General features: G+C 55.2%; 100 protein-coding genes and 1 riboswitch (2 of these 101 cut by a window edge). Of the genes, 57 read left to right on the forward strand and 43 right to left on the reverse strand.

The genetic code is table 11. The features are described from left to right. The 4 genes from dnaK to nhaR form a co-directional block, all read left to right on the forward strand. On the forward strand, nt 1-1539 hold the 3' portion of the coding sequence (gene dnaK / locus PanJK_RS16140; RefSeq protein WP_256695562.1) for a molecular chaperone DnaK. The gene continues 366 nt to the left of window position 1, outside the view; only the last 1539 of its 1905 coding nucleotides appear in the window; the start codon falls outside the window, past its left edge; the stop codon is at nt 1537-1539. A gap of 104 nt (nt 1540-1643) precedes the next feature. Further along, nucleotides 1644-2777 carry a molecular chaperone DnaJ gene (dnaJ, locus tag PanJK_RS16145; protein WP_265301125.1) on the forward strand — a complete coding sequence of 378 codons (1134 nt, stop codon included), beginning with the start codon at nt 1644-1646 and terminating at the stop codon, nt 2775-2777. A gap of 232 nt (nt 2778-3009) precedes the next feature. Further along, entirely contained in the window at nt 3010-4188 is a 1179-nt protein-coding gene (gene nhaA / locus PanJK_RS16150; protein ID WP_256695565.1) for a Na+/H+ antiporter NhaA, read from the forward strand. 35 nt (nt 4189-4223) lie between these two features. Further along, nucleotides 4224-5126 (forward strand): transcriptional activator NhaR, encoded by a 903-nt coding sequence (nhaR, locus tag PanJK_RS16155; protein WP_265301129.1) that lies wholly within the window; start codon nt 4224-4226, stop codon nt 5124-5126. Between the two features lie 53 nt (nt 5127-5179). Here nhaR and rpsT read toward each other — a convergent pair whose 3' ends face one another. Continuing rightward, complete coding sequence (rpsT, locus tag PanJK_RS16160; RefSeq protein WP_036619798.1) at nt 5180-5443, reverse strand: 30S ribosomal protein S20; 264 nt, start codon at nt 5441-5443, stop codon at nt 5180-5182. Between the two features lie 318 nt (nt 5444-5761). Between rpsT and ribF the strand changes: the two genes are divergently transcribed. The 11 genes from ribF to folA all read left to right on the forward strand — a co-directional run bounded on the left by ribF (nt 5762) and on the right by folA (nt 19502). Beyond that, entirely contained in the window at nt 5762-6700 is a 939-nt protein-coding gene (ribF, locus tag PanJK_RS16165; RefSeq protein ID WP_256695569.1) for a bifunctional riboflavin kinase/FAD synthetase, read from the forward strand. Nucleotides 6701-6727: 27 nt separating this feature from the next. Further along, nucleotides 6728-9547, forward strand: a complete 2820-nt coding sequence (ileS, locus tag PanJK_RS16170) for an isoleucine--tRNA ligase (protein ID WP_265301133.1) — start codon at nt 6728-6730, stop codon at nt 9545-9547. Beyond that, the gene (gene lspA, locus PanJK_RS16175) at nt 9547-10053 is read left to right on the forward strand and encodes a signal peptidase II (protein WP_256695572.1); all 507 of its coding nucleotides are present in this window, start codon (nt 9547-9549) and stop codon (nt 10051-10053) included. Before ileS ends, lspA begins: the two co-directional genes overlap by 1 nt. 3 nt (nt 10054-10056) lie before the next feature. Beyond that, nucleotides 10057-10527: an FKBP-type peptidyl-prolyl cis-trans isomerase gene (gene fkpB / locus PanJK_RS16180; RefSeq protein ID WP_008108656.1), complete on the forward strand. Its 471-nt coding sequence runs from the start codon at nt 10057-10059 to the stop codon at nt 10525-10527. Further along, entirely contained in the window at nt 10508-11461 is a 954-nt protein-coding gene (ispH, locus tag PanJK_RS16185; protein WP_008108655.1) for a 4-hydroxy-3-methylbut-2-enyl diphosphate reductase, read from the forward strand. The genes fkpB and ispH overlap by 20 nt, the downstream gene beginning before the upstream one ends. Nucleotides 11462-11682: 221 nt before the next feature. Next, a complete protein-coding gene (gene dapB, locus PanJK_RS16190; RefSeq protein ID WP_265301137.1) occupies nt 11683-12498 on the forward strand; it encodes a 4-hydroxy-tetrahydrodipicolinate reductase in 816 nt (271 codons plus the stop codon). After that, nucleotides 12495-12905, forward strand: coding sequence for a hypothetical protein (locus tag PanJK_RS16195; protein WP_256695574.1), 411 nt, complete (start codon nt 12495-12497; stop codon nt 12903-12905). Before dapB ends, PanJK_RS16195 begins: the two co-directional genes overlap by 4 nt. Before the next feature lie 62 nt (nt 12906-12967). Then, entirely contained in the window at nt 12968-14116 is a 1149-nt protein-coding gene (gene carA, locus PanJK_RS16200; RefSeq protein ID WP_256695575.1) for a glutamine-hydrolyzing carbamoyl-phosphate synthase small subunit, read from the forward strand. 13 nt (nt 14117-14129) lie between these two features. Further along, nucleotides 14130-17354: a carbamoyl-phosphate synthase large subunit gene (carB, locus tag PanJK_RS16205; protein ID WP_101762143.1), complete on the forward strand. Its 3225-nt coding sequence runs from the start codon at nt 14130-14132 to the stop codon at nt 17352-17354. A 237-nt stretch (nt 17355-17591) separates the two neighbouring features. Continuing rightward, a complete protein-coding gene (locus PanJK_RS16210; RefSeq protein ID WP_265301143.1) occupies nt 17592-18734 on the forward strand; it encodes a porin in 1143 nt (380 codons plus the stop codon). Between the two features lie 285 nt (nt 18735-19019). Further along, complete coding sequence (gene folA, locus PanJK_RS16215) at nt 19020-19502, forward strand: type 3 dihydrofolate reductase (RefSeq protein WP_137385137.1); 483 nt, start codon at nt 19020-19022, stop codon at nt 19500-19502. Between the two features lie 53 nt (nt 19503-19555). On the opposite strand, the gene apaH is transcribed toward folA, so the two are convergent. The 6 genes from apaH to lptD are packed head-to-tail and all read right to left on the reverse strand — an operon-like array spanning nt 19556 to nt 26375. After that, complete coding sequence (apaH, locus tag PanJK_RS16220; protein ID WP_265301147.1) at nt 19556-20425, reverse strand: bis(5'-nucleosyl)-tetraphosphatase (symmetrical) ApaH; 870 nt, start codon at nt 20423-20425, stop codon at nt 19556-19558. Between the two features lie 49 nt (nt 20426-20474). After that, nucleotides 20475-20852, reverse strand: a complete 378-nt coding sequence (apaG, locus tag PanJK_RS16225; RefSeq protein ID WP_265301150.1) for a Co2+/Mg2+ efflux protein ApaG — start codon at nt 20850-20852, stop codon at nt 20475-20477. Nucleotides 20853-20856: 4 nt separating this feature from the next. Then, nucleotides 20857-21681 carry a 16S rRNA (adenine(1518)-N(6)/adenine(1519)-N(6))-dimethyltransferase RsmA gene (gene rsmA / locus PanJK_RS16230; RefSeq protein ID WP_061718142.1) on the reverse strand — a complete coding sequence of 275 codons (825 nt, stop codon included), beginning with the start codon at nt 21679-21681 and terminating at the stop codon, nt 20857-20859. Next, complete coding sequence (gene pdxA, locus PanJK_RS16235; protein WP_256695578.1) at nt 21674-22663, reverse strand: 4-hydroxythreonine-4-phosphate dehydrogenase PdxA; 990 nt, start codon at nt 22661-22663, stop codon at nt 21674-21676. The genes rsmA and pdxA overlap by 8 nt, the downstream gene beginning before the upstream one ends. After that, nucleotides 22653-23948, reverse strand: coding sequence for a peptidylprolyl isomerase SurA (surA, locus tag PanJK_RS16240; protein WP_265301153.1), 1296 nt, complete (start codon nt 23946-23948; stop codon nt 22653-22655). Before surA ends, pdxA begins: the two co-directional genes overlap by 11 nt. A gap of 54 nt (nt 23949-24002) precedes the next feature. After that, entirely contained in the window at nt 24003-26375 is a 2373-nt protein-coding gene (lptD, locus tag PanJK_RS16245) for an LPS assembly protein LptD (RefSeq protein ID WP_256695580.1), read from the reverse strand. Between the two features lie 182 nt (nt 26376-26557). Here lptD and djlA point away from each other — a divergent pair, with 182 nt between their 5' ends. Then, entirely contained in the window at nt 26558-27370 is an 813-nt protein-coding gene (gene djlA, locus PanJK_RS16250; protein ID WP_061718138.1) for a co-chaperone DjlA, read from the forward strand. A gap of 145 nt (nt 27371-27515) precedes the next feature. Here the strand turns inward: djlA and rluA are convergent, their stop codons facing one another. The 3 genes from rluA to polB all read right to left on the reverse strand — a co-directional run bounded on the left by rluA (nt 27516) and on the right by polB (nt 33614). Then, complete coding sequence (rluA, locus tag PanJK_RS16255; RefSeq protein WP_154154246.1) at nt 27516-28175, reverse strand: bifunctional tRNA pseudouridine(32) synthase/23S rRNA pseudouridine(746) synthase RluA; 660 nt, start codon at nt 28173-28175, stop codon at nt 27516-27518. Between the two features lie 19 nt (nt 28176-28194). Beyond that, entirely contained in the window at nt 28195-31101 is a 2907-nt protein-coding gene (gene rapA, locus PanJK_RS16260; RefSeq protein WP_265301157.1) for an RNA polymerase-associated protein RapA, read from the reverse strand. A 152-nt stretch (nt 31102-31253) separates the two neighbouring features. Further along, nucleotides 31254-33614 carry a DNA polymerase II gene (polB, locus tag PanJK_RS16265; RefSeq protein WP_265301159.1) on the reverse strand — a complete coding sequence of 787 codons (2361 nt, stop codon included), beginning with the start codon at nt 33612-33614 and terminating at the stop codon, nt 31254-31256. A gap of 165 nt (nt 33615-33779) precedes the next feature. Between polB and PanJK_RS16270 the strand changes: the two genes are divergently transcribed. Beyond that, complete coding sequence (locus PanJK_RS16270; RefSeq protein ID WP_265301161.1) at nt 33780-34544, forward strand: DedA family protein; 765 nt, start codon at nt 33780-33782, stop codon at nt 34542-34544. On the opposite strand, the gene thiQ is transcribed toward PanJK_RS16270, so the two are convergent. The 4 genes from thiQ to sgrR all read right to left on the reverse strand — a co-directional run bounded on the left by thiQ (nt 34541) and on the right by sgrR (nt 39638). Continuing rightward, entirely contained in the window at nt 34541-35242 is a 702-nt protein-coding gene (gene thiQ / locus PanJK_RS16275; RefSeq protein WP_265301163.1) for a thiamine ABC transporter ATP-binding protein ThiQ, read from the reverse strand. The two genes, PanJK_RS16270 and thiQ, sit on opposite strands and share 4 nt — an antisense overlap. Then, complete coding sequence (gene thiP, locus PanJK_RS16280; RefSeq protein WP_265301165.1) at nt 35226-36812, reverse strand: thiamine/thiamine pyrophosphate ABC transporter permease ThiP; 1587 nt, start codon at nt 36810-36812, stop codon at nt 35226-35228. Before thiP ends, thiQ begins: the two co-directional genes overlap by 17 nt. After that, nucleotides 36812-37798, reverse strand: coding sequence for a thiamine ABC transporter substrate binding subunit (thiB, locus tag PanJK_RS16285; protein WP_265301167.1), 987 nt, complete (start codon nt 37796-37798; stop codon nt 36812-36814). Before thiB ends, thiP begins: the two co-directional genes overlap by 1 nt. Nucleotides 37799-37845: 47 nt before the next feature. Beyond that, nucleotides 37846-37941, reverse strand: a riboswitch (TPP riboswitch). Nucleotides 37942-37976: 35 nt separating this feature from the next. After that, complete coding sequence (gene sgrR / locus PanJK_RS16290) at nt 37977-39638, reverse strand: HTH-type transcriptional regulator SgrR (RefSeq protein ID WP_265301170.1); 1662 nt, start codon at nt 39636-39638, stop codon at nt 37977-37979. A 257-nt stretch (nt 39639-39895) separates the two neighbouring features. Here sgrR and PanJK_RS16295 point away from each other — a divergent pair, with 257 nt between their 5' ends. Then, a complete protein-coding gene (locus tag PanJK_RS16295; protein ID WP_256695591.1) occupies nt 39896-41074 on the forward strand; it encodes an MFS transporter in 1179 nt (392 codons plus the stop codon). A gap of 34 nt (nt 41075-41108) precedes the next feature. Here PanJK_RS16295 and leuD read toward each other — a convergent pair whose 3' ends face one another. From leuD to leuL, 5 genes are all read right to left on the reverse strand, one after another. Then, nucleotides 41109-41714, reverse strand: a complete 606-nt coding sequence (gene leuD / locus PanJK_RS16300; RefSeq protein ID WP_008108627.1) for a 3-isopropylmalate dehydratase small subunit — start codon at nt 41712-41714, stop codon at nt 41109-41111. A gap of 3 nt (nt 41715-41717) precedes the next feature. Further along, entirely contained in the window at nt 41718-43124 is a 1407-nt protein-coding gene (leuC, locus tag PanJK_RS16305) for a 3-isopropylmalate dehydratase large subunit (RefSeq protein ID WP_008108626.1), read from the reverse strand. A gap of 4 nt (nt 43125-43128) precedes the next feature. Next, nucleotides 43129-44220, reverse strand: a complete 1092-nt coding sequence (leuB, locus tag PanJK_RS16310; protein WP_008108624.1) for a 3-isopropylmalate dehydrogenase — start codon at nt 44218-44220, stop codon at nt 43129-43131. A gap of 2 nt (nt 44221-44222) precedes the next feature. Continuing rightward, a complete protein-coding gene (leuA, locus tag PanJK_RS16315; protein ID WP_265301176.1) occupies nt 44223-45785 on the reverse strand; it encodes a 2-isopropylmalate synthase in 1563 nt (520 codons plus the stop codon). Nucleotides 45786-45878: 93 nt separating this feature from the next. Continuing rightward, nucleotides 45879-45962 carry a leu operon leader peptide gene (gene leuL, locus PanJK_RS24015; RefSeq protein WP_099686952.1) on the reverse strand — a complete coding sequence of 28 codons (84 nt, stop codon included), beginning with the start codon at nt 45960-45962 and terminating at the stop codon, nt 45879-45881. A gap of 733 nt (nt 45963-46695) precedes the next feature. Here leuL and ilvI point away from each other — a divergent pair. The 21 genes from ilvI (at nt 46696) to secA (ending at nt 71967) form a co-directional block, all read left to right on the forward strand. Continuing rightward, nucleotides 46696-48420 (forward strand): acetolactate synthase 3 large subunit, encoded by a 1725-nt coding sequence (gene ilvI, locus PanJK_RS16320; protein WP_256695598.1) that lies wholly within the window; start codon nt 46696-46698, stop codon nt 48418-48420. A 2-nt stretch (nt 48421-48422) separates the two neighbouring features. After that, nucleotides 48423-48914: an acetolactate synthase small subunit gene (gene ilvN / locus PanJK_RS16325; RefSeq protein WP_008108620.1), complete on the forward strand. Its 492-nt coding sequence runs from the start codon at nt 48423-48425 to the stop codon at nt 48912-48914. A 197-nt stretch (nt 48915-49111) separates the two neighbouring features. Further along, the gene (gene cra, locus PanJK_RS16330) at nt 49112-50122 is read left to right on the forward strand and encodes a catabolite repressor/activator (protein ID WP_265301182.1); all 1011 of its coding nucleotides are present in this window, start codon (nt 49112-49114) and stop codon (nt 50120-50122) included. A 492-nt stretch (nt 50123-50614) separates the two neighbouring features. Further along, nucleotides 50615-51073 (forward strand): division/cell wall cluster transcriptional repressor MraZ, encoded by a 459-nt coding sequence (gene mraZ / locus PanJK_RS16335; protein ID WP_265301184.1) that lies wholly within the window; start codon nt 50615-50617, stop codon nt 51071-51073. A 2-nt stretch (nt 51074-51075) separates the two neighbouring features. After that, entirely contained in the window at nt 51076-52017 is a 942-nt protein-coding gene (gene rsmH / locus PanJK_RS16340) for a 16S rRNA (cytosine(1402)-N(4))-methyltransferase RsmH (RefSeq protein WP_265301186.1), read from the forward strand. Beyond that, complete coding sequence (gene ftsL, locus PanJK_RS16345; protein ID WP_256695601.1) at nt 52014-52334, forward strand: cell division protein FtsL; 321 nt, start codon at nt 52014-52016, stop codon at nt 52332-52334. Before rsmH ends, ftsL begins: the two co-directional genes overlap by 4 nt. A 16-nt stretch (nt 52335-52350) precedes the next feature. Next, nucleotides 52351-54117 carry a peptidoglycan glycosyltransferase FtsI gene (locus PanJK_RS16350; protein ID WP_008108616.1) on the forward strand — a complete coding sequence of 589 codons (1767 nt, stop codon included), beginning with the start codon at nt 52351-52353 and terminating at the stop codon, nt 54115-54117. Then, complete coding sequence (gene murE / locus PanJK_RS16355; protein ID WP_265301189.1) at nt 54104-55591, forward strand: UDP-N-acetylmuramoyl-L-alanyl-D-glutamate--2,6-diaminopimelate ligase; 1488 nt, start codon at nt 54104-54106, stop codon at nt 55589-55591. Before PanJK_RS16350 ends, murE begins: the two co-directional genes overlap by 14 nt. Next, nucleotides 55588-56949: a UDP-N-acetylmuramoyl-tripeptide--D-alanyl-D-alanine ligase gene (gene murF / locus PanJK_RS16360; protein ID WP_265301191.1), complete on the forward strand. Its 1362-nt coding sequence runs from the start codon at nt 55588-55590 to the stop codon at nt 56947-56949. Before murE ends, murF begins: the two co-directional genes overlap by 4 nt. Beyond that, nucleotides 56943-58025: a phospho-N-acetylmuramoyl-pentapeptide-transferase gene (gene mraY / locus PanJK_RS16365; protein WP_008108613.1), complete on the forward strand. Its 1083-nt coding sequence runs from the start codon at nt 56943-56945 to the stop codon at nt 58023-58025. The genes murF and mraY overlap by 7 nt, the downstream gene beginning before the upstream one ends. A gap of 2 nt (nt 58026-58027) precedes the next feature. Next, on the forward strand, nt 58028-59344 hold the full coding sequence (murD, locus tag PanJK_RS16370) for a UDP-N-acetylmuramoyl-L-alanine--D-glutamate ligase (protein WP_265301194.1): 1317 nt from the start codon (nt 58028-58030) through the stop codon (nt 59342-59344). After that, complete coding sequence (gene ftsW, locus PanJK_RS16375) at nt 59344-60558, forward strand: cell division protein FtsW (RefSeq protein WP_256695606.1); 1215 nt, start codon at nt 59344-59346, stop codon at nt 60556-60558. The genes murD and ftsW overlap by 1 nt, the downstream gene beginning before the upstream one ends. Beyond that, nucleotides 60555-61613, forward strand: coding sequence for an undecaprenyldiphospho-muramoylpentapeptide beta-N-acetylglucosaminyltransferase (gene murG / locus PanJK_RS16380; protein ID WP_154181787.1), 1059 nt, complete (start codon nt 60555-60557; stop codon nt 61611-61613). Before ftsW ends, murG begins: the two co-directional genes overlap by 4 nt. A gap of 69 nt (nt 61614-61682) precedes the next feature. Further along, nucleotides 61683-63158, forward strand: coding sequence for a UDP-N-acetylmuramate--L-alanine ligase (gene murC, locus PanJK_RS16385; RefSeq protein ID WP_101762113.1), 1476 nt, complete (start codon nt 61683-61685; stop codon nt 63156-63158). Beyond that, entirely contained in the window at nt 63151-64071 is a 921-nt protein-coding gene (locus PanJK_RS16390) for a D-alanine--D-alanine ligase (RefSeq protein WP_265301199.1), read from the forward strand. The genes murC and PanJK_RS16390 overlap by 8 nt, the downstream gene beginning before the upstream one ends. Before the next feature lies 1 nt (nt 64072). Next, the gene (gene ftsQ / locus PanJK_RS16395) at nt 64073-64912 is read left to right on the forward strand and encodes a cell division protein FtsQ (RefSeq protein WP_154192991.1); all 840 of its coding nucleotides are present in this window, start codon (nt 64073-64075) and stop codon (nt 64910-64912) included. After that, on the forward strand, nt 64909-66165 hold the full coding sequence (gene ftsA / locus PanJK_RS16400; RefSeq protein ID WP_007888634.1) for a cell division protein FtsA: 1257 nt from the start codon (nt 64909-64911) through the stop codon (nt 66163-66165). Before ftsQ ends, ftsA begins: the two co-directional genes overlap by 4 nt. A gap of 71 nt (nt 66166-66236) precedes the next feature. Then, on the forward strand, nt 66237-67391 hold the full coding sequence (gene ftsZ / locus PanJK_RS16405; protein WP_256695609.1) for a cell division protein FtsZ: 1155 nt from the start codon (nt 66237-66239) through the stop codon (nt 67389-67391). A 101-nt stretch (nt 67392-67492) separates the two neighbouring features. Beyond that, nucleotides 67493-68410, forward strand: a complete 918-nt coding sequence (lpxC, locus tag PanJK_RS16410; RefSeq protein WP_265301204.1) for a UDP-3-O-acyl-N-acetylglucosamine deacetylase — start codon at nt 67493-67495, stop codon at nt 68408-68410. Between the two features lie 274 nt (nt 68411-68684). Continuing rightward, nucleotides 68685-69185: a secA translation cis-regulator SecM gene (secM, locus tag PanJK_RS16415; RefSeq protein ID WP_256695611.1), complete on the forward strand. Its 501-nt coding sequence runs from the start codon at nt 68685-68687 to the stop codon at nt 69183-69185. A gap of 76 nt (nt 69186-69261) precedes the next feature. Further along, nucleotides 69262-71967 (forward strand): preprotein translocase subunit SecA, encoded by a 2706-nt coding sequence (secA, locus tag PanJK_RS16420; protein ID WP_256695612.1) that lies wholly within the window; start codon nt 69262-69264, stop codon nt 71965-71967. A 41-nt stretch (nt 71968-72008) separates the two neighbouring features. Here secA and PanJK_RS16425 read toward each other — a convergent pair whose 3' ends face one another. Further along, nucleotides 72009-72395 (reverse strand): winged helix-turn-helix domain-containing protein, encoded by a 387-nt coding sequence (locus PanJK_RS16425; RefSeq protein ID WP_008108595.1) that lies wholly within the window; start codon nt 72393-72395, stop codon nt 72009-72011. A gap of 186 nt (nt 72396-72581) precedes the next feature. Between PanJK_RS16425 and mutT the strand changes: the two genes are divergently transcribed. Then, complete coding sequence (gene mutT, locus PanJK_RS16430; RefSeq protein ID WP_265301207.1) at nt 72582-72977, forward strand: 8-oxo-dGTP diphosphatase MutT; 396 nt, start codon at nt 72582-72584, stop codon at nt 72975-72977. A 26-nt stretch (nt 72978-73003) separates the two neighbouring features. Here mutT and yacG read toward each other — a convergent pair whose 3' ends face one another. Genes yacG through coaE form a run of 3 tightly spaced genes read right to left on the reverse strand, consistent with a single transcriptional unit; the run spans nt 73004 to nt 74566 of the window. Continuing rightward, nucleotides 73004-73201: a DNA gyrase inhibitor YacG gene (gene yacG / locus PanJK_RS16435; RefSeq protein ID WP_064737573.1), complete on the reverse strand. Its 198-nt coding sequence runs from the start codon at nt 73199-73201 to the stop codon at nt 73004-73006. Nucleotides 73202-73209: 8 nt separating this feature from the next. Next, nucleotides 73210-73953 carry a cell division protein ZapD gene (gene zapD, locus PanJK_RS16440; protein ID WP_061718118.1) on the reverse strand — a complete coding sequence of 248 codons (744 nt, stop codon included), beginning with the start codon at nt 73951-73953 and terminating at the stop codon, nt 73210-73212. Nucleotides 73954-73957: 4 nt separating this feature from the next. Then, a complete protein-coding gene (gene coaE, locus PanJK_RS16445) occupies nt 73958-74566 on the reverse strand; it encodes a dephospho-CoA kinase (RefSeq protein ID WP_265301341.1) in 609 nt (202 codons plus the stop codon). A gap of 218 nt (nt 74567-74784) precedes the next feature. Between coaE and PanJK_RS16450 the strand changes: the two genes are divergently transcribed. Further along, nucleotides 74785-75825: a GMP reductase gene (locus PanJK_RS16450; protein ID WP_265301211.1), complete on the forward strand. Its 1041-nt coding sequence runs from the start codon at nt 74785-74787 to the stop codon at nt 75823-75825. Nucleotides 75826-75858: 33 nt separating this feature from the next. Here PanJK_RS16450 and hofC read toward each other — a convergent pair whose 3' ends face one another. The 4 genes from hofC to nadC all read right to left on the reverse strand — a co-directional run bounded on the left by hofC (nt 75859) and on the right by nadC (nt 79957). Then, nucleotides 75859-77058, reverse strand: coding sequence for a protein transport protein HofC (gene hofC / locus PanJK_RS16455; protein ID WP_265301213.1), 1200 nt, complete (start codon nt 77056-77058; stop codon nt 75859-75861). Further along, on the reverse strand, nt 77051-78439 hold the full coding sequence (gspE, locus tag PanJK_RS16460) for a type II secretion system protein GspE (RefSeq protein ID WP_256695618.1): 1389 nt from the start codon (nt 78437-78439) through the stop codon (nt 77051-77053). The genes hofC and gspE overlap by 8 nt, the downstream gene beginning before the upstream one ends. After that, nucleotides 78439-78882: a prepilin peptidase-dependent pilin gene (ppdD, locus tag PanJK_RS16465; protein WP_265301215.1), complete on the reverse strand. Its 444-nt coding sequence runs from the start codon at nt 78880-78882 to the stop codon at nt 78439-78441. Before ppdD ends, gspE begins: the two co-directional genes overlap by 1 nt. A gap of 178 nt (nt 78883-79060) precedes the next feature. Next, nucleotides 79061-79957 carry a carboxylating nicotinate-nucleotide diphosphorylase gene (nadC, locus tag PanJK_RS16470; protein WP_265301217.1) on the reverse strand — a complete coding sequence of 299 codons (897 nt, stop codon included), beginning with the start codon at nt 79955-79957 and terminating at the stop codon, nt 79061-79063. 181 nt (nt 79958-80138) lie between these two features. Between nadC and ampD the strand changes: the two genes are divergently transcribed. After that, nucleotides 80139-80690 (forward strand): 1,6-anhydro-N-acetylmuramyl-L-alanine amidase AmpD, encoded by a 552-nt coding sequence (gene ampD, locus PanJK_RS16475; protein ID WP_008108575.1) that lies wholly within the window; start codon nt 80139-80141, stop codon nt 80688-80690. A 16-nt stretch (nt 80691-80706) separates the two neighbouring features. After that, nucleotides 80707-81561 (forward strand): beta-lactamase regulator AmpE, encoded by an 855-nt coding sequence (ampE, locus tag PanJK_RS16480; protein WP_008108573.1) that lies wholly within the window; start codon nt 80707-80709, stop codon nt 81559-81561. Here ampE and PanJK_RS16485 read toward each other — a convergent pair. The 3 genes from PanJK_RS16485 to aroP form a co-directional block, all read right to left on the reverse strand. Next, a complete protein-coding gene (locus PanJK_RS16485; protein ID WP_265301221.1) occupies nt 81543-82496 on the reverse strand; it encodes a family 43 glycosylhydrolase in 954 nt (317 codons plus the stop codon). The two genes, ampE and PanJK_RS16485, sit on opposite strands and share 19 nt — an antisense overlap. Continuing rightward, nucleotides 82493-83899: a glycoside-pentoside-hexuronide (GPH):cation symporter gene (locus tag PanJK_RS16490; RefSeq protein WP_256695622.1), complete on the reverse strand. Its 1407-nt coding sequence runs from the start codon at nt 83897-83899 to the stop codon at nt 82493-82495. The genes PanJK_RS16485 and PanJK_RS16490 overlap by 4 nt, the downstream gene beginning before the upstream one ends. 162 nt (nt 83900-84061) lie before the next feature. Next, nucleotides 84062-85417, reverse strand: a complete 1356-nt coding sequence (aroP, locus tag PanJK_RS16495) for an aromatic amino acid transporter AroP (protein ID WP_265301225.1) — start codon at nt 85415-85417, stop codon at nt 84062-84064. Between the two features lie 513 nt (nt 85418-85930). On the opposite strand from aroP, the gene pdhR reads away from it, so the two are divergent. The 4 genes from pdhR to lpdA all read left to right on the forward strand — a co-directional run bounded on the left by pdhR (nt 85931) and on the right by lpdA (nt 93000). After that, on the forward strand, nt 85931-86695 hold the full coding sequence (gene pdhR, locus PanJK_RS16500; RefSeq protein WP_256695625.1) for a pyruvate dehydrogenase complex transcriptional repressor PdhR: 765 nt from the start codon (nt 85931-85933) through the stop codon (nt 86693-86695). Between the two features lie 127 nt (nt 86696-86822). Beyond that, on the forward strand, nt 86823-89489 hold the full coding sequence (gene aceE, locus PanJK_RS16505) for a pyruvate dehydrogenase (acetyl-transferring), homodimeric type (protein ID WP_265301228.1): 2667 nt from the start codon (nt 86823-86825) through the stop codon (nt 89487-89489). 14 nt (nt 89490-89503) lie between these two features. Then, nucleotides 89504-91402 carry a pyruvate dehydrogenase complex dihydrolipoyllysine-residue acetyltransferase gene (aceF, locus tag PanJK_RS16510; RefSeq protein ID WP_256695627.1) on the forward strand — a complete coding sequence of 633 codons (1899 nt, stop codon included), beginning with the start codon at nt 89504-89506 and terminating at the stop codon, nt 91400-91402. 173 nt (nt 91403-91575) lie between these two features. Next, nucleotides 91576-93000 (forward strand): dihydrolipoyl dehydrogenase, encoded by a 1425-nt coding sequence (lpdA, locus tag PanJK_RS16515; protein WP_265301230.1) that lies wholly within the window; start codon nt 91576-91578, stop codon nt 92998-93000. A 144-nt stretch (nt 93001-93144) separates the two neighbouring features. Here the strand turns inward: lpdA and PanJK_RS24020 are convergent, their stop codons facing one another. Together PanJK_RS24020 and PanJK_RS16520 are read right to left on the reverse strand one after the other, a co-directional pair. Continuing rightward, entirely contained in the window at nt 93145-93291 is a 147-nt protein-coding gene (locus PanJK_RS24020) for a Hok/Gef family protein (protein ID WP_137385164.1), read from the reverse strand. A gap of 251 nt (nt 93292-93542) precedes the next feature. Continuing rightward, nucleotides 93543-94220: a LysR family transcriptional regulator gene (locus PanJK_RS16520; RefSeq protein WP_372340030.1), complete on the reverse strand. Its 678-nt coding sequence runs from the start codon at nt 94218-94220 to the stop codon at nt 93543-93545. Here PanJK_RS16520 and PanJK_RS16525 point away from each other — a divergent pair. The 3 genes from PanJK_RS16525 (at nt 94126) to yacL (ending at nt 98068) form a co-directional block, all read left to right on the forward strand. Beyond that, nucleotides 94126-94698, forward strand: coding sequence for an aldo/keto reductase (locus PanJK_RS16525; protein WP_414858946.1), 573 nt, complete (start codon nt 94126-94128; stop codon nt 94696-94698). The genes PanJK_RS16520 and PanJK_RS16525 overlap by 95 nt on opposite strands. Before the next feature lie 238 nt (nt 94699-94936). Beyond that, a complete protein-coding gene (gene acnB / locus PanJK_RS16530; RefSeq protein WP_256695628.1) occupies nt 94937-97534 on the forward strand; it encodes a bifunctional aconitate hydratase 2/2-methylisocitrate dehydratase in 2598 nt (865 codons plus the stop codon). A 171-nt stretch (nt 97535-97705) separates the two neighbouring features. Beyond that, a complete protein-coding gene (gene yacL / locus PanJK_RS16535) occupies nt 97706-98068 on the forward strand; it encodes a protein YacL (RefSeq protein WP_008108552.1) in 363 nt (120 codons plus the stop codon). A 32-nt stretch (nt 98069-98100) separates the two neighbouring features. On the opposite strand, the gene PanJK_RS16540 is transcribed toward yacL, so the two are convergent. The 4 genes from PanJK_RS16540 to PanJK_RS16555 form a co-directional block, all read right to left on the reverse strand. Next, on the reverse strand, nt 98101-99426 hold the full coding sequence (locus PanJK_RS16540) for an MFS transporter (RefSeq protein ID WP_265301233.1): 1326 nt from the start codon (nt 99424-99426) through the stop codon (nt 98101-98103). 44 nt (nt 99427-99470) lie between these two features. Continuing rightward, nucleotides 99471-100424, reverse strand: coding sequence for a phosphoglycerate dehydrogenase (locus PanJK_RS16545; RefSeq protein WP_265301235.1), 954 nt, complete (start codon nt 100422-100424; stop codon nt 99471-99473). 86 nt (nt 100425-100510) lie between these two features. Continuing rightward, nucleotides 100511-101395 carry a dihydrodipicolinate synthase family protein gene (locus PanJK_RS16550; protein WP_256695632.1) on the reverse strand — a complete coding sequence of 295 codons (885 nt, stop codon included), beginning with the start codon at nt 101393-101395 and terminating at the stop codon, nt 100511-100513. 17 nt (nt 101396-101412) lie between these two features. Next, entirely contained in the window at nt 101413-102561 is a 1149-nt protein-coding gene (locus PanJK_RS16555) for an iron-containing alcohol dehydrogenase (protein ID WP_256695633.1), read from the reverse strand. A 182-nt stretch (nt 102562-102743) separates the two neighbouring features. Here PanJK_RS16555 and dtnK point away from each other — a divergent pair, with 182 nt between their 5' ends. From dtnK to PanJK_RS16570, 3 genes are read left to right on the forward strand one after another with little or no spacing between them, the layout of a single operon-like run. Continuing rightward, nucleotides 102744-104015 carry a D-threonate kinase gene (dtnK, locus tag PanJK_RS16560; protein ID WP_265301237.1) on the forward strand — a complete coding sequence of 424 codons (1272 nt, stop codon included), beginning with the start codon at nt 102744-102746 and terminating at the stop codon, nt 104013-104015. Continuing rightward, nucleotides 104008-104988, forward strand: coding sequence for a D-threonate 4-phosphate dehydrogenase (locus tag PanJK_RS16565; RefSeq protein ID WP_265301239.1), 981 nt, complete (start codon nt 104008-104010; stop codon nt 104986-104988). Before dtnK ends, PanJK_RS16565 begins: the two co-directional genes overlap by 8 nt. A 6-nt stretch (nt 104989-104994) precedes the next feature. Further along, on the forward strand, nt 104995-105756 hold the full coding sequence (locus PanJK_RS16570) for a DeoR/GlpR family DNA-binding transcription regulator (RefSeq protein ID WP_176970675.1): 762 nt from the start codon (nt 104995-104997) through the stop codon (nt 105754-105756). A gap of 185 nt (nt 105757-105941) precedes the next feature. Here PanJK_RS16570 and PanJK_RS16575 read toward each other — a convergent pair whose 3' ends face one another. Beyond that, a complete protein-coding gene (locus PanJK_RS16575; protein WP_007888732.1) occupies nt 105942-106289 on the reverse strand; it encodes a YacC family pilotin-like protein in 348 nt (115 codons plus the stop codon). A gap of 177 nt (nt 106290-106466) precedes the next feature. On the opposite strand from PanJK_RS16575, the gene cueO reads away from it, so the two are divergent. Next, a complete protein-coding gene (gene cueO / locus PanJK_RS16580) occupies nt 106467-108056 on the forward strand; it encodes a multicopper oxidase CueO (protein WP_265301244.1) in 1590 nt (529 codons plus the stop codon). Here cueO and PanJK_RS16585 read toward each other — a convergent pair. Beyond that, a complete protein-coding gene (locus tag PanJK_RS16585; RefSeq protein ID WP_256695637.1) occupies nt 108049-109338 on the reverse strand; it encodes a cystathionine gamma-synthase family protein in 1290 nt (429 codons plus the stop codon). The genes cueO and PanJK_RS16585 overlap by 8 nt on opposite strands. A gap of 165 nt (nt 109339-109503) precedes the next feature. Here PanJK_RS16585 and hpt point away from each other — a divergent pair, with 165 nt between their 5' ends. The 3 genes from hpt (at nt 109504) to PanJK_RS16600 (ending at nt 111926) form a co-directional block, all read left to right on the forward strand. Next, entirely contained in the window at nt 109504-110040 is a 537-nt protein-coding gene (gene hpt, locus PanJK_RS16590) for a hypoxanthine phosphoribosyltransferase (protein WP_176970671.1), read from the forward strand. Between the two features lie 192 nt (nt 110041-110232). Beyond that, entirely contained in the window at nt 110233-111159 is a 927-nt protein-coding gene (locus PanJK_RS16595; RefSeq protein WP_008108526.1) for an ABC transporter ATP-binding protein, read from the forward strand. Continuing rightward, nucleotides 111156-111926: an ABC transporter permease gene (locus tag PanJK_RS16600; protein WP_256695638.1), complete on the forward strand. Its 771-nt coding sequence runs from the start codon at nt 111156-111158 to the stop codon at nt 111924-111926. Before PanJK_RS16595 ends, PanJK_RS16600 begins: the two co-directional genes overlap by 4 nt. 40 nt (nt 111927-111966) lie before the next feature. Here PanJK_RS16600 and panD read toward each other — a convergent pair whose 3' ends face one another. The 5 genes in view from panD to pcnB are tightly spaced (at most 42 nt apart) and all read right to left on the reverse strand, a layout consistent with a single transcriptional unit that may run on beyond the window. Continuing rightward, nucleotides 111967-112347: an aspartate 1-decarboxylase gene (panD, locus tag PanJK_RS16605; protein WP_007888760.1), complete on the reverse strand. Its 381-nt coding sequence runs from the start codon at nt 112345-112347 to the stop codon at nt 111967-111969. Between the two features lie 41 nt (nt 112348-112388). Continuing rightward, entirely contained in the window at nt 112389-113243 is an 855-nt protein-coding gene (gene panC, locus PanJK_RS16610) for a pantoate--beta-alanine ligase (RefSeq protein WP_256695639.1), read from the reverse strand. A 15-nt stretch (nt 113244-113258) separates the two neighbouring features. After that, entirely contained in the window at nt 113259-114053 is a 795-nt protein-coding gene (gene panB / locus PanJK_RS16615) for a 3-methyl-2-oxobutanoate hydroxymethyltransferase (protein ID WP_265301248.1), read from the reverse strand. Between the two features lie 42 nt (nt 114054-114095). Continuing rightward, complete coding sequence (folK, locus tag PanJK_RS16620; RefSeq protein WP_256695641.1) at nt 114096-114581, reverse strand: 2-amino-4-hydroxy-6-hydroxymethyldihydropteridine diphosphokinase; 486 nt, start codon at nt 114579-114581, stop codon at nt 114096-114098. Beyond that, a protein-coding gene (pcnB, locus tag PanJK_RS16625; RefSeq protein ID WP_217646662.1) for a polynucleotide adenylyltransferase PcnB crosses the window boundary here: on the reverse strand, nt 114578-115343 show its 3' portion. 647 nt of this gene lie beyond the right edge of the window; 766 of the gene's 1413 nt are visible here — the last part of the coding sequence; its start codon lies beyond the right edge, outside the window; the stop codon is at nt 114578-114580. The genes folK and pcnB overlap by 4 nt, the downstream gene beginning before the upstream one ends.

Below are 115343 nucleotides of genomic sequence, written 5' to 3' on the forward strand. Positions count from 1 at the left end.
ATGAAGAAAACCGCGGAAGATTTCCTCGGTGAAGCAGTCACTGAAGCGGTTATCACCGTTCCAGCTTACTTCAACGATGCGCAGCGTCAGGCGACCAAAGACGCCGGCCGTATCGCGGGTCTGGAAGTAAAACGTATCATCAACGAACCAACCGCAGCTGCACTGGCTTACGGTCTGGATAAAGGTCAGGGCAACCGCACCATCGCGGTATACGACCTGGGCGGCGGTACTTTCGATATCTCAATCATTGAGATCGACGACGTTGATGGCGAGAAAACCTTTGAAGTTCTGGCAACCAACGGTGATACCCACCTGGGTGGTGAAGACTTCGATAGCCGTCTGATTAACTATCTGGTGGCCGAATTTAAGAAAGATCAGGGCATCGATCTGCACAACGATCCGCTGGCCATGCAGCGTCTGAAAGAAGCGGCAGAGAAAGCCAAAATCGAGCTCTCTTCAGCCCAGCAGACTGACGTTAACCTGCCGTATATCACGGCGGATGCGACCGGTCCTAAGCACCTGAACATCAAAGTAACGCGTGCGAAACTGGAATCACTGGTTGAGGATTTGGTTTCTCGCTCAATCGAGCCGTTGAAAGTGGCTCTGCAAGATGCGGGTCTGTCTGTTTCAGACATCAACGACGTGATCCTGGTAGGCGGTCAAACGCGTATGCCAATGGTTCAGGCTAAAGTGACTGAGTTCTTCGGTAAAGAGCCACGTAAAGACGTGAACCCGGATGAAGCAGTAGCTGTTGGTGCTGCGGTTCAGGGTGGCGTGTTGGCGGGTGAAGTGAAAGACGTTCTGCTGCTGGACGTAACTCCGCTGTCGCTGGGTATCGAAACCATGGGCGGCGTGATGACGTCGCTGATCAGCAAGAACACCACCATCCCAACTAAGCACAGTCAGGTGTTCTCGACTGCTGAAGATAACCAGTCTGCCGTGACCATTCACGTGCTGCAGGGTGAGCGTAAGCGTTCAGGCGATAACAAATCACTGGGCCAGTTCAACCTCGACGGTATCCAGGCTGCACCGCGCGGTATGCCGCAGATCGAAGTCACCTTCGATATTGATGCGGATGGTATCCTGCACGTGTCGGCGAAAGACAAAAACAGCGGTAAAGAGCAGAAGATCACCATCAAGGCTTCTTCTGGTCTGAATGAAGAAGAGATCGAAAAAATGGTGCGTGACGCGGAAGCGAACGCCGAGTCTGACCGCAAGTTCGAAGAGCTGGTTCAGACCCGTAACCAGGGCGATCAGATTTCGCACAGCACCCGTAAGCAACTGGACGAAGCGGGCGACAAACTGTCTGCAGACGACAAAGCACCAATCGAAGCGGCGTTGACCGAGCTGAACACCGCGCTGAAAGGCGAAGACAAAGCGGAAATCGAAGCCAAAATGCAGGCATTGATGGAAGTGTCCAGCAAACTGATGGAGCTGGCACAGCAGCAGGGTCAGGCAGCTGATGCAGGCGATGCTTCTGCACAGAAAGAAGACGACGTTGTCGACGCTGAGTTCGAAGAAGTTAAAGACAAAAAATAATTGCCCCTGACCGGGCGCGATGGCTGGCCTGACAGCCGTTGAAACCAGCACGGGCGTAGGAGATCTCTCCACGCCCGTGCGATCATGTTAAGGGCAGAACAAATATGGCTAAGAGTGATTTATACGAGATCTTAGGCGTCTCTAAATCCGCAGATGAGCGTGAAATCAAAAAGGCTTACAAGCGCCTGGCGATGAAATACCATCCGGACCGTAATCCGGACAATAAAGAAGCCGAAGCAAAGTTTAAAGAAATTAAGGAAGCCTACGAAATTCTGACCGACGCACAGAAGCGTGCGGCTTACGACCAATATGGTCATGCAGCCTTTGAACAAGGTGGCATGGGCGGCGGTGGCGGCTTCGGCGGCGGCGGTGCTGACTTCAGCGATATCTTTGGCGACGTATTTGGCGATATTTTTGGTGGTGGCCGCCGTCAGCGTGCCTCACGTGGCGCCGATTTACGCTACAACATGGAGCTAACGCTGGAAGAAGCGGTACGCGGCGTGACCAAAGAGATCCGCATTCCAACTCTGGAAGAGTGCGATGTCTGCCACGGCAGCGGCGCGAAAGCGGGGACCAAACCGCAGACCTGTCATACTTGTCATGGCGCAGGCCAGGTGCAGATGCGTCAGGGCTTCTTCACCGTGCAGCAGGCGTGTCCGACCTGTCACGGTCGCGGTTCAGTGATAAAGGATCCGTGCAATGCTTGTCATGGACACGGTCGTGTTGAGCGCAGTAAAACCCTGTCGGTGAAAATCCCTGCAGGCGTGGATACCGGCGATCGCATTCGTCTAACCGGCGAAGGTGAAGCGGGCGAACACGGCGCACCAGCGGGTGATCTGTACGTTCAGGTTTCGGTGAAAAAACACCCGATCTTCGAGCGTGAAGATAACAACCTGTATTGCGAAGTGCCGATTAATTTCGCGATGGCAGCATTGGGTGGCGAGATTGAAGTGCCAACGCTTGATGGCCGCGTGAACCTGAAAGTGCCTTCTGAAACGCAAACCGGCAAGCTGTTCCGCATGCGCGGTAAAGGCGTGAAATCGGTGCGTGGCGGTGTGGTGGGTGATTTGCTGTGTCGTGTGGTGGTGGAAACGCCAGTCAGCCTCAACGACAAACAGAAAGCGTTGCTGCGCGAACTGGAAGAGAGTTTTGGTGGCCCGAGCGGCGAGAAAAACAGTCCGCGCTCCAAAAGTTTCCTCGACGGTGTGAAGAAGTTCTTTGACGATTTAACGCGTTAATTCCATCAGTTATGCAGTCACTAAGCGGAGAGGAAACTCTCCGCTTTTTTTATGTTTTGCCGCTAAACGGTCGCTCCTGATGTAAGCTCAACCTGCCTTGCGTGTGATATGAGCAGAAATGCCCTCATAATGCATCGGCATTGCCGAGCAATTAACGAGATATAAGCTGCTTTTAACGAGGTGTCTGAATCGCTACACTTCTCAGCCAAAATGTCTCTACTCAGGAGGAGTTGTGAACAAACCCCGTTCTATTCGAAGCTTGCTGAAAAGCTTTATCGCCAGTGACGCCAGCAACGGCATGGTGCTGATTTTGGCGGCCGTTGCGGCGATGATTTTGGCGAACAGCGCAGAAACCGCTCAAGGTTATCAATCGTTTCTTGCCGAGCCGGTGCAAATTCGCTTTGGCGCATTAGACATCAGCAAAAACCTGCTGCTGTGGATCAACGATGCCATGATGGCGCTGTTTTTCCTGGTGATTGGTTTGGAAGTGAAACGTGAGTTGATCACCGGTGAACTCGCCAGCCGCGATCGCGCTATTTTCCCGGTGATTGCGGCAATTGGCGGCATGGTTATGCCGGGACTGATTTTCCTGATGCTCAATCATGGCGATCCTATTGCACGTAACGGCTGGGCAATTCCTACCGCGACCGATATCGCCTTTGCTTTGGGCGTGCTGGCGCTGCTAGGCAGCCGCGTGCCGACCGCGCTGAAAGTGTTCCTGATGGCGCTGGCGATTATTGATGATCTTGGCGCTATCGTGATCATCGCGCTGTTCTACACCAGCGATCTTTCGGTGTTGTCGTTGAGCGTGGCGGCGGGTGCGATTGTGCTGCTGGCGATTCTCAATCGTTGCGGCGTGCGTAACATTGCCATCTATATGTTGGTCGGCATTGTGCTGTGGACGGCGGTGCTCAAATCGGGTGTGCACGCAACGTTAGCGGGCGTGATTGTTGGCTTCTTTGTGCCGCTGGAAGAGAAGAACGGTCATTCTCCGGCCGAGCATCTGGCGCATGGTTTGATGCCGTGGGTCAACTGGCTGATTCTGCCGCTGTTCGCTTTCGCTAACGCCGGCATCTCGCTGAGCGGCATTACCTTTATGGATGCGCTGTCGCCAGAGCCGCTGGGCATCATTCTCGGCTTACTGATTGGTAAACCGTTGGGCATCACGTTGTTCTGCTGGCTGGCAGTGAAGTGGCGGCTGGCGGTACTACCGGGAGGCACCACCCTACGCGATATCATGGCGATTGGTGTGCTGTGCGGTATCGGCTTTACTATGTCGATCTTTATTAGTTCGCTGGCGTTTGATGCCGCCCACGAGCAACTGGTGACCTTCTCCAAACTGGGGATTCTCAGTGGCTCGCTGCTTTCGGCGATCATTGGTTACACGCTGCTGCGCATCAAACTGCGTTAAAAGAGGAAGGAGGCGAAAGCCTCCTTTTTTTGCCGATGAATCAGCTCAATTTTAATCATCTCTACTATTTCTGGCAGGTGTGTAAAACCGGCTCGGTGGTGCGTGCGGCGGATGTGCTGTGCCTGGCACCACAGACGGTTACTGGCCAGATTAAATCGCTGGAAGAGCAACTCGGCGGCGTGCTGTTTCGCCGTCAGGGACGCGGTTTGGTGCCCAATGAGCTTGGGCAACTGGTGTTCCGCTATGCCGATCGCATGTTCATGCTGAGTCAGGAGATGCTCGATATCGTTAACTACCGCAAAGAGTCGCATCTGCTGTTTGATGTAGGCGTGGCGGATGCGCTGTCAAAGCAACTGGTGAGTAAGGTGCTGGAGGCGGCAGTGGTGGCTGAAGAGAGAATCCATTTACGCTGTTTTGAATCAACGCATGAGATGCTGCTGGAACAGCTGAGCCAACACAAGCTGGATATGATCCTTTCCGATTGCCCGATTGATTCCACTCAGCAGGAAGGGCTGTTTTCGGTCAAGCTGGGCGAGTGTCCCATCAGCTTCTGGTGCAACACACCGTTACCGACGCTGCCGTTTCCTGCCAGCCTGGAAGAGCGGCGTTTGCTGATTCCGGGGCGTCGCTCGATGCTGGGCCGCAAACTGCTGAACTGGATTCACAGCCAGGGCTTACAGGTGGAGATTCTGGGTGAGTTTGATGATGCGGCCTTAATGAAGGCATTTGGTGCGCTGAACAACGCGATATTTGTGGCTCCCACACTGTATGGTGACGAGATTTACCGGGATGACGCCATCAAAGAGATTGGACGGTTGGATGCGGTGATGGAGGAGTATCACGTGATCTTTGCCGAACGGATGATTCAGCATCCGGCGGTACAGCGGATCTGCCATCGCGACTTCAGTGCGCTGTTTACCCCTGAATTGCAGGCATAAAAAAACCGGCTAAGCGCCGGTTCTTTTTTACAAAGCGATAAACAGACAGGCGATTAAGCCAGTTTGTTGATCTGTGCAGTCAGGTTTGCTTTATGACGTGCAGCTTTGTTTTTGTGGATCAGACCTTTAGCAGCCTGACGGTCCACGAGTGGTTGCATTTCGTTGAATGCGTTCTGCGCAGCAGCTTTGTCGCCTGTTGCGATAGCCGCGTATACTTTCTTGATGAAAGTACGCATCATTGAACGGTTGCTTGCGTTATGCTTGCGACGTTTCTCAGATGTTACGGCGCGTTTCTTAGCTGATTTGATATTAGCCAAGGTCCAACTCCCAAATGTGATCTATATGGACAAATCAAAGGCCGAGGACTATGCCTTTTGCGCCTTCTTATGTCAATGGATTTGTGCAAATAAGCGTCGTTTTAAAAACAACACTCGATTACGTAATTGATGGCGCAGGATTCTACCAGCAACGCGGCGTTGAATACAGTATTTCGCAGCAAAAATCTTCAGATCCTTACTAAGCAACTGGCTAGGCGTGGAATAAGCCGCGCCAGAAGCAGGAAAGGCACGTATACGGGTTAACCTAAACGCCATTCAAGGGTATAATCCGCCGATTTCCACCGGTTTGAGTCAGCCATGAAGTTTATCCGCGGTATTTATAATCTGAAAGAGCAGCATCGCGGCTGCGTCCTGACCATTGGTAATTTCGACGGCGTACATCGCGGCCACCAGGCTTTGATGGCTGAATTAATTGCTGAGGGACGAAAACGCAATCTGCCGGTGGTGGTGATGGTATTTGAGCCACAACCGCTTGAGCTGTTTGCCGGCGATAAAGCCCCGGCGCGCCTTACGCGTTTGCGTGAAAAGCTGAAATACCTCGAACAAGCGGGCGTTGATGCCGTACTTTGCCTACGTTTTGATCGTCGCTTCGCTGCGCATTCGGCGCAGAGTTTTATTTCCGAATTGCTGGTGGACAAGCTCAACGTCAAGTTTCTGGCCGTCGGCGATGATTTCCGCTTCGGCGCTGGTCGCCAGGGGGATTTCCTGTTATTACAGAAGGCCGGTGCGGAGTATGGCTTTGAGGTCATCAGCACCCAAACTTATTGCGATAGCGGCAAGCGCATCAGCAGCACCGCCGTTCGTCAGGCGCTGGCGCAGGATGATTTTGCGCAAGCCGAAGCGCTGCTGGGCCATCCGTTCAGCATCTCAGGTCGCGTAGTGCATGGCGATGCACTCGGGCGCACCATCGGTTTCCCAACGGCTAATCTCCCTTTGCGTCGCACCGTTACGCCGGTTAAAGGCGTGTTTGCAGTGGAAGTGTTGGGCCTCGGCGATCAGCCGCTGCCTGGCGTGGCCAATATTGGTACGCGCCCAACGGTAAAAGGTTTACGTCAGCAGCTTGAAGTTCACCTGCTCGACACAAATATGAATCTCTATGGGCGTCACATTGAAGTGGTGCTGAAACAGAAGATTCGCGATGAACAGCGTTTCGCTTCGCTGGACGCGCTGAAAGAACAAATTGCGAAAGATGTGGTGACGGCCCGCCAATTCTTTGGGCTAAAAACACCGGTTTAATGACCGAAATACGGAATCGAGAATCTGATGAGTGACTATAAATCTACCCTGAATTTGCCGGAAACGGGGTTCCCGATGCGTGGCGATCTGGCCAAGCGTGAACCGGGAATGCTGCAACGTTGGTATGATGACAACCTGTACGGCATCATCCGCGAAGCCAAGAAAGGGAAAAAAACCTTTATTTTGCATGATGGCCCTCCTTATGCGAACGGCAGCATTCATATTGGTCACTCTGTTAACAAGATTCTGAAAGACATTATCGTTAAGTCGAAAGGCATGGCGGGCTACGACTCGCCGTACGTTCCCGGTTGGGACTGCCACGGTTTGCCGATTGAGCACAAAGTTGAGCAGATGATTGGTAAGCCGGGCGAGAAAGTCAGCGCGGCTGAATTCCGTGCCGCTTGCCGCCAATACGCGGCAGAGCAGGTTGAAGGTCAGAAAAATGACTTCATCCGTCTCGGCGTGCTGGGCGACTGGGATCGTCCTTACCTGACGATGAACTTCCAGACCGAAGCCAACATCATTCGTGCGCTGGGTAAAATCATCGGCAACGGCCATCTGCACAAAGGCGCGAAGCCGGTGCACTGGTGCATGGATTGCCGCTCGGCGCTGGCTGAAGCGGAAGTGGAGTATTACGACAAAACTTCACCATCCATCGACGTGATGTTCAATGCCGTTGATGCCGATGCGGTGCGCGCGAAGTTTGGCGTCGCTGCTTCAGAAGGCCCGGTTTCACTGGTTATCTGGACCACCACGCCGTGGACCATGCCAGCTAACCGCGGTATCTCGCTGCATCCGGAATTTGAATATCAGCTGCTGCAGATCGAAGGTCGCAGCCTGATTCTTGCTAAAGAGATGGTTGAGAGCGTGATGAAGCGCGCTGGCATCAGCGACTGGAAAGTGCTGGGCGAATGCAACGGCGCGGCGCTGGAGCTGCAACTGTTCCAGCATCCGTTCCTCGAGCAAATCCAATCCAAAGTGGTGCTGGGTGAGCACGTGACGCTGGAAGCCGGTACCGGTGCGGTACATACCGCGCCAGGCCACGGCCCAGATGACTATGTTATCGGTCAGAAATACGATCTGGAAACCGCCAATCCGGTGGGGCCAGATGGCGCGTATCTGCCAGGCACCTATCCCACGCTGGATGGGGTAAACGTCTTTAAAGCCAACGACATGATCGTTGATCTGCTGAAAGAGAAGGGCGCGCTGCTGCACGTTGAGAAACTGCTGCACAGCTACCCGCACTGCTGGCGTCACAAAACGCCGATCATCTTCCGTGCTACGCCACAATGGTTCATCAGCATGGATCAGAAAGGCCTGCGTGCACAGTCGCTGAAAGAGATCAAAGGCGTGCAGTGGATCCCGGATTGGGGCCAGGCGCGTATCGAAGCGATGGTGGCGAACCGTCCGGACTGGTGTATCTCACGTCAGCGTACGTGGGGCGTGCCGATGGCGCTGTTCGTGCATAAAGAGAGCGAGCAGCTGCATCCGGATACGCTGGAGCTGATGGAGAAAGTCGCCAAGCTGGTTGAGCAAGACGGCATTCAGGCGTGGTGGGATCTCGATCCGCGCGACCTGATGGGCGACGACGCTGATCACTACGTTAAAGTGCCAGACACCTTAGACGTCTGGTTCGACTCCGGATCAACCAGCTACGCGGTAGTGGATGCGCGTTCGGAATTCGGTGGCCATACGCCGGATATGTATCTGGAAGGTTCGGATCAGCATCGCGGCTGGTTCATGTCTTCTCTGATGATCTCTACAGCGATGAAAGGCAAAGCGCCTTATCGTCAGGTACTGACGCACGGTTTCACCGTGGATGGTCAGGGCCGCAAGATGTCGAAATCGATCGGCAACACCGTGGCACCGCAGGATGTCATGGATAAGCTGGGCGCGGATATTCTGCGTCTGTGGGTCGCCTCTACCGATTACTCCGGTGAGATGGCGGTCTCCGACGAAATCCTCAAGCGTGCCGCAGACAGCTATCGTCGTATCCGTAACACCGCGCGTTTCCTGCTGGCTAACCTCGCGGGCTTCAACCCGGCGACCGATTGCGTCAAGCCGGAAGAAATGGTGGTGGTGGATCGCTGGGCGGTTGGCCGTGCGCTGGCAGCGCAGCAGGATATCGTGCACTCCTACGAAAACTACGATTTCCACGAAGTGGTGCAGCGTCTAATGCACTTCTGCTCTATCGAAATGGGCTCGTTCTATCTCGATGTGATCAAAGATCGTCAGTACACCGCGAAAGGCGACAGCCTGGCGCGTCGCAGCTGCCAAACCGCGCTGTGGCATATCGTTGAAGCACTGGTGCGCTGGATGGCACCAATCATGTCCTTCACCGCAGACGAAATCTGGGGCTACCTGCCGGGCGAGCGCGCGAAATACGTGTTCACTGAAGAGTGGTACCAGGGTCTGTTTGGTCTGGCGGATAACGAAGCGCTGAACGACGCCTATTGGGATGATCTGCTGAAAGTGCGCGGCGAAGTGAACAAGGTCATCGAGCAAGCGCGAAGCGACAAACGCATCGGTGGCGCGCTGGAAGCCACGGTCACGCTGTATGCGGATGCCGAGCTGGCCGCTAAGCTGCAGGCGTTGGGCGATGAGCTGCGTTTCGTGCTGTTAACTTCAGGCGCAACCGTGGCGGATTACGCCACTGCCAGCGATGAAGCGCAGCAGAGCGAACTGTTCAAAGGTCTGAAAATCGCGCTGCACAAAGCAGAAGGCGAGAAATGTCCGCGCTGCTGGCATTACACTACAGACGTTGGCCAGAATCCTGAGCACGCTGCGGTATGTGGCCGTTGCTACACTAACGTGTCCGGAAACGGCGAGCAGCGGAAATTTGCCTGATGAGTAAAGCTATTTCTTCGACGGGTTTGCGCTGGCTTTGGCTGGTGCTGGTGGTGATCGCCATCGATTTTGGCAGCAAAATGTGGGTTATGGATAACATGATGCTGCATGAAACGCAGCCGCTGATGCCGTTCCTGAATCTGTTCTACGCGCACAACTATGGCGCGGCGTTCAGCTTCCTGGCGGACAAAGGCGGCTGGCAGCGCTGGTTCTTTGCCGGCATCGCCATTGCTATCGTCCTGGCACTGTTGGTGATGATGTATCGCAACGCTGCCAGCAACAAATTAACCAATATTGCCTACGCGCTGATTATCGGCGGGGCGTTGGGTAACCTGTTTGACCGTTCGTATCACGGCTTTGTGGTCGATTTTATCGACTTCTATGTTGGTGACTGGCACTTCGCGACCTTCAACATCGCCGACTGTGCCATCTGTATCGGCGCGGCGCTGGTGGTGCTGGAAGGTTTTCTCAGCCCGAACGGCAAACCGGCAAAAGATAAAGGGTAAAAAATGAGTGAGTCTGTTCAGCGCGATAGCGCGTTGCTGGTGCATTTTACGCTGAAGCTGGAAGATGGCTCGACGGCCGAATCCACGCGCGCCAACGGCAAACCTGCGCTGTTCTGTCTGGGCGATGGCAGCCTTTCAGCCGCGCTGGAACAGCAACTTCTGGGGCGTAAGGTGGGTGACAAGCACGCCTTTACCCTCGAGCCGGAAGATGCCTTCGGCGGCACCAGCCCGGATCTGGTTCAGTACTTCTCGCGTCGTGACTTTAACGACGCGGGCGAGCCGGAAGTCGGTGCCATCATGCTGTTCAGCGGCCGTGGCGGCAGCGAAATGCCTGGCGTGATCCGTGAAGTTTCCGGCGACTCCATCACCGTAGATTTCAACCATCCGCTGGCGGGTCAGCGCATTCAGTTTGATATTGAAGTGCTGGAGATTGATCCGGCGCTGGAGGCCAACGATGCAAATCCTGTTAGCTAACCCACGCGGTTTCTGCGCAGGCGTTGATCGCGCCATCAGCATCGTCGAGCGCGCGCTGGAGATGTACGGCGCGCCCATCTACGTGCGTCATGAAGTGGTGCATAACCGCTACGTGGTGAGCAGCCTGCGCGAGCGCGGGGCGATCTTTATTGAAGAGATCGCTGAAGTGCCGGATAACGCCATTTTGATCTTCTCCGCACACGGCGTATCACAAGCGGTTCGCGCCGAAGCCAAAGCGCGTAACCTCACCATGCTGTTTGATGCTACCTGTCCGCTGGTGACCAAAGTGCATATGGAAGTGGCGCGCGCCAGCCGTAAAGGTGTCGAAGCGATTCTCATTGGTCACGCGGGGCATCCGGAAGTGGAAGGCACCATGGGCCAGTACAGCAATCCCAACGGCGGCATGTATCTGGTGGAATCACCGGAAGATGTGTTCAAGCTGAACGTCAAAGATGAGAGCAACCTGTGCTTTATGACGCAGACCACGCTGTCAGTCGATGATACTTCGGACGTGATTGATGCACTGCGTCAGCGCTTCCCGGCGATTATCGGTCCTCGTAAAGATGACATCTGCTACGCCACCACCAACCGTCAGGAAGCCGTTCGCGTGCTGGCGCGAGATGCTGAAGTGGTGCTGGTCGTGGGATCGAAAAACTCTTCTAACTCGAACCGTCTGGCCGAACTGGCGCAGCGTGCTGGTAAGCTGGCGAAGCTGATCGATTCGGCTGATGACATTCAGGAAGAGTGGGTCAAAGATAAGCAGATCATCGGTGTTACCGCGGGCGCTTCTGCTCCTGACATTCTGGTGCAGCAGGTGATCCAGCGTCTGCGTGAGCTCGGCGGTGAAGCGGCGATTGAGCTGATTGGCCGTGAAGAGAACATCGTGTTTGAAGTACCGAAAGAGCTGCGCGTTGACGTGCGTAACGTGCAGTAAGCGGTTCACACCGCAGTAAAATCAGGCCGACATTGTTCGGCCTTTTCTTTGCCTGTCGCAGCCAGAAATCCTACTTCCAGCATGCGGGATTGCTTTTACTGATAATGTTTCGCGGCTGGCATAAAATTCTTATATCCCTTTATTATTGTGGCGTGACTGTTATCTGACCGTTAACCTGTTTACGCTTTACATGCATAGATTTGTATCAGGAATGAATAATTATGAGTGAAATCCGCATTGCTATCGTTGGTGCGCCGGGTCGCATGGGACGCAATTTGATTCAGGCCTCACAGCAGGCGGAAGGTGTTGCGCTCGGCGCGGCACTGGCGCGTAGCGGTTCGTCATTGCTGGGCGTTGATGCTGGCGAACTGGCGGGCATCGGCAAAACGGGCGTGATTGTCTCTGACGATCTGCAAAAGGTGGTTAACGACTTCGATATCCTGATCGATTTCACTCGTCCGGAAGGCACGCTGGAGTATCTGGCGTTTTGTCGCCAGCACAACAAAGCGATGGTGATCGGCACCACCGGTTTTGATGAAGCCGGTAAAGCGGCGATTCGCGCGGCAGCCGAAGAGATTGGCATCGTGTTTGCCGCCAACTTCAGCGTGGGCGTCAATCTGGTGCTGCATCTGCTGCAGCAGGCGGCGAAGGTAATGGGCGACTACGCGGATATTGAAATCGTTGAAGCGCACCATCGTCATAAAGTTGATGCACCATCAGGTACAGCGCTGGCGATGGGCGAGGCGATTGCCGATGCCATGAAGTGGAATCTGGATGAGCACGCGGTATATGCCCGTGAAGGTCATACCGGTGAGCGTAAAGCGCAAACCATCGGATTTGCTACCGTGCGCGCCGGCGATATCGTGGGTGAACATACCGCGATGTTTGCAGATATGGGTGAGCGTGTAGAGATTACCCACAAGGCTTCCAGCCGTATGACCTTTGCAAATGGTGCAGTTAAGGCGGCAAGTTGGTTAAAGAACAAGAAATCTGGCCTTTATGATATGCGTGATGTGCTGGATTTATCGATGTTGTGAGTGTTGTGAACCATCGTGATGTGGTTATTTCAATCGGTAAGGCCTTGATTGACGAGGGCAATGTGATCATTGCCCTTTATTTTATCTGTAAATGGATGCTTTGTTTGTTTTTCACTGCGAAGTGCTTATTTATCGTGATTGGTGAGCGTATATCAGGCTTGCAATGGCTAGTTTTGACCATTTGGTCAAAAATTTATACGCGCCAGCATCAATTTGCCATCATCGCCGTCAGGCAACCGATTATTTTTCCGAGTTATCTCACTCTTTTATCGCCTTTCACCGTTTTTAACATTCAGTTGCCCGAAATATACAAAAAAATAACCACATGTTGTAGACAAGGTGCGGGGCGATCATTAGAATGCGCGCAATTTGCCAAAATTCGAGTACTCAGGCGGGTTTTGCATTGATTCTGCCACTGGTTTTGAATTAATATGCAAATATTGTGACTGTTTATTCCCTGGAGGATGTTTTGATTAAGTCAGCGCTTTTGGTTCTGGAAGACGGAACCCAATTCCACGGTCGGGCCATCGGGGCTACGGGGTCGGCAGTGGGAGAAGTTGTTTTCAACACTTCAATGACCGGTTATCAAGAAATCCTCACTGATCCTTCCTATTCCCGCCAAATCGTTACCCTCACTTATCCCCATATCGGCAATGTTGGCGTTAACGCCGCCGATGAAGAATCCAGCCAAATCCATGCTCAAGGCCTCGTTATTCGCGATCTGCCGCTGATTACCAGCAACTTCCGCAGTGAAGAAAGTCTGTCAGCTTACCTGCAGCGCAATAACATCGTTGGCATCGCCGATATCGACACGCGCAAACTGACCCGTTTGCTGCGCGAGAAGGGCGCACAGAGCGGCTGCATTATTGCGGGTGATAATCCGGATGCCGCACTGGCGCTGCAGAAAGCGCAGGCGTTCCCGGGCTTGAAAGGCATGGACTTGGCGAAAGAAGTGACCACCGCTGAAACCTACGCGTGGCAGCAAGGTAGCTGGACACTGGAAGGTGACCTGCCGGAACAGAAAACGGCGGAAGAGCTGCCGTTCCATGTGGTGGCGTACGATTACGGCGCTAAGCGCAACATCCTGCGCATGCTGGTGGATCGCGGCTGCCGCCTGACGGTAGTACCGGCGCAAACCCCGGCGGAAGAGGTTCTTGCACTCAATCCAGACGGTATTTTCCTGTCGAACGGTCCTGGCGACCCGGAGCCGTGCGACTACGCGATTAACGCCATTCAGGCGTTCCTGAAAACCGATGTTCCGGTATTCGGTATCTGCCTTGGCCATCAGCTGTTAGCGCTGGCGAGCGGTGCCAAAACTATCAAGATGAAACTCGGCCACCACGGCGGCAACCATCCGGTGAAAGATCTCGACAACAATACCGTGATGATCACCGCGCAGAACCACGGTTTTGCGGTGGATGACAGCCAGTTGCCGGCCAATCTGCGCGTGACGCATGTGTCGCTGTTCGACCAAACCGTGCAGGGCATTCATCGCACTGACAAACCGGCCTTCAGCTTCCAGGGACACCCGGAAGCGAGCCCAGGCCCGCACGATGCGGCGCCACTGTTCGATCACTTTATCGAACTGATCGAAGCATACCGTTCTAACGCGAAGTAATCAGGAGCCCACGATGCCAAAACGTACAGACATAAAATCCATCCTGATTCTTGGTGCTGGCCCGATCGTTATCGGCCAGGCATGTGAATTTGACTACTCCGGTGCGCAGGCGTGTAAAGCGCTGCGCGAAGAGGGCTACCGCGTCATTCTGGTTAACTCGAACCCGGCAACCATTATGACCGACCCGGAAATGGCTGATGCGACTTACATCGAGCCGATTCACTGGGAAGTGGTACGCAAGATTATCGAAAAAGAGCGTCCGGATGCGGTGCTGCCAACCATGGGTGGTCAGACAGCGCTGAACTGTGCGCTGGAGCTGGAGCGTCAGGGCGTGCTGGCTGAGTTCGGCGTCACCATGATTGGTGCAACTGCCGATGCCATTGATAAAGCCGAAGACCGTCGTCGCTTCGACGTGGCGATGAAGAGCATTGGTCTGGGCACCGCACGTTCCGGTATCGCGCACACCATGGAAGAAGCGCTGGCGGTGGCCGAAGACGTTGGCTTCCCGTGCATCATTCGCCCTTCCTTTACCATGGGCGGCACCGGCGGCGGTATCGCTTATAACCGTGAAGAGTTCGAAGAGATTTGCGAACGCGGTCTCGACTTGTCGCCAACCAATGAGCTGCTGATTGATGAGTCGCTGATTGGCTGGAAAGAGTACGAGATGGAAGTGGTGCGTGATAAAAACGACAACTGCATCATCGTCTGCTCGATCGAGAACTTCGATGCGATGGGCATCCATACCGGTGACTCCATCACCGTAGCGCCGGCGCAAACCCTGACTGACAAAGAATACCAAATCATGCGTAACGCCTCGCTGGCGGTACTGCGTGAAATCGGTGTCGAAACTGGCGGTTCGAACGTCCAGTTCTCGGTGAACCCGAAAGATGGCCGCATGATCGTCATCGAAATGAACCCGCGCGTATCGCGTTCGTCAGCGCTGGCTTCGAAAGCGACCGGCTTCCCGATTGCCAAAGTGGCGGCAAAACTGGCGGTGGGCTTCACCCTCGATGAGCTGATGAACGACATCACCGGCGGCTTAACGCCAGCGTCGTTCGAACCTTCTATCGACTACGTCGTCACCAAGATTCCTCGCTTCAACTTCGAGAAGTTCGCCGGTGCTAACGATCGTCTGACAACGCAGATGAAATCAGTCGGTGAAGTGATGGCGATTGGCCGTACGTTCCAGGAATCGATGCAGAAAGCGCTGCGCGGTCTGGAAGTCGGTGCCAACGGTTTCGACCCGAAAGTCAGCCTTGACGATCCCGAAGCGTTAACGCGCATTCGTCGCGAACTGAAAGATGCTGGTTCTGACCGTATCTGGTACATCGCTGATGCATTCCGTGCAGGTATGTCGGTTGATGGCGTGTTCAACCTCACCAACATCGATCGCTGGTTCCTGGTGCAGATTGAAGAGCTGGTGCGTCTGGAAGAGCAGGTTGAGCGCGAAGGTGTGAACTCGCTGAATGCGGAATTCCTGCGTGCGCTGAAGCGTAAAGGTTTTGCTGATGTCCGTCTGGCCGCGCTGGCGGGCGTATCAGAAGGCGAAATTCGTAAGCTGCGTCAACAATTTAACCTGCATCCGGTTTATAAACGCGTTGATACCTGCGCGGCTGAATTCGCCACCGACACCGCTTATATGTACTCAACCTACGAGGAAGAGTGCGAAGCCAATCCAAACCAGGATCGTGAAAAAATCATGATTCTGGGTGGTGGTCCAAACCGTATCGGCCAGGGCATCGAGTTTGATTATTGCTGCGTGCATGCGGCGCTGGCGCTGCGTGAAGACGGTTATGAGACCATCATGGTCAACTGTAACCCGGAAACCGTATCAACCGATTACGACACTTCGGATCGCCTCTACTTCGAGCCGGTCACGCTGGAAGACGTGCTGGAAATCGTACGTATCGAGAAGCCGAAAGGCGTCATCGTACAGTACGGCGGCCAGACGCCGCTGAAACTGGCACGCGCGCTGGAAGCGGCTGGCGTTCCGGTGATTGGTACCAGCCCGGACTCGATTGACCGTGCAGAAGACCGCGAGCGTTTCCAGCAGGCGGTTGATCGCCTGAGCCTGAAGCAACCGGCGAACGCCACCGTTGCCACGCTGGAGCAGGCCGTTGAGAAAGCGGCTGGTATCGGCTATCCGCTGGTGGTGCGTCCTTCTTATGTGCTGGGCGGCCGCGCGATGGAAATCGTCTACGACGAAATCGACCTGAAGCGTTACTTCCAGACGGCGGTATCGGTCTCTAACGATGCGCCAGTGTTGCTGGATCGCTTCCTCGATGATGCGGTTGAAGTGGATGTCGATGCAATTTGCGACGGCGAACGCGTGCTGATTGGCGGCATTATGGAGCACATCGAGCAGGCGGGCGTGCACTCCGGTGACTCCGCATGTTCACTGCCGGCCTACACGCTGAGCACCGAAATCCAGAACGTGATGCGTCAGCAGGTGGAAAAACTGGCCTTCGAGCTGAATGTACGTGGCTTGATGAACGTGCAGTTCGCGGTGAAGGACAATGAAGTTTACCTGATTGAGGTGAACCCACGCGCCGCGCGTACCGTACCGTTCGTGTCGAAAGCCACTGGCGTGGCGCTGGCGAAGGTTGCCGCGCGCGTGATGGCCGGTAAAACGCTGGCTGAGCAGGGCGTCACCAAAGAAGTGATTCCACCGTATTACTCGGTGAAAGAAGTGGTGCTGCCGTTCAACAAGTTCCCAGGCGTTGACCCTATCCTCGGCCCAGAAATGCGCTCAACCGGTGAAGTGATGGGCGTTGGTCGCACCTTCGCTGAAGCCTTCGCCAAAGCGATGCTGGGTGCGCAGAGCAACATGAAGAAAACCGGTCGCGCGTTGCTGTCAGTGCGTGAAGGCGATAAGAAACGTATCGTCGACCTGGCGGCAAAACTGCAAAAGTTTGGTTTCGAGCTGGATGCGACGCACGGTACCGCAGTGGTGCTGGGTGAAGCGGGCATCAATCCACGTCTGGTGAACAAGGTGCATGAAGGTCGTCCGCACATTCAGGATCGTCTCAAGAACGGCGAATATACCTACATCGTCAACACCACGGCGGGACGTCAGGCAATTGAAGACTCCAAGCTGATTCGTCGTAGCGCGCTGCAGTACAAAGTGCATTACGACACCACGCTGAACGGCGGCTTTGCCACGGCGATGGCGCTGAACGCGGATCCGACTGAGCAAGTGATTTCGGTGCAGGAAATGCACGCGCAAATTAAAGGCTGATTCCAGCTGGCTACTTACTAACGGCTCCTGCGGGGGCCGTTTTTTTATCCTTTTACCAATGCCCGCATTTCCTTATCTGTAAAAATCCTATTGATTTGACATATGTTTTATCAGTTGATGCGGAAAGCGTTACACCTCGGAATATCCGCACAAAATTATAAATAAGATCCCAGTTAGCGCACCGTACTATTTCGCTCGCTCACCAATAGAGCGCTCACCTTAACTGGGATATAAAAAATGCAAATGCGTGCTTTCACTCTCAGCGCTATTGCTGCGTTACTCGCAGCGGCGCCACTCGCCAGCCAGGCGGAAATTACTTTACTCAAGCAGGATCCACAGGCGGGCGATGCGCTAAGCCGTCTCGACTTCAAAGTGGGCGGCAGTATTCGTCCGCAATACCTGCATCAGAATGGCGTCAACGACAAGTCGTACAAACGTAATGGCTATGACGGCGGATCGCGTTTCCGTTTCACCGCCAATTATTACCTGTTCGACGACGTAAGCTGGGTGGGTTACTACGAGCTGGGCGTAAACTTCCCAGCCTGGTGGGGTTGGGACAATCATCATGCGGATGGTGCAAACAACACCTCGCGCCGCCAACTTTATACCGGCTTCAAAAGCGCCACCCTGGGTGAACTCTACTTTGGTCAGCAGAACAGCGTTTACTACGATGTAGTGGGTGCGAAAACCGATATCTGGGATTACGACATGCTGGCCCAGGCACCGGGCAACGGTATCAATGGCGACTACGACGGCTCGTACCGTTCGCGCAAAATGCTGAAGTACAAAAACACCTTCGGCGATGCGGATGTGTATGCATCTTACCTGTTTGAAGATAACGAATTCCTGCCAGGCAATGGCCTGCGCTATAAGCGTAAAGGCGGCGGTTCGCTAGGCGTGAACTACCACATCACCAAAGATTTGGCATGGGGCACCGCGTGGAACTACACCCGCGCCGATATCCGCAATCCAAACAATGGCGACAGCAAACGCTATGACCAGAATATCTATGGCACTGCGCTCAGCTGGACACCGGATAACTGGACGCTGTCAGCCGGTGCCGGTTGGTATGAGAACTTCTCACCAACCAAACGCAACACCGTTAACAACTACTTCGCGGATGACGCGTGGGGCATCGAATACTTTGCTGGCTACAAATTCCCAATTGGTCAGTATGCGGTGAAATCCATCCAGCCTTACTTCATGGGCGACCGTCTGGAGTTCGTCAACGGACGTGACTACAAACGTATCGATAACGGCGTTGGCGTGAGTGCACAGCTGGATTACGGCTTCCGTGTCGATTACGAATATGTCATCACCTCCAGCACAGACAAGTCACTGGGCAACGTGAACCTGGTGCGTCTGCGCTACGATTTCTAAAGCGTCTCAACGGCTCCTGCGGGAGCCGTTTTCTTTTGTCGCACAGAGTGCGCTTTTCTTTACACTGCGATACCGATAATGCGACGTTTCGCGCGGAGTTGTGCCGCCTCGTCAGCAATTTCTGGCTCCTCGCCCCGCTATTGCCGGGAAAGTCGGTGTAAAACTCTGTCCAATAACAAAAGTGCGGTGGCATCGGAGCTTTACGCAAATAGCGGGGTCGGCCTATCGACGAAAGTTTCGCCTTTACGTATGATGGCGCCAATTTTTTCCAGTAGGTCTTTTAACATGATTAGTCTGATCGCGGCACTGGCAGCGGACCGCATTATTGGTATGGAAAACGCCATGCCATGGAACCTGCCAGCAGATTTGGCGTGGTTCAAACGTAATACCTTGAATAAGCCGGTGATTATGGGTCGTCTGACCTTTGAATCGATTGGCCGTCCGCTTCCTGGCCGCTTGAACATTGTGGTCAGCAGCCAGCCGGGCAATCACGAAGGCGTTACCTGGGTGACATCGCTGGAAGAGGCGGTAAAAGCGGCAGGTGATGTTGAAGAAATGATGGTGATTGGTGGTGGACGCGTTTACGAGCAGATGCTGGCTCGCGCGGATCGTCTTTATCTGACTCATATCGATGCGGAAGTGGAAGGGGATACGCAGTTCCCGGATTACGAGCCGGACGAGTGGCAGTCAACCTTCAGCGAATTCCACGATGCCGATGAGCAGAACTCGCACAGCTACTGCTTCGAGATCCTCGATCGCCGCACGTAGGGTTGCTATTTACCGCGACCAATAAAAAACCCCGCTTCAGCGGGGTTTTTTATTTACGGCGTATCACTTAACGGCGGATGCGCACTGACCGCGCTCTCGGCCATCGCCTGCTCTCGATTGGATGCCTGCACGTAATATTGTTTGGTTTCCCAATGCAGCAGCGTCAATGTTCCGCCCCAGCAGCAGCCAGTATCCAGCCCAATCACATGTTCCGGTGTGCCTTTACCTTCCAGCGATGCCCAGTGACCAAAGATCTGCGTATAGTCGCTGTCGATTTTGCCCGGTACGTTAAACCACGGCTTAAGCGGTGGCGGAGCCGATTCTGGCAACTCTTTGCAGATCATATCCAGCTGGCCATTCGGGAAGCAGAAGCGCATGCGCGTCAGCGCATTGGTGCTAAAGCGCAGTCGTGCCAGGCCGCTCAGCTCCGGCGTCCAGTTGTTTGGCATGTCGCCGTACATCGCATCAAGAAACAGCGGATAGCTGTCGCTGGAAAGCACCGCTTCCACTTCACGCGCGCACAGCTGCGCTGTCTCCAGATCCCACTGTGGCGTAATGCCTGCATGCGCCATCAACAGTTTCTTCTCTTCATCCACCTGCAACAGCGGCTGACGACGTAACCAGTTGATCAACTCATCGGCATCATCGGCTTCCAGCAGCGGCGTCAGGCGATCTTTCGGTTTATTGCGGCTGATACCGGCAAATACCGCCAGCAAATGCAGGTCGTGATTACCCAGCACCAGACGCACGCAATCACCCAGCGATTTCACATAGCGCAGCACATCGAGCGAGCCGGGGCCACGCGCCACCAAATCGCCGGTAAGCCATAAGGTGTCCTGCTGCGGATCGAAATCAACCTGCGCTAATAGCGCACGAAGCTCGTCATAACAGCCATGAACATCGCCAATCAGGTATGTACTCATTGTCAGTCCGATTAAAACGCGCCGCCCGGACGGGCCGGGCGGAGGAGGATTAGTGAATGTGGGTTTGCACCGCGAGTCGGAACACCGGAATCTCGACGTGGAACTCTTCGCCCGCATCATCGATCATCACATAGTGACCTTGCATGGTGCCCATCGGCGTCTCCAGAATCGCGCCGCTGGTGTACTGATACTCGCCGCCGGCCGCAATGTGCGGCTGTTCGCCGACCACGCCTTCACCTTGCACTTCAGTCTCGCGACCGTTGCCGTTAGTGATCAGCCAATAGCGGCTGCGCAGCTGTACGTTGCTGCGCCCTAAATTGCGAATGGTGATGGTGTAGGCAAACACGTAACGATCCTCATCGGGCAAGGATTGCGATTCCACATACTGACTATGCACATGGATACAGACGCGGGCCAGTTCACTCATGCACTCAACTCTCCGGAGTTTCAGCCTGATGCTTGCTCAACCAGTTTGCCAGTTGGCAATATTGCGCCACAGAGACGTTCTCTGCACGCAGCGAGGCATCGATTTCTAATTGATCCAGCGCACCAGCCGCAAACATATGAGCCAGGCTGTTGCGCAGCGTTTTACGGCGTTTACCAAAGGCTTCGGTGGTAATGCGGCTCAGCAGACGAATATCGCTAACCGGATGCTGCGGTTGCATATACGGCACTAAACGCACCACGGCCGATTCCACTTTCGGTGCCGGCGTGAACGATTCTGGTGGTACTTCGAGCACAGGAATCACCTGGCAATAGTACTGCGCCATCACGCTCAAACGACCGTAAGCTTTGCTGCCCGGACCGGCGACTAAACGATTCACCACTTCTTTCTGCAGCATGAAGTGCATATCTTTAATCGAACCAGTATAGCTGAAAAGGTGGAACATCAGCGGCGTCGAGATGTTGTACGGCAGGTTGCCGAACACGCGCAGCGGCTGGCCTTTCTCTTGCGCCAGCGCAGAGAAATCAAAGGTCATCGCATCCTGCTGGAAAATGGTCAGCTTTGGACCGAGGAACGGGTGCGTTTGCAGACGCGCGGCAAGGTCGCGGTCCAGCTCGACTACGGTCAGCTCATCCAGACGTTCGCCTACCGGCTCAGTTAATGCGCCAAGGCCGGGGCCGATTTCCACGATAGCTTCACCTTTTTGCGGGTGAATGGCGGAGACAATGCTATCGATAATGTACTGATCGTTCAGGAAGTTCTGCCCGAAACGTTTACGGGCGTAATGCCCCTGATGGACGCGATTATTCATTACTGCTCTTGATCATAGTGATGGCGAGATTAAGCGCCGTGATAAAGCTGCCCGGTTCTGCCTGGCCGAGACCGGCTAATTCAAGCGCGGTGCCGTGATCGACAGAAGTCCGGATAAAGGGCAGGCCAAGTGTGATATTCACCGCGCGGCCAAATCCCTGAAATTTTAGCACCGGTAAGCCCTGGTCGTGATACATCGCCAGAACCGCATCGGCATGTTGCAGGTATTTCGGCTGGAACAGCGTATCGGCTGGCAGAGGTCCGGTGAGCTGGATGCCTTGCTGGCGCAGTTCGTTGAGAGCCGGAATGATGGTATCAATCTCTTCGCGGCCCATATGGCCGCTTTCGCCGGCGTGCGGATTGAGGCCGCAGACGAAGATATGGGGATTGGGTAAACCAAATTTCTGCTGCAGATCACGATGTAAAATGGTGATAACTTCATGCAGCGTGTCGCGGGTAATCGCGGCAGAAACATCTTTCAGCGGCAGATGCGTGGTGGCCAATGCTACGCGCAACTCTTCCGTTGCCAGCATCATCACTACTAAATCGCCACCGGCGCGATCGGCAAAAAACTCAGTATGACCGGTAAACGGAATGCCGGCATCATTGATCACGCCTTTGTGCACCGGACCGGTAATCAGCGCGGCAAATTCGCCGTTCAGACAGCCGTCACAGGCGCGCGCCAGCGTTTCCAGTACATAGTGGCTGTTCGCAACGTTGAGTTCACCGGCAGTCACCGGTTTAGCGGTATCGACCTGCAGCAGCGTTAGCGTGCCGGCCTGCTGCGGTTGTGCTACTGCAGGTTGATAATCACGCAGCGTCAGCGGCAAACCCAATAAAGCAGCGCGACGGCGCAAAAGCTCGCCGTCGCCGCAGACCACCAATTCAACTGGCCAGTTTTGCTGCGCCAGTTGAACGGTGAGGTCGGGACCAATCCCGGCGGGTTCGCCGGGCGTGATCACCACACGATAATTACTGACCATTGTTATCGAGAATCTTCACGTAAGCACTGGCGCGCTGTTCCTGCATCCAGGTTTGCGCTTCTTCCGCGAATTTACGATTGAACAGCATGCGATAGGCGCGCTCTTTCTGCGCGGCATCGGTCTTATCAACCTGACGCGTATCCAGCAACTGAATCAAATGCCAGCCAAAGGAGGAGTGAACCGGCTGACTAACCTGGCCTTTCTGCAGTTTCAGCAAGGCATCGCGGAATGCCGGATCGTAAATCTCCGGAGATGCCCAGCCAAGATCGCCACCCTGGTTCGCCGAACCCGGATCGTCTGAGAACTCTTTGGCCGCTGCTGCGAAAGTGGTTTTACCACTTTTAATGTCGGCCGCGATCTGTTCGATCTTCGCCTGCGCCTGCGCGTCAGTCAGGATCGGTGACGGCTTCAGCAGAATGTGACGCGCATGCACTTCCGTTACAGAGATGCTTTTGCTTTCGCCGCGCAGGTCGTTCACCTTCAGGATGTGGAAGCCGACACCTGAACGGATTGGACCGACGATATCGCCTTTCTTCGCGGTGCTCAGCGCCTGCGAGAACAGCGTTGGCAATTCTTCGATTTTGCCCCAGCCCATGTTGCCGCCTTTCAGCGCCTGCGGATCGGCCGAGTAAGTTACTGCCAGCTTGCCGAAATCGGCGCCGCCTTTCAGCTGAGCAACCAGTTGGCGAGCCAGCGTTTCCTGGTCGTCAACCTGCTGCTGCGTCGGGTTTTCTGACAGCGGCAGCAAAATCTGGCTGATATTCAGTTCAGTACCTTGCGTGTTCTGCGCGCCGACCTGCGAAGCCAACGTATCCACTTCCTGCGGCAGGATAGTGACGCGGCGACGCACTTCGTTGTTACGCACCTCGGCAATCGTCATCTCTTTACGGATTTGCGCACGGTAGACGTTGTAGTTCATACCGTCGTAGGCCAAACGGCTACGCAGCTGGTCGAGGCTCATGCGGTTTTGTGCGGCAATGTTCTGAATCGCCTGATCCAGTTGCTGATCGTTAATCTGCACGCCCGCTCTTTCACCCATTTGCAGAATGATGGCATCCATGACCTGGCGTTCAAGGATTTGATGACGCAAGGTTTTGTCATCCGGGAGTTGCTGGTTTGCCTGCTGCGCCTGTGATTTCACGGTGCGCATCATGTTATCAACGTCACTTTCCAGTACCACGCCGTTGTTCACGACAGCGGCAACTTTATCAACCACTTGTGGGGCTGCGAACGCAGTGTTAGCGGTAATCGCTACACCAAGAATCAGCATTCTCCAGTTCTTCATACTTTATCCATTGTTGTTTCCGCACTGCGGGAGAGCCTGTCAAACATCACAACATCAGAAAGCGCGCTGGTAAGGAATGATGCCCTGACGCAGCATTTCATTAGTGCCTAAGCCATAGTTGGAACTCAGACCACGCAGCTCAATGTTGAATGAGATTTGGTTGTCATACTTACTGTCGTTGTTTTCCCAACCGTTGATCTTGCGTTCGTAACCCAGACGAATGGCATAGCAGCAGGAGCTGTACTGCAGGCCGACCAGCTGTTCAGCCGGGCGACTGTTGCGAGTATCGTAGTAATAACCGCCCACCAGTGACCATGCGTCCGCAATTGGCCAGCTGGCAGTGCCGCCCACTTGTGAAATCCCGTTTTTGTAGATCGGGTTAGTCACCAGGCTTGAGTTGTTCAGCGCCTGCGCCACGTATTCCGGGCTGCTGTAGCGATAGCTCAGCTGCACCATACGATCGGCATCCTGACGATACTCAAGCACGGCATTACCTTGCGCGACGTTATCAAGGCGGGTGTCATACTGCAGACCGCCACGCGCCCCCCAGCGATCGCTGATTTTCCAGTAAGTGTCACCGGCCCAAACCAGGCTGCCAGTGTCATCTTCTTTGTTCGTCTGGTTTACACCGGTACGAGACGGGGTAAACGAGTAGATTTGACCCACAGAAACGTTAAAACGTTCAACCAGATCGTTATCATAAATACGCGTGGTCACGCCAGTCGCCACTTCGTTAGCCGAAGCGATACGATCCAGACCGCTGTAGGTACGATCGCGGAACAGGCCAGTATAGTCAGTTTGCAGCAGCGTAGAGTCGTACGGATAGATATCGCTCTGGTTACGATATGGGACATAAAGGTACTGAACACGCGGTTCCAGCGTTTGCGTGTAGCCTTGTTGCCAATCCATATCACGGTCAAAGACCAGGCGACCGTCCACTTTAAATTGTGGCAGGGTGCGGTTAACTGAATTTCTCAGTTGGTTGTCGCCAGTTCTATTAACCGATGTGTTGTAGTAATCAACATCATCTTGCTGATAATGGGTCGCCAGGAATTTTGCTTCGGTATCCAGGCTTGCCCAACCATTAGACAGGGGGAGATCGAGCGTTGGCTCAACATGCAAACGCGTTGCTTCCGGCATGCGGCTATCAACGTTGGTGAATTTCACTGCCTGGGCAAAAATACGTCCATCAAACGGCCCCATATCGTTCTGATAGAAGTTCAGATCGAGTTGTGGCATCGCACGATAGATGTTTCTGTTGCTGGTACTTCCGAAGACCTGGAAATCTTTCGTTGAAAGCGTTGCATCCCAATTGGTGTCGGCGTACCCCAGACTGAATTTTTGTGTCGCATAGCCATCGGTGGAGCTGTAGTACTTCGAGTCGAGATCGTTGAAGTAATACGGGTCGCTTACCTTGGTATAATCGGCGCTGAAACGCCAATGCTGTTCATATACACCTGCATGACGCCAGTAAAATAACCAGCGGTCATCACTGGAATCATTCGATACCAAAGGACGCGCGCTTTTATCTTTGTTGTATTGCTTATCTGAGGGGAGATAATCCAACTCCATCAAGCCCGCACCAAACACCGTTAAATAGCGGAATTCGTTCTGCAACTGCAGACCACGCTTTTCCATATAGTGCGGCGTGATAGTGGCATCGGCCTGCGGCGCGATGTTCCAGTAATACGGCAGCATGAATTCGAAGCCATTATTACTGCCGTATTTCGCATTCGGGATCAGGAAGCCCGAGCGGCGACGATCGCCAATCGGTAACTGAAGATAAGGGCTGTAGAATACCGGCACATTGCCGAGCTTAAAGCGGGCGTTCCAGATCTCCGCGACTTCTTCTTCGCGGTCCTGAATCACTTCGGAGCCGACCACGCTCCAGCTGTTGGACCCCGGCAAACAGGAGGTAAAGCTGCCGTTTTCCAGAATCGTGTAGCGATTATTACCGCGCAGCTTCATCTGATCGGCATCGCCGCGGCCCTGACGGCCAACCATCTGATAATCACCGTTCCACACGTTAGTGTCTTTGGTGTTCAGATTCGACCAGGCTTTCGGACCTTTGAGGATGACCTGATTGTCGTCATAGTGCACATTACCCAGCGCATCCACGGTACGAACCGGCGTGGTTTGGCCATCTTGCTGACGCTGATGCAACTGCATTTCGTCGGCGCGCAGGCGGCTGTTGCCCTGCTGCACGTCGACATTACCGGTGAACACCGCATCATTCGGATAGTTGCCTTTAGCCGAATCAGAATGGATGGTGACCGGCAGCGAGTTGGCGTCGCCATTGACCAGCGGGCGGTTGTAACTCGGCACGCCCAGCATGCACTGCGACATCAGATCGTCGGCGAGTGATGACTGGCTATAAAGCGCTGCACCAATCATGGTAGCCAGCAAGGTAGGTATACGTTTTTTCATACGCGGTTTCGATAATTCCATGAAAACTGGCATCATGCCGACAATCCGGTCAGAGACTAACTTACTGCCCGGCGTTGCGCCAGTGTTAATCCTTGTCTGTCCGCGTTGCCGTTAGGCGCTGAGATAAATGACAGGTATGATAATGCAATTTTCAGCCGCAAGCATGGCGAATTGAGGAGTTTATGCGCTACTGGGGAAAAGTAATTGGTCTGGCGCTCGGGATATTTTCCGGGGCAGGCTTTTGGGGCATTGTACTGGGTCTGATCATTGGTCACATGTTTGACAAAGTGCGCAGCGTAAAAGGACAGGGCTACTTCGCCAATAACCAGGCGCGCCAAACGCTGTTTTTCAGTACCACCTTCCAGGTGATGGGCCATTTGACCAAGTCAAAAGGGCGCGTCACCGAAGCGGATATCCAGATTGCTTCCTTATTTATGGATCGTATGCAGCTGCATGGCGATGCACGCACTGCTGCGCAACGTGCGTTCCGTGAAGGCAAGCAGAGCGACTATCCGCTGCGTAGTAAATTGCGCGAACTGCGCAGCGCCTGCTTTGGCCGATTTGATCTGATTCGGATGTTTCTGGAAATCCAAATCCAGGCCGCCTTTGCCGATGGTTCACTGCATCCCAACGAACGTCAGGTGTTGTATGTGATCGCCGAAGAGCTCGGCATTTCACGCGCGCAGTTCGATCAATTCCTGCGCATGATGGAAGGCGGTCAGCAATTTGGCGGCGGCGGTTCTTCACGTGGCGGTGCCTATCAGCAGGCGCAACGCGGTCCAACGCTGGAAGATGCCTGCAGCGTGTTGGGCGTGAAAAGCAGCGATGATGGTACCACCATCAAGCGCGCATACCGCAAGTTGATGAGCGAGCATCACCCTGACAAGCTGGTAGCGAAAGGTTTACCGCCGGAGATGATGGAGATGGCGAAGCAAAAAGCGCAGGAGATTCAGGCGGCTTACGATTTGATTCGTAAGGAGAAGGGGTTTAAGTAATTTTATTGTTGTCCCCCATCCCGGCCTTCCCCCGCAAGCGGGGGAAGGAGATGCTGCCACATGTAGTTCCAACACTGATATATTGCAGCATCTTCCTCCCCCATTTATGGGGGAGGACCGAGGAGGGGGACGGCAAGCTACATCACTAAAATTCCGCCGGCTGCCTGAACGTCATGCTGTTGCCAAACGCCGGATGTGTGATCGTCAGCGACTCCGCATGCAGCTGCAAACGCGGCGCCATTGCCAGCGCCTCTTCATGCGCATAAAAGCGGTCGCCAAGAATCGGATGCCCCAGCGCCAGCAGATGCACGCGCAGCTGGTGTGAACGTCCGGTAATGGGCTTGAGCTTGACGCGCGCACTGTTCGTCGCTTCATACTCCAGCACCTGATACTCGGTTTGCGCCGCTTTGCCGTTCTCAAAACACACCATCTGCTTAGGCCGATTCGGCCAGTCGCAAATCAGCGGCAGATCGATTAAACCCTCTTCTGCCGCTGGATGGCCCCACACGCGGGCCACATAGTATTTAGAGGGCTCGCGTTCACGGAACTGGCGCTTGAGCTCACGCTCAGCCGCTTTATTCAGGGCCACGACGATCACGCCGCTGGTGGCCATATCAAGACGATGCACCGATTCCGCCTGCGGGAAATCACGCTGGATACGCGTCATCACGCTATCCTTGTGCTCCTCCAGACGGCCCGGCACCGACAGCAACCCGCTCGGTTTATTCACCACCATAATGTGCTCGTCCTGATACAGAATATGCAGCCAGGGTTCGAGCGGCGGGTTGTAAGCTTCCATCAGCATGAGGTCGCGGTCCTGAACATCATTGGTGCGTGACAACGATCAGGCGCAGCGCATCAAGACGCCAGCCGGCATCGCCCAGGCTCTCCAATACCTGTTCGCGATTGCTTTCCAGCGCTTCAACCTCATCATCACGGATGTTGGGGTTAACCGCGCGCAGCGCTTCGAGACGTGACAGCTCAGCGCCGAGCTTCTCCTCGGCTTCCACTTTCGCTGCCGCGATAATCGCCTGCGCTTCCGGCACGATCGCTTTCTCCGCCTGGGTCAGAATCTCGTGCACATCTTGCTGCACCGCATTCACCAGCTTGCTGCCGGTATGGCGATTCACCGCATTCAGCTGACGGTTAAAGCTTTCGAACTCCACTTTGCTCGCCAGATTATTGCCGGCACGATCCATCAGCAAACGCACCGGCGTTGGCGGCAGGAAGCGGGTAAGCTGCAGGCTTTTCGGCGCTTGTGCTTCAACCACATAGATCATCTCGACCAGCAGCGTACCGACCGGCAGCGCCTTGTTCTTCAGCAGCGACAGCGCACAGCTGCCGGTATCGCCCGAAAGAATCAGGTCAAGACCGTTGAGGATTAGCGGATGTTCCCAGGTAATAAACTGGGTATCTTCGCGTGACAGCGCCTGGTTGCGGTTAAAGGTCACGGTGCAACCCTCTTCCGGCAGGCCAGGGAAATCAGGCACCAGCATGTGATCGGATGGCGTCAGCACGATCAGGCTATCGCTGCGGTCTTCCTGATTGATACCGACGATATCAAACAGGTTCAGCGCAAAGTTAACCAGATCGGTATCGTTGTCCTGCTCGCCGATGGCATTCGCCAGCTCCTGAGCCGCATCTCCGCCGTTGGAGTTCAGTTCCAGCAGGCGATCGCGGCCCTGTTCCAGCTGTGATTTCAGCGCATCGTGCTGCTTGCGGCTTTCGCTGACGAACTCATCAAGTCCCTGCGGATTTTCCGGCGCGGCAAGATATTCAATCAGCTGATTGTACTCTTTGTCATAAATGGCGCGGCCGGTTGGGCAGGTGTGTTCAAACGCGTCCAGCCCTTCGTGATACCATCGCAGCAGCACCGCCTGCGCGGTTTTTTCCAGCCACGGCACCAGAATCTGGATGTCATGCATTTGTCCGATACGATCGAGACGACCAATACGCTGCTCCAGCAGATCCGGGTTAAACGGCAGGTCGAACATCACCAAACGGCTGGCGAACTGGAAGTTACGGCCTTCAGAACCGATTTCGGAACACAGTAACACCTGCGCGCCATCCTCTTCGGAGGCGAAGAAGGCCGCTGCGCGGTCGCGTTCGATAATCGACAAACCTTCGTGGAACACGGCGGCGCGGATGCCTTCGCGCTCACGTAAGACCTGTTCCAGCTGCAGCGCGGTCGCCGCTTTGGCGCAGATCACCAGCACCTTCTCTTTGCGGTTGCTGGTGAGGTAACCCATCAGCCACTCAACGCGCGGATCGAAGTTCCACCACGTGCCGCTATCGCCTTCAAATTCCTGGTAAATCTGCTCGGGATACAGCATGTCACGCGCGCGCTCTTCTGCGCTTTTGCGTGTGCCCATGATGCCGGAGACTTTAATCGCGGTTTGATACTGCGCGGGCAGCGGCAGACGAATCTGGTGCAGCTCACGTTTCGGGAAGCCTTTCACGCCGTTACGGGTATTACGGAACAGCACGCGGCTGGTGCCGTGGCGATCCATCAGCATTGAGACCAGCTCTTTACGCGCGTCTTCTTTGCCATCGCGATCGCTGTTCGCCACCTGCAGCAGCGGCTCGATATCCTGTTCACCGATCAGATCGTTGATCAGATTCATCTCGTCTTTGCTAATGGCGTGATCGGCCAGCAGCGAGCTCACCGCATCGGCCACCGGACGATAATGTTGCTGCTCTTCGACAAACTGGCCGAAATCGTGGAAACGGTTCGGGTCAAGCAGGCGCAGACGCGCAAAGTGGCTCTCTAAGCCCAGCTGCTCTGGCGTTGCAGTCAGCAGCAGTACGCCAGCGGTTTTCTCTGCCAGCTGCTCGATAACCTGATATTCACGGCTCGGTGCGTCTTCGCTCCATGCCAGATGGTGCGCTTCATCGACCACCAGCAGATCCCACTCGGCATCGGCCAGCAGTTCAAGACGCTGCTTGTTACGGCGTACAAAATCGAGCGAACAGATAATCAGCTGCTCGGTTTCAAAGGCGTTGTCGCTGTCGTGCTGCGCTTCGGTGTAGCGATCGTCATCAAACAGCGCAAAGCGCAGGTTGAAGCGGCGCAGCATTTCCACCAGCCACTGATGTTGCAGCGTTTCTGGCACCACAATCAGCACGCGCTCGGCACGACCGGCCAACAGCTGTTGCTGGATGATCATTCCGGCTTCAATGGTTTTACCCAAGCCCACTTCATCCGCCAGTAATACGCGCGGCGCGTGACGACGGCCAACATCGTGGGCGATATGCAGCTGATGCGGAATCAGGTTGGTGCGCATACCGCGCAGGCCGCTGATCGGCAGGCGGTATTGCTCGCTGTGATATTTACGTGCGCGGAAACGCAGCGCAAAGCGGTCCATGCGGTCGAGCTGACCGGCGAACAGGCGATCCTGCGGCTTGCTGAACACCAGCTTGCTGTCCAGCATCACTTCGCGCATGACGACGCCGGTTTCTTCGGTGTCGAGACGCGTGCCGATGTAAGTCATTAAATCGTTTTCGTTGCGGACTTCATCGACGCACATCTGCCAGCCTTCGTAGCTGGTGATGGTGTCACCCGGATTGAAAATCACACGAGTAACCGGAGAATCATTTCGGGCATACAGGCGGTTTTCGCCGGTTGCCGGAAAAAGCATGGTGATCATGCGCGTATCGATCGCGACCACCGTGCCCAATCCCAGTTCACTTTCCGTATCACTAATCCAGCGCTGACCCAGTGTAAAAACCATATATTTTTTGCTCGACTCTCTGACATGCCATAAAGAAGTTCACCTGTACTCAGGCAATACCCAACCGCCAAACGGGTGTTTGGTCAGATTGTGAGTGCGGTGAGAATCAGGAAGGGCGCTATGGTACTGGATGGCAAGGCATTCGTCACCTGTCAAAAAAGCCCCAGCTGCCCAGTAATGAGTGTAGCAAAGTCGTCACCGACGAAGGGTAAAATGCCGTCAGCCACCGGCTGCAGCTGTTTGGTGACGTAATGATCGTAGTCGAGGGGCGTATTACGCGCCTCGAGCGGTTCCGGTCCGGCCGTGGCCATCACATAGCGGATCGAGCCACCGTTTTGATACTGCAGCGGGCGCTGCAGCTTGCGGTTTTGCTCATCGGCGAGACGCGCAGCGCGCACATGTGGCGGCACATTGCGCTCGTAATCTTTCAGCGCACGGCGCAGGCGTTTTTTATACACCAGCTGATCGTCGAGTTCACCGGCCAGCAGCTGCGCCACCGTTTCGCGAATGTAATCCTGCCACGGCTCGCCACGGAAAATGCGGCCATAAAGGTTTTGCTGGAACTGCTGCGCCAGCGGCGTCCAGTCGGTGCGCACCGATTCGAGGCCTTTAAATACCAGCCGCTCGCCGCTATCGCTGCGAATCATGCCGGCATAACGCTTTTTACTGCCCTGTTCGGCGCCGCGAATGGTCGGCATCAGAAAACGGCTGAAGTGGGTTTCATACTCCAGCTCCAGCGCGCTATCCAGCCCATAAGTCGATTGCAGGTGCTGCTGCCACCAGCCATTAACCTGTTCAGCCAGGTGACGACCAATCGCCGTCGCCTCCGCTTCACTGCGCGCGCCTTTCAGCCAGACGAAGGTCGAATCGGTATCGCCGTAAATCACATCAAAGCCTTCCGCTTCAATCAGCTCGCGCGTTTGCTGCATGATAGCGTGGCCGCGCAGGGTAATGGATGACGCGAGGCGCGGATCGAAGAAGCGACAGGCGCTGGTGCCGAGCACGCCATAAAAAGCATTCATGATGATTTTCAGCGCCTGCGACAGCGGTTTGTTGTTGTCGCGCTTGGCGGATTCACGCCCTTGCCAAATCTGTTCCACTATTGCCGGTAAGCAGTGGGTTTGGCGGGAAAAACGTGCGTTGCGAAAACCTGGCACCGAATCGGTATCATCCGGATGCGCCAGGCCTTCCACCAGCCCAACGGGATCGATGAGGAAGGTGCGAATAATTGAGGGATAGAGGCTTTTGTAATCCAGCACCAGCACCGAATCGTACAGGCCGGGCCGCGAATCCATCACGTAGCCGCCGGGGCTGGCTTCCGGCGCTACTTCACCGAGATTAGGCGCCACGAAACCGGCGCGATGCATACGCGGGATATAGAGATGACCAAAAGCCGCCACCGAACCGCCGTGGCGATCCACCGCTAAACCGTTTACCGTGGCACGTTCCAGCAGGAACGGCATGATGGCGGTGTGCTGGAAGATACGCGTCACCAGCTCGCAATCTTTGAGGTTATATTTCGCCAGCGCCGGCTTATCGTTGGCAAAGCGCCAGTTGATCTCCTCCATGCGATCCCACGGATTGTCGATGGCTTTGCCTTCGCCCAGCAGCTGGCGCGATACCGCTTCCAGGCTGAAAGAGGGGAAATCCCAGAAGGCAGATTTGAGCGCGTCGATGCCATCAATAATCAAGCGGCCCGTCGCCTGTGCGAAGAATACGCCGGGTTTGAAGCCGTGCTCGCGCCACTCCAGCGCCTGCTTGTGACGTCCTAAACGCAGCGGAATGCCGTAGCGATCGGCGTGTTTCTGCAATACGCGCAAGTCGAACTGCACCACGTTCCAGCCGATAATCACATCCGGTTCATGCCGCTCAAACCACGCGTTGAGCTGCTCAAGCAGCTGCGGGCGGCTATCAACATAAATCAGCTCAAAATCGAGCGTGCTGGCATCGCCATTGGGCGGGCCAAGCATGTAAACCTGGCGCTGACCGCAGCCTTCCAGCCCGATACAGTAGAGTTCGCCATGCTGAGTGGTTTCGATATCCAGCGATACCCATTTCAGCTGCGGACGGTAATCAGGATGCGGCTTCAGGCGCGCGTTGACCACGCTGTCGCCGCGCGTTTCACCGCTAAACCACACCGGCGCGGTGATAAAGCGCTCCATCAAATAGCGTTCGGGTGGACGAATATCCGCTTCATACACCGGAATACCGTTTTCACGCAGGCGCTTTTCCAGATTTTGCAGCTGGCGATTGCTGCGACAATAGAGGCCAAACACCGGGCGGCGGCGGAAATCCTTCAGCGCCAGCGTTTGCAGGCGTGTGTGTCGCTCATCGCGGATCAGCGCTTCGGTTTGCGTGCGAAACTCCTCTGGAACAAACGCCACGGATTCCTGAGCAGGCAGCACCAGCCGCTGCGGGCCGCTGTCGGTTGCCAGCCATAGCACCACTTCGCTGCCGGTCGGCGTATCTCGCCAATGTCGGGTAAGCAGAAAACCTGCGCGTGGATCGGTCACGTGAACTCCAGAGAATGAATTGCATGAAGTATAACATGGATGTTTATACAGTGTCCCAGCGGGCGAAATTGTCACCACTTTGTCAACATCGTCCTACAATTCTTGCCTTGACGGTGGCGCAATGGCTCTGGACAATCCAGCCTCTATATTCCGCAGAGGATATTTATGGAAGCCTGGATTCAACACCTGTTTTCGCAATCGCTGGAGTACGCGCTGATCGCCGTTGCGCTGGTGACTTTCCTTGAGTCGCTGGCCTTCGTGGGATTGCTGTTGCCGGGCACGGTATTAATGGCCAGCCTTGGGGCGCTGGTCGGCAGTGGACAAATTGGGCTTTACCCGGCGTGGGCGGCAGGTTTTGCTGGCTGCCTGATCGGGGATTGGGTTTCGTATGGCATCGGCTGGAAGTTTCAGGGGCCGCTGCATCGTTGGAAATACATACAAAAATACAAAGGCTTGCTCGATAAAACTGAACATGCGCTGCATCAGCACAGCATGCTTACCATTTTGGTAGGGCGTTTTGTTGGGCCGACGCGTCCGCTGATTCCGCTGGCGGCCGGCATGCTGGAACTGCCGGTGCGCAAGTTCCTGCCGCCTAACCTGATTGGCTGCATTCTCTGGCCACCCGCTTATTTGATGCCGGGCATTCTGGCGGGCGTGGCGATTGACGTGCCGCAGGCCGCGCAGGGCGGCAGCTTTAAGTGGTTGCTGTTGCTGGTGGCGTTGCTGCTGTGGATCGGTGGCTGGTTGCTGTGGCGCTGGTGGCGCAGCGGCAAAACCGTCGATTGGGCAACGAAATATCTGCCGACTGCGCGCCTGCGCTGGCTGGCTCCTCTAATGGCGGCAATGGGTCTGGGCGCGTTTATCGCTATCCAGTTCCATCCAATGATGCCGATCTTCCGCCACCTGCTGTGGAAAGTCTTCTTCGCTTAACGCGACGTCACGCCAAGGATGGCGGCCGCCTCACTTTCACCACGCACCAAACTTTCAGTGCTGCCATCCCAATAGATGCGCCCATCGACGATCACCAAACTGCGCGGCGCAATTTGCTGAGCATCTTCCAGACTGTGGGACACCATCAACAAGGTGATGTTGCGGCTTTCGCATACCGAACGAACCAGCTGCAGCATCTCGTTGCGCAGCGCCGGATCCAGCGCTGAGAAGGGTTCGTCCAGCAGCAAAATTGGCTGATTGCGCAGCAGGCAACGCGCCAGTGCCACGCGCTGACGCTGGCCGCCGGAAAGCTCGCCAGGCAAACGCGTGAGCATTGCCTGCAGGCCAGTTTGCTCGGCGATGTCTACGACTTGCTGCTGCTGTTCGCGCGTCAGTTTCAGGCCCGGATGTAAACCCAACGCCATGTTTTGCTGCACCGTGAGATGCGGAAAAAGGTTGTTCTCCTGGAACAGCATGGAAACTGGCCGCGCCGACGGCACGCTGTGAGTATGATCGATGCCGTTCATCACCAGCGCGCCTTGATTGATTGGCAAAAAGCCGCCAATCAGACTCAGCAAGGTACTTTTCCCCGCGCCGCTCGGACCGAGGATCGCCAAACGTTCACCTGCCTGCGCCGCAAAACTGAAGCGCATCGGCAGATGCTGATAAAGGTAAGTGAGGTTATTCAGTGTCAGCATGGCGACCCGGTAATTTTTCCATCAGAGTAAAGAGTAACAAGCAGAGGAGCAGCAATAGCAATGCGGTGACGGCGCCGTCCGCACCGCGATAGGCGCCAATCTGCTGGAACAGATAGAAGGGCAGCGTGCGGAAATCGGCGCTACCAAACAGTGCGACGACGCCGAAATCGCCAATCGACAGCACGCAGGCAAACGCCAGCGCCTGAGCAATGGGACGTTTCAACGCGCGCAGCTCAATCAGCCGCAAACGGTTGAAACCGGAGATGCCGAGTGAAGCGCAGAGCTGGCTGTAACGGGCGCTGATATCGCGCATCGGATTCTCCAGCACTTTCATGGCGTAAGGGATGGCGATCAGGGCGTTAGTGAAGATCACCAAACCATCGGCGCGCTGCGGCAGACCTACGGTGGCGTTGAACAGCAGGAAGAAACCGCTCGCCAGCACAATACCCGGCATCGCCAGAATCAGCATGCCGCTCATCTCCATCGCCTGCGCCGCTATCACGTTCTGGCGCTGTCGCAGTTCGCGGCTGCTCCACAGCAGCATCATGGTCAGCACCACGCAAAGCAGGCCAGCACCGATAGCGATGCGCAGCGAGGTAAAGGTGGCTTGCCACAGCGCCGCTTGTTGCAGTGCACCGGCGACGCCGCCGCGCAAACCATCGACGATTACCGCCGCCAGCGGCGGTAACAGCAGCAGCAGCGCCAGGCCAATCAATACAGTATCGCTGATGCGCGCCTGCCATGAATCCTGCGGATCGCGCCAGCCGCGAATGCTCTGGCTGCCGGTGGGAATGGCTTTACTAAAGCGCTGGCTCAGCAACACCAGCAGCAAGCAACAACCCAGCTGTAACAGCGCCAGCAGCGCCGCGCGGCCCGGATCGTAGTCGAAATTCAGCGCCTGATAGATCGCCAGTTCCAGCGTAGTGGCCTGCGGTCCGCCGCCCAGTGCCAGCACCGTGGCGAAGCTGGCGAAGCAGAGCATAAAGATCAGCGCCGCCGTTGGCAGAATCTGACGGCGCAGCCACGGCCATTCCAGCCAGCGAAACAGATTCCAGCCGCGCAGGCCGAGCTGGGCGGCGACTTGCCGCTGCTCGCCGGGAATACTCTCCAGCGCCTGTAACAGCAGGCGCGTCGCCAGCGGCAGGTTAAAGAAGACGTGCGCCAGCAGAATGCCCTGCAGGCCATACGGCGAAAAGTGGTAGTCAAAGCCAATGGCCGCGCACAGTTGCGCCAGCCAGCCGCTGCGACCGTACACGCTGAGCAAGCCAAATACCGCCACCAGCACCGGCAGCACCAGCGTCATGGCGCACAGGCGCAGCAACAGGTTGCGACCGGGAAAACGGCGGCGATAGAGCGCGCGCGCCAGCAAGATTGCGGGCAGCACTGAGAGCAACGCCGACAGTAGCGCCTGCTCGAACGAGAACAGCAGCACATGATGCAGATAACTGTCGTTGAGCAGCGCGCGCCAGTCGGTGGCCGGCGCAACCATCACTAATGCGCCAAACGCCAGCAGCGCCACCGCGCACAGCAACAGCGCGACAGCGCTACCGGGAATTAACCAACCGGACATTAACGGCTAACGGCGCTTTGCCATGCGCTGATCCACGCGGCGCGATGGTCGGCCACTTCGGCTGGCGTGTATTGCAACGCCTTGGCGGGCACCTGCAAAGCTTGATAACCAGCTGGCAGATCGCTTTTGATCACCGGATACATCCAGTTGCCAGTGGGAATGTTCTGCTGGAAAGCCGGAGAAACCATAAACTGCATGAACTGCTGCGCCAGCTTGGGCTGTTTGCTGCTGGCGAGCTGCGCGGCCACTTCCACCTGCAAATAGTGGCCTTCGCTAAATTCGGCCGCAGCGTAGTTCTCTTTCTTCTCTTCGATAATGTGATAAGCCGGAGAAGTGGTGTAGCTTAACACCAGATCGCCTTCGCCCTTCAGGAACAGGCCGTAAGCTTCACTCCAGCCTTTGGTGACGGTAACGGTTTTTTGTGCCAGCTTCTGCCACGCGTCAGGCGCGTTGTCGCCATAAACTTTTTGCATCCACAGCAGCAGGCCAAGACCCGGCGTGCTGGTGCGCGGATCTTCATAAATCACACGCCATTTTTCCGGGCTTTCAACCATCTCTTTCAGGCTTTTCGGCGGATTCTTCAGTTTGTTTTTATCGTAGACGAAGGCGAAGTAGCCATAATCGAATGGAATGAAGGTGTCGCTGTGCCAGCCATCTGGCAACGTTAATACTTTGGTATCAACGCTGCTTTTGGCAAATAGCCCGGTTTTCTCCGCTGCCTGCACCAGATTGTTATCCAGCCCCAGCACCACATCGGCTTTGCTATTTTTGCCTTCCATGCGTACGCGATTAAGCAGCGATACGCCATCTTCCAGCGCTACGTACTTCAGTTCGCAGCCGCACTGCGCTTCAAAGGCTTTTTTTACCGCCGGACCGGGGCCCCAATCGGCAGAAAACGAATCGTAGGTGTAAACGGTGAGAACCGGTTTGGCAGCGAAAGCCGGTGCCGCAACCAGCATCAACACAGGCAGAACTTTGTTTAACACTTTGCGCTCCTTGAGGAGAAGATAAGGTCGAGTCGCAAAGGATCTGAGGAGTGAGGCATCTCAAATCCCTACGCCGGTATTAGCCGGATCAGGTTCGACGGGTTTCTCTCAGCCCTAATTTCAAGGCACCCCGTTGAGAACGGCTCATTCTAGACATTTATATGACAGCGCGAAAGGATCACAGCTCCGGCGGCGCAAACCAGGCCGATTTGAAGTCAAACCAGCCAAGCGTATTGAGGCGCACGCCACGCATACTGCGCTGTCCTTCCAGCAGCAGCCAGTGATGGAACAGCGGATGCAGATAGTCGCTGTCGATCAGCTGCTTACTCCATTCCGCCAACGGTAAATCCTTTTGCCGCCAGCGTGCGGCATCGGCTTGCCAGTCAATGGGGATGCAGTGATGCATCAACGGCAGCTCAAACAGTTGGGCGAACAGCGCGTACTCGAGCGGCAGGGTAAAGTTAACGCTGCCGAGCCAGATGTCACTTTCACCTTCGCCCTCGAACCACTCTTCGTAGCTCACAACGCGGGTGATCAGCTCAACACCTTGCTGCGCCAGCAGCGGTCGCAGCGCGTTGGCGATACCTTCATGCTCAACGTGATGGCTGTACCAGCTCAGCGTCAGCTGGGTTAAACCTGCTGGCTTGTCGGCGGACGTGAGATCGCGGCGATGGTGCCAGCGCGGCAGCAAGCCATAAGCGGGGAACCAGTAACGCTGATAGCCGACGCCAGCATGATTCAATAAGGCGATCGGATTAAACAGATAACTCACCCAGCGGCGAAAATGCGCATCGCGGCCCAGCTCGGAGCGCTGATCGTAAAGCAGAAAGTAGCAGCCTTCCTCCAGACGGCTCTCTTCCGATTTTTCGTCGGCGGTTTCGCCCTGCAGTTTGACTCCAGCATACACCAGTTCATCGCTGATCTCCGGCAACACCCAAATCGACACATCGTCAATCAGCGCGCGATAGCCAAAGTAATCATCGAAGGCGGCGATCTTCAGCTGCGTTTGCTGATTGCGCACCACGCTGTACGGGCCGGTGCCAATCGGCTGGCGGGCAAACTGACGCAGCGTTGGCCATTCGCGCGGCAGGATCATCGCGCTGACGCTGGCTAGCAGCCACGGTAACCAATCGTCCGGCTGGCTCAGATGGATATCCAGCGTCCAGGGCGCGGGCGAATCCAGTTTACTGATGTGAGAAAACAGCGGCTGGCTGCGCACGCGTTCCAGCGAAGCAATCACATCCGCCATTTCCAGTTCACGGCCATGATGAAAACGTATCGCCGGGCGCAGGAAGAAGCGCCACTGCAGCGGCGAGGTTTGCTGCCAGTGATGGGCGATATCCGGTTCGATTTCCCCCTTTTCCTCATTTATGCGCATCAGGCCGTTGAAAATTTGTCGCGCCAGATGGGTTTCTGAGCGGCGCAGCGGCGAACCGGGCAGCAGATTGGGCAGCGGACGGTAATAGAGCACACGCAGGATATGTTTACCCTGGCGGAAGCTGCGGCCTAAATGTGCCGAGATCATCTGGCGCACCTGATTTTTATCACCCACCAGTTGCACCAGCTGTTCGATGCGATCCTGCTCCAGCAGATCCTCAGCACGCTGCTGCTGGAGCGCCAGGCCGGTATAGCAGAAACTCAGCATCGAGCGCTTGCCGCGTCCCGCTTCTGCCTGCCAAATCAGCCAGCCTTCGCTCTGCATGGCATTGAGCAGGTTGCGCATATGCCGACGCGAGCAGTGCAGCAGATCGGCCAGCTCGTTGAGCGTGGTTTCCTGATCCTGTCCCTGACAGCTTTGCCATAAGCGGATAAATTGCTGCTGCAAACGTGAAGAGGACATAAAAGGGGAACTCCTTGTCAGAATCGCTCAGTTTTTCCTGCCTCATATTAGAGGCATACTGCCCGGCAATGGAAGAGCGGGAGGCATTCAGCAATGAATGGCGCTCTGCCAGCGGTTCCACCGACGTGGAACCTCTTTCTGAGTAGGGTGCATTTTCACCGCCAGCAGCGCTTTATCTGCTGGCTTTTTTCGTTTTGCTGTAGAATCTTCTACCCTCATTTCTCTACCTATTTTTTTATTCGCAAAGGGATTTCTGCATGAAATCGCTGTTAACGCGTCAACGTCGCATCAATCCGGTCTATCTCTCGTTTATGGCGGTGTCGTTTATGACTGGCGTGGCCGGTGCGCTGCAGGCGCCGACACTCAGCCTGTTTCTGACGCGTGAAGTGCAGGTGAGTCCGTTCTGGGTCGGCCTGTTCTTTACCATCAATGCGATCGCCGGGATTGTGATTAGCCTGCTGATGGCGAAACGCTCCGATAACCAGGGCGATCGCCGCAACCTGATTCTGTTTTGCTGCCTGATGGCGACGCTGAATGCGCTGCTGTTTGCCTTCAATCGCCACTATTTAACGCTGGTGACGCTGGGCGTGTTTTTGTCGGCGCTGGCCAGCGTGTCGATTCCGCAGGTGTTTGCGCTCGCGCGCGAATATGCCGATCAGTCGGCGCGTGAAGTGGTGATGTTCAGCTCGGTGATGCGCGCGCAGCTGTCGCTGGCGTGGGTGATTGGGCCGCCGCTGTCGTTTGCGCTGGCACTCAACTACGGCTTTGTGACGCTGTTTTGCGTGGCGGCGGGGATTTTCCTGCTGAGCATGCTGCTGATCTGGCGTACCTTGCCGTCGGTGCCGCGCGTGGTGGCATCGCCTGAAGCGGTGCTGACGCAGCTGAGCCCGTGGAAAGACAGCCAGGTGCGGTTGCTGTTTATCGCCTCCGTCACCATGTGGGCGTGCAACACCATGTATATCATTGATATGCCGCTGTATATCAGCGCCACGCTTGGCCTGCCGGAGAAGCTGGCGGGACTGCTAATGGGCACCGCCGCCGGGCTGGAGATTCCAATCATGCTACTGGCCGGGCATTACGCGCGGCGCACCGGCAAACGCAAACTGATGCTGCTGGCGCTGGTGGCGGCGATTGTGTTTTATCTCGGATTGGTGATGTTCCAGTCGCGTACTGCGTTGATGGTGTTGCAACTGTTTAACGCTGCCTTTATCGGCATCATCGCCGGGATTGGCATGCTGTGGTTCCAGGATTTAATGCCGGGCCGCGCGGGTGCGGCGACGACGCTGTTCACCACCTCGATTTCCACCGGCATGATTATCGCCGGCATCATTCAGGGCACCATGAGCGAGCGCTTTGGTCATGAGTCGGTTTACTGGCTGGCGTTGGGGCTGGCGGTGCTGGCCTTGGGATTGGCGTCGCGCGTGCGGGATGTATAAAGGAGAAGGGCGACATCACGTCGCCCTTGTTGCCTTAGCGTAAGAACGCGGGCTGATTGGTTTCGTAGCTGGAGATTGACGCTTCGTGTTGCAGCGTCAGGCCAATGCTGTCGAGACCGTTAATCATGCAGTGACGGCGGAAGCTGTCGATTTCGAAGCTATACGTCTTATCGCCTGCCGTAACAGTTTGCGCTTCCAGATCCACGGTGAAGCTCACGCCCGGCTGCGCGGCAACCAGTTTGAACATCTCATCCACTTCTTCATCGCTCAACTTCACCGGCAGCAGCTGGTTGTTAAAGCTGTTGCCATAGAAGATATCGGCGAAGCTTGGCGCGATCACCACGTGGAAACCGAAATCGGTCAGCGCCCACGGTGCATGCTCGCGCGATGAGCCACAGCCAAAGTTCTCACGCGCCAGCAAAATGCTGGTGCCTTTGAACTCGGGTTTGTTCAGCACAAAGCTGGCGGTTGGCACGGTGCCCGCATCATCTTCAAAACGCCAGTCGTGGAACAGGTGCGCGCCAAAACCGGTGCGCGTCACTTTCTGCAGGAACTGCTTAGGAATGATGGCATCAGTGTCGACGTTGGCCGCATCCAATGGCGCCACAATTCCGCTGTGTTGAGTAAATTTGTTCGCCATGGTTTACGCTCCCTGAGTCAATTCACGAATATCGGCAAAACGACCGGTCACGGCAGCCGCAGCGGCCATCGCCGGGCTCACCAGGTGCGTACGTCCACCGCGGCCCTGACGGCCTTCAAAGTTACGGTTGCTGGTTGATGCGCAACGTTCGCCTGGATTCAGGCGGTCATTGTTCATTGCCAGACACATCGAGCAACCCGGCAAACGCCATTCAAAACCGGCTTCGAGGAAGATTTTGTCCAGGCCTTCGGCTTCGGCTTGTGCTTTCACCGGACCGGAACCTGGCACCACCATCGCTACCACGCCCGGCGCCACTTTGCGGCCTTTGGCAATCGCGGCAGCGGCGCGCAGATCTTCAATACGTGAGTTGGTGCAGGAACCGATAAACACTTTATCGATCGCCACGTCAGTCAGTTTGATGCCTGGCTGCAGATCCATATACGCCAGCGCTTTCTCTGCAGAAGCGCGCTCGACCGGATCGGCAAAGGATTGTGGATTCGGGATCGCTTGATCGACCGCCATTACCTGGCCTGGATTGGTGCCCCAGGTCACTTGCGGAGCGATATCTTCGGCATGCAGCGTGACGATGCTGTCGAATTTGGCATCGCTGTCGGACTTCAGCGTGCGCCAGTAAGCCACCGCTTGCTCCCACTGCTCGCCCTTCGGCGCGAATTGCTTGTCTTTGAGGTAAGCGAAAGTGGTGTCATCCGGCGCGACCAGGCCCGCTTTGGCACCCATTTCAATCGCCATGTTACACAGCGTCATGCGGCCTTCCATGCTCAGCGCTTCAATTGCTGGGCCACAGAATTCGACAACGTGACCGGTACCGCCAGCGCTGCCGGTTTTACCGATGATCGCCAACACGATGTCTTTGGCAGTGATGCCCGGCGCAGCTTCGCCCAGCACTTCAATCTTCATGGTTTTCGCGCGGCCCTGTTTCAGGGTTTGCGTGGCAAACACGTGCTCAACTTCGGAAGTACCGATACCGAAAGCCAGTGAACCAAACGCGCCATGGGTAGCAGTGTGGGAATCGCCACACACAATGGTCATGCCCGGCAATGTCATGCCTTGCTCTGGCCCAATCACGTGCACGATGCCCTGGAACGGGTGATTCAGGTCATACAGCTGAATGCCGAACTCAGCACAGTTCTTGATCAGCTCTTGCATCTGAATGCGCGCCATCTCGCCAGACGCGTTGATATCTTTGGTCTGCGTCGAAACGTTGTGATCCATGGTGGCGAAGGTTTTCGACGGCTGGCGCACCTTGCGGCCGTGCGCGCGCAGGCCATCAAAGGCCTGCGGTGACGTCACTTCATGGATCAGATGGCGATCGATATAGAGTAACGGCGTTTCGTTAGGCGTTTCATGGACGACATGTGCATCAAATAACTTCTGGTATAAGCTTTTCATTTTATTATTTTTCCTCGGCGATGAAACCGGCAATGATGCTGCCCATCTCATCTGTGCTCACGGCCTTGCCGTCACCGGCCAAATCACGGGTACGATAACCCGCTTCCAACGCGCGGCTGACAGCGCGTTCAATGCTTGCGGCTGCTTCATCCGCATTCAGGCTGTAACGCAGCAGCAGTGACAGCGACAGAATCTGCGCAATCGGGTTGGCAATGTTCTGACCGGCGATATCCGGTGCGGAACCGCCCGCTGGCTCAAACAGGCCAAAACCTTCTTCGTTCAGGCTGGCAGAAGGCAGCAAGCCCATCGAACCGGTAATCATCGCGCATTCGTCTGACAGGATGTCGCCAAACAGGTTAGAACACAGCAGCACGTCAAACTGTGATGGATCTTTAATCAGCTGCATGGTGGCGTTATCGATGTACATGTGGCTCAACTGCACATCCGGATAATCTTTTGCCACTTCGTTGACAATCTCGCGCCACATCACGGAAGTCTGTAACACGTTGGCTTTATCGATTGAGGTGACGATGTTGCGGCGTTTACGCGCTGATTCAAAGGCGATACGCGCGATGCGCTCGATTTCGAAACGGTGATAAACCTCAGTATCGAACGCGCGCTCATGTGGGCCGCTGCCTTCGCGGCCTTTCGGCTGACCGAAGTAGATGCCGCCGGTCAATTCACGCACGCACAGGATGTCGAAACCGCGCTCGGCGATATCGCTGCGCAGCGGGCAGAACGCTTCCAGACCTTTATACAGTGCCGCAGGGCGCAAGTTGCTGAACAGCTTGAAGTGCTTACGCAGCGGCAACAGCGCGCCGCGCTCAGGTTGCTGTGCAGGTGGCAGATGTTCCCACTTCGGGCCACCTACCGAACCAAACAGAATCGCATCCGCTTGCTCTGCGCCGGCAACGGTAGCCGGTGGCAGCGGTTCACCATGACGATCGATGGCGATACCGCCAACATCATATTCGCTGGTGGTGATACGCATGTCGAAACGCGTACGAATTGCATCGAGAACTTTCATGGCCTGCGCCATCACTTCCGGACCAATTCCGTCGCCTGGCAATACCGCGATATGAGAAGACTTAGACATAGTTACACCGTTTCCTTCTGATCTTTAAATTTACGCTGCAGTTCTTTTTCCACCTGCTTAGCACGCCAAATGTTGTTCAACGCGTTCACCATCGCTTTCGCCGATGATTCGACGATATCGGTCGCCAGGCCAACGCCGTGGAATTTACGACCGTTGTAGTTGACCACGATATCGACCTGACCCAGCGCGTTCTCGCCGTGGCCTTTTGCCGTCAACTTGTAGTTGATCAGTTCGGCTTCAAAGCCGGTGATGCGGTTGATCGCCTGATAAACCGCATCAACCGGACCGTTACCGGTTGCGGCGTCCGCTTTGGTCTCTTCACCGCAGCCTAACTGCACGGAAGCCGTTGCTGTCACGCTGGAGCCGGTCTGCACGTTGAATTCGTTCAGCTGGAAATATTCTGGCTCTTCGTTCTGCTTGTTGATGAAGGCCAACGCTTCCAGGTCGTAGTCGAAGACTTGACCTTTCTTGTCGGCCAGCTTCAGGAAGGCGTCGTACAAGGTGTCGAGGTTGTAATCAGACTCTTTGTAGCCCATCTCTTCCATGCGGTGTTTCACCGCTGCGCGGCCAGAACGGGAAGTCAGGTTCAGCTGGATTTTGTGCAGGCCGATAGATTCTGGCGTCAGGATTTCGTAGTTTTCGCGGTTCTTCAGCACGCCATCCTGGTGAATACCGGAAGAGTGGGCGAAGGCGTTAGAACCGACCACCGCTTTGTTGGCTGGAATCGGCATGTTGCAGATTTGGCTCACGGTTTGGCTGGTGCGGTAGATTTCCTGATGATTAATGTTGGTGTGGACGTTCATGATCTGCTGGCGGGTTTTGATCGCCATGATCACTTCTTCCAACGCACAGTTACCGGCGCGCTCGCCTAAACCGTTCAACGTACCTTCAACCTGACGCGCACCGGCCAATACTGCGGCGATGGCGTTGCCGGTCGCCATACCCAAATCGTCATGGGTATGAACGGACAAGATGGCTTTATCGATGTTAGGAACGCGAGACACCAATTGGCCAATGATGTTGGCGTATTCGCCTGGCAAGGTGTAGCCGACGGTGTCCGGGATGTTGATGGTGGTTGCACCGGCATTAATCGCGGCTTCAACCATGCGGCACAAATCGTCGATTGGTGTACGACCGCCATCTTCACAGGAGAATTCAACGTCGTCGGTGTAGTTGCGGGCGCGTTTAATCATACGCACCGCGCGTTCAATCACTTCCGGCAGCGTGCTACGCAATTTGGTCGCGATGTGCATCGGCGAGGTTGCGATGAAGGTGTGAATACGGAACGCATCAGCCACACGCAGTGATTCGTATGCGGCGTCAATGTCCTTCTCAACGCAGCGTGCCAGTCCGCAAACGCGGCTGTTTTTGATGGTACGAGCGATGGTCTGAACGGATTCAAAATCGCCTGGAGAGGAAACGGGGAAGCCCACTTCCATCACATCCACGCCCATACGTTCCAACGCCAGAGCGATTTGCAGTTTTTCTTTAACACTCAGGCTGGCCTGTAAAGCCTGTTCGCCATCACGCAGAGTGGTATCGAAAATAATAACTTGCTGGCTCATCGTAATCTTCCTTATGCATTAACGTTGCCGGTGCTACGAGCATAAAAAAACCCGCGCATTGGCGCGGGTTTCTTAAACTTCAACAGGTTCGAATCAGTTATTGATTCCGCCCACGAGTCTACCGCGCAAACTGGATGCGTTTAGTAGTAGACCGAGTAGGCGGAAAGAATGAAACATGATTCAAACCTCGTAAATTTTTTGGATGCACATATTGGTACTGGAATTGAGGTGTGAAGTCAACCTTAAGTGCAAGGGTATTTCTGTAACGTAAGAAGGGCGATGTGCTGTGATTTTTCAGCTGCGCAGAGCAATGGCATTAATTAGTAACAGGAGAAGTGATTCCATCCACTTAAAAAATCGTTTAGAAAATAGGATTTATTTTAAATCATTGATAATTAATTAGTTATGTCGGAAATGCGCATTGCTGATAAAACAAGATTAGGCTTGTTGTTAAGAAGAATATGATGTGATCGGACCGTTTTATAGATAATCACGCCAGAAAGTAATTATCACAAAAGATTGTGGACTGAGTGGTCAGGCAATATGAAAATCATATTTCTTAGAACACGCTGCAAATAATCTCTAAACCAGCATTTTCCTCTGTGGTTATGACGAAGAATTAGTTTAATCCTCGCAGGCAATAATCACGCATCAGTGCCTTTATTGCCGGTTCGGGCGCGACGTGGCGTCCTGGCGTTTGCAGGCCGGGTTGTCTGCGGTTATGGTAATCGACCTACTCTCATATAATTAACTCAAGTAGATTCCCTGTACCTGGAAGGCGGAAAGAACGCCGCCTTCTGAGCATAAACATAAGGTTTTGATCTTAATTGGCGATCGGGGGCCGGATATCAGTGGTGTGCGGGAAACGCGAACGTCAGTGGATTCAGTCCCTCAAGCCTGGAGGCAGAAAATGGAGATGTTGTCAGGAGCCGAAATGGTCGTCCGTTCGTTAATCGATCAGGGCGTTAAGCAGGTATTCGGTTATCCGGGCGGAGCGGTGCTCGATATTTACGATGCGCTGCAAACGGTCGGTGGTATTGACCACGTATTGGTCCGCCATGAACAAGGCGCGGTACACATGGCCGATGGCCTTGCGCGTGCGACCGGTGAAGTGGGTGTGGTGCTGGTGACTTCCGGTCCGGGCGCCACCAACGCGATTACCGGTATTGCAACCGCCTACATGGATTCAATCCCGATGGTGATTCTGTCGGGTCAGGTGCCTTCGTCACTGATTGGTTACGATGCGTTCCAGGAGTGCGACATGGTCGGTATCTCCCGCCCGGTGGTGAAGCACAGCTTCCTGGTGAAAAACGCCGAAGAGATCCCAACCGTGCTGAAAAAGGCCTTCTGGCTGGCTGCCAGCGGTCGCCCTGGGCCGGTGGTTATCGATCTGCCAAAAGATATCCTGAACCCAGCGAACAAACTGCCATACGTCTGGCCGGAAACCGTGAGCATGCGCTCATACAATCCGACCATTCAGGGCCACAAAGGACAGATCAAGCGCGCGCTGCAAACGTTACTGGCTGCGCACAAGCCGGTGATTTACGCCGGCGGCGGGGCGATTATGTCGGGCTGCGAAGCAGAATTGCTGCAGCTGGCTGAGCAACTGAATATTCCGGTGACGACCTCGCTGATGGGCCTGGGCGTGTTCCCTGGCACGCATCGTCAGTGTATCGGCATGCTGGGTATGCACGGTACTTACGAAGCCAACATGACCATGCACAATGCCGATCTGATTTTCGGTATTGGCGTGCGCTTCGACGACCGCACCACCAACAATCTGGCGAAGTACTGCCCGAACGCCACCATTATGCATATCGATGTCGATCCGACGTCGATCTCCAAAACGGTCAGCGCGGACATTCCGATTGTCGGCGATGCGAAGCAGACGCTGGCGCAGATGTTAGAGCTGCTGGCGCAAAGCGATGCGAAGCAGGAGCTTGATAGCCTGCGCGACTGGTGGCAGACCATTGAAGGCTGGCGTGGCCGCAAGTGTCTGGAATTCGATCGCACCACTGACAAAATCAAGCCGCAGGCTGTCATCGAAACCATCTGTCGTTTGACTAAAGGCGAAGCTTACGTCACCTCTGACGTCGGTCAGCATCAGATGTTTGCCGCACTTTATTACCAGTTCGACAAGCCGCGTCGCTGGATCAACTCCGGCGGCTTGGGCACCATGGGCTTCGGCTTGCCTGCTGCGCTGGGCGTGAAGATGGCGCTGCCGGATGAAACGGTTATCTGCGTGACCGGCGATGGCAGTATCCAGATGAACATTCAGGAGCTATCGACCGCGCTGCAGTACGATTTACCGGTGCTGGTATTGAACCTCAACAACGGCTTCCTCGGCATGGTTAAGCAGTGGCAGGACATGATTTACTCCGGTCGCCACTCGCAGTCTTACATGCAATCGCTGCCTGACTTCGTGCGTCTGGCCGAAGCTTATGGTCATGTGGGGATCTCCATTGCGCATCCTGCGGAACTGGAAGAGAAGCTGCAGCTGGCACTAGATACGCTGGCGAAAGGCCGTCTGGTGTTTGTGGATGTGAATATTGACGGCAGCGAGCACGTTTACCCGATGCAAATTCGTGGTGGTTCGATGGATGAGATGTGGTTGAGCAAAACGGAGAGGACTTAATTATGCGTCGTATTTTATCGGTTCTGCTGGAAAACGAATCCGGCGCATTGTCCCGCGTAGTGGGACTGTTCTCTCAACGTGGTTACAACATCGAAAGCCTTACTGTCGCGCCAACCGATGATCCGACCTTGTCACGGATGACGATTCAAACGGTCGGCGATGAGAAAGTGCTGGAGCAGATCGAGAAGCAGTTGCACAAGCTGGTGGACGTGTTACGTGTCAGCGAGCTGGGGCAGGGCGCTTACGTTGAGCGTGAAATCATGCTGGTGAAAATCCAGGCCAGCGGTTACGGCCGTGAAGAAGTGAAGCGCAGTGCGGAAATTTTCCGTGGTCAGATTATCGATGTCACGCCAACGCTTTACACGGTTCAGCTGGCAGGCACCAGTGATAAACTCGACGCGTTTCTTAACACCGTTCGCGACGTAGCAGAAATTGTTGAAGTAGCTCGTTCAGGAATCGTGGGTGTGTCGCGTGGCGATCGCGTAATGCGTTAATCACCTTAAGTAACGTTTTTATCTGATTCTAACCCGGCGAAAAGCCGGGTTTTTTTATTTTATGCGCTTATCCAGGATGAGAGAGAAAAGCGGTTGCTCGGCGTAGTGTTCTGCGGTTAGATGTTACAAATGTTTTACCCATAGCTACTCTGCGGATATTTTCGCCAGCGCTGGCTTATCAGAATTAAGGTGTCACCGTGAAACTGGATGAAATTGCGCGCCTGGCAGGCGTGTCGCGCACCACGGCCAGCTATGTAATCAATGGCAAAGCGCGGCAGTATCGTGTCAGCGAGAAAACCGTCGAGAAAGTGATGGCGGTGGTGCGTGAACACAACTATCACCCGAATGCCGTCGCGGCAGGGCTGCGTGCCGGACGCACGCGTTCAATTGGCCTGGTGATCCCTGATTTGGAAAACACCAGTTACACGCGCATTGCCAACTATCTGGAACGCCAGGCGCGTCAGCGCGGTTATCAGCTACTCATTGCCTGCTCGGAAGATCAGCCGGACAATGAAATGCGCTGCATCGAGCATCTGTTGCAGCGTCAGGTTGATGCCATCATCGTTTCGACTTCACTGCCGCCAGAGCATCCGTTCTATCAGCGTTGGATCAACGATCCTTTACCGATTATCGCGCTGGACCGTGCGCTGGATCGTGAACACTTTACCAGCGTGGTGGGTGCCGATCAGGATGATGCGCAGGCATTGGCGGCTGAATTGCGTCAGCTATCGGTGAAAAACGTGCTGTTCCTTGGGGCGCTGCCGGAATTGTCGGTGAGTTTCCTGCGTGAACTCGGCTTCCGCGATGCGTGGAAAGACGACGAACGGCCCATTGATTACATTTACTGCAACAGTTTTGATCGTGCCGCCGCAGCAACGCTGTTTGAGAAGTACCTCGACGATCATCCGATGCCGGAGGCGCTGTTTACCACGTCGTTTGGGCTGCTGCAGGGCGTAATGGACGTTACCTTGAAGCGTGATGGCCGCTTGCCAACCGATCTGGCGATTGCCACCTTTGGCGACCACGAATTGCTGGACTTCCTTGAGTGTCCGGTGCTGGCGGTGGGTCAGCGTCATCGCGACGTGGCTGAGCGCGTGCTGGAACTGGTTTTGGCCTCGCTGGATGAACCGCGTAAACCGAAACCGGGTTTAACCCGCATTCGTCGTAATTTATTCCGCCGCGGACAATTAAGCCGCCGCGTTAAATGAAATGCTGGGCAGTTCACTGCCCAGTGTTAATTTAACCTGCAGCTATTTCCTGCAAACCTTACGGCGTAAATAAGCGTAAATAATCGCCACTCCAGCTAACAATTTAACCCTGCTGACTTTTCTTAACTGTTTACATCTTCAGCAGCGTGTCTTAGCAGAGCTGGCGCGATGATGCTGGGCTTCCTTTCAGAAATCCCCTAAAATGCCGCCGTCGTCGCAGATTGCAGGGCAAATATAATTCCGCGTAAAAGCGCTTTATTTTTCACCATTTTTCATTGTGCGAAAATTTTTATTCAATTATTCATCAGGTTAATTTTTTATTTTGCGAATCCATGTCGATTAATTCCCTCTCTGATTAATTTCACCCGATGTAAATAGTGATATTCACTTGCCGTTGCGGCTTGACAAGGATTTCATCGGCTCCGTAAACTCGTTTCGTGGTAAAAAGTGGGATAAAGTGGTGAAAACGGGTGATTGAGGGGTAAGGCTGGCATGTTCCGTGGAGCAACGTTAGTCAATCTCGACAGCAAAGGGCGATTAGCAGTACCAACGCGCTATCGTGAATTGCTTGTCGCAGAGTCTCAGGGGCAAATGGTATGCACCATTGACCTCCACCAGTCATGCCTACTGCTTTATACCCTGCCCGAATGGGAAATCATTGAGAAAAAGCTGTCTCGCTTATCCAGCATGAATCCCGCCGAGCGTCGCGTACAGCGATTGCTGTTGGGACATGCCAGTGAATGCCAGATGGATAATGCGGGTCGTTTGTTGTTGGCGAACACGTTACGTCAACACGCCGGCCTGACCAAAGAAGTGATGCTGGTTGGACAGTTCAACAAGTTTGAGCTGTGGGATGAACAGACCTGGTATCAACAAGTTAAGGATGATATTGACACAGAACAGTCGGCTCAGGAGCCTTTATCTGAGCGGTTGCAGGACTTGTCGCTATAGCTATGCAGGAAAATTTCAAACACACCACAGTGCTGCTGGATGAGGCGGTAAACGGCCTCAATATCAGGGAAGACGGCATTTATATCGATGGCACTTTTGGTCGCGGCGGTCACTCGCGCTTAATCCTTTCTCAGCTTGGCGAGAAAGGGCAACTGATAGCGATTGATCGCGATCCGCAAGCGATAGCCGCAGCCGCTGAGATAAAGGATCCGCGTTTCTCGATCGTGCATGGGCCGTTTTCTGCCTTGGCGGAATATGTCGAAGAGCGTGGGCTGACCGGTAAGATCGATGGCGTTTTGCTCGATCTGGGCGTCTCTTCACCACAGCTGGATGATGCCGAACGCGGCTTCTCCTTTATGCGTGATGGGCCGCTGGATATGCGTATGGACCCAACGCGCGGGCAATCAGCCGCTGAATGGCTGATGAGCGCGGAAGAGGCAGATATCGCTTTCGTGATCAAAACCTACGGTGAAGAGCGTTTCGGTAAGCGTATTGCGCGCGCCATCGTTGAGCGCAACCGCGAACAGCCGATGACGCGCACCAAAGAGCTGGCAACGGTGATTGCCGCCGCGATGCCCGTCAAAGACAAATTTAAGCATCCGGCAACGCGTACTTTCCAGGCGATTCGTATCTGGATCAACAGCGAGCTGGAAGAGATTGATACTGCGCTGAAAGGGGCATTATCGGTTCTCGCACCCGGCGGCAGGTTGTCGATTATCAGCTTCCACTCACTGGAAGATCGCTTAGTGAAGCGCTTTATGCGCGATCAGAGCCGCGGTCCGCAGGTGCCAGCAGGGATTCCGATGACCGAGTCGCAGCTCAAAGCTTTAGGCGGACGTGAACTGAAAACGCTGGGCAAGCTGATTCCTGGTGAAGCCGAAGTGAATGAAAACCCACGAGCGCGTAGTTCGGTGTTGCGTATCGCGGAGCGAACGGCCTCATGATTGGCAACGAGCGCCACAGCTTACCCGGTGTTATTGGTGGGGACTTGCTGCGATTTGGCAAGATCCCAATGCTGTTGTTGGCTGCGGTGCTGGTCTCCTCGGTAATGGTGGTGACCACTACGCACAAGACGCGCCTGTTAACGGCGCAGCGTGAACAGCTGGTGCTGGAGCGTGATGCGCTCGATATCGAATGGCGCAACCTGATTCTTGAAGAGAACGCACTGGGCGATCATAGCCGCGTAGAGCGAATAGCAACCGATAAACTGCAAATGCAGCATGTTGATCCTTCGCAGGAAAATATTGTGGTGCAGAAATAAGGAATCGCAGAACTTAATGAGTGGCGCAGGCAAAACGCTGAAGTTAAAAAAACAAGAAGATAAGGCCAGCTTTGTAAGCTGGCGCTTTGCGTTACTGTGCGGGTGCATTTTACTGGCGCTGGGCGGACTGCTGTCGCGCGTAGCATGGCTGCAGGTAATCAACCCTGACAAGCTGGTGAAAGAGGGCGATTTGCGTTCGCTGCGCGTGCAATCGGTGCCAACCGCGCGCGGGATGATCAGCGATCGTGCTGGTCGTCCACTGGCGGTGAGCGTGCCGGTAAATGCGATCTGGGCCGATCCGAAAGAGCTGACCGAGCACGGTGGCGTCTCACTGGATAGCCGCTGGAAAGCGCTGTCGGATGCGTTATCAATTCCGCTTGATCAACTCGCTGCACGCATCAACGCCAACCCGAAAGGGCGCTTTGTCTATCTGGCGCGCCAGGTGAATCCGGCGATTGGCGAGTACGTGAAAAAGCTTAAGCTGCCGGGCATCTATCTGCGTGAAGAGTCGCGCCGCTACTATCCGGCGGGCCAGGTTACCGCGCACCTGATTGGTTTCACCAACATTGATGGTCAGGGCATCGAAGGCATCGAAAAGAGCTTCGACAAATGGCTGACTGGCGCACCGGGCGAACGTACGGTGCGTAAAGACCGCAATGGCCGCGTCATCGAAGATATCTCTTCGGTAGACAGCCGCGCCGCACACAATCTGACGCTGAGCATTGATGAACGTTTGCAGGCGCTGGTGTACCGCGAACTGAATAACGCCGTAGCGTTCAACAAAGCCGAATCAGGCACCGCCGTGCTGGTGGATGTGAACACCGGCGAAGTGCTGGCGATGGCGAACAGCCCCGCTTACAACCCGAATAATCTCAGCAACACGCCGAAAGACGTGATGCGTAACCGTGCCATTACCGACATCTTCGAACCCGGTTCCACCGTAAAACCGATGGTGGTGATGACGGCCTTGCAGCGCGGTGTGGTGAAAGAGAACAGCGTACTGAACACCGTGCCGTACCGCGTCAATGGTCATGAGATCAAAGACGTGGCGCGCTACAACGAATTGACCCTTACCGGGGTTTTACAGAAGTCGAGTAACGTCGGGGTTTCACGTTTGGCGTTAGCGATGCCCTCCTCAGCACTCGTAGATACTTACGCGCGCTTTGGGCTGGGTAAACCGACCAATTTGGGGCTGGTCGGGGAAAGTAGTGGCTTATACCCTCAAAAACAACGGTGGTCTGACATAGAGAGGGCCACCTTCTCTTTCGGCTACGGGCTAATGGTAACGCCGTTACAGTTAGCGCGAGTCTACGCAACCATTGGCAGCTACGGCATCAATCGCCCGCTGTCGATCACCAAAGTTGACCCGCCGGTAGCGGGTGAACGCGTTTTCCAGGAAGACCTGGTGAAAACGGTGATGCACATGATGGAAAGCGTTGCGTTGCCTGGCGGCGGTGGGGTTAAAGCCGCCATTAAGGGCTATCGCATTGCCATCAAAACCGGTACCGCCAAGAAGGTTGGACCGGATGGACGTTATGTCAACAAATACATTGCTTATACCGCAGGCGTTGCGCCTGCCAGCCGCCCTCGTTTTGCGCTGGTGGTGGTGATCAACGATCCCCAGGCCGGTAAATATTATGGTGGTGCGGTTTCAGCACCGGTGTTTGGTGCCATCATGGGCGGCGTGTTGCGTACCATGAATATCGAACCTGATGCGCTGCCGACAGTTGATAAGAACGAGTTGGTGAAGAATAGAAGTGAGGAATCAAGTGACAGATCGTAACCTGCGCGACTTACTGGCCCCGTGGGTGCCGGGTGCGCCGGCGCGTCCACTCCGTGACATGACACTAGATAGCCGCGCTGCGGCTTCTGGCGATCTGTTTATCGCCGTGGCGGGCCATCATGCTGATGGACGTCGTTTTATTCCGCAGGCTATTGCACAAGGCGTGGCGGCAGTGATTGCCGAAGCTGAAGGTGAAGCCAGCGATGGAGATATCCGTGAGATGCATGGCGTCCCGGTTATCTATCTGGCGCAGTTGCAGCAGCGTCTCTCTGCACTGGCCGGGCGCTTTTATCAGCAGCCTGCTAGCAAACTGAAATTAATCGGTGTTACCGGCACCAACGGTAAAACCACCACCACGCAACTGATGGCGCAGTGGGCCAACTTGCTGGGTGAAACCGGCGCAGTAATGGGCACGGTCGGCAATGGCCTTTACGGTCAACTGGTGGCCACCGAAAACACCACCGGTTCTGCGGTGGACGTGCAGCATGTGCTGAATGATTTAGTCGGGCAGGGCGCAACTCTGACGGCGATGGAAGTCTCCTCACACGGTTTAGTGCAGCATCGTGTTGCAGCCTTGCCGTTTGCGGCTGCGGTGTTTACTAACCTAAGCCGCGATCACCTCGATTATCACGGTGATATGCAGAGCTATGAATCCGCTAAATGGTTACTGTTCTCTGAGCATCAAGTCGCTGAAGCCATCATCAACGCTGATGATGAAGTGGGCCGTCGCTGGCTGGCAAAATTGCCGGATGCGGTAGCGGTCACCATGGAAGACAATCTGCAATCGGGCTGTCATGGTCGCTGGCTCAAAGCCACCGCGGTGGATTATCACGATGGCGGTGCGCACATCCGGTTCAGCTCCAGTTGGGGCAACGGCGAGTTTGATAGCCGCCTGATGGGCGCTTTCAACGTGAGCAACCTGTTGCTGGCGCTGGCTACGCTGCTGGCGCTGGACTATCCGCTTGATGCGCTGGTCGCCACGGCACCGCAGCTGCAGCCGGTGTGTGGTCGCATGGAAGTGTTTACTGCGCCAGATAAACCTACTGTGGTTGTCGATTACGCTCATACGCCAGATGCGCTGGAAAAAGCGCTTGAAGCGGCGCGTCTGCACTGTAAAGGCCAGCTGTGGTGCGTGTTTGGCTGCGGTGGCGATCGCGACAAAGGCAAACGTCCGCTAATGGGCGCGATTGCTGAGCAATTCTCCGACATCGTGGTGATCACCGACGATAATCCGCGCAGCGAAGAGCCGATGGCGATTGTGAATGACATTCTCACCGGCTTGCTCGATCCGGGCCGCGTGCGTGTGGTTTCCGGTCGTGCGCAGGCGGTCACCAACGCCGTGATGCAAGCTGGCGCCGATGACATTGTGTTGGTGGCCGGAAAAGGCCACGAGGATTATCAAATCATTGGCAACCGCCGTCTGGATTACTCCGATCGCGACACCGTCGCCCGTTCGTTGGGGGTGATGGCATGATTCCCGTTTCGCTCAACACGCTGGCCGAAATCAGCGGCGGCCAACTGCACGGCGCGGACCTAACCATTGCCGATGTCACCACCGATACACGTAAAGTCACCGCCGGTAGCCTGTTTGTGGCGCTGGTGGGTGAACGTTTTGATGCTCATGATTTCGCTAACGATGCCATTGCCAACGGCGCGCAGGCGCTGCTGGTAAGTAAGCTGCTGAAGGTTACTGTACCGCAGGTGGTTGTCGCTGATACGCGCATTGCTTTCGGGCAACTCGCTGCGTGGGTACGCCAACAGGCGAAAGCGCGCGTGGTTGCTTTAACCGGTTCATCCGGTAAAACCTCGGTCAAAGAGATGACCGCCGCGATTCTGCGCCAGTGTGGCGAAACGCTCTACACCGCAGGCAACCTGAACAACGATTTCGGTGTGCCGATGACGCTGCTGCGTCTCACTAAAGAACATGCTTACGCCGTGATCGAGCTGGGTGCCAACCATCAAGGCGAAATTGCTTACACCACCGATCTGGTACGCCCGGAAACCGCGTTAGTCAATAACCTGGCCGCCGCTCATCTGGAAGGCTTTGGTTCACTGGCCGGTGTGGCGAAAGCCAAAGGCGAGATTTTTGGCGGCTTACCGGTACACGGTACCGCGATCGTCAACGCCGACAGCAACGATCTTGCTAACTGGCAATCACAGCTTGTGGATAAAACCCTGTGGCGCTTCTCGCCGCAGCCATTGGCTGATGCTGAGTTCCGCGCCAGCGAAATCGTGCTGCGTGCCGATGCCACACTGTTCACGCTGCATACGCCACGCGGTGATATTGCCGTGGAATTACCGCTGCCAGGCCGTCATAACATCGCGAATGCGTTAGCCGCTGCAGCGCTCGCATTGTCAGTAGATGCGCCGCTGACGGCGATTAAAGTTGGCCTTAAAACGTTACAGGCGGTTCCTGGTCGACTGTTCCCGATTCGTCTGGCGGCCAATCAATTGCTGCTGGATGACAGCTACAACGCCAACGTCGGTTCGATGACGGCTGCCGCGCAGGTGCTGGGCGATATGCCGGGTTACCGTGTGATGGTGGTGGGCGATATGGCTGAACTGGGTGATGAAGCCGAGTTGTGCCATCGGCAGGTGGGCGATGCGGCCAAAGCAGCAGGCATTGATTGCGTGCTGAGCACCGGAACCCTAAGCCAGTTGATTGGCGAAAGCAGCGGCAAAGGCGAGCATTTCGCCACGAAAACCGCGCTGACTGAACGTTTACGCACATTGCTGTCCGAACATCAGGACATCACTATTTTGGTTAAAGGTTCACGTAGTGCCGCCATGGAGCAGGTAGTACAGAGCTTACAGGAGAAAGGAACATGCTAGTCTGGCTGGCCGAACATCTGGTCGCATTTTATTCCGGCTTTAACGTCTTCTCGTACCTGACGTTTCGCGCCATTGTCAGCCTGCTGACCGCTTTGTTCATTTCTCTGTGGATGGGCCCGCGCCTGATTGCCTGGCTGCAGAAACTGCAGATTGGCCAGGTGGTGCGTAATGATGGTCCAGAGTCACACTTCAGCAAACGTGGTACGCCAACCATGGGCGGCGTGATGATCCTCACCTCTATCACCATTTCGGTGCTGATGTGGGCCTATCCATCCAATCCATACGTCTGGTGCGTGCTGGTGGTGTTGGTTGGTTTTGGCATCATCGGCTTTGTGGATGACTATCGCAAAGTGGTGCGCAAAGACACCAAAGGCCTGATTGCGCGCTGGAAATACTTCTGGATGTCAGTGATTTCGCTGGCCGTTGCATTCGCGCTGTTTATCGCCGGTAAAGATACGCCTGCGACGCAGCTGGTGGTGCCGTTCTTTAAAGACATCATGCCGCAACTTGGCCTGTTCTACGTGGTGCTGGCCTACTTCGTGATTGTTGGTACTGGCAACGCGGTTAACTTAACGGACGGCCTTGATGGCTTAGCCATTATGCCAACGGTGTTCGTGGCAGCAGGTTTTGCGCTGGTGGCTTGGGCAACCGGTAACGTCAAGTTTGCCGAATATCTGCATATTCCTTATTTACGCCACGCGGGCGAGTTAGTGATTGTCTGCACCGCGATTGTCGGAGCCGGACTCGGATTTTTGTGGTTCAACACCTATCCAGCGCAAGTGTTCATGGGCGATGTCGGCTCACTGGCGCTGGGTGGCGCGCTCGGCACTATCGCCGTGCTACTGCGCCAGGAATTCTTACTGTTGATCATGGGCGGCGTGTTTGTGGTCGAAACGCTGTCGGTGATTCTGCAGGTGGGATCGTTCAAGCTGCGCGGTCAACGTATTTTCCGCATGGCGCCGATTCACCATCACTATGAATTGAAAGGCTGGCCGGAGCCGCGCGTCATCGTGCGCTTCTGGATTATTTCGCTGATGCTGGTGCTGATTGGCCTGGCAACGCTGAAGGTACGTTAATCATGGCTGACTATCGGGGCAGAAAAGTCGTCATCATAGGATTAGGCATTACTGGCCTCTCCTGTGTTGATTTCTTCCTCGCGCAAGGCGTTACGCCACGCGTGATGGATACCCGTGTCTCGCCACCGGGGCTGGACAAGCTGCCAGCCTCGGTGGAGCGCTATGTTGGCGGTATTAATAGCGATTGGCTGCTGGCGTCCGATCTGATTATCGCTAGCCCAGGCATCGCGCTGGCGCATCCTGCTTTGAGCGAAGCCGCCGATGCCGGGATTGAAATCATTGGCGATATCGAGCTGTTCTGCCGTGAAGCGCAGGCACCAATTGTGGCGATTACCGGTTCGAACGGCAAAAGCACCGTGACGACGCTGGTGGGTGAAATGGCGCGTGCCGCAGGGTGGCAGGTAGGCGTGGGCGGCAACATCGGTTTGCCGGCGCTAACGCTATTGAAATCGCCAGCACAGCTCTATGTGCTCGAACTCTCCAGCTTCCAGCTGGAAACCACACACAGCCTGAAAGCGGCCGCGGCGACGATCCTCAATCTCACCGAGGATCATATGGATCGCTATCCGCTCGGCATGCAGCAATATCGTGCCGCCAAGCTGCGTATTTACGAAAACGCCAGCGTCTGCGTAGTGAACGCTGACGATGGCATGACCATGCCGGTGCGCGGTGTGGATCAGCGCTGCGTGAGCTTCGGCATCAACCTTGGCGATTATCATCTCAATCAGCAGCAAGGCAGCACCTGGCTGCGGGCGAAGGGCGAGAAAGTCCTGAACACCGATGAGATGACGCTGGTAGGTCAACATAATTACACCAACGCGCTGGCAGCGCTGGCATTGGCCGACGCGGTGAACATCCCGCGCGCTTCCAGCCTGAAAGCCTTAACCACCTTTACCGGCCTTGCGCACCGCTTCCAGCTGGTGCATGAAGCCAACGGTGTGCGCTGGATCAACGATTCCAAAGCTACCAACGTTGGCAGCACCGAAGCGGCGCTGAACGGCCTGAAGGTAAAAGGCACGTTGTGGCTGCTGCTGGGCGGCGACGGCAAATCGGCTGACTTCAGCCCGCTGGCGCGCTATCTGCAAGGCGACAGCGTGAAGCTGTTCTGTTTTGGTCGCGATGGCGATGCGTTAGCGGCACTGCGTCCGGAGATTGCCACGCGCACAGAAACCATGCAGCAGGCGATGACGCAAATTGCCGCACAGGTAAAAGCGGGCGATATGGTGCTGTTATCACCGGCCTGCGCCAGCCTTGATCAGTTCCGTAATTTTGAACAGCGCGGCGATCAGTTCGCGCAACTGGCGAAGGAGTTGAGCTGATGCGCATTCCTGGAGCCGGTATCGCCAATTATCTGTCAGTGCGCCTGCGCGATTGGGTGATGGGCGCGCGCGACAGTGATGATGCGCCGGTGGTGCTGTACGATCGCACGCTGCTGTGGCTGACCTTTGGGCTGGCGCTGATCGGTTTTGTGATGGTGACGTCGGCGTCAATGCCGGTTGGTCAACGTCTGAACGAAGATCCGTTCTACTTTGCCAAGCGTGATGCATTCTATATCGCTTTGGCCTTCGGCATGGCGCTGGTGACCTTGCGCATCCCGATGGATTTCTGGCAGCGCTACAGCAACGTGATGCTGATGGTTTCAGTGGTGATGCTGCTGATCGTGTTGGTGGTCGGTAGCTCGGTGAACGGTGCTTCGCGCTGGATTGCCCTCGGCCCGCTGCGTATTCAGCCGGCTGAGCTCTCGAAGTTGACGCTGTTCTGCTATCTCGCAAGCTATCTGGTGCGCAAAGTAGAAGAGGTGCGTAACAACTTCTGGGGCTTCTGTAAGCCGATGGGCGTGATGGTGGTGCTGGCCGTGCTGCTACTGGCGCAGCCTGACCTCGGTACCGTGGTCGTGCTGTTTGTTACCACGCTGGCGATGCTGTTCCTCGCCGGGGCGAAAATGTGGCAGTTCCTGGCGATCATCGGCTCCGGCATTTTCGCCGTGGTGCTGCTGATCATCGCGGAACCGTACCGTATGCGCCGTGTAACGTCCTTCTGGAACCCGTGGGAAGATCCGTTCGGTAGCGGCTACCAGCTGACGCAATCCTTGATGGCATTTGGACGCGGTGAGTTCTGGGGACAGGGCTTAGGCAACTCGGTGCAGAAACTGGAATATCTGCCGGAAGCACATACCGACTTTATCTTCTCCATCATCGGTGAAGAGTTGGGTTATGTCGGTGTGGTTTTAGCGCTGTTGATGGTATTCTTCGTCGCTTTTCGCGCGATGTCGATTGGTCGCCGTGCTCTGGAGATCGATCAGCGCTTCTCAGGCTTCCTCGCTTGCTCGATTGGCGTGTGGTTTAGCTTCCAGGCGCTGGTTAACGTCGGTGCGGCGGCGGGCATGCTGCCGACCAAAGGTCTGACATTGCCGCTGATCAGTTACGGTGGTTCGAGTCTGATCATCATGTCGACCGCCATCGTGTTTTTATTGCGGATAGATTATGAAACGCGTCTGGCGAAAGCGCAGGCGTTTACCCGAGGTGCTCGATGAGTGGCAAACGGCTGATGGTCATGGCAGGCGGTACTGGCGGACACGTGTTCCCCGGTCTGGCCGTTGCCCATCACCTGATGGAACAAGGCTGGCAGGTGCGCTGGCTGGGAACCGCTGACCGAATGGAAGCGGATTTGGTACCAAAACACGGCATTGAAATTGATTTTATCCGCATCAGCGGTTTACGCGGTAAAGGCGTGAAAGCGCAGTTGCTGGCACCGGTGCGCATCTTCAATGCCTGGCGCCAGGCGCGTCGCATCATGAAGAGCTGGCAGCCGGATGTGGTGCTGGGCATGGGCGGCTATGTTTCAGGTCCCGGTGGTTTAGCCGCGTGGAGCTGCGGTATCCCGGTGGTGCTGCATGAGCAGAACGGCATTGCCGGCCTGACCAATAAGTGGCTGGCGAAAATCGCCACCAAAGTGATGCAGGCGTTTCCCGGTGCGTTTCCAAATGCTGAAGTGGTTGGCAATCCGGTGCGTACCGATGTGTTAGCGCTGCCGTTACCGGCAGAACGTCTGAGCGCACGTTCCGGCCCGATTCGCGTGCTGGTGGTCGGCGGCAGCCAGGGCGCGCGTATCCTCAACCAGACCGTGCCACAAGTAGCCGCAGAGTTAGGTGAAGCCATTACGGTTTGGCATCAAACCGGGAAAGGCGGACTGGAAACCGTGCAGCAGGCTTACCGCGCAGCGGGCCAGCCGCAGCACAAAGTCACCGAGTTTATCGATGACATGGCCGAAGCTTACGCCTGGGCCGATGTGGTGGTGTGCCGTTCGGGTGCATTGACGGTGAGCGAAGTGGCCGCCGCAGGTTTACCGGCGATTTTCGTGCCGTTTCAGCACAAAGATCGTCAGCAGTACTGGAATGCGTTGCCGCTGGAAAAAGCGGGCGCAGCCAAAATTTTCGAGCAGCCGCAATTTACCGCAGCTGTGGTAGCGGACACGCTGCGTCACTGGGATCGCACCACATTGTTGGCGATGGCAGAAAAAGCCCGTCAGGTCGCGATTCCCGATGCAACCGAGCGGGTTGCAAATGAAGTGGCGCGCGTCGCGAAGTAATTAATCGGCCAGTTGATTTGGCCCGTACCTTTAGCAGGTACAAACGGGAAAAACAGGTAATTGAAACAGATGAATACACAACAATTGGCAAAACTGCGTTCTATTGTGCCCGAGATGCGTCGCGTCCGGCACATTCACTTTGTCGGCATCGGTGGTGCTGGCATGGGCGGTATTGCCGAGGTGTTGGCGAACGAAGGCTATCACATTAGCGGTTCTGATCTGGCACCGAACGCGGTGACACAGCATCTGGCGGCGCTGGGCGCGACGATTTATTTCAACCATCGTCCGGAAAACGTCACCGATGCCAGCGTTGTCGTAGTGTCGACAGCCGTTGCGCAGGATAACCCTGAGCTGGTTGCCGCACGTGAGCAGCGTATTCCCGTCATTCGTCGTGCTGAGATGTTGGCAGAACTGATGCGTTTCCGTCACGGCATTGCCGTTGCCGGTACGCACGGTAAAACCACCACCACCGCGATGGTGACCAGCATTTACGCGGAAGGCGGACTGGATCCGACCTTCGTTAACGGCGGATTGGTTAAGGCCGCAGGTACGCATGCGCGCCTGGGCAGCAGCCGTTACCTGATTGCAGAAGCCGATGAAAGTGATGCGTCCTTCCTGCATCTGCAGCCGATGGTGGCGATTGTCACCAACATCGAAGCCGATCACATGGACACCTATCAGGGTGATTTTGAGAACCTGAAGCAGACGTTCATTAACTTCCTGCACAACCTGCCGTTCTACGGACGCGCGGTAATGTGCGTGGATGACGCGGTGATTCGTGACCTGATTCCGCGCGTAGGCCGCCAGGTAACCACCTATGGCTTCAGCGACGACGCAGATGTGCGTATCGAGAATTATGAGCAGCGTGGTGCACAAGGGCACTTCACCATCATCCGTCAGGATAAGCCGGTGCTGAAAGTGACGCTGAACGCGCCGGGCCGTCATAACGCTCTGAACGCGGCTGCCGCGGTAGCTGTCGCCAGCGAAGAAGGCATTGAAGATAACGCGATTCTGGCCGCGCTGGAGAGCTTCCAGGGCACCGGACGCCGCTTTGACGTGCTGGGTGAGTTCGATACCGCCGCCGTTAACGGTAACCCAGGCAGCGCGATGCTGGTCGATGATTACGGCCATCATCCTACCGAAGTGGATGTCACCATCAAAGCCGCACGTGCGGGCTGGCCTGACAAGAAGCTGGTGATGGTGTTCCAGCCACATCGTTATACGCGTACGCGTGACCTGTTTGATGATTTCGCGAATGTGCTTTCGCAGGTGGATGTGTTGCTGATGCTGGATGTCTATCCGGCGGGTGAAGCCGCGATTCCCGGCGCTGACAGCCGTTCGCTGTGCCGCGCGATTCGTAACCGTGGCAAGGTTGATCCGATTCTGGTTTCTGAGCATGACGCGCTGCCAGACGCGCTGGCGCCGTTGCTGTCGGGCGATGATCTGGTGATCGTGCAGGGCGCAGGCAACATCGGCAAGATTGCCCGCAAGCTGGCCGAAAACGAATTACAGCCTGCCGTTAAGTCGGAGGCGCGCCATGACTGAGAAGGTTGCAGTATTGATGGGCGGCACTTCGGCAGAGCGTGACGTGTCGCTGATGTCCGGTGCGGCGGTGCTAGCCGGACTGCGTGAAATGGGCATTGATGCGCATGCAGTCGATACGCGTGATGTGTCAGTGCTGAATCTGAAACAGCAGGGTTTCGCTAAAGCGTTTATTGCTTTGCACGGCCGCGGTGGTGAAGACGGCACGCTGCAAGCGGTGCTGGAGTTCCTGCAATTGCCCTATACCGGCAGCGGCGTGATGGCTTCCGCCATCACCATGGACAAACTACGCAGCAAATTGTTGTGGCAGGGCAGGGGATTACCCTCAGGCAAATTTGTCTGGCTGACGCGTCAGCAGCATGAGCAAGGTTTAGACGCGGATACCACCGCCGCCATTGAGGCGCTGGGCTTACCGCTGTTTGTGAAGCCAAGCTGCGAAGGTTCTAGCGTGGGTATCAGCCGCGTGAACCATGCGGATGCCTTACCCGCAGCGCTTGAAAAAGCTTTTCGTCATGATGATGACGTACTGATCGAAGCGTTTTTGAGCGGCGCGGAGTACACCGTGGGCATCGTGGGTGAGCAAATTCTGCCTTCTATCAGAATTAAAACCGCCAGCGAGTTCTATGACTATGAAGCTAAATACATTTCTGACGATACTGAATACTTCTGCCCGAGCGGATTAAGCGCCGAGCAGGAAGCAGAATTGCAGACGTTGGTGTGGTCAGCCTGGCGCGCATTGGGTTGCAGCGGCTGGGGGCGTGTCGACGTGATGGCTGACGGTGAGGGCAACTTCCAGTTGCTGGAAGTGAATACTTCGCCTGGCATGACCAGCCACAGCTTAGTGCCGATGGCAGCGAAGCAAGCGGGATACAGCTTCCCGCAGCTGGTAGCGCGTATTCTGGAGCTGGCTGACTGATATGTCTCAGGCGGCGATACGAGTACGCAATCGCGAACCTCAGGAGCGGACACGCTCCGGGCGTAGCAACGGTGCGCGACTGTTTGGCATGGTGTTCCTGCTGATTGTGCTGGGCATCATGGTGGCGGGCGGCCTCGTGGTGCTGAAGTGGATGAATGACGCGTCACGCTTGCCGTTATCGAAGCTGGTGGTGACCGGGCAAACCCACTACACCACGCATGACGATATTCGCCAGGCCATTTTATCGCTTGGCGCGCCGGGGACCTTCATGTCGCAGAACGTGGATATTATCCAGCAGCAGATTGAGCGTTTACCCTGGATTAAGCAGGTCAGTGTACGCAAGCAGTGGCCTGATGAGCTGAAGATAAATCTGGTGGAGTACGTTCCGGTGGCACGCTGGAACGACTCACACATGGTGGACGCCGATGGCGTCTCCTTCAGCGTACCGGCCAGTCACGTTGGCAAAGAAGCGTTGCCAATGCTGTACGGCCCGGAAGGCAGTGAAAACGAGGTGTTAGCTGGCTATCACACCATGAGTGATGTGTTAAAGGCTAACAAGTTTACCCTGAAGGTCGCGTCGATGACGGCGCGGCGCTCATGGCAATTAGTGACCAGTGACGATGTGCGCATCGAATTAGGTCGCAGCGATACCATGAAGCGTCTGAACCGTTTTATTGAGCTTTATCCGGATTTGCAGCAGCAGGGCCAGAGTCAGAACCAGCGCATCACGTATGTTGATTTGCGCTACGATTCGGGCGCCGCCGTCGGTTGGGCCGCTGCACCGATAGAGCCACAGGACAGTAATCAGCAACAGAACCAGGCACAGGCTAAACCACAATGATCAAGGCAACGGACAGAAAACTGGTAGTAGGACTCGAAATTGGCACCGCGAAGGTGTCCGCCCTGGTTGGGGAAATTCTGCCCGATGGTATGGTCAATATTATTGGGGTGGGCAGTTGCCCGTCTCGCGGCATGGATAAAGGCGGCGTAAACGATCTGGAATCGGTGGTGAAATGCGTACAACGTGCCATCGATCAGGCTGAATTGATGGCGGACTGCCAGATTTCATCGGTCTACCTTGCTTTATCGGGCAAACATATCAGTTGCCAGAACGAAATCGGGATGGTTCCGATTTCGGAAGAGGAAGTGACTCAGGATGATGTAGAGAACGTGGTGCATACGGCGAAATCCGTTCGCGTACGTGACGAGCATCGTATCCTGCATGTCATTCCGCAGGAATATGCCATCGATTATCAGGAAGGCATTAAGAATCCAGTGGGACTTTCCGGCGTGCGTATGCAGGCGAAAGTACATTTGATCACCTGCCACAACGATATGGCAAAAAATATTGTCAAAGCCGTTGAACGTTGTGGCCTGAAAGTTGACCAACTGATTTTTGCTGGCCTGGCATCCAGTTTCTCAGTGTTAACAGAAGATGAACGTGAGCTGGGCGTCTGTGTTGTTGATATCGGTGGCGGTACAATGGATATCGCTGTCTATACTGGCGGTGCACTGCGTCATACCAAAGTGATCCCGTATGCCGGGAACGTGGTAACCAGCGATATCGCCTACGCTTTTGGTACGCCGCCGACCGACGCAGAAGCGATTAAAGTGCGTCATGGTTGCGCATTGGGCTCGATTGTCGGCAAAGACGAAAATGTCGAAGTGCCGAGCGTAGGTGGACGTCCACCGCGTAGCCTGCAGCGTCAAACGCTGGCTGAAGTGATCGAGCCGCGTTACACCGAACTGTTGAATCTGGTCAACGACGAGATTCTGCAATTACAGGAGCAGCTGCGCCAGCAAGGTGTGAAACACCATCTGGCAGCCGGTATCGTGCTGACCGGTGGTGCGGCGCAGATTGAAGGTTTGGCAGCCTGCGCACAGCGCGTGTTCCACACGCAAGTGCGCATCGGACAGCCGCTTAACATCACCGGCCTGACAGATTATGCGCAGGAGCCGTATTACTCTACGGCAGTTGGCCTGCTGCATTACGGCAAAGAGTCACACATGAACGGTGATGCAGAAACGGAAAAACGCGCTTCAGTGGGCAACTGGTTTAAACGAATCAACAGCTGGCTGAAGAAAGAATTTTAATTTTTGAAAAAGGAGATCATGCTGGCAATGTTTATGATCTCCAGGCGACAGGCACATAACGGAGAGAAATCATGTTTGAACCTATGGAATTAACCAATGACGCGGTGATTAAAGTCATCGGCGTCGGCGGTGGCGGTGGCAACGCCGTAGAGCACATGGTACGCGAGCGTATCGAAGGTGTGGAATTCTTCGCTGTAAACACCGACGCGCAAGCGTTGCGTAAGACAGCGGTCGGCCAGACGATCCAGATCGGGACCAATATCACTAAAGGTCTTGGCGCAGGTGCGAACCCAGAAGTGGGTCGTAACTCTGCAGAAGAGGATCGCGAAGCACTGCGTGCTGCGCTGGATGGTGCAGACATGGTGTTCATCGCAGCTGGCATGGGCGGCGGTACCGGTACCGGTGCAGCGCCAGTTGTAGCTGAAGTGGCAAAAGATTTGGGTATCCTGACTGTTGCGGTGGTGACTAAGCCATTCAACTTTGAAGGCAAAAAGCGTATGGCTTTTGCTGAGCAGGGTATCGCGGAACTGTCTAAGCATGTCGATTCACTGATCACTATTCCAAACGACAAGCTGCTGAAAGTTCTGGGTCGCGGTATTTCTCTGTTGGATGCGTTCGGCGCAGCTAACGACGTATTGAAAGGCGCAGTACAGGGTATCGCTGAACTGATTACACGTCCTGGCCTGATGAACGTCGACTTCGCGGACGTGCGTACCGTGATGTCAGAAATGGGCTATGCCATGATGGGTTCCGGCGTGGCATGTGGTGAAGACCGTGCAGAAGAAGCGGCAGAAATGGCGATCTCCTCTCCACTTTTGGAAGACATCGATCTGTCTGGCGCGCGCGGCGTGCTGGTCAACATCACTGCGGGCTTCGACCTGCGTCTTGATGAGTTCGAAACCGTGGGTAACACCATCCGCGCCTTCGCTTCTGACAACGCAACCGTGGTTATCGGTACTTCTCTGGATCCAGAGATGAACGATGAACTGCGTGTGACTGTGGTGGCAACCGGCATCGGCATGGATAAGCGCCCTGAAATCACGCTGGTGACCAATAAACCGGCCACTCAGCCAGTGATGGATCATCGCTACCAGCAGCACGGCATGGCGCCGCTGCCGCAGGAGCAGAAACCGGCTGCGAAAGTGGTGAATGACCAACCGACTGCATCCAGTAAAGAACCCGATTACCTTGATATTCCAGCCTTCTTGCGTAAGCAGGCAGACTAAGAATATCCCGAGAATTGGGATTCTCCGCTCTTTGTGCTAAAGTATTCGCCCGCTGGTAATTTATACTGGCGGTCGGACAGGTAATATTGCGAGATAAAGCGATGATCAAACAAAGGACACTAAAACGTATTGTTCAGGCGACTGGTGTCGGTTTACATACCGGCAAGAAAGTCACACTGACGTTACGCCCTGCGTCGGCTAACACCGGGGTCATCTATCGTCGCACTGACTTGAATCCACCGGTAGATTTCCCGGCTGATGCAAAATATGTGCGCGACACCATGCTGAGTACTTGCCTGGTGAATGATGAAGGCGTGCGTATTTCAACAGTTGAACACCTGAACGCCGCATTGGCGGGCTTGGGCATCGACAACATTATTGTTGAAGTTGATGCACCGGAAATCCCGATTATGGATGGCAGTGCCGCACCTTTTGTCTATCTGCTGATGGACGCAGGCATCGAAGAGCTGAACAGCGCGAAGAAATTCGTACGCGTTAAGCAAACGGTGCGTGTGGAAGATGGCGATAAGTGGGCCGAGATCAAACCGTATAACGGTTTTTCACTCGACTTCACTATCGACTTCAAACATCCAGCGATCGACTCAAGCTCGCAGCGTTACCAGCTCAACTTCTCGGCTGAGAACTTTGTTCGCCAAATCAGCCGTGCGCGCACTTTTGGCTTTATGCGTGAAATCGAATATCTGCAGTCTAAAGGCCTGTGCCTGGGCGGTAGTTTAGATTGTGCGATTGGCCTCGATGATTTCCGCGTATTAAACGAAGACGGTCTGCGCTTTGAAGACGAATTTGTTCGTCATAAAATGCTCGATGCGATCGGCGACCTGTTCATGTGCGGCCACAACGTTATTGGCGCGTTTACCGCCTTAAAATCTGGCCATGCGTTGAACAACAAGTTGCTGCAAGCGGTTCTGGCTAAGCAGGAAGCCTGGGAATGGGCGACCTTCGAAGATGAAGCAGAACTGCCACTGGCATTCAAAGCACCAAATTTAGTTCTGGCGTAAGCCAGACATAAAACGGCAGGTTTCGCTGACACCCTCTCCGGTCAGTTGAACCTGCCGTTTTTTATTGCCTCGCTTTTAATCCTGCCAAACCGATCTCAATTCGCTGTTGTGACTGGCGAAACCCTGTACAAAAAAACGTGAATTCCGCCGAAGCCCCTCTAATGACTGGTGTCGAAGCCCCACATAAGTGCTATCATCTGGCGCTCATATAAGCTGGGTAACGCTAATTCTGGCGACCGCTTTATCACTTTATTCAATGCATTGTGGACGGATTGTGATCGGGATTTTCTCACGCTGGCGACAATTAGGTAGACGCTATTTCTGGCCACATCTCCTGTTGGGGATGGTGGCGGCCAGTTTAGGCTTGCCTGCCTGCGCGCAAAGTGCTGAGCCCAAAGCAAATGATTCGCCGATCAGTAGCCTGTTTGTCGGCAATGTTGTCCACTTTGATCATCTGATTCGTCTGCAGGAAAGCGTGCGTCGACCGAATTTCAACGTCGATTACTGGCACCAGCATGCGATTCGCACGGTTATTCGCCACCTTTCGTTTAGCATGACGCCGCCCGCTCAGGCGGAAGCCGATCAAGCTGTGCCGCTGGCGGCACAAAAGCTAGCGTTGATTGGTTCGCTTCAGGCGCTGCTGACTTCTCACGCGCAAGCGCTGACTGTTGTTGAGCCGCAACAAAACCTGCGTAACAACGAACCACAAATCCATTCTTCTGCTGATTGGCAGGCTGCTATTCATGGCATCCGCGCCGGGCCTTTCATTGCTTAACTGCTAACGTTTTTTCCACATCCTGTATCAGATTTTGCAGTCCGTGAGATCACGACTGAATTGAGAAAAATTTATCATGTTAATCAAATTGTTAACTAAAGTATTTGGCAGCAGCAACGATCGTACTCTGCGCCGTATGCGTAAAATTGTAGATGTCATCAATAAGATGGAGCCGGATTTCGTTAAGCTCTCTGACGATGAATTGAAAGCGAAAACTGACCTGTTCCGTGAGCGCCTGAAAAAAGGCGAAAGCCTTGAGAGCCTGATTCCTGAAGCCTTTGCTACCGTACGTGAAGCGAGTAAGCGCGTCTTCGGTATGCGTCACTTTGATGTGCAGCTGATTGGCGGCATGGTGCTCAACGAGCGCTGCATCGCAGAGATGCGTACCGGTGAAGGTAAAACCCTGACTGCGACCTTGCCCGCTTACCTGAACGCATTAAGCGGCAAAGGCGTGCACGTGGTTACCGTCAACGACTATCTGGCGCAGCGTGATGCTGAAAATAACCGTGCACTGTTTGAATTCCTTGGCCTGACCATCGGTATCAACTTGCCAAACATGCCCGCCGTGGCGAAGCGTGCAGCTTATGCCGCTGACATCACCTACGGCACCAATAACGAATATGGCTTCGACTACCTGCGCGACAATATGGCGTTCAGCCCGGAAGAGCGCGTGCAGCGTAAATTGCATTACGCATTGGTGGATGAGGTCGACTCAATCCTGATCGATGAAGCGCGTACGCCACTGATCATCTCTGGCCCGGCTGAAGACAGTTCTGAACTGTATACCAAAGTTAACAAGATCATCCCGCATCTGGTGCGTCAGGAAAAAGAAGACTCTGAAACCTTCCAGGGCGAAGGCGATTTCTGGGTCGATGAAAAAGCGCGCCAGGCACACATGAGCGAGCGCGGTCTGGTAAAAGTTGAAGAGTTACTGGTTAGCCAAAACATCATGGTAGAAGGCGAGTCACTCTACTCACCGACCAATATCATGTTGATGCACCACGTTACTGCGGCGCTGCGTGCTCATGCACTCTTCACTCGCGATGTTGATTACATCGTTAAAGATGGCGAAGTGATCATCGTTGATGAGCACACCGGGCGTACCATGCAAGGTCGCCGTTGGTCAGATGGTTTGCATCAGGCGGTTGAAGCGAAAGAAGGCGTGGAAATCCAGAATGAAAACCAGACGCTGGCTTCCATCACCTTCCAGAACTACTTCCGTATCTACGAGAAACTGGCCGGTATGACCGGTACTGCAGATACCGAAGCATTTGAATTCAGCTCCATCTATAAGCTCGACACTATCGTGGTGCCAACTAATCGTCCGATGGTGCGTAAAGATATGGCCGATCTGGTCTACATGACCGAGAAAGAGAAGATCGACGCCATTATCGAAGACATCCGTGCCTGTACCGCCAAAGGGCAGCCGGTGTTGGTGGGGACCATTTCGATTGAAAAATCGGAAGTCGTGTCCAACGAATTGACACGCGCTGGCATCAAACATAGCGTACTGAATGCCAAATTCCACGCCAGCGAAGCGGATATCGTTGCCCAGGCGGGGCAACCTGCAGCGGTTACTATCGCAACCAACATGGCGGGTCGTGGTACCGATATCGTGCTGGGCGGTAGCTGGCAGGCTGAGCTCGCCGCAATGGACGAGCCAACTGAAGAGCAGATTCAGGCGATGAAAGAGGCATGGAAGCTGCGTCACGATGCGGTACTGGCTGCGGGCGGTCTGCACATCATTGGTACTGAGCGTCACGAATCTCGCCGTATTGATAACCAGCTGCGTGGTCGTGCGGGTCGTCAGGGTGATGCCGGTTCTTCACGCTTCTACCTGTCGATGGAAGATGCATTGATGCGCATCTTCGCTTCTGATCGCGTATCTAACATGATGCGTAAACTGGGCATGAAGCCAGGCGAAGCGATTGAGCATCCATGGGTGACCAAAGCGATTGCCAATGCTCAGCGTAAAGTGGAAAGCCGTAACTTCGATATTCGTAAACAGCTGCTGGAATACGATGATGTTGCCAACGATCAGCGTCGCGCCATCTACAGCCAGCGTAACGAACTGCTGGATGTGTCTGATGTGTCTGAAACCATCAACAGCATCCGCGAAGATGTCTACAAAACTACTATTGATACCTACATTCCGCCGCAGTCACTGGAAGAGATGTGGGATGTTGCCGGTCTCGAAGAGCGTCTGCGTAACGACTTCGATCTCAATCTGCCTATTGCTGAATGGTTGGATAAAGAGCCCGATCTTCATGAAGAGACGCTGCGCGAACGTATCATGACCCACGCGGCGGAAAGCTACGCGGCTAAGGAAGAAGTGGTAGGCGAAGAGATGATGCGCAACTTCGAGAAAGGCGTGATGCTGCAAACGCTGGATTCGCTGTGGAAAGAGCATCTGGCGGCGATGGATTATCTGCGTCAGGGGATTCATCTGCGTGGTTATGCGCAGAAAGATCCGAAGCAGGAATACAAGCGTGAATCCTTCTCTATGTTTGCGGCGATGCTGGAATCACTGAAATACGAAGTGATCAGCACCCTAAGCAAAGTTCAGGTGCGTATGCCAGAAGAAGTGGAAGCGATGGAGCAGCAGCGCCGTGAAGAAGCAGAGCGTTTAGCGCAGCAGCAACAGCTGAGCCACGTTGATGATGCCACCGCCGCAGCCGAAGCGTTAGCCGCACAAGGCGGAGAGCGTAAAGTAGGGCGTAACGATCTTTGCCCATGTGGTTCTGGCAAAAAATACAAACAGTGCCACGGTCGTCTGGCCTGATAAAAAAGGAGCCTTCGGGCTCCTTTTTTTTCGCTTACGATTTAGCGAGTTATCGCCATTAGTTTCTCTTCATTTAGGCGCACGCCATGATACGGCAGCGTCACCAGCAGACCATCCGGCAAGCCAGCTCGCTTCAACAGCGCTCGGCTTTGGAACAGTAGCTGATGGTAATTGTTATCGCTGATACTTGGATAGCTCTCATTCCACACCGTGGCAATAATCTGACGCTTGGAGGTAATCCGTAGCAGCAGGCAGGAGAAAAATCGTTTTTGCGCTTCATTCAACGAAATAACTTTGTGTTCAGGCCACCATGTTAAGGTGTTCTGAGCGCTGTCTAACGTCAGGATGTCATGAAATACCAGATGGCGTAGGGCATGTAATTGTTCCGGCGTATTTTGCGCCAGAAACGTTGTTTCTTTGAATTCCATAGGTAATCGGGTTTGGCAGAAGAAAGTGGCTGCGAGTATTCCCAACATTCCCGGTTGCGATCATTACGACATGTCTTAATCACTGGCTTTTGTGCGGCGCGGGACGTCACTTTCCTCTCAACGGTTAACATCACTCCATGTCTGATTTACACTCAGCGCTCATTTATTAAAAGCGGAATCCAGCTTATGAAACACCTGCAGGTTGCGGTGGGCATCATTCGCAATACAGAACGTCAAATCTTCCTTGCCCAGCGTGCGGCTAGCTCCTATATGGCGAATAAATGGGAGTTTCCTGGCGGAAAAATTGAACAAGATGAATCTGCCGAGCAGGCGCTCAAGCGTGAGTTGATGGAAGAAACCGGTATTGAAGTCACATCGGCAAGCGCGATTGGCCTGGCCGATCACAGTTATGAAGATCTGCGCGTCACGCTGCATTTCTTTCTGGTTGAAGGCTGGAACGGCGAACCTTATGGCCGCGAAGGTCAGCCACAGCGTTGGGTCGAACAGCAGGATTTGGTCGCGGATGAATTTCCGCCTGCGAACCATGAACTGATCAGCCGATTAGTGGCTGGCGAGATTTAAGTGAAGGGGCAGTAGGCCCCTTACTTTTACTGCTGTTCTTCGCTCCAGTCATCGCTGTCCATCTGGTCACCGCTGCTGGGAATGCGTTTCTCTTCTGCTGCCCATTCACCTAAATCAATCAGCTGGCAACGTTTACTGCAGAATGGCCGCCACGGGCTCAATTCATCCCAAATCACATCGCGACGACAGTTGGGGCAAGGTACGGTAATCATCTCTTCCGGCATAACTTCCTCTAACAACAAGCTAATTCAAAATTCAGTCGCGCGGGTACTTCTCCGCGTTCGCTGTCTAAGGGCAGGAAACGAATCGCATAACGGCTTTTGTGGCCCGATACTTGCGGATACAGCGCGTCTTCCAGCGTTAATTGCAGGCGCAGCAAATCAGATCCTTCGGCGTTATCCTGATAAAAGCCGTTGAGGCTGGTTTGATGACGAAAGATGCCAGACTGTCGCACTAAATCGAGGATCATCGTCAAACTATTACGCAGCGGATTCAGTGATTCCAGCCAGCCATTGACCTGAACATCTCGCACCGCTTGTTCCTGATGCAGCCAGATATGCAGGCTTGGAAGATCGAAACTGCAGCAGCCGCCAGGAATGCTCAAACGCTGACGCACCAGAGCAACCAGTCGATCTTCTCGTAACTGTTGGCCCATGCGCGGTGCCGCCATCAGTTCGCTTGAGTATTGCTTCAACTGCTGACGCAAATTATTCACGCGCAGTTCGTCAATGCCCGGCACATCCAGCCATGCGCGTAATTTTTGCTGTTGGCGCTCCAGTTCTTTAAGCAATTCAGTGCGCATATCGCCGCGCTCAAAAATATCCAGCAAATCACTGAGGATGCGGAACACGCCAAGTGCTGATACCGAACCGCTAACCGGCACCGTTTCATGCAACTGATCAATCAGATATTCGACGCGCAGCCAGGTACGCATCTTCTCATTCAAAGGGTGTTCAAACAGAACCACTGTGCTCATGATGTTAATCCTTTCCGGTTGCTGCCAGGCGCAGATAGCGCTGGTGAAGCTCAGCAACGCGCGGTAGCACCTGCTCAGGTGTACCGCTGTTATCAATGATGTCATCCGCACAGGCTATGCGCTGTTCGCGACTGGCCTGTGCGGCAAGAATATTTTTCGCCTGACTCAGCGAAATGCCATCCCGCTGTTGTGTGCGTTGCAACTGCATGGCGGTATCCACATCCACTACCAACACGCGATCGGCCTGATGCTGTAAGCCGTTTTCGACCAACAGCGGCACCACCCAAAGCACATAAGGTGAAGTAGCCAGTAACTTTAATTGTTGCGTGCGGGCATTAATGAGTGGATGAAGCAATTGATTGAGCCAGTTTTTCTCTTGCGGCTGCTTGAAAATAATTTCACGAAGCCGTGCACGATAGAGTGTGCCTTCTGCCGTGAGAATGGTGTCTCCATGACGCTGAGCAATCGCCTTTAAGGCCGGCGTTCCAGGCTCAACAACTTCTCTGGCAATGACGTCAGCGTCAATAATATCAACGCCTAGCGCTGCGAAAGCGTTGGCAATAGTGGTTTTACCACTGCCAATGCCGCCGGTGAGCGCAACGGTATAAGGCATAACGTTCTCGCAAAATTTATATCGTGAGCGGCGATTAACCACAGCAAGATGAGAGCATGATCACAATCAATTTTCTCAGCTAAATTTAAGGGATTGTAGCCTAAATAAAGTGAAATTCGCAGTCTTGTCGCGGAACGAATGGCGCGTATGATAACGACACTGGAGCCGTGAGCGCTACCCGAACCGCGGTTCGTCGTCACTAACCAGGATAATCAGCTATGCGCATTGAAGAAGATCTAAAACTGGGCTTTAAAGATGTTTTGATCCGCCCAAAACGTTCCACGTTGAAAAGTCGTTCCGAGGTTGAACTGGAACGCACCTTCACCTTTAAACACTCAGGCTTGAACTGGAGTGGCATTCCGATTATTGCCGCCAACATGGATACCGTCGGCACTTTCACGATGGCTGAAGCTCTGGCGAGTTTTAACGTATTGACCGCAGTGCATAAACACTACAGCGTGCAAGAGTGGCAGGCATTTGTGCAGCGCGTGCCAGCGGCGGTGCTGAGTCATGTGATGGTCTCATCCGGTACCTCCGAATCAGATTTCACCAAATTATCCGCCATTCTTGCGTTATCACCGCAGCTTAACTTTATCTGCATCGACGTTGCTAACGGCTACTCTGAACACTTTGTTCAGTTCCTGCTGCGCGTACGTGAAAGCTTCCCAGGTAAAACCATCTGTGCAGGCAACGTTGTCACCGGTGAAATGGTGGAAGAGCTGATTTTGTCTGGCGCAGACATTGTCAAAGTGGGGATCGGTCCTGGCTCGGTTTGCACAACACGCGTGAAGACCGGCGTTGGCTATCCTCAGCTTTCAGCCGTTATTGAGTGCGCTGATGCGGCACACGGCTTAGGCGGACAGATCGTTAGCGACGGCGGCTGCTCGGTTCCAGGTGACATTGCCAAAGCTTTCGGTGGTGGCGCAGACTTCACTATGCTCGGCGGCATGCTTGCGGCTCATGATGAGTGTGAAGGAACCGTTGTTGAAGATCACGGCGAGAAATTTATGCTGTTCTACGGTATGAGCTCCGAATCTGCCATGAAACGCCACGTTGGCGGTGTGGCGCAATACCGTGCGGCGGAAGGCAAAACCGTGCGCTTGCCGGTGCGCGGCCCGGTTGAGGAGACGGTTAAAGATATCCTCGGTGGCTTACGCTCAGCTTGCACCTACGTCGGTGCGGAACGATTGAAAGAGCTGACGAAACGCACCACCTTTATCCGCGTTGCTGAACAAGAGAACCGCGTGTTCACGCGCTGATCTCAGACATCGGGCGCGCATCGCGCGTGCCCGTTAGCGAATTGCATCGCCAAGACCAAATACCGGCAGATACATCGCAATCACTAACGTGCCAACAATTCCGCCAATTACCACCATCATCATCGGTTCCAGCGATGCCGCCAGAGCATCAGCGCGCGCTAACGTTTGTGCTTCATGCCATTCCGCCAGACGCGCCAGCATCACATCCAGCGCACCCGCCTCTTCGCCAACCCGAATTAGCTGGGCACAAAGGGGAGTGAACAGCTGATGTTGTTGCAGCGCCTGATGCAGCGGCGCACCCGCAGCAATGTGCTGCTGCAACTGAATGATGGCATCGCGCCACAACCGGGAAACCAGCGTCACCTCAACCGCCTGCAGACTTTGCAGCAGGGTTAAACCGGATTGCTGCGTAAGTTGCAGGATGGCGTATATCTGGCTGAGCTGCCCGCCGCGCCACAGCGGTGATAACAGCGGCATGCGCAGCAGCCATTGATGTACGCGCTTTTGCCACGCTACTGAACGATGATAAGTTTGCTGCACAATCCCGATAAATACGGCGCATATCAGCGACAGCGGCAGTGCAGCTTTTTGCAGTAGTTCTGAGAGCGACATCACTGCGGCAGTAAAAGCGGGCAGCGGTGCATCAAAGCTGGCATAGACGGAGACAAACTCCGGCAAAACAAACAGTAGCATGCCAGCACTGACCGCCAGCGCCACCAGCAAGATAAACAGCGGATAACGCAGCGCCTTGACCACTTTCTGCCGTAAGTATTGCTGTTTACTTTGCTGCTGTGCCAACTGGCAACAGCACTCATCGAGCTGGCCGGTTAACTCACCCACTTGCATCAAAGCAGGAAACAATGGTGGAAAGATCTGCGGCCACTCCTGCAAGGCTTGCGAGAAGGGCTCACCGGCGATAACGCGGCGCTGCAATCCCTTAAGTAATACCCGCCAACCGGCATGGGGATGGCCTTCTGCCAACAGAATCAAACTTTCCGCCAGCGGCAAACCGGCCTTCAGCAGCGTCGCCAGTTGCCGCACCAGGTCGATTTTCTGCTGCCACTTCCAGTCGCGCGAACGCCAGCATTTTCCACGCTGCCAGCTCACCGGCAGCATGCCGCGATCGGAGAGTTGATTGAGCAACGCATCCTGGCTGGCGTTAAGTGATTCGCCTTCCTGCAGCACGCCCATGGTATCGAGCGCCTGCCAGCGGAAATGATAGAGATTAGCCATCGCCCAATCCCACCACGCGCTGCATCTCTTCAAAAGACGTATCGCCGCGACTAACCGCTTCCAGCCCCGCAGCCAGCAAGGTTTTCATTCCCTGTTCATTTGCCAGCGTGAGCAGATGTTCCAGCGGCATATCTGCCGAAATAGCATTCTGCAATTTGCTGGTTACCGGCAAGATTTCAAACAGCGCCAGCCGCCCGTAATAGCCGGAGAAGCAGTGATCGCAGCCGGGCGCTCGCCAGGTTTGCAGCGTGCCCGGCCAGAGTTCGGCCGGCAGATGGGCGATAGCTTGTCCCGGCTGGCGACAATGCACGCATAGGCGTCTGACCAGACGCTGCGCCACCACTAACTGCAAAGCGGGACCCAGCAAATAGCCGGGAATATCCATCTGGCGCAGGCGCGTCAGTGTTTCGGCGGTTGAGTTGGTATGCAGTGTGGAAAGCACCAAATGGCCGGTCTGCGCGGCTTTGACGGCAATGCTTGCCGTCTCGGCATCACGGATTTCCCCGACCATAATCACATCGGGATCCTGGCGCAGCAGGGCGCGCAGTACACGGTTGAAATCGAGCCCGCTGCGCGGTTGGATCTGCGTTTGATTGATGCCATCCAGCGGAATCTCAACCGGATCTTCCACGCTGCATACATTCTTTTCCGGCACGTTCAGCGCGCTTAATCCGCTATAGAGCGTGAAGGTTTTACCGCTGCCGGTGGGACCGGTGACCAGAATCAAACCTTGCGGTTTCGCCAGCGCACTTTTCAGCAAGCGCAGTTGGGCGGCGGGCATGCCGAGTTTATCGAGCGTGATGGCGCTGTTTTCACTTTGCAGCAGCCGTACCACGGCTTTTTCACCCTGGCTTACCGGCAGCGTTGAAAGACGAAACGCTGCCAGTTTGTCGTCTATTTCCAGCGTAAACTGTCCGTCCTGCGGTAGACGCCGTTCGGCGATGTCCAATCCACCGAGGATTTTCAGGCGCGCCAAAATCGCAGCGGGTTGTGCTTCTGAGGGCTGAGGCAGTTTGTGCAACACGCCATCGATGCGCAGGCGCACCCGTAATCCCTGGCGCTGTGGTTCGAAATGCACATCTGAGGCTCGGCGCTGAATGGCCTGACGCAAAATCTGATCGACCGCGTTAATCGCTGACTCAGCGCTGGCGTGTTCTCGCGGTGCTGCGGCGGCATCCGGTTCGTGCAGTAACTGCTCAAGGCGTGCTGCAGGCCAGCACTCGACATCCACCTTGCACTGGCTAGCGAACTGTAACGCCTCCAGCAGCAGTGGATCGGGCGTGTCGGCTACTGCAACGCGCAGCAGCGTGGCGTCGTGATGCAGAATCACCGCCTGATAACGTGCGCACAACGCATGCAGCGCACTATTAGGATTGTCCATCAGTTGGCATCCTTATCAGCAAAGCGGAACTGCTCGAGGCAGCTATCGCGCAGGCTGCTGTTATCGCTGGTGCAACTGCGTTGCCAGCTCAACGTGCCATCGGTTGTGCTCCAGATTGGCAGCATTTCAACCGTCAATCCGCTGAGACTTTCCTGGCCGGTCAGATTGATGGTTCCATTAATCACGCTGAGCGTTGCCACATAGCGCGAACCTTTGGCCACCGGAATGCCGCGTTGTCCTGCCTGACACTGCGCCGGTCCGCCACGTTCAATGGCGCAGAGTTCTACGGCTGTTTTGTACGAAACCATGGTTTGCAGCATGTCGGTGAGTGCTGCACGTTGCAGGTAGTTTTGATAGGCCGGTAAACCGATGGCGCTGAGAATGGCGACGATACCAATCACAATCATCAATTCGATAAGAGTAAAACCGCGTTGTCTGTCCATAGTGAAGCTCCTTGTTGTGGAGCCGCTACGGTAGAAAAGGGCGAGGGAAAGCGGAAGTCAGGCCTGCGCGAGGCTGGAAAGCATCACGCAGAAAATCGTCAGGATTACAGCGCAGATAACAGCGTTTTGGAAGCCATCTCGCATATCTGCCGCGCTAACCGGCGGCAGACGCAGAGCATCAAAGTTCGCGAAAACGCATCGACAGATCCAGCGCACGCACATGCTTGGTCAGCGCGCCAACAGAGACATAATCAACGCCGGTCTGCGCAATTTGCGGCAGCGTGGTTTCGGTTACGTTGCCAGAGACTTCCAGCAAAGCTCGCTTGTTAGTTAGCGCAACCGCTTCATGCATCATCTCAAGGCTGAAGTTATCGAGCATGATGATGTCCGCTCCGGCATCGATGGCATCCTGCAGTTCCGTCAGCGATTCGACTTCAACTTCTACCGGCACATCGGGCGACAGCCACAACGCTTTTTCCACGGCGTTACGCACCGAGCCGCTGGCGATAATGTGGTTCTCTTTGATCAGAAAAGCATCCGACAGGCCTAAACGGTGGTTGTTACCGCCACCGCACAGCACTGCATATTTCAACGCGGTACGCAGGCCTGGCAAGGTCTTGCGTGTATCAAGCAACTGGGTTTCGCTGCCCGCCAGCAGGGCGACATAACGGCTGACCTCGGTGGCCACGCCGGACAGTGTTTGCACGAAATTGAGCGCGGTGCGCTCTGCGGTTAACAGCAGTCGCGCCGGACCGGTAAGCTCGAACAGCAGCTGATCGGCAACCAGTGTTTGACCATCTTCAACATGCCAGGTAAGAGTGACTTTATTGCCAAGCTGGATAAAGACTTCTTCCACCCAACGTTTACCACAAAAAACACCGGCTTCACGGGTGATGACTTTTGCCACCGCCTGTTTTTCTGCCGGCAGCAGCAACGCGGTGATATCGCGATCCGCGTCCACTTCGCCGCCTAAATCCTCCTGAAGCGCCCGGGCAACGGCTTCGGGGATATCCTGTTCAATACGTTTAATCAGTTCCTGACGGCGATGATCGGGATCGTAACGACGCGTTGCCATGGTTTTGCCACTCCACAAGACGAGATTTTGTGCGCTCACCTTAGCCTGATTTATCGGTCATTGCCAGTTGCTGGTGGTGAAATGTTTAGTATCCTGAACTCACCTGCGCGGCGCATTAAGTCGCAAGCCTGTTGAGTGAAACATGTTATTCTCAGCCTGATTTTGCTTAGGATTTAACAGCATGAAACTGGAAGAGGGCTGGATTACCAGCGCGCGTAAAGTACCTTCACCACACTTCAATCAGCGTCCAAATGATGAAGTGCCCTCGCTGTTGGTGATTCACAACATCAGCTTACCGCCCGGTGAGTTTGGCGGGCCGTGGATCGATCGGTTGTTTACCGGCACGTTGCCTGCCGATGCGCATCCCTATTTTGCGGACATCGCCCATTTACGCGTGGCGGCGCACTGTTTAATCCGCCGCGACGGCGAGCTGGTGCAATACGTCTCTTTCGATCAGCGCGCCTGGCATGCCGGTGTGTCGCAGTTTGAAGGGCGCGAAAGCTGCAACGATTTTTCCATGGGCATTGAACTGGAAGGCACCGACACGCTGCCCTATACCGATGCGCAGTATGCGACATTGCAACAGGTGACTCACCTGCTGTTGCAGCACTATCCGTTGACGCCTGCGCGCATCACCGGCCATAGCGATATCGCACCAGAGCGGAAAACCGATCCCGGTTCCTCTTTTGACTGGTTGCGCTATAAAGAATCCATCAGGCAGGAGAATCCCTGAGACAGCAGGAGCGGGTATGACGTTGTTTAGCTTGTTATTAGTTTTAGGTTGGGAACGCCTGTTTAAGTTGGGTGAGCATTGGCAACTGGATCATCGGCTTGAGCCGCTGTTTCGTGGCCGCCAGCGTTTTTCCCTGCTGCGCACGCTGATGATGACAGTGATAGCGATGCTGATCGTTTGGCTGGTGGTGTGGAGCCTGAAAGGCATTCTGTTTGGCGTGGCGCAACTGTTGTTCTGGATTGTGGTGGGATTACTGTGTATCGGCGCGGGTTCGGTGCGACTGCACTATCACAGTTATCTCAAAGCCGCGAGCCATGACGATGAAGCGGCACATCAGGCGATGGCGGCCGAACTGACGCTGATTCACGGTGTGCCGGTTGAGTGCAGCGAGCGCGAGTTCCTGCGTGAACTGCAAAACGCGCTGATTTGGATTAACTTCCGTTTCTATCTTGCGCCGCTGTTCTGGTTTGTGGTCGGCGGACCTTACGGCCCGGTGCTGCTGGTGGGTTATGCGTTCCTGCGCGCCTGGCAGAGTTGGCTGGCTAAGCATCATTCGCCGCTGGAGCGCTCGCAGTCAGGCGTTGATCGTCTGCTGCATGTGCTGGACTGGATCCCGGTGCGTTTGGCTGGCGTGGCTTATGCGTTGCTCGGCCACGGCGAACGTGCGTTACCCGCCTGGTTTGCCGCGTTGGGCGATCTGCATCGCCCGCAATATCAGGTGCTGACCAGTCTGGCGCAATTCTCGCTGGCACGCGATCCGCATATGGATAAAGTCGAAACGCCACGGGTTGCGGTGGCGTTGGCAAAGCGCATCTCTCTGGTGCTGGTGGTGGTGGTCGCGCTGTTGACGATCTACGGCACGCTGGTGTGATCGGCGGGCGGCACGCCGAAATCCGGAGTGCCGTCTTCGCGCCAGTCGAAGTATTTCAAACGCGTATGGCGATTCGGATCCCACAGCGGATCGCCCTCGATTTCGGTGTAATTGCGCGCGTGATACACCAGCACCGCTCTTCCCGTTTCATCTACCGTAAAGCTGTTGTGTCCTGGTCCGTATTGCTGATTATCCCAGCTGGTGGCAAATACCGGCCGCGCGGACTTATGCCAGGCGCTGATGTTGAGCGGATCGGCTAACACATCAATGCTTAATATTCCCAGGCAATAATTTTCATCAGTTGCGCTGGCGGAATAGGTAACAAACAGCTTGTCGCCATGCTGAATTACCGCCGGTCCTTCGTTGACGCTGAATCCCGCGCACTCCCATTCATACTCCGGTCGGCTCAACATCAGCGGGGCGCTTTTCAACGTCCACGGATTGAGCAACTCGGCAAGATACAGGTTGGAATTTCCGGGAATCGCCGGATCTTTTTGCGCCCACAGATACCAGTGTTTGCCTTGATGCTGGAAGTAGGTGGCATCCAGTGAGAAAGAGTCGATGGGCGTATGCACGCGACGACAAGGTTGCCAGTTACCGCTCAGCGGATCGGCATCGTTGCACACCAGCGCATACATGCGGTGCTGAAACAGGCCATCTTTTATCGCACGCGTCGGTGCGGCGGCGAAATAGATTACCCATTGCCCGTTGATATGATGCAGCTCCGGCGCCCAGATCAGCGCGCTAAACGGGCCGGTATCCGGTTTGTGCCACACCGTTACCGCTTCTGCCTCAATCAGGCCAGCCAGCGTCGAGGCATAGCGAATCTCCAGTCGGTCATATTCCGGCACCGAGGCGATAAAATAGTAGCCATCGGCATGACGCAGAATAAAGGGATCGGCGCGTTGAGTAATAAAAGGATTGGGCCAGCTCATTTGATCTCTCCAGGTTGCGCAGTCGCAGAGGACGCGATAGGGGATTCGTGGTGTGAATGGGCACGGCGCAGCGCCAGATCGGCCTGAATCGTACGCATTAAGTTGCGATCCACTTTCATTAAACGCACTACGCCGGCGGTGATCAGATATCCGACGCCCGGAATCACCGTGAACAGCAGCATGATGCCATTGATGGCGTTGGGTGCCTGCTGTTTTGCGCCCGCATCGTAACCGTAAATTGACAGCAGGAAACCGACCATCGCCCCTGCAACCGCCAATCCCACTTTGAGGAAGAACAGGTTGCCGGAGAAGCTCATGCCGGTGATGCGTTTGCCGGTTTTCCATTCGCCGTAATCATCCACGTCGGCCATTAGCGACCAATGCAGCGGCGACGGAATTTGATGCAGGATATTCAGCAGGAAGTAGGCGATCACCACCGCAACCGTGGCGTGCGGATCAATCCAATAGAAGCCGCAGGAGAACAGCGCCAGCGCGATGTTGGTCCAGAAGAACACCTTGAGCTTGCACCAGCGATCGGTGAGGATTTTCGCCAGCGTGCTGCCGCACATCATGCCGATCACGCCAAGGCTGATAAACAGCGTGGCAAAGTGCGTTGATTGCCCCATCACCCAGGTGACGTAATACATGGTGGCGGCCATGCGGATGAAACCGGGGCAGACGTTGCAGAAGGTCAGCAGCAGAATGCGCACCCACTGATCGTTTTTCCATACGTCGCGCAGGTCTTGTTTCAAATCATCGTTGCTTGGCGTGGCAGGTCGAATGCGCTCGCGCACCGTGGCAAAGCAGAACAGGAACATCACCAAACCAATCAGCGCCAGCACGCTCATCGCCAGTTGATAGCCGCGCGCTTTGTTGTCGCCGCCAAACCATTCGGCCATCGGCAGCAGCGAAAGTGAGAGGATCAGCGTGGCAATGCCCACCATCACAAAGCGATAAGACTGACAGGAAACGCGCTCACCCGGATCGTTGGTAATCACGCCGCCCAGCGAGCAGTAAGGAATGTTGATGGCGGTGTAAGTGAGTGACATCAGGAAGTAGGTGACAAATGCCCAGATGACCTTGTTGTCGTAACTCCACTCCGGTGTGGTGAACATCAATACGCTAAACAGCACGTAAGGCACGGAAACCCACAGCAGCCACGGGCGGAAACGGCCCCAGCGGCTTTGCGTGCGGTCGGCAATCGCGCCCATGATCGGATCGGTAACCGCATCGAGTACGCGCACCGAGAGCAACAGCGTGCCGACCAGTGCCGGGGCTAAACCGAATACATCAGTGTAGAAATAATTGAGGAACAGCATGATGGCACCGCCAATCATGTTGCATCCGGCATCGCCCATGCCATATCCCAGTTTCTCTCTGAACGAGAGGGCTGCTCCTTTCATTGATCGTCTCCAGCGATATGATGAGCAGGAATTATCTGTGCAAAATCAGTTATCTGCTGGGGAGCAAATGGTCGGGTAGATGGACAAAACGCGCGGGCGGGGAAAAGTGTGAGCCAGATCAGAAGTGCTGCCCGGCATCAGCGTGCCGGGCAGAGAACAACATTACGCTTTCTGTAGTTTGTTCTTGATGGTGTAACCGATAGCCAGAATCACCAGCCAAACCGGAATCAGCCAGACCGAAATCGCCATACCCGGCGTCATCAGCATGATCACCAGCACACCGGCGAGGAACACCAGGCAGATCCAGTTACCCAGCGGATAGAGCACCGCTTTAAAGCGCGTGGTCACACCTTGCTGGTCTTTCTTCTTACGGAATTTCAGGTGCGCAAGGCTGATCATCGCCCAGTTGATCACCAGCGCAGAGACCACCAGCGCCATCAGCAGGCCAAAGGCTTCGCCCGGCATCAGGTAGTTGATCAGGACACACAGCAGGGTCGCTACGGCTGAGACCAGAATGGTCGCGACCGGCACGCCACGGCTGTCAACTTTCAGCAGTGCTTTCGGCGCGTTGCCCTGTTGCGCCAGGCCGAACAGCATGCGGCTGTTGCAGTAAACGCAGCTGTTGTAGACCGACAGCGCCGCCGTCAGGATCACCACGTTCAGCGCGTTGGCCACAAAAGCATCGCCCAGCTCATGGAAGATCAGCACGAACGGGCTGGTATCCGCCGTTACGCGCGTCCACGGCAGCAGCGACAGCAGCACCGCCAGTGAACCGATATAGAAAATCAGGATACGCCACAGCACCTGATTGGTGGCTTTCGGAATGCTCTCTTGTGGATTGTCGGCTTCTGCGGCAGTGATGCCCACCAGCTCTAAACCACCAAAGGAGAACATGATGATCGCCATCATCATCACCAATCCGGTCATACCGTGTGGCATGAAGCCGCCCTGATTCCACAGATTGCTGACGCTCGCTTGTGGGCCGCCGTTGCCGCTAAACAGCAACCAGCCACCAAACAGGATCATGCCGATGACCGCGACCACTTTGATAATCGCGAACCAGAACTCCATTTCACCAAACACTTTTACGTTGGTCAGGTTGATAGCGTTGATCAGCACAAAGAAGATGGCAGCCGTGGCCCAGGTGGGGAAATCTGGCCACCAGAACTGCACGTATTTACCGACGGCGGTCAACTCAGCCATCGCCACCAGCACATACAGCACCCAGTAGTTCCAGCCAGAGGCGAAACCGGCGAAGTTGCCCCAGTATTTGTAGGCGAAGTGGCTGAAGCTGCCGGCAACCGGCTCTTCAACCACCATTTCGCCCAGCTGGCGCATAATCAGAAAGGCAATAAAACCGGCGATCGCGTAACCGAGAATCACGGCAGGACCGGCCGATTTAATCACTGATGCGCTGCCCAGAAACAGACCAGTACCTACGGCTCCGCCCAGCGCAATCAGCTGAATATGGCGATTCTTTAAGCCGCGATGCAGCGTGTCGCCATGCTGTTGTTCCATACAAACCTCGTGATGTTGTTATTGTGCACCTGCAGTGCGCGCACTGTAAGGCTGTTTACCCTAATGTATTCTTTTCTTTACGGTATCTGGCGTGCTGTGTGCATGCATGAGCTACCACGGCGTTCAGAATAGTGATAAGCGCGCCGCTTTGCACCTGCTTTTGCTTTTTGTGCTGAGAGATGACTGAAAAAGCAGCAGCATCCTCTGCGCGCCCGTCACATTATTTCTGCCATGAAAAAAGCGTGAACACGAATAGCTTTCGCTTATGGTTATGCACCATTTACTCCGCTAACTCAGTGTAAGGTTTGGTAAAAACACAATTATTTAACATTTGCCACAGGCCAACATTTTCCTTCTTTATTCCGGTAAGTTAGTGCAGCGCCATTGGCATAGTCCCCGGAAGTGTGAAGCCCGCCATATAGACACAAGGTGAATACTTTGTTACTTTACCGGCACCATTTTTCAATTGGTATTACCAATTTACTCCGGACGTTTGGCTGATAAGAAGGGAAGATGGCCTACAGTAAAATTCGCCAACCCAAGCTCTCCGATGCGATTGAGCAGCAGCTGGAATCCCTCATTATGGAAGGGACGCTCCAGCCGGGTGAAAAACTGCTCCCTGAGCGTGAACTGGCGAAACAGTTTGATGTCTCACGTCCATCCCTGCGCGAAGCAATTCAGAGCCTGGAAGCCAAAGGCCTGCTGCTACGTCGTCAGGGTGGCGGCACCTTCGTCCAAAAAAATCTCTGGCAAAGCCTGAGCGACCCGCTGGTCGGTCTGCTTGCTGAACATCCAGAATCTCAGTTTGACCTGCTGGAAACCCGCCACGCGCTGGAAGGCGTTGCTGCTTATTATGCGGCACTGCGGGGAACCGATGAAGATCTGCAGCGCATCCGTGACTGCCATCTTAACATTCAGCAGGCACAGGACAGCGGCGATCTCGACGCAGAGGCCGATGCAGTAATGAAGTATCAGATCGCTGTCACAGAAGCGGCCCATAATGTGGTGCTGCTGCATCTGCTGCGTTCCATGGGCCCTATGCTGGAACAAAACGTCCGTCAGAATTTTGAATTGCTCTACGCTCGTCGGGAAATGCTGGCGAAAGTGAGCGGTCACCGCGCCAGTATCTACGAGGCGATTGTGGCGCGTGAGCCAGAACAGGCACGCGAGGCATCCCATCGTCACCTGGCGTTCATTGAGGAAATCTTGCTGGATAGAAGTCGGGAGCAGAGTCGTCGTGAACGCTCCCTGCGTCGTTTACAGCAACGTAAGGAATAACGCACGGCAACGAACGTGCGGAAAACACGACGGGCCTGTCTTCTTGTGCTGTGAACCAGAAGCAAAGCACAAGCAGACAGGCTCCTGATAATTTCAACGTATTAGACACAGATAAGGAATACACCCCATGTCAGAACGTTTACAGAATGACGTGGATCCGATCGAAACTCGTGATTGGCTACAAGCGATCGAATCGGTCATCCGTGAAGAAGGTGTTGAGCGCGCGCAGTATCTGATTGATCAGGTAATGAGTGCAGCACGCAAAGGTGGCGTGAAAGTTGCCGCAGGTTCCTCTGCAATCAGCAACTACATTAACTCTATTGCTGTTGAAGATGAGCCGGAGTATCCGGGCAACACCTCTCTTGAACGTCGTATCCGTTCCGCAATTCGTTGGAACGCCATCATGTCGGTGCTGCGTGCGTCGAAGAAAGATCTGGAGCTGGGCGGCCATATGTCCTCTTTCCAATCTTCCGCGACCATTTATGAAGTGTGCTTTAACCACTTCTTCCGCGCACGTAGCGACAAAGACGGCGGCGATCTGGTCTTCTTCCAGGGTCACATTTCTCCAGGTATCTACGCGCGCGCCTTCCTTGAAGGTCGTCTGAGCGAAGATCAAATGAACAACTTCCGTCAGGAAGTGCAGGGCAAAGGTCTCTCTTCTTACCCGCACCCGAAACTGATGCCTGACTTCTGGCAGTTCCCAACCGTTTCTATGGGCCTGGGTCCATTGAACGCGATCTATCAGGCGAAATTCCTGAAGTATCTGGAACACCGTGGTCTGAAAGACACCTCAGCACAAACCGTTTACGCCTTCCTCGGTGATGGCGAGATGGATGAGCCGGAATCCAAAGGTGCGATCACCATCGCCACCCGTGAGAAGCTGGACAACCTGGTGTTCATCATCAACTGTAACCTGCAGCGTCTGGATGGCCCGGTCACCGGTAACGGTAAGATCATCAACGAGCTGGAAGGCATCTTTGCCGGTGCTGGCTGGAACGTGATCAAAGTGATTTGGGGCGGTCGTTGGGATGAACTGCTGCGTCAGGACACCAGCGGTAAGCTTATCCAGCTGATGAACGAAACCGTGGATGGCGATTACCAGACCTTCAAATCCCGTAACGGCGCGTACGTGCGTGAGCACTTCTTCGGTAAATATCCGGAAACCGCAGCACTGGTAAAAGACTGGTCAGACGAAGAGATCTTCGCGCTGAACCGCGGCGGCCACGATCCGAAGAAAGTCTATGCTGCACTGAAAAAAGCGCAGGACACCAAAGGTCAGCCAACGCTGATTCTGGCACATACCATTAAAGGTTATGGTATGGGTGACACTGCCGAAGGTAAAAACATCGCGCACCAGGTGAAGAAGATGAACATGGATGGCGTTCGCTACATCCGCGATCGCTTCAATGTGCCGGTTGCCGACGACAAAATCGAAGAGCTGCCATACGTCACCTTCGAGAAAGGTTCTGAAGAGTACAACTATCTGCACGGCCAGCGTGAGAAGTTGGGCGGCTACCTGCCAACGCGTCAGGCGGAGTTCAGCGAGAAGCTGGAAATGCCTACGCTGGAAGAGTTCCGTCCGTTATTGGAAGAGCAGAACAAAGAGATCTCTACCACCATCGCCTTTGTGCGTGCCCTGAACGTGATGCTGAAGAACAAGTCGATCAAAGATCGTCTGGTTCCGATCCTCGCGGATGAAGCGCGTACCTTCGGTATGGAAGGTCTGTTCCGTCAGATCGGTATCTACAGCCCGAACGGTCAGCAGTACACCCCGCAGGACCGCGAGCAGGTTGCTTACTATAAAGAAGACGAGAAAGGCCAGATTCTGCAGGAAGGGATCAACGAGCTGGGCGCAGGTTCATCCTGGCTGGCTGCGGCGACCTCTTACAGCACCAACAACCTGCCGATGATTCCCTTCTACATCTATTACTCGATGTTTGGCTTCCAGCGCATCGGCGATCTGATGTGGTTGGCCGGCGATATGCAGGCACGCGGCTTCCTGGTTGGTGGTACTTCAGGTCGTACTACCCTGAACGGCGAAGGTCTGCAGCACGAAGATGGTCACAGCCACATTCAGTCGCTGACTATCCCGAACTGTATCTCTTACGATCCGTCTTACGCGTACGAAATTGCGGTCATCATGCAAGACGGTCTGGTGCGTATGTACGGCGAAGCGCAGGAAAATATCTACTACTACATCACCACGCTGAACGAAAACTACCACATGCCTGCGATGCCGCAGGGTGCGGAAGAGGGTATCCGCAAGGGTATCTACAAGCTGGAAACCGTGGACGGAAGCAAAGGCAAAGTGCAGCTGCTGGGTTCAGGTTCGATTCTGCGTCACGTGCGTGAAGCCGCACAGATCCTGGCGAAAGATTACGGCATCGGTTCTGACGTCTACAGCGTGACCTCGTTCACCGAGCTGGCGCGTGATGGTCAGGATTGTGAGCGCTGGAACATGCTGCATCCAACAGAAACCCCGCGCGTTCCGTACATCGCTCAGGTGATGAACGAAGCACCGGCCGTCGCGTCAACCGACTACATGAAGCTGTTCGCAGAACAGGTTCGCAGCTACGTGCCTTCCAGCGATTATCGCGTGTTGGGTACTGATGGCTTCGGTCGTTCCGACAGCCGTGAAAACCTGCGTCACCACTTTGAAGTGGATGCATCGTATGTGGTTGTGGCTGCGCTGGGTGAGCTGGCTAAACGCGGCGAAATCGATAAGAAAGTGGTGGCAGAAGCAATCACCAAGTTCAACATCGACGCCGATAAAGTTAACCCGCGTCTGGCTTAAGAGGTAAGAGAGTAATGGCTATCGAAATTAACGTACCAGACATCGGGGCAGACGAAGTTGAAGTCACCGAAATCCTGGTCAAGGTGGGCGACAAAGTTGAAGCTGAACAGTCGCTGATCACCGTGGAAGGCGATAAAGCCTCCATGGAAGTGCCTTCGCCACAGGCAGGCGTGGTTAAAGAGATCAAAATCTCTACCGGTGACAAAGTAGAAACCGGCAAACTGATCATGATTTTTGACGCTGAAGGTGCCGCAGAAGCGGCGCCAGCGCCAGCCGAAGAGAAGAAAGCGGAAGCCGCTCCTGCTCCAGCAGCCGCTGCTGCTGCGGTCAGCAAAGAGGTCAACGTACCGGACATCGGCGGCGACGAAGTTGAAGTCACCGAGATCCTGGTCAAAGTTGGCGACAAAGTTGCTGCTGAGCAGTCGCTGATCACCGTTGAAGGCGACAAAGCCTCAATGGAAGTCCCAGCACCGTTCGCGGGCGTGGTGAAAGAGATCAAAATTGCCACCGGCGATAAAGTGAACACCGGCTCGCTGATCATGGTGTTCGAAGCAGAAGGCGCAGCGCCAGCCGCTGCCGCTCCAGCAGCCAAACAGGAAGCCGCACCCGCTGCAGCTCCTGCGGCTTCTGGCGCCAAAGACGTCAACGTGCCGGACATTGGTGGCGACGAAGTTGAAGTCACCGAGATCCTGGTGAAAGTGGGCGACAAAGTCGCTGCTGAGCAATCACTGATCGTGGTTGAAGGTGACAAAGCCTCAATGGAAGTGCCTGCACCGTTCGCCGGTACCGTGAAAGAGCTGAAAGTGGCGACTGGCGATAAAGTCAGCACCGGTAAGCTGATCATGGTGTTCGAAGTGGAAGGCGCGGCACCAGCTGCGGCGCCTGCCGCTAAGCAGGAAGCAGCTCCAGCGGCAGAAGCAGCGAAACCTGCAGCGGCTCCAGCAGCAGCGAAAGCGGATGCAAAAGGCGAGTTCGCTGAGAACGACGCTTACGTACACGCTACGCCGGTGATTCGTCGCCTGGCGCGCGAGTTCGGTGTGAATCTGGCGAAAGTCAAAGGCACCGGCCGTAAAGGTCGCATCCTGAAAGAAGACGTGCAGACTTACGTTAAAGACGCGGTGAAACGCGCTGAAGCGGCTCCGGCTGCAGCAGCCAGCGGCGGAAGCCTGCCAGGTCTGTTGCCTTGGCCGAAAGTGGACTTCAGCAAGTTCGGCGAAATCGAAGAAGTGGAACTGGGCCGTATCCAGAAAATCTCGGGTGCTAACCTGAGCCGTAACTGGGTGGTTATCCCGCACGTTACGCACTTCGACAAAACCGATATCACCGATCTGGAAGCGTTCCGCAAACAGCAGAATGCCGAAGCTGAGAAACGCAAACTTGATGTGAAATTCACACCAGTGGTGTTCATCATGAAAGCCGTTGCCGCTGCGCTTGAGCAGATGCCACGCTTCAACAGTTCACTGTCTGAAGATGCACAGAAACTGACGCTGAAGAAATACATCAACATCGGTGTGGCGGTTGATACGCCAAACGGTCTGGTGGTTCCAGTGTTCAAAGATGTGAACAAGAAAGGCATCACTGAACTGTCTCGCGAGCTGATGGCGATTTCCAAGAAAGCGCGTGATGGCAAGCTGACCGCTGGCGATATGCAGGGCGGTTGCTTCACCATCTCCAGCCTTGGCGGCCTGGGCACCACGCACTTCGCGCCAATCGTCAACGCGCCGGAAGTGGCTATCCTCGGTGTTTCCAAGTCAGCGATGGAGCCGGTGTGGAACGGTAAAGAGTTTGAGCCGCGTCTGATGATGCCGATCTCACTCTCCTTCGACCACCGCGTGATCGACGGTGCTGATGGTGCGCGCTTTATCACCATCATCAACAACACACTGTCCGACATTCGCCGTCTGGTGATGTGAAGTTAATCAAGGCCGGCGAAAGCCGGCCTTGTTGTAAGCATTCAATGTTGCCGCGGTTGGCAGTTTGTTAACAATTCTGTAAACTCTCGCGGTGAAATGTCCCGGCGGATATAGGGCATTAGAGCTTGGGAAAAGCTTTCTCCTGACTGCCGGTAATCAAACAAGAGGTCATGATGAGTACAGAGATTAAAACTCAAGTCGTGGTACTTGGGGCAGGTCCTGCAGGTTACTCTGCAGCCTTCCGTTGCGCTGATTTAGGTCTGGAAACCGTAATCGTTGAGCGTTACAGCACCCTCGGCGGTGTTTGTCTGAACGTAGGCTGTATCCCGTCAAAAGCGCTGCTGCACGTCGCCAAAGTGATCGACGAAGCAAAAGCCCTGGAAGAGCACGGTATCGTGTTTGGCCAGCCGCAAACTGACATCGACAAAATTCGTTCGTGGAAAGAGAAGGTTATTAACCAGCTCACTGGCGGCCTCGCAGGCATGGCGAAAGGTCGTAAAGTGAAAGTGGTTACTGGCCTCGGCAAATTCACCGGTGCTAACACGCTGGTGGTTGAAGGTGAAGGTGGCGCAACCACCATTAACTTCGATAACGCGATCATCGCGGCCGGTTCTCGTCCAATCGAACTGCCATTCATTCCGCACAACGATCCGCGCGTGTGGGACTCTACCGATGCGCTGGAACTGAAAGAAGTGCCGAAGCGTCTGCTGGTAATGGGCGGCGGTATCATCGGTCTGGAAATGGCCACCGTTTATAAAGCGCTGGGTTCAGAGATCGACGTGGTTGAGATGTTTGACCAGGTGATCCCGGCTGCCGATAAAGACGTGGTGAAAGTCTTCACCAAGCGTATCAGCAAGAAATTCAACCTGATGCTGGAAACCAAAGTTACCGCTGTTGAAGCGAAAGACGACGGTATCTACGTTTCGATGGAAGGCAAAAAAGCCCCGGTCGATGCACAGCGTTACGACGCGGTGCTGGTGGCGATTGGCCGCGTACCGAACGGTAAAGGCCTTGATGCTGGTAAAGCAGGCGTGGAAGTGGACGATCGCGGCTTCATCCGCGTCGACAAGCAGATGCGCACCAACGTACCGCACATCTATGCTATCGGCGACATCGTGGGTCAGCCAATGCTGGCGCACAAAGGTGTGCACGAAGGCCACGTCGCGGCGGAAGTGATCTCGGGCCTGAAGCACTACTTCGACCCGAAAGTGATCCCATCCATTGCTTACACCGAGCCAGAAGTTGCCTGGGTGGGTCTGACCGAGAAAGAAGCCAAAGAGAAAGGCATCAGCTACGAAGTCTCCACCTTCCCGTGGGCAGCTTCAGGCCGTGCTATCGCGTCTGATTGTGCGGACGGCATGACCAAGCTGATTTTCGACAAAGAAACACACCGTGTTATCGGTGGTGCGATTGTCGGTACCAACGGCGGCGAGCTGCTGGGTGAAATCGGTCTGGCGATTGAAATGGGCTGTGATGCCGAAGATATCGCTCTGACCATTCACGCGCACCCGACGCTGCATGAGTCTGTCGGCCTGGCTGCCGAAGTGTTCGAAGGTAGCATCACTGACCTGCCGAATCCAAAAGCGAAAAAGAAATAAGTTTCCGCTTTGAATAAATTAACGGCTCCTTTAAGGGGCCGTTTTTTATTAGTGGTTCTATTTAAATAAACAAGTAAAAAAGGCGCGTGAGCTAACACATGCGCAATGCCGGAATAGCGGGAGCGAACCCCCGCTAGTGAAGTTTTACTGTTGTGCTTCGTAAGCCATAACAGCCGATAATTCAGCAGTGAATATCCGTAATCGTAACTCGCAGAGTGAACTGCGATTAACCAGACACAATCCTAATAGAATGAGCCCGCTGATAATCAGCTTGCTGAATATAGACTTCATAGTCACGTTCCTCTTGATTTAGCACGAGCAAGCGACTACCCTGACATTTCTCACGTGTAGGGAAGTGCGCTTGCCCGTGCGGTTAATGAAAGTTAACTGCACGGTTTCCGCTCTCCACAACCTACCTCAATAATTTCTGACTTAAGGCAGATTGCCTCAAGCGCCCGCAGGCAGTCTACGCCAAACTTCTTTTATTTCACCTTAATTTTTAAATTATTTATAATTAATGGATTTATATATTATCTAACCATTTAAATAGAATGCGTAATGGGTGTTTTTAAATAAAGGTTAATTTCTTTAAGCCAATCAATAAAATGCCTCAGTGGCGCGGAAAGATATTTACGACTCGGATAATAGAGCCAGAATCCTTCTTCTAACTGAGTGAAGTCCGCCAGTATTTCCACTAACTCACCGCGAATTAAATCTTCCCGCACCGTACCTTCATGCAGAAAGGCAATGCCCACGCCCGCACGCGCTGCCTGTAATATCCGCTCATTGTTATCCAGCACCAGCGACCCTTTTACCGCCACTTCCTGTTTGCGGCCATCCTGCCAGAATTCCCAGCGATAACGTCGTCCACTGGGAAAGCGTCGCTCAATGCAGGGAAACTGCAGCAGCTCAGCGGGTTGCTGTGGCGCCATGCTGCGCAATACGCCGCGTGGATCGCTGCGCAAGTCGTTGAGCTTGTCCACCGCTTGTGACAGATCGGCAAGCGCAGGCAAAGGGCGTTCTCCGGCTTCGGTGAGCGGCACTTTGCGTGTGGTGCGATTAAGCAGCCGCACACCCAAACGCGCTTCGAAATGGCGCATCGCGTGGCTCAGACTGGAGGGCGTGATGGCCGATCTGGTGCGGGAAGGGAAGGTGAGGTATCTCGGTTTGTCCGAGGTTTCATCCGCTACCTTGCGCTGCGCGCATGCGGTGCATCCGATTTCGGCGCTGCAAAGCGAATATTCGCTGTGGTCACGCGATCCGGAGCAAGATGTACTCGCTACCTGCCGTGAACTGAACGTCGGCTTTGTTCCGTATAGCCCACTGGGGCGCGGCTTCCTCACCGGGAAATTCCCGGCCGCCACAACCTTAGCGGAAGATGACTTCCGTCGTTCACTGCCGCGTTTTCAGCAGGATGCGCAGGCGCATAACCAAAAGTTAGTGAATCAGCTCACTGAGATGGCTGCAGGTTATGACGCAACCGCCGCTCAGCTGGCGTTGGCGTGGGTACTGGCACAAGGCGAGTTTATTGTGCCGATTCCTGGCGCCAGCAAAATCGCCCATCTGGAACAGAACTGCGCCGCCGCTGATTTAGCATTACGTCATGCGGATGTCGCCACGCTGGATGAGGTGTTTAGCGAGAAAAACATTCTGGGCCAGCGCTATAACGACAGCGAGTTTGTGCTGGTCGATCGTTAAAACTCTCCTCCGAAAATGAGAACTAGCAGGCTTTCAAAGCCTGCTTTTTTATGTGATCCCACTCAATTTGCAGATGAAGCTGCTAAAAAATGCACGAATGTTGCTTTTTTGTAAACAGATTAACAATCAGGCGAAATGCTGCTATGCTGCCCCACGCGGAACCGGGCACCTCACCCTACTGTTCGACAGCATCAAGGGGTGCACCGGAAAGCTATACAATGAGAGCGAGGAGAACGTCGTGCTAGAAGAATACCGTAAGCACGTTGCCGAGCGTGCTGCCCAGGGAATCGTACCTAAGCCGTTAGATGCTTCCCAGATGGCCGCGCTGGTTGAACTGCTAAAAAACCCGCCAGCGGGTGAAGAAGAATTCCTTACCGACCTGTTGGTCAATCGTGTTCCACCAGGTGTTGATGAAGCGGCGTATGTCAAAGCCGGTTTCCTGGCAGCTGTCACTAAGGGCGAAGCCCACTCTCCTCTGGTTACTCGCGAAAAAGCCGTTGAGCTGCTGGGCACCATGCAGGGAGGTTATAACATCCATGCGCTGATTGAAGCGTTAGAAGATGAAGCCTTAGCCCCCATCGCTGCCGAAGCCCTGTCTCACACGCTGCTGATGTTCGATAACTTCTACGATGTCGAAGAGAAAGCCAAAGCGGGTAACCCACACGCGAAAAAAATTATCCAGTCCTGGGCCGATGCCGAATGGTTCCTGAAGCGTCCAAAACTGGCTGAAAAAATCACTACCACCGTGTTCAAAGTGACCGGCGAAACCAACACCGACGACCTCTCTCCGGCGCCGGATGCATGGTCACGTCCGGATATTCCACTGCACGCGCTGGCAATGCTGAAAAACGCCCGTGAAGGCATCGAACCCGACGATGCGGGTAACATTGGCCCGATCAAACAGATCGAAGCACTGCAAACCAAAGGCTTCCCGCTGACCTATGTCGGCGACGTGGTCGGTACCGGTTCTTCGCGTAAATCTGCCACCAACTCGGTGCTGTGGTTTATGGGCGACGATATCCCTTACGTGCCAAACAAAAAGGGCGGCGGTCTGTGCCTCGGCGGTAAAATCGCTCCCATCTTCTTCAACACGATGGAAGATGCGGGTGCCTTGCCAATTGAGCTTGACGTTGATCGTCTGAATATGGGCGATGTCATCGACGTTTACCCATACAAAGGTGAAGTGCGCAATCACGAGACGGATGAAGTGCTGGCGACCTTCGAGCTGAAGACCGACGTGCTGCTGGACGAAGTCCGTGCTGGCGGTCGTATTCCGCTGATCATCGGTCGTGGCCTGACCACCAAAGCGCGCGAGTCATTGGGTCTGCCGCACAGCGATGTGTTCGTGCAAGCCAAAGATGTTGCCGCCAGCACCCGTGGTTACTCACTGGCGCAGAAAATGGTTGGCCGGGCGTGCGGCGTAGACGGTGTCCGTCCAGGCGCGTACTGCGAACCAAAAATGACCTCAGTCGGTTCTCAGGACACCACCGGTCCAATGACCCGTGATGAACTGAAAGACCTGGCGTGCCTCGGCTTCTCAGCTGACCTGGTGATGCAGTCATTCTGTCACACCGCCGCCTATCCGAAGCCGGTTGACGTGACCACCCACCATACGCTGCCAGACTTCATCATGAACCGTGGCGGCGTCTCGCTGCGTCCAGGTGATGGCGTTATCCACAGCTGGCTGAACCGTATGCTGTTGCCCGATACCGTTGGTACCGGCGGTGACTCACACACCCGTTTCCCAATTGGTATTTCCTTCCCGGCAGGTTCTGGTCTGGTAGCGTTTGCTGCTGCGACCGGCGTAATGCCGCTGGACATGCCGGAATCGGTACTGGTGCGCTTCAAAGGCGAAATGCAGCCGGGCATCACCCTGCGCGATCTGGTACACGCGATTCCGCTGTACGCGATCAAAGCGGGCCTGCTGACCGTTGAGAAGAAAGGTAAGAAAAACATCTTCTCTGGCCGCGTGCTGGAAATCGAAGGTCTGCCGAAACTGAAAGTTGAGCAGGCATTTGAGCTGACCGATGCCTCGGCTGAGCGTTCTGCTGCTGGCTGCACCATCAAGCTGGATAAAGAGCCGATCATCGAGTATCTGAACTCGAACATCGTGCTGCTGAAGTGGATGATCTCGGAAGGCTACGGCGATCGTCGTACGCTGGAGCGCCGCATTGAAGGCATGCAGAAATGGCTGGCCGATCCGCAACTGCTGGAAGGCGATGCGGATGCAGAATACGCGGCGGTGATCGACATCGATCTGGCCGAGATTAAAGAGCCAATTCTGTGCGCACCGAACGATCCAGACGACGCGCGTTGGTTGTCTGACGTGCAGGGCGAGAAGATCGACGAAGTGTTTATCGGTTCGTGCATGACCAACATTGGTCACTTCCGCGCGGCCGGTAAATTGCTGGATGCCCATAAAGGCCAGCTGCCAACCCGCTTGTGGGTTGCGCCGCCAACCAAAATGGACGCCGCACAGCTGACCGAAGAGGGCTACTACAGCGTCTTCGGTAAGAGCGGTGCGCGTATCGAGATTCCGGGCTGTTCACTGTGCATGGGTAACCAGGCGCGTGTGGCGGACGGCGCGACGGTGGTTTCCACCTCGACCCGTAACTTCCCGAACCGTCTGGGTACCGGCGCGAACGTCTTCCTGGCGTCGGCTGAACTGGCGGCGGTCGCTTCGCTGCTTGGCAAGCTGCCAACGCCGGATGAGTATCAGCAGTTCATGCTGCAGGTTGATAAGACCGCGGCTGACACTTACCGCTACCTCAACTTTGATCAGCTGGGACAATACACTGACAAAGCGGATAGCGTGATCTTCCAGACTGCCGTTTAATCGGCTATCGGGATGAACAAGGGACGATGAAAATCGTCCCTTTTTTTATGCCCTTTTTTCCGCTGACATCTCCAGGCATAATGCGAGCGCGATCCCACTTTATTCAGCGTGCTGCGCACAAAATGCATTTACACGGTGCCGCGCGGCGCGCCATCAGTATGAGGCAAACCCATGGAGTACGAATTTCTGCGTGATTTGACCGGTCAGGTCAAAGTGCGTATGTCGATGGACCACGAAGCGGTGGGGCACTGGTTCAACGAAGAGGTCAAAGACAATCTGCCGTTGCTGGATGAGGTTGAGGCCGCCGCCCAACAGGTGAAAGGCACTATCAATCAGTGGCAGCGTGTCGGGCATGAATACACGCTGTGGCTGGATGAAGAAGAGGTGATGATTCGCGCCAACCAGTTGGCGCTGGAAGATGACGGCATGGAAGAGGGCATGACCTATTACGATGAAGAGAGCCTCTCTTTCTGTGGCGTCGAAGATTTTCTCGCGGTGATTGCCGCTTATCGGCTGTTTATCGCCGGTAAATAACGTAGGGTCGCCATTCATGGCGACCCAGCCGATCACCGCGCCGCGCCGCTTGCAACCGAATGTGAATGTGAAACCTGTTCCTCATCGACGATAGGTTCAACGTTACCCATCAGGAACAGATAGTTAAGGATGCCAATCACCACCAGCACCGCCGAGAACACCAGCGCCCAGGTAAAATGACCGGTTGCGCCAACTATCGCGCCGGTAATGATCGGTCCCACCGCGCCGCCCATGTTGGATACGGTATTCTGCAGGCCCGCGACAATCGACACGCTGTTTTGCGGCGCCACATCACCCGGCAACGCCCACACTTGTGATGCCGCTACGGTGGTGCCGGATTTGGCGATACACAGCAGCAGCACGGTCATAAACACCGAATCAGTGAACGGGGCAAAGCCGATGCACAGCGCCATCAATAGGCCGATGGTGAGGAACAGTTTGCGTGTGGCGGTCAGCGACAGCACTTTGTTATGCACCATGCGATCCGATGCCCAACCCGCCAGCACTTCAATCACCATGCCGCAGATCAGCGGCAGCGCAGCCACCATCCCCATTTTGAGAAAATCCATACCTTTATCTTTCACCAGATAGGTCGGCAGCCAGGTGATAAAGAAATAGGAGGTGTAATTGATGGTGAAGAAGCCAATGCACATCGCCCAGATATTGCGGTAGCGCAGCAGTTTGTACCACTTCATCGGACGCACGCTTTTATCGCCGTGCTTCTGCGCCTGGCCGCCACGGATGAAGCGCACTTCTTCTTTACTGATCGACTTATGATCTTCCGGGTTCTCGGCGTAGATAAAGTACCAGGCAATCACCCAGAACAAGCCGAGCGCACCAATCGCCAGGAAGGTCAGACGCCAGTCAAACAGGGCGATCATAAAGACGATCAGCGGCATGGCCACCGCACCACCAAACTTGGAGGCGCTGTCAAACAGGCCAGAAACCGTGGCGCGTTCACGATCCGGGAACCAGCGCGCGGTAATACCGGCGTTGCTGGGATAGGCGGCGGCTTCACCGACGCCGAGGGCTAAACGCAGCGCCAGCAGCGATTTAAAACCGGTGGCGAGGCCCATCGCCATGGTCGCGATTGACCACCAGCCGACGGCGATGCCGAGACCTTTTTTCTGACCGAAGCGATCGGCGAACCAGCCCGCCGGGATCTGCAATAGCGCATACGACCAGAAGAACGCCGCCATGATGAAGCCCATCATTTCAGGATTGATATCGAGCTCTTTGATCAGATGCGGTGCCGCTGCCGAGAGCACGGTGCGGTCAATGTAGTTAATGGCGATGGCCAGCCACATCAGGCCAGCAATCCACCAACGGATACGACTCGAGCGCGCAGAGTTAGTCATAATAATTATCCACTCGAAAAAGGGTTACAGAGAAAGGCGGCGTGTTATTCCAGCCCGTTCATCACGTTGATTGGGCGTTCGCCCTGTTGGATGCACTGCACAATTTGCGACACGCAACGTTCACCAATCGCGCTGATTGCACCGTCGGTGTAACCGGCAATGTGCGCAGTGGGAATGAAGTTGCCGAGCGTGAACAGCGGATGCTCGCTCAGTGGTTCCTGCACAAACACATCGGCCGCCGCACCGGCAATCACGTTATCCAGCAGCGCCTGATAAAGATCCTGCTCGTTCACCACGCCGCCGCGTGAGGCATTAATCAGGAAGGCATTTTTCTTCATGCGTTTGAGGCGCGCGGCATCAAACAGATTGTGCGTTTTGTCGGTAAGCGGCATGTGCAGAGTGATGAAATCGCTGGTTGCGGTCAGCTGATCCAGCGTGACGAATTCGATGCCGTGCTCGGCAGCAAACTGCTCATCGGGATAAAAATCGAACGCGATCACCCGCATGTTGAAGCCTGTGGCGCGCAGCGCAACCTGCTTGCCAATATTACCCAGCCCGATGATGCCCAGCGTTTTGCCGTAGACGTCGGTGGCAAAAATTCGCGGCCAGCTACCCGCGCGAGTTTCGATGGTGGCTTGAGTGATTTGACGCGCGCTGTTGAGGATCAACGCAAAAGCGAAATCGGCAACCGCGTGTTTGTTGGCATCGGGCACATTGGTGACGTAAATACCGCGTGCGCGCGTCGCTTCCAGATTGATGTTGTCGACGCCAACGCCGTGCTTACAGACGATTTTCAGCTGCGGCGCTAACGCCAGCAGTTCTTGGTTGATGTCGGTAAAGGCCACGATCATCGCCACGGTGTTAGCCAGATGCGGCTCAAGTGCGCTTAGCGGCGCATCGGCGGGCAGCATGATCAGCTCAAAACCGTGCTGCTGCAGCGTTGCTATCGGCGTCGCGTCATATTTCGCAAACGACGGTGAAGTGCAGATGACTTTCATAATTCTTCCCGATGTTGAAAAAAACAGATAACAGCCGGTGCCAGGGTCGCCATTGATGACGACCTGGCTGGCTACTCACCTGAAAATTACTGCAAATACTGATTCACAATCTGGCGGATCTTCTGCTCTTCTTCGGCAGAGAAACTCACCGCGTAGCGGCTGTCGCCAACCTCAAAGCCCAGCAGCGTCACCGCTTTTTTTACTGCGGCGGGAGAGAAGCCCACGCTATACAGATCGGTGCGCAGACCGGTGACATTCTCCTGCGCCAGGCGCGAACCTTCGATATCGCCGGCATGAAAGCGTGCCCAAATCGCATTGATCTCTTTTGGCGCCACGTTAGCTAGACCCGAAATACAGGCCGAGCAACCGTCGACAAAGCCCTGATGAATCAACGAATCCGGGCCGTTCAGCACATCAAAACTGTCGATTCCTACAGCCGCTTGCAGGAAGCCGCTCAGGCTTTCATAGCTGCCGGCGCTGTCTTTGATGCCGATGATGTTCGGGTGCGCGGCCAGCGTGCGTACGGTTTCTGGCTGCAACGTGTTGCCGGTGCGTGCCGGAATGTTGTAGAGGAACAGCGGCACGTCGATGGCGTCGGCCACCGCGCGATAGTGGGCAATCAGCTCTTCCTGTTTCAGTGGCACGAAATAGGGCGTGATCACCGAAACCGCATCCACGCCCAGCTTCGCCACTTGTTTCCCAAGGCGAATGGTTTCACGCGTGGAGATCTCGCCAATGTGCGCCACCACCGGCGCGCTGCCGTTCACTTCATCAACACAGGTTTGCGTCACCGCCAGCTTCTCCTGTTCGTTCAGCACGAAGAATTCGCCGTTGGTGCCGCCGCAGAAGATGCCGTTGCCAGCGCTTAACTGACGTTTAACCTGTTCGCGTTGGGCGGCTGGATTGAATGCGCCGTCGCGATCGAAAGTAGTGACGATGGCGGTTAACACGCCCTGAATTTTCTTGCTCATGTTGTCCTCGATAATCCTTAGTGATTTAAAGCCGGAAATAGCGTCAGGTAGACGTTGCGTACGTCATCGGCGCCCACTTTCATCGGTACATTCTTCATCAGGCGCTGCACGTCGAGCGCGGCTTCCACCAGATACGGCAGATGATCCGGGCCGATACCCAGCTCTTCCAGGCTGGCGGGCAGCTTCAGGCGTTTCACCAGCGCGGCAAAGTACGCCACCAGCGCGTGGGATTTAGCTTCGTCGTCCAGCGAGGTATCGGCATCCGGTAGCAAATCGTAAACCTGAGCGAATTTGCTCACCGCCGCCGGACGCACAAAGCGCATGCAGGGTGCGAGCAGAATGGCATTGGCGACGCCGTGCGGCAGGTGATATTTGCCGCCCAGCGGATAAGACATCGCATGTACCAGATGCGTACCGGCATGCGCAATCGATGCGCCACCGTAATAAGACGCCCACAGCATATTCAGGCGCGCTTCAAGGTTATCCGGCTCAGCGAGGGTGGTTTCGAGGCTGGCAAACAGCTTTTTCATGCCGATCAGCGCATAGTTATCGCTCACCGGATTCGACACGGTAGCGGTAAAGCACTCGATTAAATGGCACAGCGCATCGATACCGGTTGAAGAGGCGATGTGCGGTGGCATGCTGGTGGTGAGCTCTGGCACCAGCGCGACATAATCTGGCAGCATCACCGGCGAGATTATGCCGACTTTGGTCTCTTTCTCAGGGATTGCCAGAATCGCATTGGGCGTGGCTTCTGAGCCGGTACCTGCGGTAGTGGGGATCAGCAGCGAAGTGGTGCGCGTCTGCGGCTTTTCACCCGCCAGCAGCGCGTCCAGTGTTGGCGCGCCTTCAACACACAGAATCGACAGCAGCTTGGCGACGTCCAGTACGCTGCCACCGCCGACGCCAATCACCAAATCCACATCAGTACTCGGCAGCGCGGCGACAATGGCCGCCACATCGTGCTGGCTGGGCTCTGGCGGCACCGTATTGACGATGCTCAGGCTGGCAATCTGCTGCTTCAGCTGGGCGATTAGCGTCTGCACCGCCGGAATGCCTTCGATATTCTTATCGGTCACCAGCAGCGCTTTTTCTTTACCTTGCAGTAAATAGCTGAGGTCATTAAGCGCCTGAAAGCCACTGATCACGGTGCTGTTGATATTCATCTCTTACCCTTACGTTTTTTGCGCTGAATGATTAAGTTTGCTCATGCAGCGCGAGGTCTATCACTACAGTGCCTAATTTTATAGGACAAATTGATTTCGATTAATTTGATCTTGCTCACATATAATCAATCATGATTGAATATAATCATTGCAGCACGACAGCGGCCGGAACAGGAGAGAGCATGACTTTACCGCCATGGAAAACGCCAGTCCTGGTGATTGCCGATGATTTTACCGGCGCCAATGACGCGGGCAGCGGGCTGGCACAAGCCGGGGCGCGAGTGCATGTGCTGTTTGATAGCAGCACGCCGCATGACGCTGATGTCGCCGATGTGCTGGTCATCAGCACCGATAGCCGTGCGCTCAGCGAACAGGAAGCGGCCCGGCGCACGCGGGCGGCGATTGAGCAACATCAGGCCATCGCTAATGACGGTTGGTTGTTCAAGAAGATTGATTCCACGCTGCGCGGCAATCCCGGCGCGGAAATCGCCGCCGCAATGCAGGCCAGCGGCAAAACATTAGCCTTAGTGGTGCCGGCGGTGCCGAAGCTTGGACGCACCACGCGGGCGGGGGAAGTGTGGATCCACCAGCAACGTCTGATCGACAGCGAATTCGCCAGCGATCCTAAAACGCCGGTCACCAGCGGCCATGTGCTGACGCGATTGCAGATGCAGAGCGCCTTGCCGGGTGAAACCCTCGATCTCGCCACGCTGCGTGGCGACCAGCTGGCGCAGGTGCTGGCCAGCAAGCAAGGTTTGCTGGTGGTGGATATCGAGCAGGACGCCGACATTGCCTTATTAATGGCTGCGGCAGCCACGCTGGAGACGCGTCCATTGCTGGCCGGTGCGTCCGGGCTCAGCGATGCGCTTGGCGCGATGCTGGCGGCGCGTCAGCCGCGTCCGGTGCTGGCGGTGGTTGGCTCGATGAGCGCGATTGCGCAGCAGCAGATTACGTGCCTCGCCAGCCAGCGCGACATCCGCGTTATCGATATTGATATCCGCCAGCTTTTTGCCCAACCGGCCTGGCCGCAGGCTGAACAGTGGCAGCAGGCGATGCAGCAGGCGCTGCACGACGGCGCGCATTGCGTGGTGCGCACTACGCAACATGCCGATCAGCGCCACGAGATCGAGCAGTTGTGCCAACAGCATCAGGTTTCACGTCAGCTATTGGGCGAGCGCATCTGCCAGTTTCTCGCGCAGTTAACCCGCCGCGTGTGCCGCAGGGCGCAGCCTGCCGGGCTGTATCTCTCTGGCGGTGATGTGGCGATTGCCGTGGCGCAGGCGTTTGGCGCGAGCGGTTTCCAGATTCAGGGCCTTGTGGCGGGCTGCGTGCCGCACGGGGTTTTGCTTAACAGTGAATTACACCTGCCGGTGATGACCAAAGCAGGTGGCTTTGGTGACGAAAACACCCTGGTAGAAGCCATTCGTTTTATTGAGGAGAAGTCGAGTGAGTAAAATTATTGCGATTACCATGGGCGATCCGGCGGGCATTGGCCCGGAGATCATCATTAAAGCGCTGGCAGAAGGTGAGTTAGCGGGCGTGCCTGCGGTGGTGGTGGGTTGCGCCAACACGCTGCGTCGGGTAATGGGACTCAATGTCACGCCGCAGGCTGAACTGCGCGTGCTCGACCAGGTCAAGGATGCGCACTTCGCGCCCGGCATCATCAACGTGATTGATGAGCCGCTGGCGGATGCCGCCGCGCTGCAGCCCGGCGTGGTGCAGAAAGAGGCGGGCGATTTGGCCTGGCGTTGCGTCAAACGCGCCACCGAACTGGCGCTGGCTGGCGACGTGCAGGCGATCGCCACCGCACCGTTAAATAAAGAGGCGCTGCACTCAGCGGGGCATATCTATCCCGGCCACACCGAACTGCTGGCGCAACTGACCAACACCAAAAATTACGCCATGGTGCTCTACACCGATAAGCTGAAAGTGATTCACGTCACCACGCATATTGCGCTGCGTAAGTTCCTCGATACCTTAAACGGCGAGCGCATTCAAACGGTGATCGGCATGGCCGACAGCTTCCTGCGCCGCGTCGGTTTCGACCAGCCGCGCATCGCGGTGGCAGGCGTTAATCCGCATGCCGGTGAAAACGGTCTGTTTGGTGATGAAGAGATCACCATCGTCGCGCCTGCCATTAACGCCATGAAAGCGCAGGGCATTGATGTCAGCGGCCCGTGTCCGCCCGATACCGTGTTCCTGCAGTGTCAGGAAGGACAGTACGATATGGTGGTAGCGATGTACCATGACCAAGGGCATATCCCGCTGAAATTACTAGGCTTTTATGATGGTGTTAACATCACTGCGGGCCTGCCGTTTATCCGCACCTCGGCGGACCACGGCACCGCGTTTGATATCGCCTGGACAGGTAAAGCGAACTCTGCGAGCATGGCGATCTCCATTAAACTCGCGATGCAGCTTGCATAGGGAAATATGAAGGGACAAAGCCGTCTCGACCAGATTATGGATTATCTGAAGAGCCATAATTTGGTCACTGTTGAACAACTGGTGAGCGCTATTTCCGCCTCGCCAGCGACGATCCGCCGCGATCTGATCAAGCTGGATAAAGAGGGCGTTATTAGCCGCAGCCACGGCGGCGTTACGCTGAATCGCTTTATCCCCAATCAGCCGACCACGCTGGAGAAGATGCAGCGCAACCTCGCCGAGAAGCAGGCCATCGCGCAGTTTGCCGCCAGCTACGTGCAATCGGGTGATGCGGTGGTATTGGATGCCGGTACGACCATGCTGGAGCTGGCGCGCCAGCTGACGCACCTCAAGCTGCGGGTGATCACTGCCGATCTGCACATCGCGCTGTTTCTGTCCGAGTTTAAGCAAATCGAAACCACCATTATTGGTGGACGCATTGATGATTCCAGCCAGTCATGTATTGGTGAACATGGACGCCGCCTGCTACGCAGCATCAATCCCGACATCGCCTTTGTCAGCTGCAACTCGTGGAGCATCGAACGCGGGATTACCACGCCAACCGAAGATAAAGCCGGATTGAAGATGGATCTGCTGGCTAATGCGCGCCGCCGCGTTCTGCTGGCGGACAGCAGCAAGTACGGTTCATGGTCACTGTATTGCGCCGCGCCGATTGATAGCCTGACCGATGTGGTGACGGATGCGCGTCTGGATGAAGCGGTGTGCCGCGATCTGCGCGAGCGAGGTATTGGATTGGAGTTAACGGTTTAGATTCAGATTGGGAGTGTGCTGGCTATCCCCCATCCCGGCCTTCCCCCGCCAGCGGGGGAAGGAGACGCTGCCACATGCAACTCCTAACTACCATTTTGCAGCATCTTCCTCCCCCACTTGTGGGGGAGGACCGAGGAGGGGGACTGCGGGCACCAACCGAGTCAGCGTACAGCGGGCACTCAGAATTACTTAACGTAAGCCAGCAAACTCAGCGAATCGCGCGCCAGCGACTTACACTTCTTGTCGTTGGTAATGGCGATACCGCTCAAATCCTTGTAGCTCTCTTCGCCCAGCGACTTCATGTTGTAATTGCTGTAGTTGCTTAAATCCCAACGGTTTTGTTGGGCGAAAAACACCAGCGCTTTACGAATCTGAGCGTCCGGCAAATCCTGATAGCCACAATCGTTCTTGAGATAAACGAACACGGCGGTGAGGTCGGCCAGATCTTCTGCTTCGGATTCGCTCAGGGCAAAACTGGTGGAGGAGAAGCCAAGGAGTCCCGCCAGCAGCAGGATCTTGATGCTTTTCGTCATAATGATTCTCAACAAGGGACAATTTATTGACGTTAGCACAGTTATTGCCGGTATTCCGCTAAATTTGCCCTTTCGGGCCATTCCCACCATTTTTATCAGCGCATTCTGTTTCAGGACTTGACCCTCCCGCAGGGTAAAGGTTTACGCTGTGCCCTTATTCACGACAAGGATAAGAATATGCAACGTCGTCATTTTCTAAAGTTGACTGCCGCACTCAGCGCCGCCGGTGCGCTGCCGCTATGGAGCCGCTCACTAATGGCCGCCACGCGCCCATTATTGCCGATTCCCTCTATTTTGCAGCCTGATGCACGCGGGCAATACACCTTAACCGCCATGACCGGCAGCAGCCAATGGAATGGCAAAGCGGTGCCAACCTGGGGATACAACGGTGGCTTGCTCGGGCCTGCGCTGCGTCTGCAACGTGAAAAAGCGGTTACGGTGAATATCCATAATCAGCTGCCAGAAGCCACCACCTTGCACTGGCATGGGCTGGAAATTCCCGGCGACGTCGATGGCGGCCCGCAAGGGATTATTGCACCCGGTGCAACGCGTCAGGTGAGTTTCACCCCTGATCAACCCGCCGCGACCTGCTGGTTCCATCCGCATCTACACGGTAAAACCGGTTATCAGGTGGCGCAAGGTCTGGCCGGTTTGGTGCTGCTGGAGGATGAAGCGTCCGGCAAATTGCGTCTGCCAATGCAATGGGGCGAAGATGATGTGCCGCTGATTTTCCAGGATAAGCAGTTGAATAAAGCGGGAACGCAAATCGATTATCAGCTCGATATCATGCGTGCCGCCGTCGGCTGGTTCGGCGATATGATGCTGACCAACGGCGTGCAATATCCGCAGCATGCGGTGCCGCGCGGCTGGCTGCGTCTGCGGTTACTCAATGGCTGTAACGCGCGTTCGCTGCATATCGCCACCAGCGATCAACGTCCGCTGTATGTGATCGGCAGCGACGGCGGTTTGCTGGCCGAACCGGTGAAAGTGGAGAGCTTGCCGCTGCTGCCGGGCGAACGTTTTGAAGTGCTGGTGGATACGTCAGATGGCAAAGCCTTTGACGTGGTGACGTTGCCAGTCACGCAGATGGGCATGACGCTGGCACCGTTCGATCAACCGCTGCCGCTGGTCAACATTCTGCCGCTGCGCGTGCTGGCCAGCGGCACGTTACCGGACAAGCTGGTGGATCTGCCACCGATTCCTGCCACCGAAGGTCTGCAAAGCCGCTGGCTGCAGCTGATGATGGATCCGCAGCTTGATCAGCAAGGCATGCAGGCGTTGATGGATCGCTACGGCGATAAAGCCATGGGTGAGATGAAAATGGATCATGGCAATATGGATATGAGTCACAGCGCCAAGCCGATGGATCATGGCGACATGGCGATGGATCACGGCAGCCACGGTAAAACCGCCGCCTACGATTTCCACAACGGCAACAAGATCAACGGTCAGGCATTTAACATGACCAAGCCGATGTTCAATGTCGAATTGGGCAAGCTGGAGAAGTGGACGATTTCCGGTGAAGGCGATCACATGCTGCATCCGTTCCACATTCACGGCACGCAGTTCCGCATCCTGTCAGAAAACGGCAAGCCGCCCGCGCCGCATCGCGCCGGCTGGAAAGACATGGTTAGCGTTAACGGTTGGCGCAGCGAAGTGCTGGTGCGCTTCAACTATGTCGCTAACGCCGACAATGCCTACATGGCGCATTGTCATCTGCTGGAACATGAAGATACCGGCATGATGCTCGGTTTTAGCGTCAGTTAACCGAGGCTTCCAGCGCCAGGCGCATATCCTCAATCAAGTCGTCAGGATGTTCGATACCAATCGACAAGCGCACGGTCGCGTCGGTGATGCCAATGCGTTGCCGCACATCCTGCGGCACGCCCGAATGGGTGGTGCTGGCAGGATGGCTGGCGAGCGATTCGGTGCCGCCGAGGCTCACCGCCAGCTTGAACAGTTCCAGCGCATTCAGGAAACGGAACGCCGCCGCTTGCCCGCCACGAATATCAAACGAGAAGGTTGAGCCCGCGCCGCTGCACTGGCGCTGCCAGGTTTTGCCCGCCGGACTTTCAGCCGCCAGATATGGCAGCCAATACAGTTTTTCCACCTGCGGATGATCGCGCAAAAACGCCGCCACTTTCTCGGCATTGCTGGTGGCTTTCTCCATGCGCAGCGACAGCGTTTCCAGCGAACGACCAATCATCCAGCTGGAGTGCGGATCCAGCTGCGTGCCGATGGCGCTGCGCAGCGAACGCACTTTGCCGACCAGCGCTTCGCTCCCCAGTACCGCACCGGCAATCAGATCCGAATGGCCGCCGACATATTTGGTCAGGGAATAGAGCGACAAATCCGCGCCGTGCTGCAACGGACGTTGAAACAGTGGGCCGAGCAATGTGTTATCGCAGGCGAGAATCGGCCGTGAACCTTGCTGCTGCGCAATCACATCCGCCACCTGCTGCATCAACTGAATATCCACCAAACTGTTGGTCGGATTGGCGGGCGTCTCAATCAAAATCAGCGCCACGCGTCCGCGCTGCCACGCCAGTTTCGCCGCTTCATGCACTTTATCTTCGTCGGTGCCATCGCTGAATCCCACTGCTTTGATCTCTAAATCGTGCAGCGTTTTGCTCAACAGCGTTTCGGTGCCGCCATACAGCGGCTGGGAATGCAGAATCACTTCACCCGGACGCGCAAATGTCAGCAGCGTGGTGGCAATGGCCGACATGCCGGAAGAGAACAGCGCCGCGCTTTCCGCGCCTTCGTACACCGCCAGCCGATCCTCCACGATTTCGCTGTTGGGATGGTTGAAGCGCGAGTAGACCAGCCCGCCAGTTTTGCCTTCTGGCGGTTGTTTGCGTCCGGCGACGAAATCGAAAAAGTCCTGTCCCTCTTCGGCGCTGTTAAACACAAAGGTGGAGGTGAGAAATACCGGTGGTTTCACCGCGCCTTCCGATAACTGCGGATCGTAACCGTAATTCAGCATCTGCGTTTCCGGGTGCAACGCGCGCGTACCAATCGTGGTTTTTTTACTGGATGAAGCGGTCATAGGAACTCCAGAACTCGGCGGTGAAAGGGCGGACAGGTTCCTACAGTTAACGCCAGTGCGATAAATTTCGCCACGGAATCGTTTGCGTTCTGTGCGCGGCGTTAGACGCTGGCTCGACTGTGATAGACTTCGTGGCTTTCCAAAAACCGTAACTGGACGCATGCAATGAAACATACCGTCGACGTGATGATCTCCGAGCAAGAGATCGCAACCCGAATTGCCGAACTGGGCAAGCAGATTAACGAGCACTACCGCGACAGCGGCAGCGAAATGGTGCTGGTGGGTTTGCTGCGCGGCTCCTTTATGTTTATGGCCGATCTGTGCCGCGCCATCGACGTGCCGCATGAAGTCGACTTTATGACTGCGTCAAGCTACGGCAGCGGTATGTCGAGCAGCCGCGATGTGAAAATCCTCAAAGATCTCGATGAAGATATTCGTGGCAAAGATGTGCTGATCGTGGAAGACATCATCGATTCCGGCAACACGCTGAGCAAAGTGCGTGAGATTCTGCGCCTGCGCGAGCCAAAGTCACTGGCGATTTGTACTTTGCTGGATAAGCCCGAGCGCCGCGAAGTGGACGTCACCGTCGAATACGTGGGCTTCACCATTCCCGATGAGTTCGTGGTGGGCTTTGGTATTGATTACGCTCAGCGCTATCGCCATCTGCCGTATATCGGCAAAGTTATCCCGACCGGTGAATAACCGCACAATCGTCCAAGGCTAATCTCCCCCGCCTGCGATACACTGCGCAGCCCGTGAGTCAACGACTTAGGGGCTGGCTTCACTCTCTGCTAAACTCCATTGATTTCTTAATGTTAATGACCGCGACATCGTTCGTGCGCATTACCATTTTCATAGGCCTTTGATGTCTCTACAACAAGGTATGGATTCGCAATGACATATGCACTGGAAATTTCCGGGCTGACCAAAACCTATCCCGGCGGCGTTCAGGCGCTGAAAGGACTCGATCTCAACGTGGAAGCCGGCGATTTTTACGCTCTGCTGGGGCCAAACGGCGCCGGAAAATCCACCACCATCGGTATTATCAGCTCGTTAGTGAATAAAACCGGCGGTAGCGTGCGCGTGTTTGGCTATGACCTGCAAAAAGACGTGGTCAACGCCAAGCGTCAGCTCGGGCTGGTGCCGCAGGAGTTCAACTTCAACCCGTTTGAAACCGTGATGCAGATTGTGGTCAATCAGGCCGGTTACTACGGCGTTGAACGTGCCGAAGCCAATAAACGCGCGGAAAAATACCTCAATCAGCTCGATCTGTGGGGCAAACGCAACGAACGTGCGCGCATGCTTTCGGGCGGTATGAAGCGTCGTCTGATGATCGCGCGTGCGCTGATGCATGAGCCGAAGCTGCTGATCCTCGACGAACCGACCGCGGGCGTGGATATCGAACTGCGCCGTTCGATGTGGAGTTTCCTGAAAGAGCTGAATATCAAAGGCACCACCATCATCCTCACCACGCACTATCTGGAAGAGGCGGAGATGCTGTGCCGCAACATTGGCATTATTCAGAGCGGCGAGCTGGTGGAAAACACCTCAATGAAGGGATTGCTCTCTAAGCTGCAATCCGAAACCTTTATTCTTGATCTGGCACCGCGCAGCCCGCTGCCGCAGCTGGAGGGCTTCCAGTATCGTCTGGTCGATACCTCTACGCTGGAAGTGGAAGTGATGCGCGAGCAAGGTCTCAACAGCGTGTTCAGCCAGCTGAGCGCGCAGGGCGTGCAGGTGCTGAGCATGCGCAATAAAGCGAACCGCCTTGAGGAGCTGTTCGTCAGCCTGACACAGGGAAAAACAGGAGTGAAAGCATGACGCACTTGTATTGGGTGGCGCTCAAGAGCATCTGGAGCAAAGAGATTAACCGCTTCGCCCGGATCTGGATTCAGACGCTGGTGCCGCCGGTGATCACCATGACGCTCTACTTCATCATCTTCGGCAACCTGATTGGTTCACGCATCGGCGATATGCACGGTTTCAGCTACATGCAGTTTATCGTGCCGGGCCTGATCATGATGGCGGTGATCACCAACGCTTACGCCAACGTGGCGTCATCGTTCTTTAGCGCCAAGTTCCAGCGCAACATCGAAGAGCTGCTGGTGGCGCCGGTACCAACCCACATCATCATCGCCGGTTATGTCGGCGGCGGCGTGGCGCGCGGCGTGTGCGTGGGGATTTTGGTGACCGCGATTTCGCTGTTCTTCGTGCCGTTCCACGTGCATTCGTGGTCGATGGTAGCGGTGACGCTGCTGCTGACGGCGATTCTGTTCTCGCTGGCGGGCCTGCTGAATGCGGTATTTGCGCGCACTTTTGACGATATCAGCCTGATTCCGACCTTCGTGCTGACGCCGTTAACCTACCTCGGCGGCGTGTTCTATTCGCTGACGTTGCTGCCACCGTTCTGGCAAGCGGTGTCGAAGCTGAATCCGGTGGTGTATATGATCAGCGGCTTCCGTTACGGTTTCCTCGGCATTAACGATGTGCCGTTGGTGTTTACCCTGTCGGTGCTGATCGCCTTTATCGTGGTGTTTTATGTGTTGGTGTATTCGTTGATTCAGCGTGGCAGAGGATTGCGGACGTAAAAAAACAAGGGCGCGGTATAAAAACCGCGCCCTTGTTATATCAGGCGACCTGAACCGGTAACGCTTTGGCGAGGCGCTTCATTTCGTTATCGCCTTCAAAGTAGGCGACTTTCGGCTGCCAGCTGCGCGCGACTTCATCTTCTACCTGCACGTAAGAGCAGATGATCATGATATCGCCGGCGCAGGCGCAACGCGCGGCGGCACCGTTGACTGAGATAATCTTCGAGCCACGTTCAGCGGCAATCGCGTAGGTGGAAAAACGCTGACCGTTGGTGACGTTGTAGATGTCGATGGCTTCGTATTGCAGAATGCCAGAGGCGTCGAGGAAATCCTGGTCAATGGCGCAGGAACCTTCGTAATGCAAATCTGCCTGAGTGACTTTAACGCGATGCAGTTTGCCTTGAAGTACGGTGCGAATCATAACTGTCTAACCTTGTTAAGCTGCCAATAAACGACGGAAAACTACTCCGTCAGATCCACTTGCTGATTATCAATCAGACGCGCATTACCAAGCCATGCGGCCATCAGAATCACCGCGCGCTGGCTGTCCACGTTGAGCGCTTGTAAGGTTTCGGCATCGCAAATCGCCAGTCCATCCGGACGGAAACCCTTCTCACGCAACGCCACTTCCGCGTGCTCAATAATTTCTTCGACATGGCGCTCGCCGTTGCTCAGACGTTCGGCCATGCTGTTCATCACCTGGCTGAGACCGGCGGCGATGTTACGCTCGTCGGCGGTGAGATAGCCATTGCGCGAACTCAGCGCCAGGCCATCTTTCGCGCGCACCGTTGGCACGCCCACAATCTCGATATCGAAGCCCATATCCGCCACCATCTTGCGGATGATTGCCAGCTGCTGAAAATCCTTCTCGCCAAAGCAGGCGATGTCAGGCTGCACCAGATTAAACAGTTTGCTGACGATGGTAGAGACGCCACGGAAATGTCCTGGACGGCTGGCCCCTTCCAGCAGCGATGATAAACCCGGCACTTCCACGAAGGTTTGGCTATCAAGGCCTTTTGGATAGACATCCGCGGGCGCGGGTGCGAACACCAGATCCACGCTATGACGATTCAGCTTCTCGCAATCGTCCTGCAGCGTGCGCGGATAGCGCGCCAGATCGTCGGGACGATCAAACTGCATCGGGTTAACGAAAATCGAGACCACTACAACGTCGGCGCGCTCACGCGCTTCATCGACCAACGTCAGATGACCGTCGTGCAGGTTGCCCATAGTGGGCACCAGCGCGATACGTTTGCCTGCCTGACGCCAGCGACGAATTTCACGACGCAGCATCGGCAGTGTTTCAATGATCAGCACTGCAAATCTCCTGATTTACTGGAAACTGTGTTCAGCGGCAGGGTAGCGGCCCGCTTCAACGTCGGCGATATATTGGCGAATCGCCGCGCGAATGTCGCCGGTTTCAGCGAGGAAATTTTTGGCAAATTTGGGAATGTGGCCGCCGGTAATGCCAAAGGCGTCATGCATCACCAGAATCTGGCCGTCAGTGACGTTGCCCGCACCGATGCCGATCACCGGCACCGACAGCGCTTTGGTGACGCGTTCCGCCAGCGCCACCGGCACGCACTCCAGCACCAGCAGCTGCATACCGGCGGCTTCCAGCGCCAGCGCATCGGCCAGCAGACGTTCAGCGGCGGCTTCATCGCGGCCCTGCACTTTATAGCCACCGAAGATGTTCACCGATTGCGGCGTCAGGCCCAAATGGCCGCACACCGGCACGGCGCGCTCGGTGAGCATACGCACGGTTTCCGCCAGCCACTCGCCACCTTCCAGCTTCACCATATTGGCGCCCGCGCGCATCAGCTGTGCGGCGTTAGTGAACGTCTGTTCCGGCGTGGCGTAACTCATAAACGGCAGATCGGCCATCAGCAGCGCCAGCGGCGCGCCACGGCGCACGGCGGCGGTGTGATAGGCGATATCGTCCACGGTGACCGGCAAGGTCGATTCGTGGCCCTGCACGGTCATGCCGAGCGAATCACCAATCAGCATCACCTGAATGCCTTCATCGGCAAACAGGCGGGCAAAACTGAAGTCGTACGCCGTCAGCGTGGCAAATTTGCGGCCGCTGGTTTTGAGTTGGCGTAAATGGGAGAGGGTTGTTGGTTTCATCACACGCTCCAGAGTTTTCTGATGCGCGCAGTGTACTACGGCTTACTCAGACCACAAACGGATAGCGCTGCGATCCAGAGTGGCAAGAATGGCAGATAAAGCTTGCCCGTTCGGCAGCGACAATTGCGGGGCAATCTCCAGCAGCGGCACCAGCATAAAGGCGCGATTGTGCATGTCGTAATGCGGCACGGTCAGACGCGGCGTGGAAATGGTTTCGCTGCCAAACAGCATGATATCGAGATCCAGCGTGCGCGGTCCCCAGCGTTCGGCTTTGCGCACGCGACCGTGCTCCAGCTCAATGCGCTGGGTATGATCGAGCAGCGCATCGGCCTCCAGTGCAGTTTCCAGCGCCACCACCGCATTAAGGTAATCGGGTTGATCCGGCGGACCGTACGGCGGTGTGCGATACAGCGATGACGTGGCGATGCGCGAAGTGTGCGGAATGGCGTCTAGCGCGGCCAACGCTGCATCAACCTGATGCAGCGGATCGGCCAGATTACTGCCTAAAGCGAGGTAAACGCGGGTCATTGCGGGCTGTTAGTGCGCGGCCCGGTTGGACGGCGACGCGGACGGCGCGGTTTGCGGCGCGGTGCCGGATCGTCGCCCAGCGTGGTCATCATGGTTTTCTGCTGCACCGGTGCCGCCGCCTGGAACTCGCCCCACCAATGCGTCAGCTTTTGCAGCTCAGGATTGTTTTCCACGTCGGCACGCAGCGCCATCAAATCGTAAGCGGCACGGAACTTAGGATGCTCCATCAGCTTCCACGCACGCTTGCCGTGACGACGCGACATGCGCAGCTGCAGCTGCCAGATATCACGAATCAGCGTTGTGATACGTTTTGGAATCGCCAGCGCGCGGCAGGCTTCGTCCAGCGTTTCGTTCATCGACAGGGCGAAAGCATCGTAATAGGTCAGGCCGCTTTCCTGCGCAATGCGTTCGGCGGATTCCAGCTGCGGATACCAGAACATCGCGGCAAACAGGAAGGCCGGATTGACGCGCATATCATTCTGAATGCGGGTGTCGGTATTTTTCAGTACCTGCGCCACCATACGTTCCATCAGGCTGTCGCTTTCGGCGGTGAAACCGCGCGTCAGCGTTGGGAACAGCGGCTGGAACAGCTGATATTCACGCATCATCTGATAGGTGCGGTAGCCGTAACCGGCCTGCAGCAGCTTGAGCGACTCTTCAAACATACGCGCTGGCGGAATGTCATTCAGCAGCGTCGCCAGACGCGGGATTGGCTCGGCAGTTTCAGCCGCGATACGCATCTGCAGCTTAGCGGCGAAGCGC

It is taken from the genome of Pantoea sp. JK (assembly GCF_026130245.1).
GTDB lineage: Bacteria > Pseudomonadota > Gammaproteobacteria > Enterobacterales > Enterobacteriaceae > Pantoea > Pantoea trifolii.

What these genes read in the sequence shown, in the direction of transcription:
- dnaJ (WP_265301125.1), top strand. Translation starts at nt 1,644, where the DNA reads ATGGCTAAGAGTGATTTATACGAGATCTTAGGCGTCTCTAAATCCGCA.
- nhaR (WP_265301129.1), top strand. Translation starts at nt 4,224, where the DNA reads ATGAATCAGCTCAATTTTAATCATCTCTACTATTTCTGGCAGGTGTGT.
- ribF (WP_256695569.1), top strand. Translation starts at nt 5,762, where the DNA reads ATGAAGTTTATCCGCGGTATTTATAATCTGAAAGAGCAGCATCGCGGC.
- ileS (WP_265301133.1), top strand. Translation starts at nt 6,728, where the DNA reads ATGAGTGACTATAAATCTACCCTGAATTTGCCGGAAACGGGGTTCCCG.
- lspA (WP_256695572.1), top strand. Translation starts at nt 9,547, where the DNA reads ATGAGTAAAGCTATTTCTTCGACGGGTTTGCGCTGGCTTTGGCTGGTG.
- fkpB (WP_008108656.1), top strand. Translation starts at nt 10,057, where the DNA reads ATGAGTGAGTCTGTTCAGCGCGATAGCGCGTTGCTGGTGCATTTTACG.
- ispH (WP_008108655.1), top strand. Translation starts at nt 10,508, where the DNA reads ATGCAAATCCTGTTAGCTAACCCACGCGGTTTCTGCGCAGGCGTTGAT.
- dapB (WP_265301137.1), top strand. Translation starts at nt 11,683, where the DNA reads ATGAGTGAAATCCGCATTGCTATCGTTGGTGCGCCGGGTCGCATGGGA.
- carB (WP_101762143.1), top strand. Translation starts at nt 14,130, where the DNA reads ATGCCAAAACGTACAGACATAAAATCCATCCTGATTCTTGGTGCTGGC.
- PanJK_RS16210 (WP_265301143.1), top strand. Translation starts at nt 17,592, where the DNA reads ATGCAAATGCGTGCTTTCACTCTCAGCGCTATTGCTGCGTTACTCGCA.
- folA (WP_137385137.1), top strand. Translation starts at nt 19,020, where the DNA reads ATGATTAGTCTGATCGCGGCACTGGCAGCGGACCGCATTATTGGTATG.
- apaH (WP_265301147.1), bottom strand. Translation starts at nt 20,425, where the DNA reads ATGAGTACATACCTGATTGGCGATGTTCATGGCTGTTATGACGAGCTT.
- apaG (WP_265301150.1), bottom strand. Translation starts at nt 20,852, where the DNA reads ATGAGTGAACTGGCCCGCGTCTGTATCCATGTGCATAGTCAGTATGTG.
- rsmA (WP_061718142.1), bottom strand. Translation starts at nt 21,681, where the DNA reads ATGAATAATCGCGTCCATCAGGGGCATTACGCCCGTAAACGTTTCGGG.
- pdxA (WP_256695578.1), bottom strand. Translation starts at nt 22,663, where the DNA reads ATGGTCAGTAATTATCGTGTGGTGATCACGCCCGGCGAACCCGCCGGG.
- surA (WP_265301153.1), bottom strand. Translation starts at nt 23,948, where the DNA reads ATGAAGAACTGGAGAATGCTGATTCTTGGTGTAGCGATTACCGCTAAC.
- lptD (WP_256695580.1), bottom strand. Translation starts at nt 26,375, where the DNA reads ATGAAAAAACGTATACCTACCTTGCTGGCTACCATGATTGGTGCAGCG.
- djlA (WP_061718138.1), top strand. Translation starts at nt 26,558, where the DNA reads ATGCGCTACTGGGGAAAAGTAATTGGTCTGGCGCTCGGGATATTTTCC.
- rluA (WP_154154246.1), bottom strand. Translation starts at nt 28,175, where the DNA reads ATGCTGATGGAAGCTTACAACCCGCCGCTCGAACCCTGGCTGCATATT.
- rapA (WP_265301157.1), bottom strand. Translation starts at nt 31,101, where the DNA reads ATGGTTTTTACACTGGGTCAGCGCTGGATTAGTGATACGGAAAGTGAA.
- PanJK_RS16270 (WP_265301161.1), top strand. Translation starts at nt 33,780, where the DNA reads ATGGAAGCCTGGATTCAACACCTGTTTTCGCAATCGCTGGAGTACGCG.
- thiQ (WP_265301163.1), bottom strand. Translation starts at nt 35,242, where the DNA reads ATGCTGACACTGAATAACCTCACTTACCTTTATCAGCATCTGCCGATG.
- thiP (WP_265301165.1), bottom strand. Translation starts at nt 36,812, where the DNA reads ATGTCCGGTTGGTTAATTCCCGGTAGCGCTGTCGCGCTGTTGCTGTGC.
- sgrR (WP_265301170.1), bottom strand. Translation starts at nt 39,638, where the DNA reads ATGTCCTCTTCACGTTTGCAGCAGCAATTTATCCGCTTATGGCAAAGC.
- PanJK_RS16295 (WP_256695591.1), top strand. Translation starts at nt 39,896, where the DNA reads ATGAAATCGCTGTTAACGCGTCAACGTCGCATCAATCCGGTCTATCTC.
- leuD (WP_008108627.1), bottom strand. Translation starts at nt 41,714, where the DNA reads ATGGCGAACAAATTTACTCAACACAGCGGAATTGTGGCGCCATTGGAT.
- leuC (WP_008108626.1), bottom strand. Translation starts at nt 43,124, where the DNA reads ATGAAAAGCTTATACCAGAAGTTATTTGATGCACATGTCGTCCATGAA.
- leuB (WP_008108624.1), bottom strand. Translation starts at nt 44,220, where the DNA reads ATGTCTAAGTCTTCTCATATCGCGGTATTGCCAGGCGACGGAATTGGT.
- leuA (WP_265301176.1), bottom strand. Translation starts at nt 45,785, where the DNA reads ATGAGCCAGCAAGTTATTATTTTCGATACCACTCTGCGTGATGGCGAA.
- leuL (WP_099686952.1), bottom strand. Translation starts at nt 45,962, where the DNA reads ATGTTTCATTCTTTCCGCCTACTCGGTCTACTACTAAACGCATCCAGT.
- ilvI (WP_256695598.1), top strand. Translation starts at nt 46,696, where the DNA reads ATGGAGATGTTGTCAGGAGCCGAAATGGTCGTCCGTTCGTTAATCGAT.
- ilvN (WP_008108620.1), top strand. Translation starts at nt 48,423, where the DNA reads ATGCGTCGTATTTTATCGGTTCTGCTGGAAAACGAATCCGGCGCATTG.
- mraZ (WP_265301184.1), top strand. Translation starts at nt 50,615, where the DNA reads ATGTTCCGTGGAGCAACGTTAGTCAATCTCGACAGCAAAGGGCGATTA.
- rsmH (WP_265301186.1), top strand. Translation starts at nt 51,076, where the DNA reads ATGCAGGAAAATTTCAAACACACCACAGTGCTGCTGGATGAGGCGGTA.
- ftsL (WP_256695601.1), top strand. Translation starts at nt 52,014, where the DNA reads ATGATTGGCAACGAGCGCCACAGCTTACCCGGTGTTATTGGTGGGGAC.
- PanJK_RS16350 (WP_008108616.1), top strand. Translation starts at nt 52,351, where the DNA reads ATGAGTGGCGCAGGCAAAACGCTGAAGTTAAAAAAACAAGAAGATAAG.
- murF (WP_265301191.1), top strand. Translation starts at nt 55,588, where the DNA reads ATGATTCCCGTTTCGCTCAACACGCTGGCCGAAATCAGCGGCGGCCAA.
- mraY (WP_008108613.1), top strand. Translation starts at nt 56,943, where the DNA reads ATGCTAGTCTGGCTGGCCGAACATCTGGTCGCATTTTATTCCGGCTTT.
- murD (WP_265301194.1), top strand. Translation starts at nt 58,028, where the DNA reads ATGGCTGACTATCGGGGCAGAAAAGTCGTCATCATAGGATTAGGCATT.
- ftsW (WP_256695606.1), top strand. Translation starts at nt 59,344, where the DNA reads ATGCGCATTCCTGGAGCCGGTATCGCCAATTATCTGTCAGTGCGCCTG.
- murG (WP_154181787.1), top strand. Translation starts at nt 60,555, where the DNA reads ATGAGTGGCAAACGGCTGATGGTCATGGCAGGCGGTACTGGCGGACAC.
- murC (WP_101762113.1), top strand. Translation starts at nt 61,683, where the DNA reads ATGAATACACAACAATTGGCAAAACTGCGTTCTATTGTGCCCGAGATG.
- PanJK_RS16390 (WP_265301199.1), top strand. Translation starts at nt 63,151, where the DNA reads ATGACTGAGAAGGTTGCAGTATTGATGGGCGGCACTTCGGCAGAGCGT.
- ftsQ (WP_154192991.1), top strand. Translation starts at nt 64,073, where the DNA reads ATGTCTCAGGCGGCGATACGAGTACGCAATCGCGAACCTCAGGAGCGG.
- ftsA (WP_007888634.1), top strand. Translation starts at nt 64,909, where the DNA reads ATGATCAAGGCAACGGACAGAAAACTGGTAGTAGGACTCGAAATTGGC.
- ftsZ (WP_256695609.1), top strand. Translation starts at nt 66,237, where the DNA reads ATGTTTGAACCTATGGAATTAACCAATGACGCGGTGATTAAAGTCATC.
- lpxC (WP_265301204.1), top strand. Translation starts at nt 67,493, where the DNA reads ATGATCAAACAAAGGACACTAAAACGTATTGTTCAGGCGACTGGTGTC.
- secA (WP_256695612.1), top strand. Translation starts at nt 69,262, where the DNA reads ATGTTAATCAAATTGTTAACTAAAGTATTTGGCAGCAGCAACGATCGT.
- PanJK_RS16425 (WP_008108595.1), bottom strand. Translation starts at nt 72,395, where the DNA reads ATGGAATTCAAAGAAACAACGTTTCTGGCGCAAAATACGCCGGAACAA.
- mutT (WP_265301207.1), top strand. Translation starts at nt 72,582, where the DNA reads ATGAAACACCTGCAGGTTGCGGTGGGCATCATTCGCAATACAGAACGT.
- yacG (WP_064737573.1), bottom strand. Translation starts at nt 73,201, where the DNA reads ATGCCGGAAGAGATGATTACCGTACCTTGCCCCAACTGTCGTCGCGAT.
- zapD (WP_061718118.1), bottom strand. Translation starts at nt 73,953, where the DNA reads ATGAGCACAGTGGTTCTGTTTGAACACCCTTTGAATGAGAAGATGCGT.
- coaE (WP_265301341.1), bottom strand. Translation starts at nt 74,566, where the DNA reads ATGCCTTATACCGTTGCGCTCACCGGCGGCATTGGCAGTGGTAAAACC.
- PanJK_RS16450 (WP_265301211.1), top strand. Translation starts at nt 74,785, where the DNA reads ATGCGCATTGAAGAAGATCTAAAACTGGGCTTTAAAGATGTTTTGATC.
- hofC (WP_265301213.1), bottom strand. Translation starts at nt 77,058, where the DNA reads ATGGCTAATCTCTATCATTTCCGCTGGCAGGCGCTCGATACCATGGGC.
- gspE (WP_256695618.1), bottom strand. Translation starts at nt 78,439, where the DNA reads ATGGACAATCCTAATAGTGCGCTGCATGCGTTGTGCGCACGTTATCAG.
- ppdD (WP_265301215.1), bottom strand. Translation starts at nt 78,882, where the DNA reads ATGGACAGACAACGCGGTTTTACTCTTATCGAATTGATGATTGTGATT.
- nadC (WP_265301217.1), bottom strand. Translation starts at nt 79,957, where the DNA reads ATGGCAACGCGTCGTTACGATCCCGATCATCGCCGTCAGGAACTGATT.
- ampD (WP_008108575.1), top strand. Translation starts at nt 80,139, where the DNA reads ATGAAACTGGAAGAGGGCTGGATTACCAGCGCGCGTAAAGTACCTTCA.
- ampE (WP_008108573.1), top strand. Translation starts at nt 80,707, where the DNA reads ATGACGTTGTTTAGCTTGTTATTAGTTTTAGGTTGGGAACGCCTGTTT.
- PanJK_RS16485 (WP_265301221.1), bottom strand. Translation starts at nt 82,496, where the DNA reads ATGAGCTGGCCCAATCCTTTTATTACTCAACGCGCCGATCCCTTTATT.
- PanJK_RS16490 (WP_256695622.1), bottom strand. Translation starts at nt 83,899, where the DNA reads ATGAAAGGAGCAGCCCTCTCGTTCAGAGAGAAACTGGGATATGGCATG.
- aroP (WP_265301225.1), bottom strand. Translation starts at nt 85,417, where the DNA reads ATGGAACAACAGCATGGCGACACGCTGCATCGCGGCTTAAAGAATCGC.
- pdhR (WP_256695625.1), top strand. Translation starts at nt 85,931, where the DNA reads ATGGCCTACAGTAAAATTCGCCAACCCAAGCTCTCCGATGCGATTGAG.
- aceE (WP_265301228.1), top strand. Translation starts at nt 86,823, where the DNA reads ATGTCAGAACGTTTACAGAATGACGTGGATCCGATCGAAACTCGTGAT.
- aceF (WP_256695627.1), top strand. Translation starts at nt 89,504, where the DNA reads ATGGCTATCGAAATTAACGTACCAGACATCGGGGCAGACGAAGTTGAA.
- lpdA (WP_265301230.1), top strand. Translation starts at nt 91,576, where the DNA reads ATGAGTACAGAGATTAAAACTCAAGTCGTGGTACTTGGGGCAGGTCCT.
- PanJK_RS24020 (WP_137385164.1), bottom strand. Translation starts at nt 93,291, where the DNA reads ATGAAGTCTATATTCAGCAAGCTGATTATCAGCGGGCTCATTCTATTA.
- PanJK_RS16525 (WP_414858946.1), top strand. Translation starts at nt 94,126, where the DNA reads ATGGCCGATCTGGTGCGGGAAGGGAAGGTGAGGTATCTCGGTTTGTCC.
- yacL (WP_008108552.1), top strand. Translation starts at nt 97,706, where the DNA reads ATGGAGTACGAATTTCTGCGTGATTTGACCGGTCAGGTCAAAGTGCGT.
- PanJK_RS16540 (WP_265301233.1), bottom strand. Translation starts at nt 99,426, where the DNA reads ATGACTAACTCTGCGCGCTCGAGTCGTATCCGTTGGTGGATTGCTGGC.
- PanJK_RS16545 (WP_265301235.1), bottom strand. Translation starts at nt 100,424, where the DNA reads ATGAAAGTCATCTGCACTTCACCGTCGTTTGCGAAATATGACGCGACG.
- PanJK_RS16550 (WP_256695632.1), bottom strand. Translation starts at nt 101,395, where the DNA reads ATGAGCAAGAAAATTCAGGGCGTGTTAACCGCCATCGTCACTACTTTC.
- PanJK_RS16555 (WP_256695633.1), bottom strand. Translation starts at nt 102,561, where the DNA reads ATGAATATCAACAGCACCGTGATCAGTGGCTTTCAGGCGCTTAATGAC.
- dtnK (WP_265301237.1), top strand. Translation starts at nt 102,744, where the DNA reads ATGACTTTACCGCCATGGAAAACGCCAGTCCTGGTGATTGCCGATGAT.
- PanJK_RS16570 (WP_176970675.1), top strand. Translation starts at nt 104,995, where the DNA reads ATGAAGGGACAAAGCCGTCTCGACCAGATTATGGATTATCTGAAGAGC.
- PanJK_RS16575 (WP_007888732.1), bottom strand. Translation starts at nt 106,289, where the DNA reads ATGACGAAAAGCATCAAGATCCTGCTGCTGGCGGGACTCCTTGGCTTC.
- cueO (WP_265301244.1), top strand. Translation starts at nt 106,467, where the DNA reads ATGCAACGTCGTCATTTTCTAAAGTTGACTGCCGCACTCAGCGCCGCC.
- PanJK_RS16585 (WP_256695637.1), bottom strand. Translation starts at nt 109,338, where the DNA reads ATGACCGCTTCATCCAGTAAAAAAACCACGATTGGTACGCGCGCGTTG.
- hpt (WP_176970671.1), top strand. Translation starts at nt 109,504, where the DNA reads ATGAAACATACCGTCGACGTGATGATCTCCGAGCAAGAGATCGCAACC.
- PanJK_RS16595 (WP_008108526.1), top strand. Translation starts at nt 110,233, where the DNA reads ATGACATATGCACTGGAAATTTCCGGGCTGACCAAAACCTATCCCGGC.
- PanJK_RS16600 (WP_256695638.1), top strand. Translation starts at nt 111,156, where the DNA reads ATGACGCACTTGTATTGGGTGGCGCTCAAGAGCATCTGGAGCAAAGAG.
- panD (WP_007888760.1), bottom strand. Translation starts at nt 112,347, where the DNA reads ATGATTCGCACCGTACTTCAAGGCAAACTGCATCGCGTTAAAGTCACT.
- panB (WP_265301248.1), bottom strand. Translation starts at nt 114,053, where the DNA reads ATGAAACCAACAACCCTCTCCCATTTACGCCAACTCAAAACCAGCGGC.
- folK (WP_256695641.1), bottom strand. Translation starts at nt 114,581, where the DNA reads ATGACCCGCGTTTACCTCGCTTTAGGCAGTAATCTGGCCGATCCGCTG.